General features: G+C 46.6%; 99 protein-coding genes and 3 pseudogenes (2 of these 102 running past the window's edge). 74 read left to right on the top strand and 28 right to left on the bottom strand.

The window, feature by feature from the left end:
* The 13 genes from pucL to NKT06_RS17125 form a co-directional block, all read left to right on the top strand.
* Positions 1–478 carry the 3' end of a factor-independent urate hydroxylase gene (gene pucL / locus NKT06_RS17185; RefSeq protein ID WP_253436960.1) on the top strand. It extends 1,028 nt beyond the left edge of the window, so 478 of the gene's 1,506 nt are visible here — the last part of the coding sequence; its start codon lies off the left edge, out of view; its stop codon occupies positions 476–478.
* Positions 478–855 (top strand): hydroxyisourate hydrolase, encoded by a 378-nt coding sequence (gene uraH, locus NKT06_RS17180; protein ID WP_253436956.1) that lies wholly within the window; start codon positions 478–480, stop codon positions 853–855. The genes pucL and uraH overlap by 1 nt, the downstream gene beginning before the upstream one ends.
* 43 nt (positions 856–898) lie before the next feature.
* Positions 899–2,302 (top strand): allantoinase AllB, encoded by a 1,404-nt coding sequence (gene allB / locus NKT06_RS17175; protein WP_253436953.1) that lies wholly within the window; start codon positions 899–901, stop codon positions 2,300–2,302.
* Positions 2,299–3,606 carry a M20 family metallo-hydrolase gene (locus tag NKT06_RS17170; protein WP_253436949.1) on the top strand — a complete coding sequence of 436 codons (1,308 nt, stop codon included), beginning with the start codon at positions 2,299–2,301 and terminating at the stop codon, positions 3,604–3,606. Before allB ends, NKT06_RS17170 begins: the two co-directional genes overlap by 4 nt.
* Positions 3,607–3,612: 6 nt before the next feature.
* Complete coding sequence (locus tag NKT06_RS17165) at positions 3,613–4,854, top strand: pyridoxal-phosphate-dependent aminotransferase family protein (RefSeq protein ID WP_253436946.1); 1,242 nt, start codon at positions 3,613–3,615, stop codon at positions 4,852–4,854.
* Positions 4,848–6,443, top strand: coding sequence for a gamma-glutamyltransferase (gene ggt / locus NKT06_RS17160; protein WP_253436943.1), 1,596 nt, complete (start codon positions 4,848–4,850; stop codon positions 6,441–6,443). The genes NKT06_RS17165 and ggt overlap by 7 nt, the downstream gene beginning before the upstream one ends.
* A 91-nt stretch (positions 6,444–6,534) precedes the next feature.
* The gene (locus NKT06_RS17155; RefSeq protein WP_253436940.1) at positions 6,535–7,857 is read left to right on the top strand and encodes a 5'-deoxyadenosine deaminase; all 1,323 of its coding nucleotides are present in this window, start codon (positions 6,535–6,537) and stop codon (positions 7,855–7,857) included.
* Between the two features lie 40 nt (positions 7,858–7,897).
* On the top strand, positions 7,898–9,175 hold the full coding sequence (locus NKT06_RS17150) for an XdhC family protein (RefSeq protein WP_253436937.1): 1,278 nt from the start codon (positions 7,898–7,900) through the stop codon (positions 9,173–9,175).
* Complete coding sequence (locus NKT06_RS17145; RefSeq protein WP_253436934.1) at positions 9,141–9,806, top strand: nucleotidyltransferase family protein; 666 nt, start codon at positions 9,141–9,143, stop codon at positions 9,804–9,806. Before NKT06_RS17150 ends, NKT06_RS17145 begins: the two co-directional genes overlap by 35 nt.
* A 269-nt stretch (positions 9,807–10,075) precedes the next feature.
* Positions 10,076–10,990, top strand: a complete 915-nt coding sequence (locus tag NKT06_RS17140; protein ID WP_253436931.1) for an FAD binding domain-containing protein — start codon at positions 10,076–10,078, stop codon at positions 10,988–10,990.
* Between the two features lie 32 nt (positions 10,991–11,022).
* Positions 11,023–13,548 carry a molybdopterin cofactor-binding domain-containing protein gene (locus tag NKT06_RS17135; RefSeq protein ID WP_253436927.1) on the top strand — a complete coding sequence of 842 codons (2,526 nt, stop codon included), beginning with the start codon at positions 11,023–11,025 and terminating at the stop codon, positions 13,546–13,548.
* Positions 13,545–14,063: a (2Fe-2S)-binding protein gene (locus tag NKT06_RS17130; protein ID WP_253436924.1), complete on the top strand. Its 519-nt coding sequence runs from the start codon at positions 13,545–13,547 to the stop codon at positions 14,061–14,063. Before NKT06_RS17135 ends, NKT06_RS17130 begins: the two co-directional genes overlap by 4 nt.
* A gap of 365 nt (positions 14,064–14,428) precedes the next feature.
* Positions 14,429–17,008: a X2-like carbohydrate binding domain-containing protein gene (locus NKT06_RS17125; RefSeq protein ID WP_253436921.1), complete on the top strand. Its 2,580-nt coding sequence runs from the start codon at positions 14,429–14,431 to the stop codon at positions 17,006–17,008.
* Positions 17,009–17,143: 135 nt separating this feature from the next.
* On the opposite strand, the gene NKT06_RS17120 is transcribed toward NKT06_RS17125, so the two are convergent.
* Positions 17,144–17,734: a YczE/YyaS/YitT family protein gene (locus NKT06_RS17120; protein ID WP_253442623.1), complete on the bottom strand. Its 591-nt coding sequence runs from the start codon at positions 17,732–17,734 to the stop codon at positions 17,144–17,146.
* 123 nt (positions 17,735–17,857) lie between these two features.
* On the opposite strand from NKT06_RS17120, the gene paiA reads away from it, so the two are divergent.
* From paiA to NKT06_RS17090, 6 genes are all read left to right on the top strand, one after another.
* The gene (gene paiA / locus NKT06_RS17115; RefSeq protein WP_253436918.1) at positions 17,858–18,376 is read left to right on the top strand and encodes a spermidine/spermine N(1)-acetyltransferase; all 519 of its coding nucleotides are present in this window, start codon (positions 17,858–17,860) and stop codon (positions 18,374–18,376) included.
* Between the two features lie 693 nt (positions 18,377–19,069).
* Positions 19,070–20,152: a class II fructose-bisphosphatase gene (gene glpX, locus NKT06_RS17110; RefSeq protein WP_253436915.1), complete on the top strand. Its 1,083-nt coding sequence runs from the start codon at positions 19,070–19,072 to the stop codon at positions 20,150–20,152.
* Positions 20,153–20,430: 278 nt separating this feature from the next.
* Complete coding sequence (locus NKT06_RS17105) at positions 20,431–21,480, top strand: LacI family DNA-binding transcriptional regulator (RefSeq protein ID WP_253436911.1); 1,050 nt, start codon at positions 20,431–20,433, stop codon at positions 21,478–21,480.
* 58 nt (positions 21,481–21,538) lie between these two features.
* On the top strand, positions 21,539–22,711 hold the full coding sequence (locus tag NKT06_RS17100) for a Gfo/Idh/MocA family protein (RefSeq protein ID WP_253436908.1): 1,173 nt from the start codon (positions 21,539–21,541) through the stop codon (positions 22,709–22,711).
* 75 nt (positions 22,712–22,786) lie between these two features.
* Positions 22,787–23,512 (top strand): ThuA domain-containing protein, encoded by a 726-nt coding sequence (locus tag NKT06_RS17095; RefSeq protein WP_253436905.1) that lies wholly within the window; start codon positions 22,787–22,789, stop codon positions 23,510–23,512.
* Between the two features lie 96 nt (positions 23,513–23,608).
* Positions 23,609–24,715: a Gfo/Idh/MocA family protein gene (locus NKT06_RS17090; RefSeq protein ID WP_253436902.1), complete on the top strand. Its 1,107-nt coding sequence runs from the start codon at positions 23,609–23,611 to the stop codon at positions 24,713–24,715.
* 156 nt (positions 24,716–24,871) lie between these two features.
* On the opposite strand, the gene NKT06_RS17085 is transcribed toward NKT06_RS17090, so the two are convergent.
* Positions 24,872–25,690 (bottom strand): SPL family radical SAM protein, encoded by an 819-nt coding sequence (locus NKT06_RS17085; protein ID WP_253436899.1) that lies wholly within the window; start codon positions 25,688–25,690, stop codon positions 24,872–24,874.
* On the bottom strand, positions 25,687–26,271 hold the full coding sequence (locus NKT06_RS17080) for a bifunctional transcriptional activator/DNA repair enzyme AdaA (protein ID WP_253436896.1): 585 nt from the start codon (positions 26,269–26,271) through the stop codon (positions 25,687–25,689). The genes NKT06_RS17085 and NKT06_RS17080 overlap by 4 nt, the downstream gene beginning before the upstream one ends.
* 382 nt (positions 26,272–26,653) lie before the next feature.
* Here NKT06_RS17080 and NKT06_RS17075 point away from each other — a divergent pair, with 382 nt between their 5' ends.
* From NKT06_RS17075 to NKT06_RS17065, 3 genes are read left to right on the top strand one after another with little or no spacing between them, the layout of a single operon-like run.
* On the top strand, positions 26,654–27,634 hold the full coding sequence (locus NKT06_RS17075) for a Gfo/Idh/MocA family protein (protein WP_253436893.1): 981 nt from the start codon (positions 26,654–26,656) through the stop codon (positions 27,632–27,634).
* A gap of 29 nt (positions 27,635–27,663) precedes the next feature.
* Entirely contained in the window at positions 27,664–28,425 is a 762-nt protein-coding gene (locus tag NKT06_RS17070) for a class I SAM-dependent methyltransferase (RefSeq protein ID WP_253436890.1), read from the top strand.
* Positions 28,426–28,446: 21 nt separating this feature from the next.
* Complete coding sequence (locus NKT06_RS17065; protein ID WP_253436885.1) at positions 28,447–29,340, top strand: NAD-dependent epimerase/dehydratase family protein; 894 nt, start codon at positions 28,447–28,449, stop codon at positions 29,338–29,340.
* 230 nt (positions 29,341–29,570) lie between these two features.
* Here NKT06_RS17065 and NKT06_RS17060 read toward each other — a convergent pair whose 3' ends face one another.
* Positions 29,571–30,587 (bottom strand): LacI family DNA-binding transcriptional regulator, encoded by a 1,017-nt coding sequence (locus tag NKT06_RS17060; protein WP_253436882.1) that lies wholly within the window; start codon positions 30,585–30,587, stop codon positions 29,571–29,573.
* Between the two features lie 419 nt (positions 30,588–31,006).
* On the opposite strand from NKT06_RS17060, the gene NKT06_RS17055 reads away from it, so the two are divergent.
* The 13 genes from NKT06_RS17055 (at position 31,007) to NKT06_RS16995 (ending at position 47,305) form a co-directional block, all read left to right on the top strand.
* Positions 31,007–32,797 (top strand): L-fucose isomerase, encoded by a 1,791-nt coding sequence (locus tag NKT06_RS17055; RefSeq protein WP_253436880.1) that lies wholly within the window; start codon positions 31,007–31,009, stop codon positions 32,795–32,797.
* A gap of 125 nt (positions 32,798–32,922) precedes the next feature.
* Positions 32,923–34,413: a rhamnulokinase gene (locus tag NKT06_RS17050; RefSeq protein ID WP_253436877.1), complete on the top strand. Its 1,491-nt coding sequence runs from the start codon at positions 32,923–32,925 to the stop codon at positions 34,411–34,413.
* A gap of 71 nt (positions 34,414–34,484) precedes the next feature.
* The gene (locus NKT06_RS17045) at positions 34,485–35,147 is read left to right on the top strand and encodes a class II aldolase/adducin family protein (protein WP_253436874.1); all 663 of its coding nucleotides are present in this window, start codon (positions 34,485–34,487) and stop codon (positions 35,145–35,147) included.
* Positions 35,148–35,430: 283 nt separating this feature from the next.
* Entirely contained in the window at positions 35,431–36,159 is a 729-nt protein-coding gene (locus NKT06_RS17040) for an FCD domain-containing protein (protein WP_253436871.1), read from the top strand.
* A gap of 41 nt (positions 36,160–36,200) precedes the next feature.
* Entirely contained in the window at positions 36,201–38,249 is a 2,049-nt protein-coding gene (locus NKT06_RS17035; protein ID WP_253436868.1) for a hydantoinase/oxoprolinase family protein, read from the top strand.
* The gene (locus NKT06_RS17030; RefSeq protein ID WP_253436865.1) at positions 38,246–40,219 is read left to right on the top strand and encodes a hydantoinase B/oxoprolinase family protein; all 1,974 of its coding nucleotides are present in this window, start codon (positions 38,246–38,248) and stop codon (positions 40,217–40,219) included. The genes NKT06_RS17035 and NKT06_RS17030 overlap by 4 nt, the downstream gene beginning before the upstream one ends.
* Positions 40,220–40,295: 76 nt before the next feature.
* A complete protein-coding gene (locus NKT06_RS17025) occupies positions 40,296–41,438 on the top strand; it encodes an ABC transporter substrate-binding protein (protein WP_253436862.1) in 1,143 nt (380 codons plus the stop codon).
* Between the two features lie 72 nt (positions 41,439–41,510).
* Positions 41,511–42,641, top strand: coding sequence for an ABC transporter ATP-binding protein (locus tag NKT06_RS17020; protein WP_253436860.1), 1,131 nt, complete (start codon positions 41,511–41,513; stop codon positions 42,639–42,641).
* A complete protein-coding gene (locus NKT06_RS17015) occupies positions 42,638–43,555 on the top strand; it encodes an ABC transporter permease (protein WP_253436857.1) in 918 nt (305 codons plus the stop codon). The genes NKT06_RS17020 and NKT06_RS17015 overlap by 4 nt, the downstream gene beginning before the upstream one ends.
* Entirely contained in the window at positions 43,548–44,393 is an 846-nt protein-coding gene (locus tag NKT06_RS17010; RefSeq protein WP_253436855.1) for an ABC transporter permease, read from the top strand. Before NKT06_RS17015 ends, NKT06_RS17010 begins: the two co-directional genes overlap by 8 nt.
* Positions 44,386–45,603, top strand: a complete 1,218-nt coding sequence (locus NKT06_RS17005) for a M24 family metallopeptidase (RefSeq protein ID WP_253436852.1) — start codon at positions 44,386–44,388, stop codon at positions 45,601–45,603. The genes NKT06_RS17010 and NKT06_RS17005 overlap by 8 nt, the downstream gene beginning before the upstream one ends.
* A gap of 78 nt (positions 45,604–45,681) precedes the next feature.
* Positions 45,682–46,869 (top strand): MFS transporter, encoded by a 1,188-nt coding sequence (locus tag NKT06_RS17000; protein WP_253436849.1) that lies wholly within the window; start codon positions 45,682–45,684, stop codon positions 46,867–46,869.
* Positions 46,870–46,954: 85 nt separating this feature from the next.
* Positions 46,955–47,305, top strand: a complete 351-nt coding sequence (locus NKT06_RS16995) for a hypothetical protein (protein ID WP_036613800.1) — start codon at positions 46,955–46,957, stop codon at positions 47,303–47,305.
* A gap of 159 nt (positions 47,306–47,464) precedes the next feature.
* On the opposite strand, the gene NKT06_RS16990 is transcribed toward NKT06_RS16995, so the two are convergent.
* Entirely contained in the window at positions 47,465–48,091 is a 627-nt protein-coding gene (locus NKT06_RS16990) for an FMN-dependent NADH-azoreductase (RefSeq protein WP_253436846.1), read from the bottom strand.
* A gap of 239 nt (positions 48,092–48,330) precedes the next feature.
* Here NKT06_RS16990 and NKT06_RS16985 point away from each other — a divergent pair, with 239 nt between their 5' ends.
* The 6 genes from NKT06_RS16985 (at position 48,331) to NKT06_RS16960 (ending at position 55,117) form a co-directional block, all read left to right on the top strand.
* Positions 48,331–49,269: a DNA-binding transcriptional repressor DeoR gene (locus NKT06_RS16985; protein ID WP_062836066.1), complete on the top strand. Its 939-nt coding sequence runs from the start codon at positions 48,331–48,333 to the stop codon at positions 49,267–49,269.
* Positions 49,270–49,483: 214 nt separating this feature from the next.
* Positions 49,484–50,134, top strand: a complete 651-nt coding sequence (deoC, locus tag NKT06_RS16980) for a deoxyribose-phosphate aldolase (protein ID WP_253442621.1) — start codon at positions 49,484–49,486, stop codon at positions 50,132–50,134.
* 227 nt (positions 50,135–50,361) lie between these two features.
* The gene (locus tag NKT06_RS16975) at positions 50,362–51,552 is read left to right on the top strand and encodes a NupC/NupG family nucleoside CNT transporter (protein WP_253436844.1); all 1,191 of its coding nucleotides are present in this window, start codon (positions 50,362–50,364) and stop codon (positions 51,550–51,552) included.
* Between the two features lie 29 nt (positions 51,553–51,581).
* Positions 51,582–52,760, top strand: a complete 1,179-nt coding sequence (gene deoB, locus NKT06_RS16970) for a phosphopentomutase (protein WP_253436841.1) — start codon at positions 51,582–51,584, stop codon at positions 52,758–52,760.
* A gap of 95 nt (positions 52,761–52,855) precedes the next feature.
* Positions 52,856–53,563 carry a purine-nucleoside phosphorylase gene (deoD, locus tag NKT06_RS16965; RefSeq protein WP_017688193.1) on the top strand — a complete coding sequence of 236 codons (708 nt, stop codon included), beginning with the start codon at positions 52,856–52,858 and terminating at the stop codon, positions 53,561–53,563.
* Positions 53,564–53,815: 252 nt separating this feature from the next.
* Positions 53,816–55,117 (top strand): pyrimidine-nucleoside phosphorylase, encoded by a 1,302-nt coding sequence (locus tag NKT06_RS16960; RefSeq protein WP_253436838.1) that lies wholly within the window; start codon positions 53,816–53,818, stop codon positions 55,115–55,117.
* Between the two features lie 126 nt (positions 55,118–55,243).
* Here the strand turns inward: NKT06_RS16960 and NKT06_RS16955 are convergent, their stop codons facing one another.
* Both NKT06_RS16955 and NKT06_RS16950 read right to left on the bottom strand, forming a co-directional pair.
* Positions 55,244–56,233, bottom strand: a complete 990-nt coding sequence (locus NKT06_RS16955) for a TIGR03943 family putative permease subunit (RefSeq protein WP_253436835.1) — start codon at positions 56,231–56,233, stop codon at positions 55,244–55,246.
* Positions 56,234–56,315: 82 nt separating this feature from the next.
* A complete protein-coding gene (locus NKT06_RS16950; protein WP_253436830.1) occupies positions 56,316–57,350 on the bottom strand; it encodes a permease in 1,035 nt (344 codons plus the stop codon).
* 107 nt (positions 57,351–57,457) lie between these two features.
* On the opposite strand from NKT06_RS16950, the pseudogene NKT06_RS16945 reads away from it, so the two are divergent.
* The 7 genes and pseudogenes from NKT06_RS16945 to NKT06_RS16915 form a co-directional block, all read left to right on the top strand.
* A pseudogene (locus NKT06_RS16945) lies at positions 57,458–57,577 on the top strand (GTP-binding protein); the annotation flags it as partial.
* Positions 57,578–57,693: 116 nt separating this feature from the next.
* The gene (gene rpmG / locus NKT06_RS16940; RefSeq protein WP_036613813.1) at positions 57,694–57,843 is read left to right on the top strand and encodes a 50S ribosomal protein L33; all 150 of its coding nucleotides are present in this window, start codon (positions 57,694–57,696) and stop codon (positions 57,841–57,843) included.
* Between the two features lie 50 nt (positions 57,844–57,893).
* Positions 57,894–58,601 carry a metal ABC transporter ATP-binding protein gene (locus NKT06_RS16935; RefSeq protein WP_253436826.1) on the top strand — a complete coding sequence of 236 codons (708 nt, stop codon included), beginning with the start codon at positions 57,894–57,896 and terminating at the stop codon, positions 58,599–58,601.
* The gene (locus NKT06_RS16930) at positions 58,547–59,440 is read left to right on the top strand and encodes a metal ABC transporter permease (RefSeq protein WP_253436823.1); all 894 of its coding nucleotides are present in this window, start codon (positions 58,547–58,549) and stop codon (positions 59,438–59,440) included. Before NKT06_RS16935 ends, NKT06_RS16930 begins: the two co-directional genes overlap by 55 nt.
* Positions 59,427–60,542 (top strand): metal ABC transporter solute-binding protein, Zn/Mn family, encoded by a 1,116-nt coding sequence (locus NKT06_RS16925; RefSeq protein ID WP_253436820.1) that lies wholly within the window; start codon positions 59,427–59,429, stop codon positions 60,540–60,542. The genes NKT06_RS16930 and NKT06_RS16925 overlap by 14 nt, the downstream gene beginning before the upstream one ends.
* Before the next feature lie 164 nt (positions 60,543–60,706).
* Positions 60,707–61,189 carry a hypothetical protein gene (locus NKT06_RS16920; RefSeq protein WP_253436817.1) on the top strand — a complete coding sequence of 161 codons (483 nt, stop codon included), beginning with the start codon at positions 60,707–60,709 and terminating at the stop codon, positions 61,187–61,189.
* Positions 61,190–61,232: 43 nt separating this feature from the next.
* A complete protein-coding gene (locus NKT06_RS16915; protein WP_253436814.1) occupies positions 61,233–61,934 on the top strand; it encodes a M50 family metallopeptidase in 702 nt (233 codons plus the stop codon).
* A gap of 111 nt (positions 61,935–62,045) precedes the next feature.
* On the opposite strand, the gene NKT06_RS16910 is transcribed toward NKT06_RS16915, so the two are convergent.
* The 5 genes from NKT06_RS16910 to NKT06_RS16890 all read right to left on the bottom strand — a co-directional run bounded on the left by NKT06_RS16910 (position 62,046) and on the right by NKT06_RS16890 (position 66,023).
* Positions 62,046–62,417 carry a DUF4363 family protein gene (locus NKT06_RS16910; protein WP_253436810.1) on the bottom strand — a complete coding sequence of 124 codons (372 nt, stop codon included), beginning with the start codon at positions 62,415–62,417 and terminating at the stop codon, positions 62,046–62,048.
* Positions 62,418–62,443: 26 nt separating this feature from the next.
* Positions 62,444–63,172 (bottom strand): DUF421 domain-containing protein, encoded by a 729-nt coding sequence (locus tag NKT06_RS16905; protein WP_083684362.1) that lies wholly within the window; start codon positions 63,170–63,172, stop codon positions 62,444–62,446.
* 208 nt (positions 63,173–63,380) lie between these two features.
* On the bottom strand, positions 63,381–64,244 hold the full coding sequence (locus tag NKT06_RS16900; protein ID WP_253436806.1) for an SDR family oxidoreductase: 864 nt from the start codon (positions 64,242–64,244) through the stop codon (positions 63,381–63,383).
* Positions 64,241–65,308 (bottom strand): mannonate dehydratase, encoded by a 1,068-nt coding sequence (gene uxuA / locus NKT06_RS16895; RefSeq protein WP_253436802.1) that lies wholly within the window; start codon positions 65,306–65,308, stop codon positions 64,241–64,243. The genes NKT06_RS16900 and uxuA overlap by 4 nt, the downstream gene beginning before the upstream one ends.
* 40 nt (positions 65,309–65,348) lie before the next feature.
* Positions 65,349–66,023 carry a GntR family transcriptional regulator gene (locus tag NKT06_RS16890; protein WP_253442619.1) on the bottom strand — a complete coding sequence of 225 codons (675 nt, stop codon included), beginning with the start codon at positions 66,021–66,023 and terminating at the stop codon, positions 65,349–65,351.
* Positions 66,024–66,296: 273 nt separating this feature from the next.
* On the opposite strand from NKT06_RS16890, the gene NKT06_RS16885 reads away from it, so the two are divergent.
* Positions 66,297–66,599, top strand: coding sequence for an ArsR/SmtB family transcription factor (locus tag NKT06_RS16885; protein ID WP_253436799.1), 303 nt, complete (start codon positions 66,297–66,299; stop codon positions 66,597–66,599).
* A gap of 90 nt (positions 66,600–66,689) precedes the next feature.
* A complete protein-coding gene (locus NKT06_RS16880; RefSeq protein WP_253436796.1) occupies positions 66,690–68,093 on the top strand; it encodes an aldehyde dehydrogenase in 1,404 nt (467 codons plus the stop codon).
* Positions 68,094–68,173: 80 nt separating this feature from the next.
* Here NKT06_RS16880 and NKT06_RS16875 read toward each other — a convergent pair whose 3' ends face one another.
* On the bottom strand, positions 68,174–69,085 hold the full coding sequence (locus tag NKT06_RS16875; protein ID WP_253436793.1) for an AraC family transcriptional regulator: 912 nt from the start codon (positions 69,083–69,085) through the stop codon (positions 68,174–68,176).
* 403 nt (positions 69,086–69,488) lie between these two features.
* On the opposite strand from NKT06_RS16875, the gene NKT06_RS16870 reads away from it, so the two are divergent.
* From NKT06_RS16870 to NKT06_RS16830, 9 genes are all read left to right on the top strand, one after another.
* On the top strand, positions 69,489–71,678 hold the full coding sequence (locus tag NKT06_RS16870; RefSeq protein WP_253436790.1) for a glycoside hydrolase family 52 protein: 2,190 nt from the start codon (positions 69,489–69,491) through the stop codon (positions 71,676–71,678).
* Positions 71,675–73,822 (top strand): alpha-glucuronidase family glycosyl hydrolase, encoded by a 2,148-nt coding sequence (locus NKT06_RS16865; protein ID WP_253436787.1) that lies wholly within the window; start codon positions 71,675–71,677, stop codon positions 73,820–73,822. The genes NKT06_RS16870 and NKT06_RS16865 overlap by 4 nt, the downstream gene beginning before the upstream one ends.
* 81 nt (positions 73,823–73,903) lie before the next feature.
* Entirely contained in the window at positions 73,904–74,971 is a 1,068-nt protein-coding gene (locus NKT06_RS16860) for an NAD(P)-dependent alcohol dehydrogenase (protein WP_253436784.1), read from the top strand.
* A 168-nt stretch (positions 74,972–75,139) separates the two neighbouring features.
* Positions 75,140–75,406: an HPr family phosphocarrier protein gene (locus NKT06_RS16855; protein ID WP_026081056.1), complete on the top strand. Its 267-nt coding sequence runs from the start codon at positions 75,140–75,142 to the stop codon at positions 75,404–75,406.
* A 144-nt stretch (positions 75,407–75,550) separates the two neighbouring features.
* Entirely contained in the window at positions 75,551–75,802 is a 252-nt protein-coding gene (locus tag NKT06_RS16850; protein WP_062834756.1) for a type B 50S ribosomal protein L31, read from the top strand.
* 207 nt (positions 75,803–76,009) lie between these two features.
* On the top strand, positions 76,010–76,315 hold the full coding sequence (locus tag NKT06_RS16845) for a Dabb family protein (protein WP_253436781.1): 306 nt from the start codon (positions 76,010–76,012) through the stop codon (positions 76,313–76,315).
* Between the two features lie 151 nt (positions 76,316–76,466).
* On the top strand, positions 76,467–77,228 hold the full coding sequence (locus tag NKT06_RS16840) for an SDR family NAD(P)-dependent oxidoreductase (protein WP_253436777.1): 762 nt from the start codon (positions 76,467–76,469) through the stop codon (positions 77,226–77,228).
* 493 nt (positions 77,229–77,721) lie between these two features.
* The gene (gene poxB, locus NKT06_RS16835; protein ID WP_253436774.1) at positions 77,722–79,449 is read left to right on the top strand and encodes a ubiquinone-dependent pyruvate dehydrogenase; all 1,728 of its coding nucleotides are present in this window, start codon (positions 77,722–77,724) and stop codon (positions 79,447–79,449) included.
* 322 nt (positions 79,450–79,771) lie between these two features.
* Positions 79,772–80,527 (top strand): SDR family NAD(P)-dependent oxidoreductase, encoded by a 756-nt coding sequence (locus NKT06_RS16830; RefSeq protein WP_062834752.1) that lies wholly within the window; start codon positions 79,772–79,774, stop codon positions 80,525–80,527.
* Positions 80,528–80,642: 115 nt separating this feature from the next.
* Here the strand turns inward: NKT06_RS16830 and NKT06_RS16825 are convergent, their stop codons facing one another.
* The 4 genes from NKT06_RS16825 to NKT06_RS16810 all read right to left on the bottom strand — a co-directional run bounded on the left by NKT06_RS16825 (position 80,643) and on the right by NKT06_RS16810 (position 84,088).
* Positions 80,643–81,827, bottom strand: a complete 1,185-nt coding sequence (locus NKT06_RS16825) for an MFS transporter (protein WP_253436771.1) — start codon at positions 81,825–81,827, stop codon at positions 80,643–80,645.
* 228 nt (positions 81,828–82,055) lie between these two features.
* Positions 82,056–82,343, bottom strand: coding sequence for an ArsR/SmtB family transcription factor (locus NKT06_RS16820; protein ID WP_062834750.1), 288 nt, complete (start codon positions 82,341–82,343; stop codon positions 82,056–82,058).
* A 157-nt stretch (positions 82,344–82,500) separates the two neighbouring features.
* Positions 82,501–82,848 (bottom strand): ribosomal protein L7/L12, encoded by a 348-nt coding sequence (locus NKT06_RS16815; RefSeq protein ID WP_253436768.1) that lies wholly within the window; start codon positions 82,846–82,848, stop codon positions 82,501–82,503.
* A gap of 40 nt (positions 82,849–82,888) precedes the next feature.
* On the bottom strand, positions 82,889–84,088 hold the full coding sequence (locus tag NKT06_RS16810) for a cytochrome P450 family protein (RefSeq protein WP_253436765.1): 1,200 nt from the start codon (positions 84,086–84,088) through the stop codon (positions 82,889–82,891).
* Between the two features lie 191 nt (positions 84,089–84,279).
* On the opposite strand from NKT06_RS16810, the gene NKT06_RS16805 reads away from it, so the two are divergent.
* From NKT06_RS16805 to NKT06_RS16760, 10 genes are all read left to right on the top strand, one after another.
* Positions 84,280–85,257: an aldo/keto reductase gene (locus tag NKT06_RS16805; protein WP_253436762.1), complete on the top strand. Its 978-nt coding sequence runs from the start codon at positions 84,280–84,282 to the stop codon at positions 85,255–85,257.
* 418 nt (positions 85,258–85,675) lie between these two features.
* Positions 85,676–86,776 carry an ATP-binding protein gene (locus tag NKT06_RS16800; protein WP_253436758.1) on the top strand — a complete coding sequence of 367 codons (1,101 nt, stop codon included), beginning with the start codon at positions 85,676–85,678 and terminating at the stop codon, positions 86,774–86,776.
* The gene (locus NKT06_RS16795; protein ID WP_253436755.1) at positions 86,764–89,232 is read left to right on the top strand and encodes a DUF5682 family protein; all 2,469 of its coding nucleotides are present in this window, start codon (positions 86,764–86,766) and stop codon (positions 89,230–89,232) included. The genes NKT06_RS16800 and NKT06_RS16795 overlap by 13 nt, the downstream gene beginning before the upstream one ends.
* Positions 89,217–90,440, top strand: coding sequence for a VWA domain-containing protein (locus tag NKT06_RS16790; RefSeq protein ID WP_253436751.1), 1,224 nt, complete (start codon positions 89,217–89,219; stop codon positions 90,438–90,440). The genes NKT06_RS16795 and NKT06_RS16790 overlap by 16 nt, the downstream gene beginning before the upstream one ends.
* 19 nt (positions 90,441–90,459) lie before the next feature.
* Positions 90,460–94,014 (top strand): DUF4132 domain-containing protein, encoded by a 3,555-nt coding sequence (locus NKT06_RS16785; RefSeq protein WP_253436749.1) that lies wholly within the window; start codon positions 90,460–90,462, stop codon positions 94,012–94,014.
* 4 nt (positions 94,015–94,018) lie between these two features.
* The gene (locus tag NKT06_RS16780) at positions 94,019–95,851 is read left to right on the top strand and encodes a hypothetical protein (RefSeq protein WP_253436747.1); all 1,833 of its coding nucleotides are present in this window, start codon (positions 94,019–94,021) and stop codon (positions 95,849–95,851) included.
* Positions 95,838–96,116 carry a hypothetical protein gene (locus NKT06_RS16775; protein WP_253436745.1) on the top strand — a complete coding sequence of 93 codons (279 nt, stop codon included), beginning with the start codon at positions 95,838–95,840 and terminating at the stop codon, positions 96,114–96,116. Before NKT06_RS16780 ends, NKT06_RS16775 begins: the two co-directional genes overlap by 14 nt.
* A gap of 225 nt (positions 96,117–96,341) precedes the next feature.
* Positions 96,342–96,884 carry a sigma-70 family RNA polymerase sigma factor gene (locus NKT06_RS16770; RefSeq protein ID WP_253436743.1) on the top strand — a complete coding sequence of 181 codons (543 nt, stop codon included), beginning with the start codon at positions 96,342–96,344 and terminating at the stop codon, positions 96,882–96,884.
* Positions 96,885–96,897: 13 nt separating this feature from the next.
* Positions 96,898–98,304, top strand: a complete 1,407-nt coding sequence (locus tag NKT06_RS16765) for a hypothetical protein (RefSeq protein ID WP_253436741.1) — start codon at positions 96,898–96,900, stop codon at positions 98,302–98,304.
* Positions 98,305–98,476: 172 nt separating this feature from the next.
* The gene (locus NKT06_RS16760) at positions 98,477–100,984 is read left to right on the top strand and encodes a WG repeat-containing protein (RefSeq protein WP_253436739.1); all 2,508 of its coding nucleotides are present in this window, start codon (positions 98,477–98,479) and stop codon (positions 100,982–100,984) included.
* 154 nt (positions 100,985–101,138) lie between these two features.
* Here NKT06_RS16760 and NKT06_RS16755 read toward each other — a convergent pair whose 3' ends face one another.
* Together NKT06_RS16755 and NKT06_RS16750 are read right to left on the bottom strand one after the other, a co-directional pair.
* Positions 101,139–101,612 carry a YbaK/EbsC family protein gene (locus tag NKT06_RS16755; protein ID WP_253436737.1) on the bottom strand — a complete coding sequence of 158 codons (474 nt, stop codon included), beginning with the start codon at positions 101,610–101,612 and terminating at the stop codon, positions 101,139–101,141.
* A gap of 55 nt (positions 101,613–101,667) precedes the next feature.
* Complete coding sequence (locus NKT06_RS16750; RefSeq protein ID WP_253436735.1) at positions 101,668–102,225, bottom strand: helix-turn-helix domain-containing protein; 558 nt, start codon at positions 102,223–102,225, stop codon at positions 101,668–101,670.
* Positions 102,226–102,648: 423 nt separating this feature from the next.
* Here NKT06_RS16750 and NKT06_RS16745 point away from each other — a divergent pair, with 423 nt between their 5' ends.
* From NKT06_RS16745 to NKT06_RS16735, 3 genes are all read left to right on the top strand, one after another.
* Positions 102,649–102,951, top strand: a complete 303-nt coding sequence (locus tag NKT06_RS16745) for an ABC transporter substrate-binding protein (protein WP_253436733.1) — start codon at positions 102,649–102,651, stop codon at positions 102,949–102,951.
* 240 nt (positions 102,952–103,191) lie between these two features.
* Positions 103,192–103,500 (top strand): hypothetical protein, encoded by a 309-nt coding sequence (locus tag NKT06_RS16740; protein WP_253436730.1) that lies wholly within the window; start codon positions 103,192–103,194, stop codon positions 103,498–103,500.
* A 255-nt stretch (positions 103,501–103,755) separates the two neighbouring features.
* Positions 103,756–104,154, top strand: coding sequence for an RDD family protein (locus NKT06_RS16735; RefSeq protein WP_253436728.1), 399 nt, complete (start codon positions 103,756–103,758; stop codon positions 104,152–104,154).
* A gap of 274 nt (positions 104,155–104,428) precedes the next feature.
* Here NKT06_RS16735 and NKT06_RS16730 read toward each other — a convergent pair whose 3' ends face one another.
* Positions 104,429–104,629 (bottom strand): hypothetical protein, encoded by a 201-nt coding sequence (locus NKT06_RS16730; protein WP_253436726.1) that lies wholly within the window; start codon positions 104,627–104,629, stop codon positions 104,429–104,431.
* A gap of 219 nt (positions 104,630–104,848) precedes the next feature.
* Between NKT06_RS16730 and NKT06_RS16725 the strand changes: the two are divergent.
* Positions 104,849–105,073 (top strand): annotated as a pseudogene (locus tag NKT06_RS16725) (helix-turn-helix domain-containing protein); the annotation flags it as partial.
* A gap of 139 nt (positions 105,074–105,212) precedes the next feature.
* On the opposite strand, the gene NKT06_RS31925 reads toward NKT06_RS16725, so the two are convergent.
* The 7 genes and pseudogenes from NKT06_RS31925 to NKT06_RS16695 form a co-directional block, all read right to left on the bottom strand.
* Entirely contained in the window at positions 105,213–105,884 is a 672-nt protein-coding gene (locus NKT06_RS31925) for a glycoside hydrolase family 127 protein (RefSeq protein ID WP_367399898.1), read from the bottom strand.
* Positions 105,885–105,938: 54 nt separating this feature from the next.
* A pseudogene (locus NKT06_RS31920) lies at positions 105,939–106,994 on the bottom strand (glycoside hydrolase family 127 protein); the annotation flags it as partial.
* Between the two features lie 477 nt (positions 106,995–107,471).
* On the bottom strand, positions 107,472–107,864 hold the full coding sequence (locus NKT06_RS32005) for a GNAT family N-acetyltransferase (protein WP_483311577.1): 393 nt from the start codon (positions 107,862–107,864) through the stop codon (positions 107,472–107,474).
* 239 nt (positions 107,865–108,103) lie between these two features.
* Complete coding sequence (locus tag NKT06_RS16710) at positions 108,104–109,087, bottom strand: glycoside hydrolase family 43 protein (protein WP_253436725.1); 984 nt, start codon at positions 109,085–109,087, stop codon at positions 108,104–108,106.
* 27 nt (positions 109,088–109,114) lie between these two features.
* Complete coding sequence (locus NKT06_RS16705) at positions 109,115–109,933, bottom strand: carbohydrate ABC transporter permease (RefSeq protein ID WP_483311622.1); 819 nt, start codon at positions 109,931–109,933, stop codon at positions 109,115–109,117.
* 31 nt (positions 109,934–109,964) lie between these two features.
* Entirely contained in the window at positions 109,965–110,861 is an 897-nt protein-coding gene (locus NKT06_RS16700) for a carbohydrate ABC transporter permease (RefSeq protein WP_253436720.1), read from the bottom strand.
* Between the two features lie 84 nt (positions 110,862–110,945).
* On the bottom strand, positions 110,946–112,283 hold the full coding sequence (locus NKT06_RS16695; protein ID WP_253436717.1) for an ABC transporter substrate-binding protein: 1,338 nt from the start codon (positions 112,281–112,283) through the stop codon (positions 110,946–110,948).
* Between the two features lie 260 nt (positions 112,284–112,543).
* Between NKT06_RS16695 and NKT06_RS16690 the strand changes: the two genes are divergently transcribed.
* A complete protein-coding gene (locus NKT06_RS16690) occupies positions 112,544–113,536 on the top strand; it encodes a GntR family transcriptional regulator (protein ID WP_253436714.1) in 993 nt (330 codons plus the stop codon).
* A 242-nt stretch (positions 113,537–113,778) separates the two neighbouring features.
* On the opposite strand, the gene NKT06_RS16685 is transcribed toward NKT06_RS16690, so the two are convergent.
* Positions 113,779–115,343, bottom strand: partial view of a glycoside hydrolase family 43 protein gene (locus tag NKT06_RS16685; RefSeq protein WP_253436711.1) — the 3' portion only. The gene runs 34 nt beyond the window's last position; the window shows 1,565 of its 1,599 coding nt (coding positions 35–1,599); its start codon lies off the right edge, out of view; its stop codon occupies positions 113,779–113,781.

Here is a 115,343-nt window from a genome sequence, read left to right as displayed (position 1 = left end):
CAGTGGTGTAGCCGATCTGAGACTGATCAAGGTCAAAGGCAGTGAGTTTGCTGGATTTATGCAGGATGAATATACGACTCTTCCAGAGACATGGGATCGACCGTTATTTATTTTCCTGAACATCAATTGGCGTTATGAAGATCCGAGAGATGGCATGGATGATCAGCGTGGACGGTATGTAGCGGCGGAACAGGTCAGAGATTTGGCTGCTGCGGTGTTTCATGAGTGTCGATCCGCTTCCATTCAACATCTGATCTACCAGATTGGACGAAGGTTGTTAAGTCGATTTGAGCAACTGAGTGAAGTTTCATTTGAATCCAACAATCGGACTTGGGAGACAGTGCTGGAGGAAGTGAAAGAGGGAGAAGGCAAAGTATTTACCGAACCGAGACCACCTTATGGATTCCAGGGTTTCTCGATGACAAGGGATGATCTGGGAACAGACGGCCGGGACGCCGGGAAAGAAGGTGACGTCTAATGTCGATGTCTGATGGTCGAATTACAACACATGTGCTGGATACATCCAAAGGCGTCCCTGCTGCGGGTGTTCGGATCGAACTGTATACCCTGAAAAGGGATGGAGAACAGGAAAGCAAGACAAAAGTAGCTGAGTCGATGACCAATGCGGATGGGCGTTTGGATGCACCGCTGCTGGATGGAGGCAAGTTGGAGCCAGCGATATATGAGCTTCAATTCCATGTCGAGAGTTATTACGCACATCGTTCATTGGAGGAGCTGGGGCAGGCATTATGGACGATTGTTCCGATTCGTTTTGCCGTATCTGATGCCTCAAGCCATTACCATATTCCATTATTGATTGCTCCAGGAGGTTACAGTACATACCGGGGAAGCTGAACATGCACATACCCGGTTCTGATTTAGGGGGAGGGTCATCCACATGACAACATTTGATACCATCATCCGGGGGGCCCGGGTGGTGCTGAGAGATCGGGTAGAGCAACTGGATATTGGCATTACTGGTGAAAAAATAACAGACATATCCACACGCCTGACCGCTGGCGAAGCGACTTGGATCATAGAAGCTGAGGGGCTTACAGTGATGCCAGGCGTCGTGGACATTCATGTACACTTCAATGAACCCGGACTCGCCAGTTGGGAGGGATTCCGGTCAGGTTCGGCAGCCCTTGCCGCAGGGGGAATCACGACCTATGTCGATATGCCGCTTAACGGCGTACCACCAACCACAAGGCCGGAAGCATGGGAAATGAAAATGAAAGCAGCGGCAGACCAATCGTATGTTGATTATGCCTTCTGGGGAGGTTTGGTTCCCGGCAACCGAGATGAACTTGCTCCACTGGCACGGCTAGGTGCTGCGGGATTCAAGGCATTTATGTCCGAGCCGGGTGGAGATGGGGAAGACATCTTTGCCAGAGCTGATGACCATACCCTGCTGGACGGGATGAATGAACTTGTAACATTAAACCGTGTGCTGGCACTTCATGCAGAGGACGAAGGCATCGTTGCCGAACTTGCTACGAGAAGCATTGCTGAGGGAAAGACTGAACCGATGGATTATATCCGGTCTCGTCCTGTGGAAGCTGAGGTCGTCGCGGTTGCCCGAGCGTTGAAATACGGCGAACAGACCGGGTGTGCGCTGCATTTTGTGCATATTAGCACCCGGGAAGCGTTAGATCTGATTGCAGCAGCCAAACGGCGTGGGCAAGACGTAACTTCAGAGACATGCCCTCATTATCTGACGCTGACCGATCAGGATGTGGTCCGATTGGGTGCTGTAGCGAAATGTGCTCCACCGCTTCGCAGCTCTTCCGAACAGGAGCATTTATGGGATGCACTGACTTTGGGATTGATTGATGTTATTGCCTCAGACCATTCTCCTTGCCCGCCATCCATGAAACAATCTGATAACTTCTTTGAAATCTGGGGCGGCATATCCGGGGCACAAAGCACACTGCTAATCATGCTGGAGGATGGACATCTTCGGCGTAATATCGACCTCCCGTTGCTCGGAAGAGTGCTCTCCCTTCAGCCTGCCAGAAGGCTTGGTCTGGAGAACAAAGGAGAGATTGCGATCGGCAAGGATGCAGATCTGGTCCTGATTGACTGGGAGAAAAGCACAACCCTGAACACGAAGGATCTGCTCTATACGCATAAACAGAGCCCCTATGTGGGACGTACATTTAACTGTCAGATTGCAGACGTATATTGCCGTGGTCAGCGTGTTTACAACTCGGAATCCGGTTTATCTCCTGTGCCTATCGGGCAACACATTACGGCTTACTCTTCTAGTCCCATCGAAGCGGGAACGGAGGAGACGCTATGACGGAGTCTGGAGTATACTGGTCATCCGGTACAAATAATGCCCCACTTCCTTTGCCGAGTGTGGAACAGGTGGAGCTGCAAGCCATGCTTGACTGGCTGTCGACATATGGTGCGGATACACAAGGTGGCGTCACACGTCTGTTGTATGACTCGGCTTGGTGTGAAGCACAAGGTGCCCTTGCAGCCAAAATGCAGGAGAAAGGGCTGTCTCCCGAATTTGACCAGTCCGGTAATCTGTATGGAACACTCAAAGCCGAGGGTGAGGAATCAACAACTGGTGCAGAGGTATTACCAATTGTGACCGGTTCACATATTGATTCTGTCGTGTATGGTGGCAAGTATGATGGTGCTTACGGTGTGGTGGCGGGAGTCCTGGCATTGGAGTATTTGCAGAAGAATTTCGGAGCACCGAAGCGCACACTTCAAGTGGTATCGTTATGTGAAGAAGAGGGAAGTCGCTTTCCTTTTGCGTATTGGGGTTCACTCAGTATAACTGGAATAACGTCTCTGGAAGATGTAGAGCATTTGAAGGATCAAGACGGCGTTACATTTGCACAAGCGATCCGGGATGCGGGTTTTGGACCTGATAGTGCATATAGACCTGCCGCGAAAAATTACGGTGCCTTTATTGAGCTTCACATTGAGCAAGGTCAGGTTCTGGAACGCCTTGGACATTCGATTGGAGTTGTATCCGATATCGTAGGTCAGAAGCGGTTCAATATTACCGTAAGCGGGGAAGCGAATCACGCAGGAACGACGCCGATGTCCTGGCGCAAGGACGCACTTGCCGGAGCAGCCGAGATGATTACTGCAGTAAGAAATATCGCATTGGAAGCAGGAGAACCGCTGGTAGCCACGGTTGGGCGAATCACAGCCGATCCAGGTGTTGGGAATGTGGTTGCAGCACGGGCAGTATTTTCATTGGATATCCGCCATATCCGGCAGGAGAGTATTGATCGATGCTGGCAGGATATGCTTCAGGCTTTTAGTCGAATCGCAGCCGAGCAGCAGCTCGGACTGGACTGGGAAGAACATCTGTCGGTAACGCCCATTCCTATGAATGCAGAGATGATCTCAGACATTCAGGATACCTGTGAGCAGGAGCAGTTGTCCTACTGGTTAATGCCAAGCGGCGCGGGACATGATTCGCAGATTTTTCAGCCGGCTTGTCCAACAGCCATGATTTTTGTGCCGAGTCAGGACGGTATCAGTCATAATCCACTTGAATATACAGCTGAGGCAGACCTGATGCACGGTTTTCGGGTTCTGGTCCGGCTACTCTATAAATACGGTTACGGGAGTTGAATGAAGATGTCCAACTATAAAGAATTATCTCCGTCCTTGCGGACCATTATGACCCCGGGACCGGTTGAAGTTGATCCACGTGTTCTCAGAGCATTATCCTTTCCGATCCTGGGTCAGTTTGACCCGGAGTTCACATCCTTAATGAACGAGACGATGGCGATGCTGCGTGAGTTATATATGACAGATAACGAGTGGTGTTATCCAGTTGATGGTACATCCCGTTCAGGCATTGAAGCGGTGTTGGTCAGTCTGATCCAGCCCGGTGACAAAGTTCTCGTCCCGATCTACGGACGATTTGGACATCTGCTGGTTGAAATCTCGGAACGCTGTGGTGCCGAGGTTGTCTTTTTTGAAACGGAATGGGGAACGGTCTTTGATCCGGAAGAGGTGATCAAGGCGATTCATACCCATAAACCGAGTCTGGTTGCGATGGTTCACGGTGAAACTTCCACCGGTCAGATGCAGCCCCTTGCCGAGATTGGCAAAGCCTGTCGCGACCTTGATATCTTACTCGTCGTGGATGCTGTAGCAACCATTGGCGGGACTCCGGTGGAGACGGATGCCTGGTATCTGGATGCGGTGATGGGGGGAACGCAGAAATGCCTGTCCGTTCCTTCGGGGATGGCACCTCTCACGTACAACAGTCGTGTGGAACAGAAACTGATGAGCCGCAAAACCGTTGAACGCGGACTCCGAGACGCAACCAGTGCGCGGGCAGAAGGCCGCACCATTGCCAGCAATTATTTTGACCTGAGCCAATTGCAGGATTACTGGAGTTCGGCCCGGCTGAACCACCATACAGAAGCCACCTCCATGCTCTATGGTCTTCACGAAGGATTACGTATTCTGCTGCAAGAAGGATTGGAGGCCAGGTTCCAGAGACATCTGGTGAATGAACGTGCGTTGGTCGCTGGAATTCAGGGAATGGGACTGCAACTGTACGGGGATATGTCCAGTAAACTTCCGGTGGTCACCTGTATTACTATCCCGGAAGGAATTGATGGTGAGTCGGTGCGCAGCATGTTGCTGAACGATTTCAGCATTGAAATTGCCAGTTCATTCGGACCGTTGAAAGGGCAAATCTGGCGGATCGGTACCATGGGATTCAGCTGCCAACGCAAAAACGTACTTCATGTGCTGGGAGCGCTGGAAGCGGTTCTTCTCCGTCATCGTTACGTATTACCAGCCGGTGAAGCGGTGCAGGCGGCATTGGATGTGTATGCAGGGAAGGAGGGCGCTTTATGTTAAATCAGATGCCAATATCCAGAGAGGTCATGGTTACTACTCCTCATTATCTGGCGAGTGCAGTGGGAAGCTCCATCCTCCAGCAGGGCGGGAATGCTTATGACGCTGCTGTTGCGGTCAGTGCAGCGCTGGGTGTAGTATATCCGCATATGACCGGACTTGGAGGAGATGCCTTCTTCCTGATTCATGACGGAGCCAGCGGTGAGATTACCGCCTATAACGGAAGTGGCCGCTCAGCCGCAGGCATTCATGCCGATACGTTCAAAGCGATGGGTATGAATGCCATTCCTCAACGCGGTGTGCTTAGTGCCATCACGGTTCCGGGAATGGTGGATGCCTGGTGGGAAGTCTGGTCCCGGTACGGTAAGTTACCGTGGGAGAAGTTGCTTGAACCTGCCGCGCAGTATGCGGAAAAAGGATGCCCTGTATCCCGGAATTTACGCCTGTGGATGGAAAGGGATGAAGATTTCATTATGGGGCATACACCGCTGCGAGCGGTATTTGCGCCTTTGGGTACACTTTTGCAGGAAGGTGAGCTGCTGATCCAGCCTGATCTTGCTGCCTCCATTCGTCTGATTCAGACGGAAGGGCGAGATACTTTTTATACAGGAGAACTTGCGGATCGTCTGACTTCGGCTATTCGTGAGGATGGGGGCATGCTTGCACCAGCGGACTTTGCGGGTCATCAGGGCGAGTGGGTGAAACCCGTTAGTACGGGTTATCGTGGGTATGAAGTTCATCAGATGCCGCCCAACTCGCAGGGTTTCTCCATGCTAATGATGTTAAATATGCTGGAGCATATTGATCTGTCCTCGGTTGCCCGTACCTCACCGGAATTTTATCATCTGATGGCGGAAGTGGTAAAAAAGGCGTTTCGTGATCGTGACCAATATCTGACGGACCCGGATTTCAGAGACATTCCGCTGGAACATCTGTTATCCAAGGATTACGGAGACCAATTGTGGAATGAGATTCAGTCTGCTCCACCAGTGGCACAGCCGTTTTTGTCCAAAACGATAGGTCAGGACACGGCGTATGCAGCGGTTGTTGATAGCGAAGGCAATGCCGTTTCCTTCATTCAAAGCCTGTATTTTGACTTCGGTGCAGCTTATGTCCCAGGGGATACGGGGGTGATCATGCAGAACCGGGGGTCGTTTTTCTCCTTAGACCCGAGGGATGCCAATGTTCTGGAACCCAACAAACGCTCATTCCACACGCTCATGCCGGGCCTTGTTACACGAGATGGCAAACCCTATATGCTCGTGGGTACACAGGGGGGAGAAGGCCAGCCGCAGACACAATTATCGGTGCTTACCGGAGTGCTTGATTACGGGCTGAACATTCAGGAAGCAATCAGCTTGCCGCGTTGGGTGTACGGACGTACCTGGGGCGAAGACGGCGATACAATGCGTGTGGAGAACCGATATCATGATGACGTATGTGCAACCCTTGCCCAGTGGGGACATAACGTTGAAGCGAGAGCACCTTGGGACGGTATTATGGGACAGTCGCAAGGCATTGTCATTCGTGAGGACGGCATGATTAGTGGCGCGGCAGACCCCAGAGGCGATGGTATAGCTATTGGATGGTAACAGCTACATGAACAGTTGTAATTTCAACTGGATAATTACACGATAACAGCGAGTTGAACGATATAGACAGACACGGATAGGGGAGATTGGCATGGGAACGATCCTGCTGAAAGGCGCACAGCTTGTGACGATGAATGCTGAGGAAGAAGTGTTCATTGGAGATCTGTTGATCGAGGATAACAAAATCAAGGAGATTGCAACGCACATCGATGTTCACGCTGACCAGGTCATTGATGCTCGCGGCAAAGTGCTGCTGCCGGGCTTCATCCAGACGCATATTCATCTGTGTCAGACCTTGTTCCGTGGACGTGCGGATGATCTGGAACTGATGGATTGGCTCCGTCAACGTATCTGGCCGCTGGAAGCAGCGCATGATGAGGAGTCCGTGTATTATTCGGCAATGCTCGGACTTGGCGAATTGATCTCCAGTGGAACCACGACAATTCTTGATATGGAGACGGTACATCACACAGACTCGGCGTTTCAAGCGATGGCACAGAGCGGCATCCGGGTCATCTCCGGCAAGGTGATGATGGATCATGGAGACGAGGTTCCAGAGCCCCTGCGTGAGAATACAGCAACTTCGCTGCAACAAAGTGTGGATCTGCTGGAGAAATGGAACGGGTTTGGCGGCGGACGCATTCAATATGCTTTTTGTCCACGCTTCGTTGTATCGTGTACCGAGGAATTGCTGATAGAAGTGCGCGATCTGTCCAATAAATATCATGTCAAAGTCCACACCCATGCCTCCGAGAATCGCGGAGAGATCGAACTGGTCGAACACGAACGCGGGATGCGTAACATCGTATACCTCGATCATATTGGTCTGGCTACCCCAAGATTGGTGCTGGCCCACTGTGTATGGCTGAGTGAGGAAGAGAAAGAGATCATCCGCAAGCGCGGAGTCAAAGTCACTCACTGTCCTGGATCAAATATGAAGCTTTCCTCTGGAGTAGCGGATATTCCGGATCTGCTGAATCGTCAGATCGCGGTTGGGATCGGGGCTGATGGTGCGGCGTGTAACAACAATCTGGATATGTTTCAGGAGATGCGCCTCACAGCGCTGATGCAGAAGATTCCTCATGGTCCAACGGTAATGGATGCCCGGACTGTATTGCGCATGGCTACCATGGGTGGTGCAGAGGTGCTCGGCTTGTCGAAGGAAATCGGCAGTCTCGAAGTGGGCAAAAAGGCAGATATGCTGCTGCTGGATCTGGATGATTTCCACACGTACCCTTCTTATGAGACGGATGTCTATTCACGCGTGGTCTATTCTGCAACACGCAGTTGTGTGGACACCGTAATTATCGATGGCAGCATTGTACTCAAGAATCGTAAGATTCAGACGATTGATCGCGGCATTGTGCTGCGTGAGTCGGATAAAAGCATTGCGAGATTGATGAAGCGCATCTGATCGAAGGAACGTATGCAATTCAGAAAGGATGGAGACCGATATGGAAATGCATGATCTGTGTACAATCGCAGCCCGTGAAATGCGCTGTGTGCTCGCAACAGCGATTAAGGTAGAGGGTCATGCTTACCGTAAGCAGGGAGTCTCTATGCTGTTGACCGAGGAAGGCCAAATGTATGGCAGTATCAGTCCGGGATGCCTGGAGAGTGATCTTCAGGCCCGGGTGAGCCATGTGCTGGATACAAACCAGATGGAATTCGCGGAGTACGACATGCGTCCCGAGGATGATCTGTCCTGGGGGGAGACGATTGGCTGCGGCGGACTCGTTGTTGTGCTGCTTGAACCAGTGTGTGGTGAACTCCGATCTACGTTGCAGAAGATGCATGAGTGTTTGCAATCCGGCGCTGCAACAGTGTTAACCCGAACGTTCCAAGATGATTACACAAGGGTTCAATATGGATGGAAACGGATTGAGCCTACGGAAAAAGGGCACCAGCCAGTCTTGCGTCCTTCGCTCGTCCCTCCTCATGATCGTGTGACAAATCATAATCCAGCTTCATTGCAGGTTGATGTACAACACAGCAGTGGGAATATCAAGTATGAACATACCGCATTAACACAACATTCTCGCGATATACCTCGCCTTACGCTTGTGCCTGAAATGGTACCTGCTACGTCAAACGGATCTCACTCTTCCCCTCCGTCCGGTGATTCACAACATATCTCTGAGGCTGATATACCGACTAAAGATGCGGTTTCAACGAATCCCTGGGACCTTCCGCAACAACTCACTTCGCTGTACACGCCTAAACCTCGCCTGATTATCATCGGAGCCGGGAATGATGTTATTCCTGTTGCCAGACTCGCTCGGTCCGCAGGATTCCGTGTTGTGGTAGCCGATTGGCGAGAGTCCTTATGTACTTCGGAACGATTCCCTGAAACCGAACTTGTACTGGGTTTCCCATGTGAGATCATGCCTCTGTTTAAGGTAACCAAAGGGGATTATTTGATATTGATGAGTCACAATTTCCCCCGCGAACGTGAACTGTTGGAGATGTTAGTGGACTGTGAGTATGCGTATCTTGGCATCATGGGTTCCAAAACACGAACAGCCCGTCTGCTGGATGGTTTACCACCGTTGAAATATGTACATTCTCCCGTTGGTTTGAGCATCGGGGCGGACGGTCCCGAACAGATCGCCATCAGCATTGCAGCGGAATTGATCGCATGTAAACATAAGGTTTCTTCCTTGAGTTCCGAGGTGGGGCAGAAGGGAAGCGTTGCACATGCGAATGACGGGCATAGTTCTGGCAGCAGGTAAGAGTTGTCGCCTTGGTCGGGATAAACTCTCGGTTGTCATGCCAGACGGGAGGTCACTGGCTGCATGGTCACTGGAAGCTGCGCTGAATTCGGAGCTGGATCAAGTGGTCTGTGTGGTCAAACCGGAAGATTCGTTGGCATGGCTGCCTGTAAAATGGTTTGATTCTGCCACGTATGCGTATCATGCAACTGCGCGACTTCGAATTGTGGCCTGTGCTGACTATGCTTGCGGCATGGCCAGTTCTCTTCATTCTGGCGTATTGTCGGCCATGGAGTACAAACCGGAGGGCATTCTCATGTTGCTGGGGGATCAGCCTTTATTAAAAGCGCAGGATATTAATCGGGTGACCACAGCACTGGCTACCCACAAGCTGAGTGACTATGTCGCAGCTACCGACGGTGAGGGAGGCAAGCCGCCCGTTGCTTTTCGCTCCCATATGTTCGGTCCTCTGTTGTCTCTGCATGGAGATGAGGGGGCACGCAAGATTATGCGCAGCGCTAATTATTCAGGAGTACATGTACCACTGTCTGAGACTAGTTTCTGGGACGCGGATACAGAACCGGAATTGGAACGCATTTTGAATCATGTATATGAATCGGGGCAGGCAGACTATATAACGGGAGAAGATTAATGACTATGTATAATTTAATTACATGAGGTCAGCCAGGCAGTCTGGTTGGCCTGTTTGTCTTCTTTTCACGTGTGGTGAAAGAAACTTCATGTTAGCTTTTGATAGATCATAATGCATCAAGCACAAATAGAACGCAGGTTTTATACATTTCTCCAAAACGATGTGAAGGTAATTGACGTTGCTGCTTAACTCTCATATGATTTGAAGAATTATCTGGATCAGACGGTTGAATGTCCTGCCCAAGGAAGAGAGAGAAAGGGGATGCAGCGATGGTAACACCGGCATACGGTTCTGGAGCATTGCCATCGGTATGGCAGCCTGAGAACCTGCAAGAACTCCAAGCGTTAAGAAGTAGACTCAAGGGGATATGTTGTTTCACGGCAGGCGGAACATTGCTGCGAACCCAGTGGGAGGGCGGCTTGGTTCCAGCGCCTGAACACATGATTAGTCTGGCTCGTATTCCTGAAATGAGCGGGATATCTAATCGTGGAGATGAGATCGTCATTGGTGCAATGACCCGATTAAAGGATTGTGCTTCACAACCGTTGCTGCAACAACTTCCTATTCTGCAAGAAGCGGTGAATGCAATTGCTGCTCCTTCTATTCGTAATGTGGCAACCATTGGCGGGAATATTGTGTCCGGAGTAGGGGATACACTGACTGCTTTGCTTGTATATGATGCGGAGCTGCACTGGTTGACGGACAGCGGAGTTGAAATCCGCAGTGTGTCTTCCTGGCTTCAGGGTGGACCGGATGGCAGCCGTAATCCAGGGGACGTATTAATCTCGATTCATATCCCGATGAGGCTGACCTCTTTGCTTGATGTGGACAGTGAGCACAGGCCTGCTGCACGAGAAGTTTCCTTTTACCGCAAGTTGGGTCGACGGGAGACATTCAGTGCATCGCTGGTGACGGTTGCGTTGTATGGAGAGATTAATTCGGATAAATGCTGGACCAAGATTGCGATTGCGGCTGGTGGAGGCTCAGGCATGGCGATGCGACTTCTGGAGTCGGAACAACAGATTCTTGGTAGCGAAGCTTCTGTCATGCAAGCGGCAACTCTTGCAGCTGCTGTGGCTAACGAATTTAAGACTTATGGCGATGTATTTGCAACGGAAGATTATCGTAAACAGACCGCAGGCAACCTGCTTGGCGCCGGGCTATGGGAGGCACTTCACGAATAGATAAATGAGATCAAGCAAAGGGGAGAGGGATCATGCTACTGAATCGGAAACAGAGCGGGAAACGCTGGCATCTGCGGCCAGATGGGGCACCCAAAGTAACAGGGCAGCTTCAATATCTGACGGATATGACACTACCTAACATGATCCATGGCAGAGTATTGCGAAGCGAATATCCTTATGCTCGCCTATTGTCTATAGATACTTCGGAAGCTGAGGCGTTGGAAGGCGTCTATGCGGTTCTGACCTCCAAAGATGTACCAGGTCTGAATCGTTTTGGCATAGCGACCCCGGATCAGCCCGTGTTTTGCGAGGATATTGTCCGTTATGTGGGGGATGCCATTGCAGCAGTTGCTGCGGATTCCCCGGAACGTGCGGCACTTGCGCTGGATGCGATTCGCATAGAGTATGAGGAACTCACTCCGCTGAATAGCACAGACGCTGCATTGGCTCCCGGTGCACCAGAGCTGCATGAGCATGGTCCAGGTAATGTGCTGCATCGGACGGAGATCAAACGTGGAGACGCCGAGCAAGCCTTTGCTGCGTGTGATCATATCGTGACAGAGACCTATTTTACCCCTCGCCAAATGCATGCGTACATGGAGACAGAAGGAGGCCTGTTTGTCCCGGATGAAGAGGGAAGGCTGAATGTATACGCGGCAACGCAACATGGCTATAAAGACCGGATGCAGCTTGCGCGCATTATTGGCTGTCCTGAAGAAGATATTCGGGTGGTGTCTTCACCGATTGGTGGTTCATTTGGCGGAAAAGATGAACTCAACGTACAGCCCTATGGTGCATTACTGGCCTTGAGATGCGGACGTCCTGTGAAAATGCATAATTCACGTAAAGAATCCGTGCGTGCAGGGTTGAAACGGCACCCAATGAAGATTGAAATGCAGACCGGTATGAGTCGAGAAGGTATCATCCAAGCGCATCGTGTCCGCATTACAGCAGATACCGGCGCGTATGCCACACTGGGTGCACCGGTGCTGAACTTCTGTACCGAGCATTGCCTTGGACCATACGCCATTCCAAATGTGGATGTGGAAGGTGTGTCTGTGTATACGAATAACGGGCTGTCAGGTGAGTTTCGTGGATTTGGCGGGAACCAGGCGATTTTTGCCATGGAAGGCCAGATGGATCGGCTTGCAGCAATCATGAACATGGACCCTTGGGAGTTCCGCAGACGTAATATGAGGGAAAAGAATGATCCCGGACCGCTAAATCAACGCATTCTGGTTACGGATGGACTGTCCCAAGTATGGGAGGCATTGGATCGCTCCGAACTGTGGCAAAAACATCAGAGTCCTCCGGCAGATCCTACTCTGCCGCCGTGGATCAAACGCGGAGTCGGAGCAGCCATCGCCATGCACGGTGCAGGGCTGGGTTATGGCATTCCAGACCCTGCGGGAGGCCGTCTGTCCTTGAACAACGAAGGCAAGATTGAGGTGGCGTTCAGCTACGAGGAATTCGGTCAAGGGCTCATTGCAACGCTGGAAATTATGCTATGTGATCTGTTTCAATGCAGTACATCGGATCTCAGTATCATCATTGGAGACACGGATCGTGTACCACACAGCGGATCAAGCACAGCTTCACGTTCAACAACGATGGCCTGGATGGCTCTTCAACGCTTGCAGTCTCCATTTCGTTCCCGTGTTCTCGCTGTTGCGTCTGAAATCTCAGGCATTCCGGCAGATGAACTGGTAACAGGACCTGGGGGGATATGGCGCAAAGGTCAGCTTCCTGCCGAAAGTTCAGAAGTAGAAACAGATGTGCAAGAGACAGGAAAGAGCGAGAAGGAAGTAGTATTGGCTCTGGAAGACGTAAATCAAACGTCTGAAGAAGCAGGAAAACTAGAAAAGGCTGAAAGAATTGAAGTGGCTGAGATCGTTGCTGTTGGGAATGAAAGTGATCAAACTGCTGAAAGTTGTTTAGGTGCATCTCCATACCATGCGAAAGAGGGAGTTTCATCAGGCTTTGTGGTTTCGTATGCCGAACTCGTGACGCAGGGCGAAGCCGATGAATGGATTTTTGATACAAAGTTCGATTACCCAACTACGCCGGACAATGTGGTAGGCGGGCATTATTTGTATACGTATGCGGCGGTTGCGGCAGAGGTGGAAGTAAATACGTTGACCGGAGAAACCAAGCTGCTCGATACACGCCATGTTGTAGCGGCAGGCCCGGTGATCAACCCTATGGGCTTTATCGGACAGATTGAAGGCGGCAGTGTCATGGCGCTTGGATTCACGTTGACCGAGGATGCGGTCATGCAGGACAGCCGTTATGTAACCACTAACCTCGACACATATCTGATCCCAACCATTCAGGATATTCATACCAATCTGGAGGTTGAAGCCATTGAAGACTTACCCGAAGGTGATGCGTTTGGCCCTAGGGGAATCGGTGAGATAGGCTCCGTTGCGCTTGCGCCGGCCATAACAGCTGCAATTCATCAGGCGACAGGCGTATGGGTTAACCGTCTTCCTGTACCGAGGGAACAACTGGTCAGACCTTTAAATGTACCTTTGCAGGAAGGAGTGAGTCCATCATGAGTAAGCCACTTGAGAATCACTGGACAGCCGTTGTGAATGGCGAGCAGAAACATCTGGAGATCGCGCAAACGACCCGACTTGTCGATGTGCTTCGGACTCATTTGCAGCTAACGGGTACCAAAGTATCCTGCGAAGTGGGTCGCTGCGGTGCATGTATGGTTCTGATGGATGGAGAGCCTGTGAATTCCTGTCTTGTTATGGCTTATCAATGTGATGGCAGTGACATTACGACGATTGAAGGTCTGCACGGGGACGAGAAAGGCACTCTGCATCCGATTCAACAGGCTTTTGTGGAGGAAGGTGGCTTTCAGTGTGGCTACTGTACTCCCGGTATGGTGATCTCAACCAAGGCATTACTGGATGCACATCCTGAGCCTTCTCAAGAACAGATTGAAACGGGGTTGTGCGGGAATCTGTGTCGTTGTACCGGCTACGGTGGCATTATTCGGGCGGTACGCAAGGCAGGGGAACGCTGTGTGGAAAAGGAAACATCAGCCGAGGAAACCGTTAGTTGAACCGGGACGCTGGACGTGGACATAATAACAAGGAGAATTGAAGAATCATTCATTGAAAAAGCATCCGATCGAGGAATGCTTTTTTTGTTTTTTTAGATTTTCTGCCAAATACAATCATATAACGGAAGATGAAGTTTAGGCCTGAATCTGGTTAGGTAATGAACCGTTTTCGATTGGATTCAAGATTAGTGAGACGATGGAGTAATGTTGTTCAAAATACTGGTACAAAAGAATTTAAAACATTCATTTCCACCATATATTTACAAATATTGATGTGCATGCTATGTTTACAATGAAAGCGCCATCATGAATGGGTTCATTGACATTTCATTATCATATTTCACTTGGGAAGGAAGATGGAATTGATGAAAAATTTGCTCAAAAAGGCAACCGCAATGATGCTGGCATTGGCCCTACTGATTGGATTAATGACAGCGCCCGTTCATGCAGACACACCGTTGTTCACGATCGAAAGCGAAGATGCGCAGCTCACCCCGGATCTTCAAGTGGTTACTTCAATCTATGGACAACCCAAGCCTGGATTTTCAGGGGCCGGATTTGTCTGGATGCAGAACTCTGGCACATTAACCTTCACAGTAACTGTCCCGGAAACCGGCATGTACGCGATCTCCACACGATATATGCAGGAACTCAGTGCAGATGGCAGGTCACAAAATTTAATCGTGAATGGTGTTACGAAAGGTGCGTACATGCTGCCTTACACGACAACATGGTCAGACTTCGATTTTGGCTTTCACAAGCTGAATCAGGGTGCCAACACGATTGAGCTGAAGGCTGGCTGGGGCTTCGCGTATTTTGATACTTTTACAGTGGATCATGCGGATCTGGATCCCCTGAATGTGCAGCCAGTTCTCACTGATCCTGAAGCTACACCGGAAACTCAAATTTTGATGAATTATTTAACGGAGGTATACGGAAACCATATTATTTCTGGTCAGCAAGAGATCTACGGAGGAGGGAATGACGGAGATACAGAGCTTGAATTCGAGTGGATTCATGATCTGACCGGAAAGTATCCGGCAATCCGTGGCTTTGATCTGATGAATTATAATCCGTTGTATGGTTGGGAGGACGGTACAACCGATCGCATGATTGATTGGGTGAATAACCGTGAAGGTATTGCAACAGCTTCCTGGCATATCAATGTTCCTCGTAATTTCAATACGTATGAGCTTGGGGAATTTGTAGATTGGAAAGAAGCTACGTACAAGCCAACCGAAACGAATTTTAATACAGCAAATGCGGTAATACCCGGTACCAAAGAGTATCAATACGTGATGATGACCATCGAGGATCTGGCAGAACAATTGCTGATTTTGCAAGATAACAACGTTCCGGTTCTGTTTCGTCCGTATCATGAAGCAGAAGGCAACGGGGGACTGAACGGGGAAGGAGCATGGTTCTGGTGGGCTTCGGCAGGCGCAGAAGTATACAAAGAGCTATGGGATCTGCTTTATACCGAATTGACCGAGACGTATGGTTTGCACAATCTGATCTGGACCTATAACAGCTACGTATACAGTACTTCTCCGGCTTGGTATCCGGGTGATGATCAGGTAGATCTTGTCGGATACGATAAATACAATACGATCTACAACCGTTATGACGGTTTGTCGGGCGTGCCCAATGAGGATGCGATTACCTCGATTTTCTATAAGCTTGTTGAGTTGACAAACGGTACGAAAATGGTAGCCATGACGGAGAACGATACCATTCCAAGTGTGAAAAATCTGACCGAGGAGAAATCAGGATGGCTGTACTTCTGCCCTTGGTATGGCGAGCATCTGATGAGTTCTGCATTTAATTACCCGGCAACACTGAAAACGCTTTATCAAAGTGATTATGTCATTACGTTGGATGAGCTGCCGAATTTAAAGGTTAACAATCCCAATCCCAGCGCATCCATTACCCCTGCAAACGTTGATTTTGACAAATATGCACCCAATCAAGCCGACAAAGCCGTAACGGTGAATGCAAATGGTAATACGCTGACCGCTCTTCGGGCAGGCAACCATGTGTTGACCGCAAATACGGACTATACCCTGAGCGGAAGCACATTGCTGCTGAAAAAAGCTTACCTGGCGACACTGCCGGTTGGCGAACACTCGATTGTTCTGGATTTTAACCAAGGCCAGGACCCTGTGTTAAAAGTCAAAATCGTGGATTCAACACCGGGCACCAATGCTGTGATTTCACCTGTGAATGCAACATTTGATAAAGCGACGAATTCCGCGCAAGATATGAATGTATCTCTCACCTTGAATGGCCGACAGCTTACAAGCATCACCAAGGGGAATGTTACTCTTGCATCGGGTCAGGATTATACAGCATCCAGCTCTGCTGTTGTTCTGAACAAATCCTATCTTGCCACGCTGCCCCTGGGCCAGAATGTGTTGACCTTTCACTTCAATGGAGGAAATAACGCTGTGCTTACAGTGAATGTGGTAGACAGCACGGTTACTGTGCCCGCCGGAGATTTGACGATTCAAGCTTTTAACGGCAATACAAGTGCATCCACGAACGGAATATCACCCAAATTCAAATTGGTCAACTCTGGTGATTCGGCCATTCCGTTGAGTGATGTCAAACTGCGGTATTACTATACAATTGACGGAGAAGAAGCTCAGAGTTTCTGGTCTGACTGGGCCAGTATGGGCAGCACAAATGTAACGAGCCAATTCGTTAAACTGGAGACTCCAGTTGCCGGAGCGGATCATTATCTTGAAGTGGGCTTTACAAGTGCAGCGGGAACATTGAATGCAGGTCAGAGCGCAGAGGTTCAAGCTCGCTTCTCCAAAAACAATTGGACGAATTATACCCAGACTAATGATTACTCGTTTAAGGCATCTGGCAGTCAGTTTGCAAACCATGATAAGGTTACCGGGTATGTGAATGGTCAGCTGGTATGGGGACTTGAGCCGTAAGCAAGAGAGAACAGTTGAGGGGCTGGATCAGGGGTTGAACCTCTAATCCAGCCTTTTATGATGTTAGACGGTGTACAACCGCTAGACGGAATATTCTTTTTCAAGCTCAGTACGTGACAATGTATCCCTATCTGTTCATATGCGATCTATTATCTTTTTCGTATAGCCCATGATGAACTGAAGAAGCAGACCTGCGCAACACACAGTTAATAATGTACCAAGCCCGATCGGTCCACCAAAAAGGAATGCCAGCATCAAAAATACAAAGTAAATCAATGTTCTCGATACAAATAAGGGGGTTCGCGTGATTTCGTGCATAATTAATGTTAAGCGGTCAATTGGAATGGGTGCAAAATTGGTCTGTAAATAGATGGCCGTGCCGATACTTATGATCACTAATCCAATGACAAAAGTCATTAGTTTGCTGTACCAAACTTCGGGCGTGATTAAAGATTCAGATACATATAGCCATATATCAATCCCCACACCAGTAATGAATGCGGTGATGAGCCCCAGAAACTCGGGTTTTTGCTGCTTCAAAAGCGAATTACATCCAATTAATAGGAAAGCAATGATGACCTCCCAGCTACCTACACTAAGCCCTACATGATGTGACAGCCCTACCAGAAGTGCATCAAACGGTGAGGTACCTAGTTCAGATTGGATGGTAAGGGAGATGCCAAGCGTTAAGATTAGAATACCTGCGACAAAAAGTAAATATTTCAAATTCATTCAACCTCTTTTTTAATATTATGTTGCAAATACAACAAAATTGAGCTAAATTCAATGTAACCCTTTTTTAGTGCATTTGCAACAAACGATTAACTTGTTAAAGGAATGTGAATATAGATGACGATTCGTATAGAGTTATGTACCATTGAACATGTATGTGAATTACAGGAGATTAGTTATGAGACGTTTAATGAAACGTTTAAAGCGCAAAATTCACCCGAAAATATGAATGCTTATCTGGAAAAGGCGTTTAATCGGGAGCAATTAGAGACTGAACTATCCAATGCGGAATCACAATTTCTTTTTGTCTATGTCAACGATAAAATTGCAGGGTACATGAAGGTAAATATCAATGATGCGCAGTCTGAGAAAATGGGAGTGGAATCCCTTGAGATCGAGCGTGTGTACATCAAAAAAGAGTTCCAAAAACATGGCCTTGGTAAAGTGCTGCTCGATAAAGCCATAGAGATGGCAAAAGAACATCACAAAACGAATATTTGGTTAGGCGTATGGGAGAAAAACGAAAATGCCATCGCATTTTATGAAAAGATGGGGTTTGTACAGACAGGAGCCCATGCTTTTTACATGGGAGATGAGGAACAGATTGATTTGATAATGACCAAAACGATACTGTAACTGGTTCATTGAGGGGAAAGCTTGGGAGAAAAAATGCTAATTAAGCAGAATTCTTTCGGGCTTTTTTATGTTTTACCAGAACCTTTGAATAATAAAAGGCAGAAATGAACGAGAAACGTTTCATAATAAATATTATGTAAACTTATTATTTTCGATGACCATTATAAGCTGCATCTATGGCATTAGTAAAAGTTAAAGTCCTGATTAATACATAATTGGCAGTAGAATTCAGCTTGATAATCGTTAAGGGAGCCGATTGACCTCGAGGACGCTCATTACAGTTTATTAGTTTATTTCTGCGTTTGGACAGCCAGTTGAAAATCGTTTTCGTTTGTCGTCTAATAGATCGTGTTTTGTTCTTAATAATCACTATATTAGTTGTACATATTCCTTGTTAAAAGAACTTTTTGCGTATGAAACGGGCGTGTCAATTCATCATGTTAAACTATTTGGTTTTAAACGCGGAAAATGGAAAATAAAATTAATATTTCAAGTGAGAAAACAGGTGGATTGGATTCTTGAAACAGGCCGAAAAAAGGGTGAAATCAATCGAAATATTAATTGGATAAATAAGGTATAAATCGTCAAAAAGGCGCTGCTGCACCGATTACAGATCAATTTCATATGGATTTGCGATGGATTTAGTACCGCTTTCAAGTTATGCTTTTGGAAATTGGAAAGGAAGTGGGAAAAATGGAACGCGAACTGGCGTTGGAAATTGTCAGAGTAACAGAATTGGCTGCGTTAGCTTCAGCACCTTGGATGGGACGAGGCGACAAGAACAGTGCAGATGAAGCGGCTACTTTGGCCATGCGCGCCATGTTCGATTCCGTGTCCATTCGCGGCACGGTGGTAATCGGTGAAGGAGAAATGGATGAAGCACCCATGTTGTACATCGGCGAGGAAGTGGGCAACGCTGAGGGACCTGAGGTTGACGTGGCTGTAGACCCGCTCGAAGGTACAGAAATCGTGGCCAAAGGACTAAACAACGCTTTATCGGTTATTGCAGTGGCGGGAAAAGGTAACCTGCTCCACGCACCGGACATGTATATGGAGAAATTGGCGGTAGGGCCTGCGCTTGTAGGCAAGGTCAGCATTGAAGACCCAGTTGAAGTCACACTGGAGAAAGCCGCTGCCGCATTGAACAAAAACATCTCGGATCTGACGGTGATGATTCTGGATCGTGTGCGACATGAGAGCACAATCAAGACACTCCGCAAGGTCGGCGTGCGGATTAAGTTCCTCAGTGACGGTGATGTTGCGGGTGCAATGGCACCGGCTTTCCCGGAGGCAGGCATTGATCTGTATGTCGGTTCTGGAGGAGCACCAGAAGGTGTACTGGCTGCCGCAGCGCTGTCTTGCCTTGGGGGCGAGATTCAAGGTCGCCTGATGCCTGCCAACGCGGACGAATTCCAGCGCTGCCTGCAGATGGGGATTGATAATCCATACAAAGTGTTAACGATGCAGGATATGATCGGTACAGAGGACGTCATTTTTGCTGCAACAGGTGTGACACCAGGTGAGATCTTGGGAGGGGTACGGTATCTTGCGGATGATCGCGCCGAGACGGATTCAATTGTCATGCGTGCAAAAACCAAAACCATTCGGTTTATTCGTTCCCAACACTTCCTGCCTAACAAAGAAGTGCTGCACAAAGTAAGACAGCTCCAATCCACGCCGGAACCATCGGACCGCATTCCGAATCATGTGAAAACGATGGAGCAGGCTGAGTTTAGTCAATCCTCCGTTGATCATGGCGTTACAACAACGCTGTAAGCTGGACTCTCCATTCATTGATCAAATAGCATCAACTGAGAGCGTTTTAATGAGTTTGATAAGTAACTTGAACCCCTAAGATTACAGGTGCTTGAATCATTGAAAGTACCATCTCTGGTAAGATAATAATGAGGGCTTGGATTAATCCAAACCCTCATTTTTTTTGTGTTAAAAGCATTGACAACGGTTACATGGCATGAGAAAATGTACGCGCGTACATAAATATCGATTTTTAATTATTACATCATTAATAGGTGAGCTAGAAAGGGTTGAAATTCATGGCATCACGTAAAGAAGTGGCTGATCTTGCGGGTGTTTCCGAGGCGACAGTCTCCCGGGTGCTTAATGGGGTAGGTCCTATTAAAGAAGAGACACGCCGCAAGGTTCTTGAAGCTTCCGAACAGTTAGGCTATGTGCCCAGCGCTCTTGCTCGCAGTTTTGCCAGAAGTAAAAGCGGGAACCTTGGCGTAGTATTGCCTTATGTTCCGAAGGCGCATCTGTTCTCGGCGTATTTTTTCTCGGAAATGCTGAGTGGGATTGGAAGCAAAGCCAGAGACAATGGCATGGACCTGCTGGTTATGTTCCGGACACCCGGTGAAGTGATGAATTATACGGATCTGTTCCGGCGTCAGAAAGTGGACGCTTGCATTATCCTTGGTGCCAGAGATGAACATGAAGAACTGGCAGCCTTACAGCAGCTTCACCAGGAAGGACACCCGTTCTGTGTCATGAATCAGCATTTTGCGGGCCAATCGTTCACGGAAGTGGATGCGGATCATGTGGAAGGAAGCAGGCTTGCTATACGCCATCTGACGGATCAGGGGTATCGCAAAATCGCTTTTCTCAATGGTCCAGACAGTTATTCCAACAGCCAGGAGCGAATGGAAGGTGTCCGTCTTGGCCTGCAAGAAGCAGGTATGGAACTGGATCCGAGTCTATTGCTTGAGGGGAATTATAGCAGACGAAGCGGCATTGAGGCGGCAGCGATTGTAGCAGATCGGCTACATGAGATTGATGCTGTATTTGCGGCCAATGACCGGATGGCCATTGGTGTCATGCATGGTTTGCGTGAGCGGGGAATAGGACCTGCGGATTTTCCGGCATTTGTGGGTTATGACGACTCCGATGCCGCCGAGATGGCGGTTCCGCCGCTGAGCAGCGTCAGGGTTCCATTTTTCGAGATGGGTGAACTTGCAGCATCGAAGGTTATGCATGGGTCTGTGGGTGAGACGCATCAAGCGAGTAACCCTGTACCAGCAGTAACCGAATCAGCGAGAGCGTTGTTGCCTACCGAATTGATCATCCGTGCTTCTTCTATCCGTCAATAGTTTATTGGTTGGTACACATATTGAAAGACTTTTTATAATTCCAAAGGAGGAAATGACCATGTCAAATCGTCTTCGTGTCGGAATGGTTGGATACAAGTTTATGGGGAAGGCCCACAGTAATGCCTATCGCAGTCTGCCGATGTTTTTCCCGTCTGCTCCGCTGCAGCCTGAGATGTCTGTGATCTGTGGACGTAACGAGCAGGGAGTGCAGGAGGCAGCGAATCAGTTCGGCTGGTCCGAAAGTGTAACCGATTGGCGCGAACTGGTGAAGCGGGATGATATCGATCTGATTGATATTAACGCGCCAAGTGATGCCCACAAGGAAATTGCGTTGGAAGCAGCCCGTCAGGGCAAGCACCTGTTTTGTGAGAAACCACTCGCTCTGTCCCTCGCGGATTCGCGTGAGATGCTTCAAGCCGCAGAGGATGCTGGAGTCGCCCATATGGTGGGGTTCAACTATCGTTTCTCACCAGCGGTGCAATTAGCGAAGGATCTGGTGGAGAGCGGACGACTGGGTAAAATCTATCATTTCCGTGCATTTTTCCTTCAGGACTGGATCATGGACCCTTCGTTCCCGCTGGTATGGCGTTTGCAAAAAGAAGTGGCTGGCTCCGGTTCCCATGGGGATCTAGGCGCGCACTTAATCGATCTGGCTCGTTTCCTTGTTGGTGAATTCCAGGAAGTCATCGGAATGAGCGAAACCTTCATCAAAGAAAGACCACTTGCAGCCGAGATGACCGGGTTGAGCGCAAAGGGCAGTTCAAATGCGGATGCACCGAAAGGAGAAGTGACCGTTGACGACGCGACGCTGTTCCTGGCCCGATTCGCAGGAGGTGCGCTTGGCAGCTTCGAGGCTACACGTTTTGCAGCGGGCCATCGCAGTACGAACTCGTTTGAGATTAACGGCAGTCTTGGCAGTGTACGGTTTGATTTTGAGCGGATGAACGAACTGGAAGTATATTTTACAAAGGATGAAGAGGACGTACAGGGATTCCGCCGTGTACTGGCAACCGATCCTGCACACAAGTATTCAGAAGCTTGGTGGCCTGCCGGACATACAATTGGATTCGAGCACACGTTCACGCATGAAATGTTGGAGCTGGTGACAGCGATCTCTGAAGGACGACAACCATCACCAAGTTTCCACGATGGGGTCGCTTGTCAGGCTGTACTGGAAGCGGTAGAACGTTCGGTGACGGAGCGACGCTGGGTGACAATTGAAGAGATGTAAGTGAGCAAGCAAGGCGGAGGAAGTCAGGATTAGCATTGAGCACAACTAAACTAGTTGAAAGCGAGTGAATAAACGATGAGTAAAGCACTGATTGTATGGGGCGGCTGGGATGGTCATGAACCGGAGCAGGTAGCAGCGATTTTTGAGCGTATATTGAAGGAAGAGCAGTTTGAGGTTGAAGTCTCCAATACGTTGGAGTCTTATGCAGATGCAGAGAAGTTGATGGGTCTGGATTTGATCGTACCCTTGTGGACAATGGGACAGATTGAGCAGGAACTGGTCAATAACGTATCAGCGGCTGTTCAGAGCGGTGTGGGCTTGGCTGGTCTTCATGGCGGGATGTGTGATGCCTTCCGAAATAACGTAGACTGGCAGTTCATGACAGGTGGACAATGGGTTGCTCATCCAGGTAACGATGGTGTGGAGTATATGGTGAACATGAAGCGTGGTTCTAGCCCGTTACTGGATCATATTGAAGATTTTCAGGTGAAAAGCGAACAGTACTACCTGCACGTAGACCCGGCAGTGGAAGTGTTGGCAACAACTCGTTTCCCAGTGGTGACTGGTCCGCATGCGGCGAATGGCCCCGTAGATATGCCTGTTGTCTGGACGAAACGTTGGGGTGCAGGACGGGTATTCTACAACTCCCTGGGACACCACGCAGACATTGTAGACATGAAACCTGTGACAGAAATGATGCGCAGTGGTTTCAAATGGACAGCAGCAGGCAAAGAGCTTGCCAAGAGTCGAGTAAGTGCAGCAACCGAAGTGTATACAGGTATGGCGGACAACCAGAACTAATGAGATTGTAGTTTGAACGTAAACGTAACTTCAGTGTCAACCATTCATCCTCAAAGGATAAACCATTTCTGATCCACGGCGAAGGGAGCCCCAGGCATGAAAACAATGAAAGTAGGCATTATTGGCTGCGGTAAAATCAGCGGTATTTATATGGAAAACTGTCACCGGTTCGAGGTGCTGGAACTTGTTGCTGTTGCGGATCTTGATCGGAAACGTGCAGAGGAGCAGGCTGCAGCCTATAACGTGCCAAACGTATACAGCGTGGATGAAATCTTGGCTGATCCCGAGATTGAGCTGATCATCAACCTGACGATTCCTTCCGTTCATGCGGATGTATGCTTGCGGGCCCTCGAATCAGGCAAACATGTATATGTGGAAAAACCGCTTGCAGTTACCCGTGAGGAAGGTCAGGCTGTGCTCGAAACAGCGAAGCGTAAAAGACTGCTCGTGGGCTGCGCACCAGAGACGTTCTTTGGATCAGGCATCCAGACTTCACTTCAATTGGTGGAGGAAGGAGTGATCGGCAAGCCGGTGGCGGCGACCGCATTTATGATGAGCCGTGGTCATGAACACTGGCACCCAGATCCGGAGTTTTATTACGCATCAGGCGGTGGGCCAATGTTTGACATGGGTCCGTACTACCTCACGGCATTGGTTCAACTGATGGGACCGATCAAGTCCATTGCGGGCATGACAGGTAAAGCCATGGAAGAACGGACGATTACGAGTGAGAAAAAGAGAGGCCAAGTGGTTCCTGTCGAAATTCCAACTCACGTTACGGGTCTGTTGCAGTTTGAACAGGGAGCCATTGGCACGCTGATTACGAGCTTTGACGTATTTGGCGGAAGTGCACTGCCACCGATTGAGATATATGGCACGCATGGCACATTGCAGGTACCTGATCCCAACACCTTCGGTGGTCCGGTTCGTTATCGCTTGCTGGGTGAACAGGAATGGACGGAAGTTCCGCTTCTCCCAGGATATCAGGAAAATACTCGCGGCATTGGTGTGGCAGATATGGCCTATGCAGCTCATAGCGGACGTGCACATCGGGCGAGTGGGGAACTGGCATACCACGTACTTGAGGCCATGTGGGCATTCCATGATTCATCAGATGAGCAGACGTTTTACCAGATGAAAAGCTCGTGTCAGCGCCCGGCTGCATTGCCGGTGGATCTGCCATTATACACATTGGATAAGTAAGATAACTATTAAGGTTGACGTAAGGTTTACCTTATGACGAATAGCCCCTTTTCCTCCAAACCAGGAAAGGGGTTATTTGTTATTGGGCGATCGGAAGGTTGTTCTGTCATCGAAGTGTCCAGTGTAAATATTCTTTGGTTCAACTTATATAGTCATTTATGGCTCAAATCCCGCCTGACTAATCCAGATCTCATCTTCGGCAAAATAGTCTTTCATCCGCTGAACAACAGTCTGATATGCATCTGGATGATACCAGTGCTCCATCCCCACTTGCTGGTAGAGCGACTCCATGCCGAGTCGCCGGGTGCGCTTGCCCTCACTTCCATCGCCCATGAAATAATCGTCAATGCATACGCGCCCAACCAGAGGTCTCAAGATGGCTGCAAACTGTTCACTGCTGGGTAATACGGGAGCAATCGCAACCTGTGTTGGTATTCCGGCATCCCGCAACTGTTCCAATGCACGTAATCGGCCTGCAATCGGTGGAGCGGAAGGACTGAAATGTTTGCGCATATCGTCCAGATCCGTCTCCACAGTCATACTGACCCGAACCCGGTCACCTAACTGTAGTAGCAGATCTATATCCCGTGTAACGAGTGGACTGCGGGTTTGGACCAATACAAAATCGGGCGGATACTGTACCATCGTTTCAAGCAATGAACGCGTGATACACTCCTTGTACTCAGCGGGTTGATACGGGTCTGTACTGGATGACATGAACAGCGTGACTTTGCCTTTCGCCAGGGCACGCTGCAATTCTTTGGCGAACACTCGGGAGGCCTCCTGTTTCACATCAACCCAGCTCCCCCAATCCTCTTGGCGAAATAAAGAGACTGGCATCTGTCTGACATAACAATAGGAACAACCGAAGGCGCAGCCTGTGTAAGGATTCAACGTATGTGTATATCCATTAAGGAATCCTGTTCCTTTGTTCAGTAACGTTTTGGGTACTTTGTAAGAAAGGTTGGTTTTCATGAGTTGTCATACCTTTCGCGATAGTGTGCAGGTGTAAGACCTGTGTGTTTGCGAAATACAGTAATGAAATAAGCTGAGTTAGGTATACCGACATGGCGTCCAATATCCGTGACAGTAAGTCTGGTAAGTTCAAGCAACTTTCGGGCTTCGGTGATTCGTTTTTCCTGAATATATTGAACCGGTGTGCGGCCTGTAATCCGCTTGAACACACGATGCAGATGATAAGGACTGCCATGACTTACAGTGGCAAGGACATCCAAGGTTAGAGGTTCGGCGTAATGATGTTCAATGTAATCGGTGATCCCATATATCCACTCCTGATCAGGTACCCGCTCGCCTGTAGGTTTGCAACGTTTGCAGGGTCTGAACTCTCGTGCCAACGCTTCTTCAACACGTTGAAATATCAGCACATTTTCAGCTTTGGGTGCTCTTGACTTACAAGAGGGGCGGCAGAAAATACCCGTTGTCTGCACGCCGTAAAAGAAAGTTCCATCATAAGAATTATCGTTGTGGATGATGGCATGCCAGTATTTTTCATCTATCGATTTGGGCAGTATGCGATCTTGATCTGGACTTTCCATGGTGCTCACCTCATCTCTAATTATACCCTTGATTCGAAGGGATTGACGAAGTTTTAACTTAAAAAGCAAGATATCAATATCTGGGATACAGTACCTTCCTTCAATCTGAACGAAATATGAGCTACAATATATAGGATGGTATTACAGGTTATATAGGTTCAACTAAACTTTCTACACGAGAACGAAGAGGACAGAAATAACGTGAAGAAGCGAAGCGTTCGCCTTTATCCCCGGATTTTCCCTTTGAAGAAGGGAATTAAAAAAAATCTGGGGATAACAGCGATCGGAAGGTTATTCTGTCATCGGAGTGGTAAGTGTAGATACTTTAGTTGGATTCATATAGAACTCAAATGAAATTTATAGATGAAAGAGGTAGGTAGGCATGGTTCGTTTTGGCGTAGTGGGTACCAACTGGATTACAGAAAGGCTTCTTGAAGCCGCAGCACAGGTTGAAGGATTCAAATTAACCGCCGTGTATTCAAGAACTGAAGAAAAGGCTAATGCATTTGCAGATAAATATGATGTTGAACATCGATTCACCGATCTGGAAGAGTTGGCGGCAAGTGATGTGATCGATGCAGTCTATATCGCAACACCGAATACGGTTCATGCGGAGCAGGCTGAACTTTATCTGAGAAACGGTAAACATGTATTGTGCGAGAAACCTCTGGCTGCAAATAGCGCCGAAGTTCGGAGGTTGATCGATACAGCACAAGAACATCAGGTTCTGCTCATGGAAGCGATGAAATCTACTCTTGTTCCCCAGTTCAAAATGGTGCAGGAAAACCTGCATAAAATCGGTCCTGTCCGCAAATACGTAGCAGGATACTCTCAGTATTCTTCGCGTTACGACAAGTACAAAGAAGGGATTGTCCTGAACGCGTTCAAGCCTGAACTCGCCAATGGCGCGTTAATGGATCTCGGTGTATATTGTCTCTACCCATTGATTACATTGTTTGGTGCACCTAACCGTGTTCAGTCCCAAGCGATGATGCTGGAATCTGGGGTGGATGGACAGGGCAGCGTGCTACTGGATTATGATGGGATGGATGCGGTCGTTACATACTCCAAAATCTCCAACTCTCATCTACCAAGCGAGATTATGGGGGAACTGGGCAGCATCATCATTGACAAGATCGGTTCACCAGAACATGCAGAGATACGATACAATGACGGTACGGTGGAGCAACTCACAGTCGAAAAAAACCATCCGGCGATGTATTATGAAGTGGAGGAGTTCGTGAATCTGGTTCAGGAAGGCAAAAAGGAATCCGACATGAACACGTATGAACGTTCTTATGTTACGATGCAGGTCATGGATCAGATTCGGAAGCAGATCGGGCTTGTGTTCCCTAACGATTGATTCCAAAACGGAAAGGTAGCTGAGACGAGATGAGCAGAGATGAGCAGAGCAACAATAGAGATGATCAGAAGAACAGCAGAGAAGATAACCGTGTCAATGATTCTGGTGGATTGGAACTGTCACAGATTGTTTTCATAGGAAGAACCTTCGAGGAATATATGAAGATGTTCAACTTAACGGTAGAGGAGATTACTGGCAAGTCGATTCTGGATTGTCCCGGCGGAGCATGTTCGTTCAGCAGTCAGGCGCGCAAGTTGGGTGCAGACCCTATAGCGGTGGATATTGCCTACGAATACGGGATCGACGAGCTTGAAGTAAAGGGATATCAGGACATTGAGCATACGATGAAACAGATGGTACCCGTGCAAGACATATATGTGTGGGATCAATTTGGATCAATCCAGGGGTTAAAGGAAGAGCGAACTCGTGCCATCACAGATTGCATCGCAGATATGAGAATGTTCCCTGACCGTTACGTAGCATCGGTGCTCCCAGATCTTCCTTTTGCCGATGAACAATTCGATCTGACGTTATCCGCCCATTTTCTTTTTACGTATGCGGATCGATTGCATGTTGATTTTCATGTTGCAACCGTAATGGAGCTGCTGCGTGTGAGCAAACGAGAGGTTCGCATTTTCCCAACAGTGGATCTGTCTGGCGAACGTTACAAGCACATGGATGAATTAAAATTAATACTCGAACAGCGTGGATACGCCGTTTCCGAAGAACTAACTTCATATGAGTTTCAAAGGAATGCTCACACCATGCTTCACATTGTTAAACATAATTGAACAAGATAGGAGGTTTTTCGGATGAATAAAGTCCTTATACTTGGGGGTACACGCTTTTTTGGCAAACGTCTCGTGGATCACTTACTGTGGGAAGGGAAGTCGCAGATCACAGTCGCCACTCGTGGTAAAACAGATGTTGACTTCGGACCCGAAGTGAACCGGATCAAGATGGATCGTGAAAACCCGGAATCTCTGGCAGAGGTTGCGCAGACAGACATGTGGGATGTCGTGTACGACAATATCTGTTATTCCCCAGATGCGGCGAAATCGGCATGCGAGGCATTCGCTGGGCGAACCAAAAGATACGTTTTGACATCCACACTCTCGGTGTACGGTGATCCCAGACCTGGATTTAAGGAAACGGATTTTGACCCGTATACATATCCGTTACAGTATGGGAGTGCGGAGGATTTTTCGTACGGAGAAGGTAAACGGCTTGCAGAAGCTGTGTTTTTCCAGGAAGCGGATTTCCCAGTTGTAGCGATGCGTATTCCAATTGTACTCGGAATTGATGATTATACGAGAAGACTTCATTTTCATATTGAACATGTGCAAAAAGGAAAACCGATTGGCATGCCAAATCCGGATGCGGAGATTGGATTTATCAATTCCACCGAAGCGGCAAGATTCCTCGCTTGGCTTGGACATTCGTCCATTACCGGTCCGGTGAATGCAGCTTCCAAGGGTGCGATTACACTGTCAGCCATGATACATCTTATTGAGACGGTCACGGGCATGCAGTCCCAGATCCTCACAGAAACGGTGAAAGAGGACATGTCACCCTTCGGAATTGAGCAATCATGGACGATGGACATGACCAAGGCAGAACAAGCTGGATATACGTTCGAACCTCTAATGGATTGGTTCCCAGGACTCGTTCGTGAGGTCGCTCTCGCATTACAATCGGAGCGGTAGAATATCGGCTTGGATGGAACCAAAATGAAACTGAATGAACCTGACGAACCAACCAGTTCGGACGAATTGGGTCATTCCAACGTATGAACATCAAACAGGGTGCAACCAGAGCGTAATCTCCGGTGCACCCTGTTCATGTTGTACATTTTTCGAATTTGAACGGGAGCTAATCCAGATAGGTGGGACTAATCATTTACACGATAATATTTAGTCAACTCTGGTGCTTAACTCTATTTTTGCTCACGTGGAGCAGTAGCTGAAGCCCGTATGCGCAGTTCTGATGGTAGAATGACGGTTTGGGCTTCGGAAGGGGCCATGCCCTCAATTCGGTCAATCAGCATTTGTACGCCCTGAAACCCAAAGTCATATGCTGGCTGTGCAGCTACGGTCAGAAAAGGATCAAAAGCAGAAGCCAGATCCAGATCGTCGAAACACACAACGGAAATGTCTTCTGGTACACGCAGTCCTCGTTTGCGCAAAAGCCGAATGACCCCAATCGCCAGCATGTTGTTGGCTGCAAAAATGGCTGTTGGTTGCTCCCGTTGTGAGAGTAGTCGATCCAGTCCCTCTTCATCGGTGAAATTCCGGTACCCGGTTCGCAGCACAAGCTCGGGATCGATCTCAGCTCCGGCCTCACGGATACCCTCTATATAACCTTCCTCCCGCAGTCTGGCGGTAGAAACCTCGGAAGAACCATTGACCAGAGCAATGCGCCGGTGCCCCAATTGCACCAGATAACGGATTAGCTCAATTGCACCTTCCCGGCTATCTCCGGCAATGATATCTGACGTAATACCAGGGACGGTTCGGTCCAGAAAGACAAACGGTATGTGACGTTCCTGCAACTGTTTCAGATGAGCTAGAGAACGATCTCCCGCCGGGGCAAAGAGTACACCATCCACACGAGTAGACAGAATCGCATCTACGTAATCCTTTTCCTTATTGTAATCCTCGTCACTATTGCCGAATAAAAGACGGTACCCACGAAGATGGGCTGCATCTTCAGCACCACGGGCGAGTGTTGTATAAAAAGGGTTGGTAATATCGGTAATAAGCAGCGAGAGCATCTGGGTTCGCTGAAGCACAAGGCTGCGTGCATTGGAGTTCGGGATGTAGCCAAGTTCGTCGATCACCTGTTGCACACGTTCGCGTGTCGCGGAACTTATGCGGCCTGTATGGTTAATGACCTTGGAGACCGTCATGGCGGAGACGTTGGCTTTTTTGGCAATATCGTAAATGGTAATCATTAGGGACCTAACCTTTCCGCAACATAGTCTTACCATTCTATAGGATAATGCCAATTGACAGCAAGATAGGCTCATGCTATGTTAGGGTTACCGATAACCCTAAAGGGTTCTGAACGTCACTACTACATAAACCATTTTGTTAAATTCGCTCATGCACGTTCCATTTTCTAGAATAGGGGAACTACATACAAAGCTGATTAATGAAATGGTTTATTGGTATTTTTTCTTTTTTAAATATGTAAACGTATTCAATAGTCGAGAAGGCTCTGGATAATCTGTGTATGCAGTTCTTGTGTGCCGCCCGGGTATCGGTTGTATTTCCGTCATTATCTCACGCCATTCAATACACTTGGATCAGACAAAAGATTTCTCAATTCAACCCAAATTCTATGAAACGAATTGAAGGAGGACACTTTAGTATGACACATCAGGATTATCGTTATAAGCAGGCTTTCCCCAAGATTGGTATTCGTCCGACGATTGATGGAAGACGCAAAGGGGTTCGTGAGTCACTGGAAGAGCAGACGATGCGGATGGCGACATCCGTTGCCGAGCTGCTTGCAGCCGAACTGCGTTATCCAGACGGTTCCGCGGTGGAATGTGTTGTCGCTGAGACTTGTATTGGCGGTGTGGCCGAGGCGGCCGCAGCATCTGAATTGTTCAGTCGTTCCAATGTGGGCGTAACGATCACCGTGACACCATGCTGGTGTTATGGTACGGAAACCATGGATATGTCGCCATCCATCCCTACTGCCATCTGGGGTTTTAACGGGACTGAACGTCCGGGTGCAGTATATTTGGCAGCGGTACTCTCTGCCCATGCACAGAAGGGAATTCCGGCCTTTGGGATCTATGGAGAGGATGTGCAGGACGGCGGAGATACAACGATTCCCGATGACGTGCGCGAGAAATTGCTTCGGTTCAGTCGTGCGGGTCTTGCAGCCGCTAGCTTGAAAGGGCAAGCTTATCTATCCATTGGATCAGTATCCATGGGGATTGCGGGTTCGATTGTGAACGATTCATTTTTCCAGGAGTATCTGGGTATGCGCAATGAATACGTGGATATGAGCGAACTTACTCGCCGTATCGAAGAAGAAATCTACGACCCCGAGGAGTATAAACTCGCGCTGGCATGGGTGAAGGAGAATTGTAGCGAAGGTCCGGACAACAACGCTGCCCATCTGCAAACGGATCGCAAACGCAAAGAGTACGAATGGGAAACGGTTGTGAAAATGACCCAAATCGTGCGTGACTTGATGGCGGGCAACCCAAGGTTGGCAGAGCTTGGGTTTACAGAAGAATCGATGGGCCACCACGCGATTGTATCCGGCTTCCAGGGACAACGGCAGTGGACGGACCATTCTCCGAACGGAGATTTTCTGGAGTCCATATTAAACTCTTCCTTTGACTGGAATGGCAAGCGTGCGCCCTATCTGGTTGCAACAGAGAATGATAGCTTGAATGGTGTGTCCATGTTGTTTGGTTCGTTGCTCACACATACGGCTCAGATCTTCGCTGATGTGCGTACGTATTGGAGTCCGGATTCGGTACAGCGTGTGACGGGGCATCAGTTGGAAGGAAACGCGAAGGATGGCATTCTGCATCTGATTAACTCCGGTTCCGCAGCTTTGGATGGCACAGGACAACAGTCCAGAGACGGGAAGCCTGTCCTTAAGCCTTTCTGGGAAATTACAGATGAGGAAGTTCAGGACTGTCTGAAAGCCACATCGTGGAGACCGGCATCCGTTGAATATTTCCGCGGGGGCGGCTATTCTGCGGATTTCCTGACCAAAGGTGGTATGCCTGTAACGATGACACGTCTGAATCTCGTCAAAGGACTGGGACCAGTGCTGCAGATCGCTCAGGGTTACACGGTTGATCTGCCTGAAGATGTGCATGATACGCTGGATCAGCGAACAGATCCAACATGGCCATCCACCTGGTTTGCACCTGTTCTAACCGGATCGGGAGCGTTTACTTCCGTATACGAGGTCATGAATCAGTGGGGTGCGAACCATGGCTCCATCTCGTATGGACACATCGGTGCAGATCTGATTACGCTCGCTTCCATGCTACGCATTCCGGTAAATATGCATAATGTACCTGAATCGGAGATTTTCCGTCCGCGTGCATGGGGATTATTCGGCACAAGTGAACCGGAGAGCGCAGACTACCGTGCTTGCAATGTGTTTGGCCCGTTATATCGCTAAAATAAAGTTCCATTCCTGTCAAACGCCATGTTCCTTATGAAATGAAGGTAACATGGCGTTCTCTTGAAAGCTATGTTCAGAACTCGAATACGGCTTATCGCGTAGAGTTAAGGAGGCTTGAAAGAATGGGCAATCAAGCAACACATGTGCTTGCTGCCGATTACGGCGCCGGTAGTGGACGGGTAGTCCGGGGTTCTTTTGATGGAAACAGACTCTCGTTACAAGAATTACATCGATTCAACAATGAACCCGTGCAGCTGGGGGATGGATTGTATTGGGATTTCCTGCGACTTTTTCATGAATTAAAACAAGGCATTGTGAAAGGGACGCAAGGCGTCTCTCCAACGGTCCGTTCTATAGCTGTGGATACGTGGGGAGTGGACTATGGACTGGTAGATGGGGCGGGAAGATTATGCTCGAATCCACGTCACTATCGGGAGGCACGCAATGCGCAGTGGATGGAAGAAGTTCTGCACCTTGTGAAAGAAGAAGAACTGTACGCCATGTCTGGCGTTCTGCCGCAGCAAATCAATACGGTATTCCAATTGCTAGGCAGTGTGCGAGAGCATGTCAAAGGTTTGCGTCCGGATGTACGCATGTTATTTATGCCAGATTTGTTTCACTATTATCTATCCGGTCAGCAGGCTTGTGAGTATACGATTGCAAGTACCAGCGGGCTGTTGCATGCAGGAGAGGCGCGTTGGAATGAGCAACTGATTGGACGTCTTGGTATACCGGAAACATTATTTCCAAAACTCGTTCAGCCTGGTACCGTGCTGGGGCAGTTAACGAATGATTTATGCGCCGAATTACGGACTGGACCGATGCAGGTAGTCTCTGTGGGCTCACATGATACCGCATCTGCCTTGGCAGCCATCCCTGCGATGGATTCGAATTTCGCTTTTATCAGCTGTGGAACCTGGTCTCTTATGGGTGTGGAGCGTGATACACCTGTATTGGATGACCGAAGTCTTGCATTGGGATTCACCAATGAAGGGACCGTAAGTGGTAAAGTACGTACCCTGAAAAATCGTTCAGGTTTGTGGCTGCTACAGGAATGCAAACGACAGTGGGAGCGGGAGAATCAACTTTTTACACATGAAGAACTGATTCAATTGGCTACCTTGGCAGCGCCGCATATAAGTTACGTATCGCCGGGAGATAGCGTATATTTGGCGCCAGGGAATATGGTTGAGCGAATATGGCAACAATGCAATGCCAGCGGACAGACAATACCTGAAACGACTGGAGCGGTTGTACGCTGCATTCTGGAAAGTCTTGCTCTGGAATTCAGACAGACGCTGGATGAACTGCAGTTGATTACAGGTACAAGACCTGGTGTCATTCATATGGTTGGTGGCGGTGTGCACAACCGACTATTGTGCCAGTTTACAGCCAATGCAGCCGGCGTACCGGTGGTGGCAGGCCCGGCAGAGGCAACTTCAGCCGGGAATTGCATGCTGCAATTCCTTGCACATGTAGAAGTGAGTAGCTTGGCTGAGGTCCGGGAGGTCATGGCTACTTCCTTTTCCCCCGAGACCTATGAACCTGCGGATACAGAGGTGTGGCAAGAAGCTTATGAGAACTACCAAAGTCTGAATCAAATCATAAGGTAATGAACAGATTCAATACAATGAGCATGGACATAAAATGCTAAAAAAGAAAAGTTCGAGGAGTGGTGAGGAACATGTCTGAACAGCAAATAAGGGAAGAGTTGACGAAATATGCCCGCAGAGCAGTTGCCCAAGGACTGGTCGTAGGCCCAGGTGGTAATCTCAGCGCCCGTTCGGAGGGGACGATGTTGTTGTCTCCGAGTGGTTACGCGCTTGAAGATCTGGAGCCTGAAGAATGGATTGCAATTGATATTGCGACCGGAGAGACTCGGGCCGGAGCAACACGCCCTTCCTCTGAAGTATTGATGCATCTGTACAGCTATCGTGTGAATCCGGATATTCAAGCCATTGTACATACACATCCGGCATATACAATCGCACTCAGTCTCGTTTTCGATGAATTGCCACACTTGTTTCCTGATCAGTCGGCATTGGTGGGCGATATTGGATTCGTGCCATACGTTCTGCCAACGACCAAACTTCTCGCGGACGCAGTCTCAGCAAAGGTCGAAGAACATACGGCACTCATTCTCGTCAATCACGGATTGGTCACAACGGGTAAAAACCTCCGTGAAGCCCATTACCGCACCCAGGTAGTGGAAGAAAGTGCGAAGGTGTATATGATCGCCAAGGCAGCAGGGGAACCTAAAGTACTTACTGCCGAAGAATACAAGGAAATCCAATCTCTTGAGAGTGAAGCATACCGTGTGCAGTTGCTGCAACAACTCAAGTCCTGAGACCTTATTTGTTCATTCGTGAGTGTGTTCATGATTCAAAATATTACTATCTTAAGGGCAGTTTGCATCCTCCAGCTAAATGTTGGAATAAAGGATGTGAAATGCTCTTTTTTAATGTCGAATTAGTAAACGTAATATTAAAGCGGAAGTGAATAATTCGTACTAATTTGATGAGATTTGTTGAAACTGAGATGGCTTGAAGTTATACTATCGTTAATCATCAATGAGTAACAACTAAAAGCATAATTAATAACAATTAAGTATTTAAGAGGGGGGAAATGCAGTGGGTCCTGAGCTAAACGAAATGGAGTTGGAATACGAACTGCTGAAGCAGCTTCGAGACGCCAGCGCTCCCATCGGGGCTAGTACGTTGGTTCATACTTTGGGCAAAACGTATGGTCTGAGTCAGGCAACCATCGGAAGAAGACTTATGGAGATGGATGTTGAAGGTTTTACGGTTCTGGAAGGTCGCAAGGGAAGGACTCTGACCGAACAGGGTCTGGACCGAATGAAGACACTGGAAAGAGATTTGCAGCAAAAAAGTGTGAATTCACAGTTAATTCAGATGTTAAATCATTCCGGGGAAAAGGCACTGCTGGATGTTCTCGTTGCCAGAAGGGCACTTGAGCGGGAGATCGCTTCCCTGGCAGCAGAGCGTGCCTCGAAAGAATACATATTACTGTTGCAAGCATCGATTGCGAACCAGTATGAATTGCTTTCCAAAAATATTATACCATACGAGCAGGACCGGGAGTTTCACAGATTGCTGGCTTATGCTGCGCAAAACCAAATTCTTCTGCACGCGGTTGAACTGGTATGGGAGACAAGCCGTGATTTTCTGGAGACAGCATATATTCGCCGGAGAGTAGGAAGTGAATTAGTTGTGGACCATCAGCAGATTCTGGATGCTATTATAGCCGGCTCTCCAGAGCAGGCTGAAGCGGCAATGGTGAACCATATTAACCAAATGATCAATGATGTCAAACGTTATTTCGCCATGCAAAACCAATAAAACACCTTTGAACGAAACCCGGTGTTAAAGGAGTTGAGCTTGTGGACACACTCTATCGTTTAGGCATAGATATCGGAGGTACTTTCACGGATGCACTGGTGATGGACCATCAGAACAGGGTGATTGCGGCGCTGAAGACGCCATCGATTGCAGCAGCTCCAGAACAGGCGATTTTCAACGTACTTGATCAACTCAAGGCAAATGGCGTGAACATTCGTGAGATTGATCTATTTGTGCATGGAACAACACTTGGCGTCAACACGTTAATCGAACGAAATGGTGCTGTTACAGGCCTGTTGGTCACTAAAGGATTCCGCGATATTCTTGAGATCCGGCGGTTGCGACTTGAGGATACAACCAATCTGTACGGTGACAAGACAGATCCGTTAGTGCCGAGACATCGCGTTAAGGAAGTTGATGAACGGGTGATTGCGAGTGGGGGGATACTCCAGCCACTGAATCAAGAACAGCTGTTGCAAGCGGTGCATGAGCTGGTGGAGGATGGCGTTACAGCTTTGGCCATCAGTTTTTTGCATGCTTATGTGAATCCTGCTCATGAACAGCTTGCGGAAGATCTGATCAGGGAACGTTATCCACAACTGTTCCTCTGCCGAAGCAGCGCTATCTGGCCACAACAGCGTGAGTTCGAACGAACACTCGCAACGGCGATGAATGCTTATGTAGGTGAAAGGATGGGGTCTTACTTCCTGCGTCTGCAAGAAGGGATTCAGGCGTATGGCCTCAAAGCCAACTTGCTGTCCACCATGTCCAACGGTGGAATTATGACAGCTGCCAGAGCGGCTAATGAACCGGTACGCACGCTTCTATCAGGGCCTGCTTCCGGCGTAATCGCCGCGACCCATATCGCTGAACGAGCTGGGATTCATCAGGTCATCACATTTGACATGGGCGGGACAAGCGTTGATGTTGCTCTGATTGACAAAGAACCAACCTATTCATCCGAAAACAAGGTTGGTGATTTTCCTGTCATCATTCCTGCTGTTGATGTAACGGCTATAGGAGCAGGTGGGGGTTCAATTGCCTGGCTTGATTCCGTAGGCGTACTCAAGGTTGGACCACGTAGCGCGGGAGCCAACCCGGGTCCGGCATGCTATCAGCGCGGGGGAGAAGAGCCGACAACCACAGATGCCTATCTACAGCTCGGTATCTTGCATGCTGATCGTTTCCTTGGTGGACAAATGCGTCTGTATCCCGAACTTGCAGAGCGTGCTCTATCCAATCTGGGAGAGAAGCTTGGACTGAATGCTGAACATACTGCGCAAGCCATTCTCGATGTAGCAACCGCCAATATGTATGCCCAGTTTTCTCCCCTAATGGCTCGCAAGGGTGTTGATCCTCGTGATTTTACGTTGCTCGCATATGGTGGAGCTGGCCCGATGCATGCTTTTCTGATGGCACGTGAGGTAGGCATTGGCAGAGTGCTGATCCCGCCATCTCCGGGAACGCTGTGTGCCATGGGCTGCACGGTTGCCAATCTTCGCAATGATTTCGTTTATACGTTACATAAAAGCACCCAGACTTTAGTGTCTGGCGAATTAGGTTCTCTTTTCGCTGAACTGGAAAACCAGGGACGAAGCTGGGTCGATGAGGAAGCGCGAGGCGGTGTCAAGCTGGACAATATCTATTGCCTATACAGTGCGGATATGCGCTATGAAGGACAAGCATTTGATCTTGAGGTCACGCTGACATTGGAAGAAATTGAAGACCCTAAAAAGGCAGGAATGAAATTCCATTCATCTTACCAAAACGTGTTTGGCATTAGTCAGCCAGAGGCGGAGGTTATGTTTGTAAGTCTCAGAGCGACCATTGTTGGTGTTTTGCCTACTCATAACACGGTAGCTCCAGCAAATTTTCCATTCGATGAGAGTGAAGCGGAAGAACGGATCATTACCTTTGACCATGTACAGCAGACAGCTAAGGTACTTAAAAGGGGACAGATTCCACAGGTGGATGCTCCCATCCCCGGGCCTATTATTGTGGAGGAATATGATACAACGATCTTTATCCCGCCTGGATTTAAGGTACACCGGGATGCCTACGGAAACGTGATTGGGGAGGTGGAAGCATGATCGGTGACAAGGTCTTTCTTGAGATTTTCAACAACCGGATTCAAGCCGCCGTGGAAGAAATGGCGAATGTCGTTCTGCGCACAGGATTCACCGCTTTTGTCAAAGAAACGGGCGATTTTGGAACCTACCTCTTATCTCCATCCGGGGAAACGTTCGGCTCGCCGCTGGAGACGGGCTACAATCTGTCCCTGGGCATTCCTGCTGCTGCGACCATTAACAGTATAGAAGACTGGAAGGAAGGGGATCTCGTCATATGTAATGATCCATATTCTACCAAAGGCATGGTCACACACCTTCCAGACATTCATCTCATCAAGCCTTATTTTCACGAAGAGCGTATTATTGCATACGGCATGTGCTTTGTTCATTCTTCTGACGTGGGTGGCAAGGTACCGGGGAGTGTATCTCCCAGCGCCTACGATATTCATATGGAAGGCATTCGTATTGCACCAGTCAAGCTGTATGAAGCTGGTGTTCTGAACGAGCAGATCCTGCGCATGTTTCTGGACAACAGCCGAATTCCGGAGCAAAATCTCGGTGATCTCAAAGCGCTTATGGCTGCATTGAATCGGGGAGAGCAGCGGCTTGAGGAACTTATTGCACGTTATGGCGTGGAAAAAATTCAGCAGGGCATCGAACATTTGCTGGAATACGCCGAGCTGAAGGCCCGTGCCATTGTGCAGGATATTCCGGACGGATCCTATGACTTCTGGGACTATCTGGAGAAAGGACCAGGGGGATATCCTATTCGGTTGCGTTGCAAGATGACGATTGCAAGCAGTGACATTCATCTGGACTTTAGCGGCACCGATCCTCAGGTCAGGGCTTCATTCAATATCCCTACCCACAATCAACAGGGACATTACATGCTGGTACCCGCACTCATTCGTTATTTCCGTACACTCGATCCGACCATTCCTTGGAATTCGGGCATGATTCGCATGGTGCGAAATTACGCGCCGCCTGCTTCCGTGCTTAATCCGGAGCCGATGGCAGCTGTTGGGGCACGTGCCGCGACCTTTATTCGGCTGATGGACGTAATCACGGGAGCCCTGGGGAAAGCTCAGGGCAATATGGTCCCCGCGGCAGGAGCTGGACAAGCCTGCATCGTCATGATGGCGATGACAGATGCATCCGATGGCAAGAAAAAGGTGGGCGTAATTCAGCCGATCTGCGGAGGTTCGGGAGCTAGGCCGATGAAAGACGGGATTGACGGCATGGATTTTGCGGTCGGTCATCTTCGGAATATTCCTGCGGAAACGGTGGAATCCGAAATGCCTGTGTTAATCGAGCATTATGGTCTTCGTACTGACTCGGCAGGTGCGGGAACCTTCCGGGGTGGAAGCGGGATTGACCTGTGTGTCAGAATTCTAACACCGGATACTGTATTGACGGCTAGAAACATGGAGCGTATGGAGTTTCAGCCGTGGGGCAGGCTCGGTGGTGGTGTAGGTTCACATGGAGAAGCGATTTTTAATGCTGGGCGTGCAAGTGAGCATCATCTGGGAAGAATTGATGAGCTGTTACTTCAGCCTGGAGAAACGGTTACGTTCCTTTCGCAAGGCGGAGGCGGATATGGCGATCCGTATGAACGTGATTCTCGTCTGGTTCTAGAAGATGTAAGAAGAGGGCTGGTATCCACGGAGAAAGCTCTTGAGTTATACGGTGTTGTGATTGACGGCTTGGAGCTAAACGAGAGCGATACCGAACAAATGCGAGCCAAGCGAGCGCGTAAGCAGGAGGAGTTCGCCTATGGCAAGGCGCGGGAACAATTTGAAGACATATGGAGCGATGAGATGCAGGTAACGCTGAATCAGGCATTGCTGAATGCTCCGCTTGCACTGAGAGACTACCTGAAGCGTCAGACCATGGGCATTGTAGAGGAGAAACATAAGGATTCCCTAACTGTAGATCCACGGGAGATCTCAGACATTATGGAAGGGATACGCCAGCAAATAGGGTTGAATTGATCAAGTGTATGGAGAATATCTAGTTCCGTCTTAGCGATAAAACCGTAAAACCAACTACATGGATGGGGGAAATTGCATGTTTAAATCAAACAAAAAACGCTTTCTCAGCCTCGCCTCACTGACACTGGCCGGTACATTGGTGCTTTCCGCTTGTGGTGGAGCCGGTAACTCAAGTAATACTGCCGGAGAGAGCGATTCTTCAGGAGCAGGAGCAGGCGCAGACAAAGTTAAGCTGACGATGTTTATCTGGGCCGGTTCCAATCAGGATGTTGTTCCTAAAGAAGTGGTTGCCGAGTATGTGAAAGAACATCCCAACGTTGAAGTCACTTTTGAGGAGTCCTCCAATTCGGTAATGTATCCAAAGATGGTGGCAGGCAAGCAGGCTGATGCCAACAATCCGGTCGTCAACTTCGGTTATTTCAATGCAGATGCGACGGCTAAAGGTTTGAACGATGACATGTGGGAGCCATTAGATACAAGCATCGTAACCAATATCAAGGATATCCCGGAGTCCTTCCACAAGCCAGACAATAAAGGTGTGGTCTGGGGCGTTTCGAGCTTCGCCCTGGTATATAACAAAGACCTGGTAAAAACGCCGCCTACCAGCTGGAACGATCTATGGGATAACGAGGAGTTCAAAGGAAAAACTGCGCTCTGGGACTACATGTTTTATTCCTATATCTCCCCGCTTATTGCTGCCAAAGGTCAAGAAATTGGCGCATCCTATGAAAATCCCGAGCCAGCCTTCCAGTTCTGGGCAGATCGCAGTGACCAGATTGGCACATTGGTTTCATCTAATGATCAGCTGAAAGCACTGCTGGAGTCAGGTGATGCACTCATTGCCCCATTCAGTGCACAGGTTGCGCAGACATGGATTGATGGAGGTTCTCCACTTGCCGTAGCATATCCAAGCGAAGGTGCCATCTCCTTCCCGTACACACTTCAGGTCGTGAAGGGCTCAACACCTGAGCAGGCACGTGTTGCAAACGAAATCATTAACGAATTGTTGAGCGCAGAGGCGCTGTCACAATACGCAGAAGCGACGGGTACGCCAGTAACCAGTACGACAGCTGCAGTTCCAGACAAGTACAAGGATGATCCTTCATTCTCCGTTGAAACGCAAAGTAGCGGCATTAATCCAGACTGGGATGTGCTCGCACAGAACAGCTCTTCCTGGAAGGAACTATGGGACCGACTCGTGAAAACAAAGCTTCAATAAAAGGATTGTTGTCAGGCACGCAACGATTCCGGGTTCTGTTATGAACGCGGAACGGATGGGAGGGAATCAGAGATGAGCAGCGGACAAGAAACCATATCCATTGAAACAAGGGAAGTCACGAAGATCTATGGTGAACGAGCCGCCGTTGATCATGTAACACTCCAAGTGAAAAAGGGCGAATTCGTTTCCTTGCTTGGTCCGAGTGGCTGTGGCAAAACAACACTGCTGCGCATGCTTGGCGGACTTGAGCAACCGGATCAGGGCACCATTATGCTGGGAGGCCGGGATGTGACTGGCGTTCCAGCCTATGGACGCAATAGCAATATGATTTTTCAGCAGCTTGCGCTGTTCCCTCATATGGACTTATTCAACAACATTGCCTATGGGCTAAAGGTAAAGAAGTTACCAAAAGCCGATATTCAACGGCAAGTAGGTGAGATGCTGGATCTGGTCCAGCTCGGAGACTATGGCAGGCGTGCAGTGTCCGAGCTGTCCGGGGGGCAGGCCCAACGCGTCGCCATTGCTCGCGCACTGATCAACAGACCCGAAGTGCTGCTGCTTGACGAACCTCTCTCTGCATTGGACATGCAGCTGCGTCTCGATATGCAGCGTGAACTGAAACGCATCCAGCGCGAGTTCGGTGGGACGTTTATCTTTGTAACGCATGATCAGAGTGAGGCTATGAACATGTCTGACCGAATTGGAGTCATGCGCGCCGGAAGGCTGCTGCAATATGCAACCCCTGATGAAATCTATGAAAGACCGGCCGATAGTTTCGTAGCCAAATTCATTGGAGATACCAACCTCTTTGAGACGAAAGTGTTAGGACATGATATCAATGGAATTCGGGTAGAATGTTTCGGCAATTCATTGCTGGTGAAAGTCAGAGTTGGAAATGCTGTACCGAAAGTGGGAGCAGGCCATTCATTATCGATTCGTAATGAGTATATTCGACTTGGAGAAGATGCAAATCTTTGCCTTAATAAACTGGATGGACATGTGATTGAAGCGGTGTACGGCGGAGCAAATATTCGTTACAGCGTGCAGATTGCAGAGGATTTCCTGGTTCAGGCCAGTGTGCTGCATCAGCGGGGAGTCTCACGTTATAGTCCAGGTGAGCCCATACAAATTGGCTTCGATCCAGAGGACGCGCTCTTGTTATCTGAACCCATGCATGACCATGTACAGGGTGCAGGAATATGAATCGGATCGCGGAACGGATCGTGAATTTGTATTCCTTCGGGAACCGCACATGGGTAACCCGGTTGCTGCTTCTGTTGCCTGCGCTTGCTATGATGGGCATCGTGTATCTGGGCGGGTTGCTGATCTTTGGCAGATATAGCTTCGATATGTATGAGAATGGCAAGCTTATTCGTGGCTGGGACTGGGGGGCCTATCGTGCTTTTTTATCTGATCCTTACTATTGGAAACTGATTGGCACAACGTTTCGCATTGCCTTCAAGGTTACGCTATGGAGTCTTTTGCTGGCATATCCGCTGGCCTATTGCATTGCTGGTCTAAAGAAGCCTGGCATGAAGCAATTGTTGCTGCTACTCACCTTTCTTCCGCTGCTGGTCAGCGCAGTTGTGCGTTCTTACGGATGGCAGCTTTTGCTGTCCAAACAGGGCTTCATGAACTGGTTGTTCATCCGGCTGGGGCTTACTGAGGAAGGATTCAGCATGATATACAACGAGACAGGTGTCGTTGTAGCGCTTGTCCATATTTTCTTGCCATTTATGGTCTTTCCAATCCTGAATGTATTATCCCAAAGTGATGCCTCTTTAAAGGCAGCTGCTCAGGATTTGGGGGCGGGCAGCTGGCAAACGTTCCTGACCATTACCCTGCCTTTATCGGCAAGAGGCATTGCAAGCGGGGTACAGATTGTGTTCACGTTATGTCTCACCGCCTTCACCACACCTCAACTGATTGGCGGAGGAAGAGTCATGACACTTCCGGTATTTATATACCAGCGAACCTTGGATACCAACTGGCCGATGGCTGCGGTTGCCAGCTTGTTCTTGCTTGTATCTTCCATCGTCGTCTCCTTGCTTGTGAATAAAGGAGCAGAAATGTTGATGTTCCGTCGTTCCCGTAAGGGAGGTCAGGCGTATGGTTAAGTCGAACAGGGGCACCAAGCTGTTACTCTACATCTTTGTAGGCGCCGTAGCCATTTATTTGCTGTTGCCGCTGCTGATGATTATGTTGACATCTGTAGGCTCAGGTTCAGCCAGCAAATTTCCCCCAGAAGGTCTGACCTTGAAATGGTATGCCAATCTGAGTGAGCAAACCCAGTTTCTCGATGCATTCAAGAATAGTCTTATTGCTTCTACAGGGGCGGTTCTGCTGGCTTTGATTACAGGTACGCTTGCTGCGCTAGCGATCGTGCAATACCCTTTCCCTGGCTCTGGTATCTTAAGGGCATTTTTTGTATCTCCGATGGTTATGCCGAAAATTACGCTGGGTATCGCATACCTGATTTTGTTCTCGAAAATGCATATTGCAGGCGGACTGTTTGCACTTATTTTGGGTGAAGCGGTCATTGTGCTTCCATTCGTGCTCACTCTTGTGGGCAGTGCGTTAGCCAATCTGCACCCGGCTCACCGGGAAGCTGCCGCGGACCTTGGCGCAGGGCCGATGCGTATCTTTTTCACAATTACGCTGCCACAGCTCCGACTATCCCTGCTCCTGTCGGGGTCTATCGCTTTTGTCTTCACTTTCGATCAGGTAGAGGCTGCCCTGTTGTTGCTCCGTCAGGATAGCTACACATTGCCGATTCAGCTATTCCTGTATATGGAGAAATGGCAGGACCCAACGATTGCTGTTGTGTCTGTCGTTCTGATCGCTTTTGCGCTAGCTCTGTTTATGACGATTAAACTAGTGCTTCGCTCTGTACCGGGACTTGACCGTTTATTTGGTCGCACCAAAACAAAAGGAGGTCTGGATCAAAATGAATAATCCACAGCATCTGTCCCATAGCTCAGGTCTAAATCGGGATCGGGCGGAAGAAGTGATGAAAGCTCAGGGGCTAAGTGCCCTGATCGCAACTACTCCGGAGAACATTCACTATGTCATCGGGTCCCAGCTGCGTGCAAGCAACTGGACGATGCAGATTTATGCGGTTCTGCCTGCGGATAGATCTGCTAGGCCGTGTATCGTCATTCCAACGAATCGGTTGGGCGTGGTGGCCCAATTCGGTATCACTGGAGTGGACATATTTGCCTACAGTGATTTTTTCGTGGAAGGTTCAATTGAAGGCAAACTTTCAACTGACGACATCGATCTGTTCTATTCTCTCCTACAAACGACGGTTATTCATCCAAATCCAGTTGAAGCACTCAAGGCAGCATTAAAACAGCTTGAGATCGAAGATCAGCCGATTGGAATCGATGAGATGCGGATCGCTCCAGATATTCTGACGAGAATCAAGGAGGAGGTTCCTGACAGACCGGTAATTCCTGCATATAAGTTGTTCCGAGAAATCCGCCTGGTCAAGACACCTTTTGAAATCGAGCAACTGCGTCAGGCTGCCCAATTAAATGAACGGATTGAGCAGGAACTCATTGACCTGATTGCCACAGGTGTTCATGAGAAGCAACTTGCCGATCATTATCGTCTGGCTGTGATGAGAGCAGGTGGGACTCCCGCAATGACAGCGGTAGGGGCAGGGCCACGTAGTGCCTTGCCACTCATTGAAAATTATTTTCATACGATTGAGACCGGAGATCAGATCCGTTTCGACCTTTGCCTACAGCTGGAGGGATATTGGGGAGATACGGGCCGCACAGTTGTTGCAGGGGAGCCTACCGCTTGGATGAAAAAACATTTTAATGCAGTCAAAAGTGGATGGGAGACGGCCCTTGAGCGTGTGCGCCCTGGCGTCAAGGCATCAGAAGTATTCCATGCGGCAGTATCTCGCGTACAGCGTGAGGGGATTCCGCATTACCGACGTCAGCATGTCGGACATGCCATCGGGTTGGAATTGTACGACGATATAACCCTCTCTCCAGGTGACCAGCGCGTACTTGAGTCCGGAATGGTGCTATGTGTTGAGGTACCCTATTACGAGCTCGGTGCTGGTGGATTCCAAATTGAAGATACAATTGTCGTAACGCCAGATGGTTATGAGTTTCTGACCCATATGGAGCGGAAACTGTTCACTAAATAACGATAAATGGAAGGCTTCACTGGCGATCAGGCCACAGTCGATCCAAGAAGCTTTCTTACTGAGAAAGTTGGAACATCCATGATTCAGCAGGGAACGAAGACATTTCGTAACATTAGCCTTGCACTGTTCGCCGGAGGTTTTGTCACTTTTGCTTTGCTCTACAGCCTCCAGCCCCTGATGCCTGAGATTAGCGAAGCGTTCTCCATTACGCCGGCACACGCCAGTCTTACGCTATCGGTAACAACGATCGCCATGGCATTGACGATGCTGTTCATCGGGTCCTTATCTGATTCTGTGGGCCGACGCTTTATTATGACAGCAGCACTGGTGATATCTTCTGTTATTGCTTTGTTGAGCGCATTCAGCCCGGGATATACGGAGCTTCTTCTGCTTCGTATTCTCCAGGGTGTGGCACTCGCAGGGTTGCCATCTATAGCAATGACATATCTGTCAGAAGAAATTGAACCTAAAAGTCTTGGTTATGCCATGGGCCTATATATTAGCGGGAATTCGATTGGTGGCATGGCAGGTCGTTTTATCAGCGGTGTGGTAACAGATTGGTTCAGTTGGCGCGCTGCTGTGGGTTTCATTGGTATTCTTGGACTGTGTGCAGCCGTTATTTTTTGGCTTGTCATCCCGCCATCGCGTCATTTTGTCAAAGCTTCACCCGGATTCAAAAATCCAATACCTCTTTTGTGGTCACAATGTCGCAACCCAAGGCTGCTGTGCCTGTATGGACTCGGTTTTCTACTGATGGGGGGCTTCGTGACCCTGTTCAACTATATTGGTTTTGAATTGACGGGTGAACCCTATCATCTAAGCCAGTCCATTGTTGGAAGTCTTTTTGTGGTGTATCTGATGGGCACGGTCAGCAGCACCTGGATGGGCCGCCTTGCAGATCGTTATGGCAGATCACATGTGCTTGGAATCGCACTGGGCATCATTCTGGTTGGTGCAGTCTGTACCGTTCATCCAGCGCTTTGGGTCAAAATTATCGGACTCGCTCTGTTTGCCTTTGGTTTCTTTGGCGGCCATTCGATCGCAAGCAGTTGGGTTGGACTCGTGGCCAATCAGCACAAATCCCAGGCTAATGCGTTGTATTTGTTTTTCTACTACCTTGGTTCAAGCGTAAGTGGAACAGGAGGCGGACTGTTATACAGCCATCTGGGATGGATGGGCATTGTAGGCATGATTGGTGTGTATGTTTTGATCGGTTTTGTCTTGTGTAATTTGCTTGTTCACAGGTTGAAGGGACAGGCTACATAAAGCAACTTTTTCCGACAGCTATTGCATATCCTGAAATACCGAGTATAATACTTGGTAAATAGACGAAAAGGGGATGCAATAAACGATGAAAACACATGCTGAATTGAACTCACTTCTTGTTGACGATTATCTGGATCTCCTGAACATTGCGAAACAGCTAGGTGATGACGAATGGAAAGATGCTATTCTGCAAGCATTGAAGGAAGAAGTCGATGCAAATCATCATCTGGATTCAAAAGAGGTAAGACAGGATTTATGGATTCAATTTGAAGGCATTAATGAACAAATGCATGATCTGTTAATGCAACTGAAGCATGCCGACAGTCCTGAGGAGAAAGAGCAGATTATTGAAATGATCTGGGGATTGAAAGTAGACCGTCATGCGATTACACGTAAACTTGAAACCATGAGCCGTGCCAGCGCTGGACATCAATAAGCTCTAGGTTGATTATACATTGAAAACCCGCATGTTTCCTGGGAATATCCCTAGGAAACATGCGGGTTTTGTTTATGTTTTGATTGTTTACTACACTGGAAGTGAGTGTTCAAAAAGGTCGGTTTTCAGTACCGAGAAGATGGGATGAAACTACCTCTCTTAAAACAGTTTTGCGAAAGTGCGCGCCTGTTCAATGGCTTGTTGCTTGATCTCATCTGCACGATCTTTATACTGATTATGCCCCTCTACAAATATGCCATCAAGCTTCGGCACACCAAGGAATGACATGATAATGCTTAAATAACGATGACCGGATTCCATCTGAGCCGCTGGGCCTTCGGAATAAATGCCGCCGCGTGCTTGAATATGCAGCGCTTTTTTGTCAGACAACAGTCCAACTGGACCTTGTTCTGTATACCGGAATGTTTTGCCGGCCACACAGATAGAGTCCACATAAGCCTTCAGAATGGGAGGAAATGAGAAGTTCCACATCGGTGTTACAAAAACATATTTATCAGCTGAGGCAAATTGATCCGACAGTTCATTTAAACGACTTACTTTCGCCTGTTCTTCGGAAGTCAGATCACTGCCCGATTGCAGTTTGCCCCAACCACTGAAGACATCCGCATCGATATGCGGAATATCCGAGCGATACAGATCGAGGTGAACAACCTCATCAGAAGGGTGACTTTCACGATACGCATCAATAAATGCTTTGCCCGTAGCCATGCTGAAGGAGGTTTCATGATCATGAGGATGGGCAGTAATGTACAATAAGGTAGACATGCAGTTCTTCCTCTCTGTGCGATTAATGGGTGAACCAATCTTGGCAATAATGAAGCGACCGCAGTAGTATGCATCGTTTCTCCCGTTTTATACGTCAGAAAGGAATTGAATGGATGGAATGGAGACAATACTGAATTGGATGCGATGTAGTAACCAGATACTAAATCCATGTATAATATACAGGACGAGCATTTATGTTCCAACGATAAAAGGGATGAGTGAGATGAGCGCACATGGGAATGGACCTGGAGAAGCAACGATTAAGCATTGAAGCAGCGAAATTGTATTATCAGTCCGATTACAGCCAGCAGGATATTGCCGCCAGATTGGGCGTGTCCCGTCCAACCGTATCAAGGTTACTTCAGTACGCGAAAGATCGCGGATACGTCCGGATTGAGATTATGGACCCGCTGGAGGATATCGATATCATTGCGGGAGAACTTAAATCTAAATATGATCTGGATACGGCACTTGTATGTTTTGCCCCGCTGAAGAGTGATGAGGAAATACAGAAGCATATCAGCAAACGAGCAGCTGACTACCTTCAGGAGACGGTTCAGGATGCGGATATTATCGGTGTGACTTGGGGAACAACCATGCATGCCGTAGCACGTCAGCTTCGTCCCAAGCAGGTTAAAGGTGTCGAAGTCGTGCAATTGAAGGGGGGCGTAAGCCATTCCCATGTCAATACGTATGCCGCTGAGATTGTACATTTATTCGCTGAAGCTTTTCACACGGTACCAAGGTATTTGCCACTGCCGGTTATTTTCGACAACATTGAAGTGAAAAACATGGTGGAAGCCGATCGGCATATCGGAAGAATTGTAGAGCTTGGTAGACAGGCCAACATCGCTTTGTTTACCGTAGGTACTGTGAAGGAAGATGCATTATTGTTCAGGCTCGGTTACTTTAATGAAGAAGAGCAACAATTGCTGATGAACTCCGGTGCAGGTGACATTTGTTCACGCTTTTTCGACGCGGAAGGTCAGTTGATCAGTGAAGAGATTAACAGCAGAACCGTTGGAATTGATCTAGCCGAGTTGAGAAATAAGGAAAAATCAATTCTGGTCGCCGGGGGACAACGCAAAATTGAAGCCATTCACGCCGCGCTTAAAGGTCATTATGCGAATATTTTGGTTACGGATCAGTACACAGCACAGGCATTACTGCGATTCTAAATTCAAATGGATATGGATGACAACATCTGCCACGTAAAAAGGGCGGATGTTTTGCTTTGTTAGGAAGAAAATATAACGAAGCAAGAACTGTAAGTTGAACTGTGAACAAAAGTTCAAGTTGATTTTTACATATGTTCATGTTAGTGTAAGGGTATAGAAAATAACTAGTTCAGATAAGGGAGAGATTCAATTGACTACACCACAATTAGCTAAAATGATCGACCATACGCTGCTTCGTGCGGACGCAACGCAAAGTGAAATGGCCAAGTTAACCGAAGAAGCGAAGCAATACCAGTTTGCTTCCGTATGTGTTAACCCAGGTTGGGTTGCTTATGCTGCTGAGCAGTTGCAGGGTACTGGCGTAGACATCTGCACCGTTATTGGTTTCCCTCTGGGAGCATCCACAACGGAGACTAAAGCTTTCGAAACCAAGGATGCGATTGCTAAAGGTGCAACTGAAGTCGATATGGTCATCAACATCAGCGCTTTGAAAGATGGCAAAGATGATTATGTTGAACAGGATATTCGTGCTGTCGTTGAAGCGGCTGCGGGTAAAGCTTTGGTGAAAGTCATTATTGAAACTTGTCTGTTGACGGATGATGAGAAAGTACGTGCTTGTCAAGCAGCTGTACGAGCTGGAGCTGATTTTGTTAAAACTTCTACAGGTTTCTCTACAGGTGGAGCAACGCCAGAAGATATCGCTTTGATGCGTCGTACTGTAGGTCCTGATATTGGCGTTAAAGCTTCCGGTGGCGTACGTAGCCTGGAAGATATGCAGAAAATGATTGAAGCAGGTGCGACTCGTATTGGTGCAAGCTCTGGTGTGAAGATTATGCAGGGCGGTCAATCTACATCTTCTTATTAAGCAAAAGGTTTAACAAGCACAGCTTATCAAACAAAAGTAATGTTATATTCTCTGTACTTGAGGCTTCGTCTCAGGTACAGGGAATACAATTTACACTTATACTTTAATTAACGGAACTTATTGTAAGCGCTTCATAAGTTTTCTGAAAGATTACTGATAAGAATCTTTTAAGCACCCTTTGAGCTGAATTTCACATCCGGCTTAACTACCTTCAAAGGAGAGATCAAATGAAATTTCTAATTGCCCTTCTTGGTTTACTCGTTGTTTTTGGACTGGCTTATATCGCAAGCAACGGTAAAAAGAAGATTCGCTACCGACCGCTGGTCGTTATGATTGTTTTACAGGTGATTCTGGCGTATGCCTTGCTGAATACAGGGGTCGGGACATGGCTGATTGGTGGCTTCGCCACCATATTTAAAAGTTTGCTTGATTATGCAAATGAAGGAATTGCATTTGTATTTGGTGATTTGACTACCGTAGGTGCAGATACTGTAGGGACACCGTTCTTCCTCAGCGTATTGATGCCAATCGTTGTTATCTCTGCACTCATTGGGATATTGCAGTATATCCGAATCTTACCTTTTGTTATAAAATATATTGGTCTGGTATTAAGCAAAATCAACGGAATGGGCAAACTGGAATCATATAACGCGGTTGCTTCGGCTGTATTGGGGCAATCTGAAGTGTTCATTTCTGTGAAAAAACAAATTGGGTTGTTGCCAAAACATCGGCTGTACACCTTGTGTGCTTCGGCGATGTCCACGGTATCGATGTCGATTGTCGGTGCCTATATGTCCATGATTGATCCGAAATATGTGGTTACGGCACTTGTGCTGAACCTGTTTGGCGGTTTTATCATTGCTTCCATTGTGAATCCTTATGAGGTTACAGAGGAAGAAGATATATTGGAAGTACAGGAAGAGGAGAAACAGTCCTTCTTCGAAATGCTCGGCGAATACATCCTGGATGGATTCAAAGTCGCCATCATCGTAGCTGCGATGTTAATCGGTTTTGTTGCCTTGATTGCACTTGTTAACGGAATGTTTAGCGCAATACTCGGTATTTCATTCCAGGAGCTGCTAGGTTATGTGTTTGCACCATTTGCCTTTATTATGGGTGTTCCATGGAAGGAAGCTGTTCAAGCGGGAAGTATTATGGCTACCAAAATGGTATCCAATGAATTCGTAGCCATGCTTGATCTGACGAAGCAGACAACGTTGTCTGCCAGAACAACAGGGATCGTATCCGTCTTCCTCGTATCGTTCGCCAACTTCTCCTCCATCGGTATTATTGCCGGTGCGGTGAAGGGACTTCATGAGAAACAAGGTAATGTGGTGGCCCGCTTCGGTCTGAAACTGCTTTACGGTGCATCGCTTGTCAGTGTATTGTCAGCGATCATCGCCGGACTGTTCTTGTAAACCGGATTATTGGAAGGAGTGCTTAGGTTATGTCAACTTTTAAAAGAGTACATCTGATCGTTATGGATTCTGTAGGGATCGGCGAAGCGCCGGATGCAGCAGAATTCGATGATTTTGATGTAGATACCTTCGGTCACATTGCACGTGAACGCGGAGGTCTGAAAATGCCTCACATGGCCAGTCTCGGACTGTCCAACATCAAAGAAATCGAGGGTGTCCCTGTAGCGGACGCACCTAAAGCGTATTACACCAAGATGCAGGAAGCATCCAGAGGCAAAGACACCATGACAGGTCACTGGGAGCTGATGGGTCTTTACATTGATACACCTTTCCGTGTGTTCGAGAATGGTTTTCCCGATGAGTTGATTCAACGCATTGAAGAGAAAACGGGCCGCAAGGTGATCGGTAACAAACCGGCCAGCGGCACGGAAATTCTGGATGAGCTGGGGCAAGAGCATGTCGAAACTGGTGCGCTCATCGTCTACACATCCGCGGATTCGGTTCTGCAGATTGCAGCACATGAGGACGTTGTTCCACTGAAAGAACTGTATGAGATCTGTGAGTTCTGCCGTGAAATTACACTTGAAGATCCGTACATGCTCGGCCGCATTATTGCACGTCCATTTGTAGGGGAAGCGGGTAACTGGAAACGTACTGCGAATCGTCATGACTATGCGCTCAAACCGTTTGGTCGCACCGTTATGAATGAACTGCAAGATAGCGGATTTGATGTCATTGCCTTGGGTAAAATCGCGGACATCTATGATGGTGAAGGTGTGACCAAGGCTGTTCGTACCGTCTCTAACATGGATGGCATGGACAAGTTGTCGGAAACGATGGATGAAGAGTTCACTGGACTCAGCTTCCTGAACCTGGTTGATTTTGATGCCCTGTACGGTCACCGTCGTGATCCGCAAGGTTATGCTCAGGCACTTGAAGACTATGATGCACGGCTGCCAGAGATTTTTGCCAAAATGACCAACGATGACCTACTGCTGATTACAGCTGACCATGGTAATGATCCTACCTATCGTGGTACAGACCATACACGTGAATATGTACCACTGCTTGCTTACTCTCCGCGCTTCAGCGAGGGTAAAAAGCTTGATCTGCGCAGCACATTTGCTGACCTTGGTGCTACCGTAGCCGAGAACTTTGGAGTGAAAATGCCGGAACACGGCACCAGCTTCCTGAAGGATTTGAAATAGGTTTTAAAACTGGATAGGGGATGTCGGAGTAGTTGAGGCTGCTCCGGATCCTGCCATCATAATAGACTAAATATATAACTGGAGGAGATTCATTCATGAGTACACATATTGGAGCAAAACCCGGAGATATCGCAGAAACGATCCTTTTGCCAGGAGACCCTTTGCGCGCGAAGTATATTGCGGATACGTACCTTGAAGATGTTGTATGTTACAACGAGGTTCGTGGAATGCTCGGTTACACAGGTACATATCAAGGCCACCGGATTTCGGTGCAAGGTTCAGGGATGGGTATTCCGTCCTTCGCCATCTATGCTAATGAGTTAATCAGTGAATATGGCGTGAAAAACCTGATTCGTGTTGGTACTTGTGGCGGTATGCAAGAGCATGTACGTGTACGTGACGTTATCCTTGCACAAGCAGCATGTACCGATTCCAGCATGAACAAACATGTATTTGGTGGATATGACTTCTCGCCAATCGCTACGTTCTCTCTGCTGAAAGAAGCATATGACCGTGCAACAGCTAAAGGCATGAAGATTCATGTCGGTAACGTGTTCAGTTCCGATTCTTTCTACCGCGATGACCGTTCCGTCACTGAGAAATTGATGAAGCACGGCGTACTCGGCGTAGAGATGGAAACAACAGCACTGTACACCATCGCTGCCAAGTTCGGTGTTAACGCACTGACCATCCTGACGGTAAGTGACCACCTGCTGACAGGCGAAGAAACATCTGCCGAAGAGCGTCAAAAAACGTTCAACGACATGATGGTAGTTGCTTTGGATACAGCAATCACACTGTAATTGTTGTATTTTATATTCAAACATCATTTGATTTTAATCGAAACTTTTGTTTGAAGCACGGAGTGAAGGAACCGGAATTGATTCTGAAGAAGCGAAGCGTTCGCCTTTGTCTCCGAGTTTTCTCCATTGCAAAATGGAATCAGAAAAACTTGGAGACAACAGCGATCGAAGGAACGATCCGGAGCCGGAACGGTCAACGGTCTAACAACAAAGTGTTCTATACAATCAATACACACACAAGGAGAGATCATCATGAGAATGGTAGACATTATTGCCAAGAAACGCGACGGAAAAGAACTGACAACAGCTGAGATTGATTTTGTTGTTCAAGGATACACACAAGGAGAAATCCCGGACTATCAAGTCAGCGCTTGGGCGATGGCAGTATTCTTTAAAGATATGACAGACAAAGAACGCGCGGACCTGACCATGTCGATGGTGAATTCCGGTGAAACGATCGACCTGTCTGCTATCGAAGGCATCAAAGTAGACAAGCACTCCACAGGAGGTGTGGGCGATACAACAACACTGGTACTCGCTCCGCTCGTTGCTGCGCTGGATGTTCCTGTTGCCAAAATGTCCGGACGTGGACTTGGTCATACGGGTGGTACAACAGACAAACTGGAATCCGTTGCTGGCTTCCACGTAGAGCTTGAAAAAGAAGAGTTCATTCGTCTCGTAAACGAACACAAGGTTGCCGTTATCGGACAAAGTGGTAACCTTACACCAGCAGACAAGAAGCTCTATGCACTGCGTGACGTAACAGCTACCGTTAACTCCATTCCACTGATCGCCAGCTCTATCATGAGCAAGAAAATTGCAGCAGGCGCAGATGCAATCGTATTGGATGTGAAGACGGGTGCAGGTGCATTCATGAAAACAACAGAAGATGCTAAAGAATTGGCACATGCCATGGTTAGCATTGGTAACAATGTTGGACGTAAAACAATGGCTGTTATCTCCGATATGTCCCAACCACTAGGTCTGGCGATTGGTAACGCGCTTGAAGTAAAAGAAGCCATCCTCACCCTGCAAGGTAAAGGTCCGAAAGATCTCGAAGAACTGTGTCTGGCACTTGGACGTCAGATGGTATTCCTTGCGGGCAAGGCAGATTCCTTGGAGCATGCTGAGGAGAAATTAAAAGAAGTGATCCAGAACGGTAAAGCACTGGAGAAATTCAAAGATTTCCTGGCAAACCAAGGCGGAGACGCTTCGGTTGTCGATCATCCAGATCGGTTGCCACAAGCACAATACCTGGTTGAAGTTCCAGCAGACAAAGACGGCTATGTTGCCGGAATCGTTGCTGACGAAATCGGAACTGCAGCAATGCTGCTCGGCGCAGGCCGTGCAACAAAAGAGTCCGAGATCGATCTCGCGGTTGGTCTGATGCTGAACAAAAAAGTCGGTGACCCAGTCAAAGCTGGTGAGTCTCTCGTAACGATCCATGCCAATCGTGAAGACGTAGCAGACGTCATTGCGAAGATCAAAGAAAACATTACGATTGCGGATCATGCCGATGCACCTGTATTGATTCATGATATCGTAACGGAATAAAAAATAAATACAGAGCAGATGAGGTCTAATCTCTTATCTGACTGAACACGAAAGCCCCAAAGCGATGTAATCCTCAGCTTTGGGGCTTTTTTGTTACTGAAGAGAAAACGGTTAAGTCACTAGCGATTATTGGTTCTTTATTTGCTCATACGCCATCACTGAATCCGCATTGGTATAAATGTAAGGGGTGGATGGCTCGGATACAGGTGTCAACTTTGTGGCCCGGATCTCAATGGTATCTTTGCCATCTACTTGTGCGGAGCCGATTGTGCCATCGATTTGTACCCAGCTGTCTGTAGGGAAACTATTTGCTTCTGGGATGTGAACCATGACGCCGAAGGGAGCTGCATCAGCAGGGCAGCACATGACGAGAAATCGCCCGAGTGCAAAATGTGATTCATGATCCATGCTTTTGTCACGGTAAACAAAACCGGTTAACGAGATATCTTTGCCTGCAAATTGTCGCTGGAACATATCGATCGTGCCGAGTGTTTCAGAGAAAATCTCAGGATAGACTCGAATGACCTGTTCTTCATACAACTTCTCCGCCAGTTCTGCGAATTCGCGGCTGTACTCATCTGGCGGTACAAATTGCACGTTGGTGGCCGTTGTAGATGTAACAGTGGTTTGTTGCTGTTTTTGCTGTGCAAGATCTTGTACATTTAATTTTGCTGTTTCAGGTAAAGGCTCTTTACGACGAATCTCCGGAGGAGCATACGTGAGAGACATTCCTTTTTGACTGGCCATAGAGCTGCCGAGAGCCCGATCAGGTAACAGAAATCCCAGCAACAAGGGAATAGCAATCAGACCATATACCATTGAGCTACGAAGGAACCCCGAGGGTGGTGGATGTTCACAGTCGCAATGAACCTCGTTTCTGCCGAATAATCCATGCCAAGCCATGGTAACAGCAATAAATAAAAAGGGAACAGGGCAGCATAACAGCAGTTTTTGCATCGTTGGTGCCAAATAATAATGAAGAGAATCACTCGAATTCAAGTGAATAATGTATACCGCTAGTCCGCCGATCCATGCTGCACGGATTAAGTTATGCCATTGGATGACGTGGGATCTTGGAACAGGAGATTTGGTCATCGTATAGACAGTGTGGTTCATATCATCACCTCATTTCTATTCATAGTCAGGATGAAAGTTCATGGGGTTAACCATTCATGTCATGAAGTATTTTACTCAACGTTTATACCAGCAGGTTAATCAACCAAGAGCCGACGAAGACGAGTGTGATAATCGCCAGACTTAGACCGATAACAAACCGGGTACGGAAGGTCGAAAGCAGCATGAGCGTACTTTTAAAATCGAGCATCGGACCTAGCACAAGGAAGGATACTAGCGGCCCAAGTGCAAATGTATGTGAGAACGCAGAAGCAACAAAAGCATCAGAAGTGGAGCAGAGAGACAGTACATACGCAAAGCCCATCATAAACACATAGGAGGCGACAGGACCATTGCCAAGTGAGATCAGATCGCTGCGGCTAATGAATGTTTGGATGCAGGCTGTAATCAAGGCACCGATCACCAGATATTTGCTCATATCGACAAATTCATCTCCGGCATGAATGAAGAAGCTGCGCCAGTTTTTCACATGGTTGTGGTCATGAGCATTTGCATGGGCATGAGGTTGGGCCATTTTAAATCCAGGATGCGTCTTGACCTCGGTCACTGGGACTTTTGGCAACCGAAGGGGATTTCGACGAACAAACACATACACAAGCATGCCTATGGAAGCTGCTACGGCAAAGGCCAGTCCCATGCGGGCAATGGTAATCTCAGGATGGGAGGGAAAGGCGAGCAAAGTTGCGGTAAATACGATGGGATTCACTACAGGACCACTCAAGATGAACGTAACTGCAATATAGGCAGGCATGCCTTTGTGCATCAACCTTCTTACGACCGGGATCATGCCACATTCACAGATGGGAAAAATAATACCTAGCAACCCTGCCACCAACACGCCGCCGATCGGGTTCTTGGGCGTAAGTCTGCGGACCATTTCTTCGGATACGAACCACTGCATGAGCGAAGACAATAGCACACCCATGAGCAGAAACGGTGCGGCTTCAAGGAAAATACCTATGAATACCGTTTTCATATTTTGCAAAGCTTCACTGTTCCATGCATCCTTCAGGTCTGGAGCCATTGTGATCAACACGGGAACAAGAAATGCACAAGGGATCAGGAAGGACAGGAGCTTCAGATTGGCTGCCATTTTCATGAAACAGACCTCCACAACTAGGACTTTGCTAAAATATATGCTTGTACGTGAGGCAACATACATCATTCCTATGTACTAATCCATATTTTTACTATTAAAAGAGATTCATCATCAATGATCTTAGTGAGGTTAATATCGATACAGGCTTAATACGAAATGGTGGAGGGTTATCACGCAATGATGAGAAGCTGGTAGAGATGTCCAATGGTTGCACCTGCTTCACATTAGGATGAACTGGCGTGAACTGAAAGATCCTTTTCCGGCGTGGAGTTGACAAAAGAAAAGCATAGGCTAATATCATTAAATAGTAATAATTACGATTAGACAAGAGGAGGCACCAACCATGAGAGTCATTGTAACTTTAGCCTGCACCGAGTGCGGGGACCGCAACTATACAACAACCAAGAACAAACGTAACCATCCAGAGAGACTTGAGATGAAGAAGTACTCCCCACGTTTGAAGAAAATGACGATCCACCGGGAAACCAGATAAAATTTTTTTGTTATTTTTAAATCGTAATATTTACGAAAAGAGGGAAAGACATGATACTATCCTCCATGCGTGATGTTGAATTTGGATATGGCAAAGAGCCAGTCATTGATCAACTGTCGCTGGATATCCATGTGGGAGAGTTCATTGGCATCACAGGTCCCAATGGCTCTGCCAAAACGACCCTGTTAAAGCTGCTGCTGGGGCTGCTCAAGCCCTGGAGCGGCACGATACATATGAATCCGCAGTTGAAACGTGGGAACAACTCCAATATCGGTTATGTTCCCCAGCAGGTGGCATCCTTTAATAGTGGATTTCCCAGTACGGTAATTGAACTGGTTCGGTCAGGGTGTTACACCAGGCTGGGGCTATTCCGCAGATTCACAACAGAGCAGGATGCCATCGTTGAACGCAGTCTGCGTGAAGTTGGCATGTGGGAGTATCGGAATACACGAGTTGGCGAGCTTTCCGGCGGACAGAAGCAGCGGATCTGCATAGCAAGAGCTATGGCAGAGCAACCGCAGGTTCTGGTACTGGATGAGCCTACAACGGGAATGGACCGCCACAGTCGTGAAGGATTCTACAATCTGATGCGCCACTATGCTGATGAACATGGGATCACCATTATTATGGTTACTCACGGGCTGGAAGAAATGGGAGATCGATTGGACCGAACCATTACTCTGGAGCGGCAAGAAAGTGAGGAATGGCAGTGTTTGAGTACGAATTCATGCAACGTGCCTTCTGGGCAGGTGGACTGATTGGAGTCATCGCTCCAATTCTGGGTGTCTATCTGATGCTTAGGCGGCAGGTATTAATGGCAGACACGTTATCCCATGTCTCACTCGCAGGAGTGGCGCTCGGTTCAGTCATGAACCTTAACCCGGTCATCTGCGGATTCGCCATCGCAATGATCGGTGCATTACTGGTTGAACAACTGCGGCGAAGTTACCGAACCTACAGCGAGGTACCTGTAGCGATCATCATGACTTCGGGGCTGGCCCTTGCTGTGGTATTAATGAGTCTCCAAACCAATCTGTCCAAGACCTTCAGCTCATACTTATTTGGATCAATTGTCGCGGTTAGCGATATGCAGTTGTGGTTGATGGCAGGGGTATGTGTGATTGGTGTACTTTTTTTCATTCTGCTACGAAGACCGTTGTATAGCTTTACGTTTGATGAAGAGACAGCTTCCATTGGGGGCGTTCAGGTGAGAGGTTTATCGTTTGCATTTGCCATTCTGACAGGAATGACTGTAGCTTCAGCCATGCCCATTGTCGGTGTGTTGTTGGTTTCTGCTCTCATTGTACTGCCCGCTGCCTTGGCACTGAGAGTGTCTCGTAGTTTTACAGCAGCGATCATTGTCGCAATAATCACTGGATTAATCGGTATTTTTAGCGGACTGACCACATCTTATCATCTAAATACACCTCCGGGAGGAACGATTGCTCTTATCCTGGTAGTCTTCCTATTGACTGGAATATCAGCGCAAAAGCTGATTGCACGATGCAATCGCAAGCGTCACCGTAAAGAAACAAAATCACAGCACGTCATTCTGGTCAACCATTCAAGGAGGAATACATCTCATGAAATTCGGTAAAAAAGCTACGCTCGGATTATTGTTCAGCCTTACACTTATCGTTGCAGGCTGCGGACAAAAATCCGCTTCGGATACAAATGCAAGTTCTACAGGTACCGGTAATACGGTCTCCACAGAGAGTGAAGCTGCAAAATTAAACGTACAGGTCAGCTTCTACCCGATGTATGAGTTCACTAAAAATGTGGCAGGGGATCTGGCTGATGTACATACGCTTGTTCCAGCAGGGATGGAGCCTCATGATTGGGAGCCCACACCACAGGACATTGCCAGTATTGAAAAAGCGGATGTGCTAGTATACAACGGTGCGGGTATGGAATCATGGATGGATCAGGTCACTGGAAGTCTGAGCAATGCTTCGCTCATTCAGGTGGAAGCAAGCAAAGGCATCAACCTGCTTGAAGGTGGAGAGCATGATCACCATCATGAAGATTCGGAGGCAACAGAACACGATCATGACCATGCGAATGGAGCGACTGCAGAGGAACACGACCACGATCATGCGGTTGAAGTCACTACGGAAGAACACGACCATGATCATGACGCTGAGGCGGAAGAAGGACATGGGCACGATCACGGTGGACTGGATCCCCACGTATGGCTGTCTCCTGCACTGGCTGTCAAAGAAGTACGTAATATTGAAGCGGGATTGGCACAGGCTGCCCCGGAACATGCTGAAGAGTTCAAGAAGAATGCAGATGCCTACGTTGCTCAACTGGAGTCACTGGATCAAGACTTCAAGGCGGCTGTGACGGATAGCAAACGCAAGGATTTCATCACACAACACGCTGCATTTGGCTACCTTGCACAGGAATATGGATTGCAACAGGTGCCCATCGCAGGATTGTCACCTGAACAAGAACCTTCGACAGCGCAGATGGCATCGGTCATTGATTTTGCAAAAGAGCATCAGGTGAAGACGATTTTCTTCGAGACTTTGGTGTCATCCAAAGTGTCTGAGACGATTGCAAGTGAAGTGGGGGCCAAGACGGCTGTACTGAACCCGATCGAGGGACTCACCGAGAAAGAGATTGCGTCGGGAATGGACTACATTAGTGTGATGAGACAGAATCTGGAGGCTCTGAAACTGGCACTGAACGAATAATAAAAGATCAGTTTGATGCCTTTCACCGAAAAAGGTACAATAATACAACATGCTGAGGAATGGAGTGCCATTCCTTTGCCTTTTTGCGAAGCAGAGAGCACAGGGATGTGCTCTCTCTTTGTTGATAAGGTGACCGGATCAAGGAGAACAGGAGGACGCATTGGATGAATTTAAATGAAGAACATGAAGTGCTGCTAAGTGAACAGCCTGTCCATCTGTGGAGACGGCGCAAGCTGGAGCTGATGCACTGGACAGAACGTGACAAACATACGGTATCCCCGAAGAAAACGGAGATGTGGAACGGTGTTGAAGTCGATGCCGAGCTCGTGAACGCATTGTCCATACTTCAGAAGGCGGGGGTAAAGACGGAATTTTCATGTGCAGGGGTGAGTCCGCTTGATGAACCTGTCGATCATTCCCTCTATGCTTATGTTACCCTTGTGCAAAGTGAAGTTGCAGATCAATTCGTGCACTACGCGCTCCATCGGATGCGGAATCGACTACTCGTTACGCTAGAGGCCGAAAAAGGCCGCTATGATTTATCTTCTTTTTTCATTGGACACAATCGGAGCTTCTGCTGGTGGATGGAGCACTGCGCATTACAGTTCGGAAGCCGAAACGAATCGAGTGAAAAAAGCGTAGTATAAAGGATAGACATGTTTACTTGAAGGTAAAGGAGGTATGACACGATTGAATAAGTGGGTCAAAACGATACTTTTTCTGCTGGGCTCAGCCTTTCTTACACGATTCATCCCATTCTCGTCCTTGTTCCGCAACCTGGATACGATGATTCACGAATTCGGTCATGCACTAATGACACTGGTATTGTCCGGTAAAGTGCTGCGGATTGAATTATACGCGGATCATAGCGGTGTAACGTATTCGTCCATGCTGACACCAGGCAGATCCATTTTGGTTTCTCTCGCGGGCTATATCAGTGCATCGTTGTTCGCCTGGCTGTTGTTTTACTTATACCGTAAAGGCTTGCACATGTGGGGACTCGGGATTATGACAGCTGTCGCTCTAGTGTCGCTCCTGTTATATGTAAGAGGGGAGTTTGGCATGTTATGGTTGACCGGGTTCATCGTACTTAACGTTGTCATTATGATTTTTGGTGCGAAGATTGTGAAGTTCTATTATCTGCTACTGGCTTTTCTTACACTGGAAGAGTCGGTCGTTAGTGCTGTATACGTTGGAATGATGTCCTGGACCCAACCTTCACGGGCAGGAGATGCGGCGAATCTCGCTCAGCAGACATTCCTTCCGGCGCTATTCTGGGGAACGCTGTTTGCTTTGTTTGCACTATGGTGTGCCAAGGGAGCACTCAGTCTCTTTTTCCGCAAAGAAGGCACTTCGCGATCATCGCGGTCTCGGGGATTACGAAGAGCGTAACGGATATAAAGGCATACCAAGCAAAGAAGGCACTTCCCTTTCTACCTGAAGGGAGAGTGCCTTCTGCTTTTGGACTTACATCGGATATAAAGGATATAAAACACACGGAATCTAATCCCCTAGATTATCCCATAACACGTAAAAGTAATAAACTTCTTCCATGATCGCCTTGTCATCCTCTGCTGCAACGCCGCCCTTGATCCGAGCAAGGGTGCCCAGGATATCATATATCGTTTCACGTTCCACACTGAACTGAATGCGGTTTACGATTTTATCCCAAGCCTGCATGGCGTAATTAATTTGAGACTTGGCTTCAGTCCATTTTTTGCCCTCAACCTGTTTCTCCAGCATTTGTATAGATTCAAGCAAGCGATCATCAGTGCCAAAGGGCTTTTTGAGAAAGGATCCGCTAGCCATAACTGCAACGAACACAAGAATGAGGCAGATCGGAAGCACATATAGCAGCCAGAAACGCGTTTTCATTCAACCGCCTCCTTGATGTAAAGAGTTTAGAAAGGTCCCTCATAATCGCCCATATCGATTTTTTCAGTGATTTTATCCTTGAACAGATCCACATACAATTTGTCATTGGGCAATATGGCGGCAAAAGCGATATCCTGTATCGTGATCTTTTGCTTTTTCAGCTGCTCGCTGAGCCAGTTGATATCCTTGTTTCGTTCTTCCAGATTTTGCTTAATCAGAAGTCCGTCAATAATGATTTCTGTCATGAGCTTACTTTTTGGCGGGTGCATATGCATGTCTTTTGCGGTTACCGGTTGATTCTCAGGTTTCAAAACGACCGAGAGGCTACCATCCGGTTCAAGAATGGCATAGTCTAGCGTCGTAATATCAAATACATCTTTTTGCCTTAGCATCATGGTCAACTCGTCAAATTTGACTCGCATTTTACTCAGGTTCTGTTCGAGAATTTTACCGTTCTGGATGATCAATGTGGGGTCAGAGTCCATTAGTTTGGAGATGGTACGATTCTTCAGTGTAATATACTGAAAGATGATCGTAATGATTGTGAAAATGGTCAATGCCACAAAATGAATCCACGCTTTGGAGGAAAGATCAGTTGCAAAAGTTCCCGCAATGGAACCGATTGTGATGCCGTTAATGTAATCAAAATACGTCAAGTTACCCATCTGCTGTTTGCCCAGCACCCTTGTGTAGATGATCAGGGTCAGGAAGGCAATAATAGACCTTACTGCAACAACCCATGTTTCCTCCATCATATATGTATCACCTTCCTTTACTTCTCCGTTGCACTATAACAAGCTTTTCCTAGGCTGGGTAATCTTATGCTTGAACACAAAAAACCGACACATGGATAAGTATTCCAAGTATCGGTTTCAACAATTACCTATATGAGTTGAACTGAATCATTTACATCTAAGGAAGATGAAAGAAAAAACTTTGAAAAGGAAGCACTCGCCTTTATCGTTATACACCAGAGTACGCCATAAATCCGCCATCTACCGGAATGACTGTGCCAGTCACGAAGCCTGACTGTCTTTCATCCGCAAGCCACATCAATGTGCCAAGCAGATCTTCCGGTTTGCCGAAGCGGCGCATGGGTGTATGCGCAATAATTTTACTGGAACGCTCCGTAGGTGAGCCGTCTGGTTGCAGTAATAGATTACGGTTTTGCTCGGTCAGGAAAAATCCGGGTGCAATAGCATTGACACGAATACCCGATTCGGCAAGATGAACGGCGAGCCACTGCGTGAAGTTGTTAATTGCTGCCTTCGCAGCGCTATACGCAGGAACTTTCGTCATGGGCGATGGGGCGCTCATGGAAGAAATGTTAATGACAGTGGCAGGAACATCACGCTCTATCATATGTTTTGCAAAAATCTGAGTGGGGATGAGAGAACCGACAAAATTCAGATCCATCACCTGACGAAATCCCTCTACACTTACATCGAAAAATGTTGTGACATCGCTTTTTTCCAGATCTTCCAATCTGAAAATTTCATTCGTGGTGTTGGCACTGGCGTTATTGCCACCGGCGCCATTAATAAGAATATCACAGGGTCCAAGCTGTTCCAGCACAGAATCAGCCGCCGCTTGCACACTATCGGCCTGGGTTACGTCACAGGCAACAGCAATCGCTCTGCCACCCGCAGCTTCAATTGCAGCTACAACTTCTTGCCCCTTGGACACGGTACGGTTCAGAATGGCTACAGCTGCACCGTGCCGAGCGAGTTCTTCTGCCATGGAGCGGCATAATACCCCAGCACCTCCGGTGATTACAGCCGTTCTGCCTTCAAGACGAGAGGAGCGTTCATATTGGTGTTCACTCATGCTTTTGCCCTCCTTTGCAGGGAATCCCAGACACCCCAGAGATACATGATCCCCAAAGCCCTGTCATAGAGTCCATAGCCAGGTCGGCACTGTTCTCCCCAGAGATGACGACCATGGTCGGGTCTTGCATAACCTTCATAACCGATATCGTGATAAGCCTCAACAACCCCTGCAATATCAACACTGCCATCCTGACTGCGATGTGAGGTTTCGATAAAGTCTCCATTGTCGTAGATTTTGACATTACGAATGTGGGCAAATGGAATCCGATCCTTGAACTCGTGTATCATCCCGATAATGTCATTATCCGCATTCGCTCCCAAAGAGCCGCTGCATAGCGTCACGCTATTATAAGGGCTATCATATAGATTCAGATATTTTCGAACATTCTCCTGACTCGTAATAATCTTTGGTAATCCAAAGATTGGCCATGGCGGATCATCCGGATGGATGGCCATTCGAATTCCCAGCCGTTCGGCTGTAGGAATAATCTCTTGCAGGAAATAACGTGCATGCTCCCACATATGATCCTCGGTTACATCCTTGTAGGCTTCAAACAGACCTGTTAAGTACTGCAATCGTTCCGGTTCCCAACCTGGCATGGTGAGTGCGGAGTTTTCGGTAATTCGACGAACCAGTTCAAGGGGTTCTATATCTGCGAGTTTACTGTGCTCATAGAAGAGGGCAGTTGAGCCATCCTCCATTTCCTTGTGCATATCCGTGCGCAGCCAGTCGAAGATTGGCATAAAGTTGTAACAGATGACCTTCACACCAACCTGAGCCAGTTTCTCCATCGTTTTAATATAGTTCGCAATGTATTTATCCCTTGATGGCAGCCCCAACTTGATATCCTCATGGATGTTCACACTCTCAACGACATCCAGATGTAACCCGGACTTGTCCGCTGCTGCTTTGACAGCGAGTATCTTGTCCATTGGCCATTCCTCTCCAGCAGGAACATCGTGCAGTGCCCACACAATACCTTCTACACCCGGAATCTGCCGGATATGATCCAGCGTTACCGTATCATTGCCTTCGCCAAACCAGCGAAAAACCATTCTCATCCCGTTCACCTCATCATGAATAGTAGTAAGAAAAATGCAGTCATTGAAAATAGGAAGGATATGTATCCTGCAGGACAGCCAAATCGGTAACAGTTAAATGCAAGTGTTCCTGCATCAGTCGCTCTGCTGTGTCGGCATCATGCTGCTGAATGGCCTTGACCATGGACCGGTGCTGTTCAATCAAGTGATCCCACTGATGATCCGAGGACAGGCGTAACATGCGACTACGATTCAAATGTACATTCATCTGCTGGATAACAGTCCAGATGTTGCTTTTATTGCAGCCTGCGAAAAGAGTGCTATGGAATTCCTCATCCAATTGGAACATTCGTTCATCATCCGGTTTGACCCTGCATTCCTGTTGCCACGCAAGGTTCTGTTCAAGAGCTACCATCTGTTCCTTCGGAAAGTTCTCGCAGGCGAGCCTGATTACGGCTCGTTCGAGCTGTTCACGCATGAACCGTGCTTCCTCAACGAGATCGACCTGAATTAGAGAGACGTAAGTGCCACGCTGTGGGTACACTTCAAGCAGACCTTCCTGAGCAAGTCTTACAAAACTCTCTCGAACAGGTGTCCGGCTGACCTGAAACTCCAGCGAAATTTCCTTCTCAGAAATAGCTGTTCCCGGAGGCATCTTCAGACTTAAAATGAGTTTTTTCAGCGTGAAGTAAACGACATCTCGGGTTGAGTAAGATTGCTTATTCATGAAAGACATACTGCTCGCAACAGGCAACAAACCGGCTTTGGATGATAACTTTGGGGTATATTCCACAATTTCAACTCCTTCATTGACATACTACCATACTTGTATGGTAGTATGGAAGCGCTTTATCGGCATTATATTAAATTTAGTTGATGGTTACTTGCAGTTCAAGGGAGTAAAGAGTACAATTCAGTTTATTAGGTTCTAATGTTTAAACCAACAGACATCAAATGGGGAAAACACACAAAAAAATATTGAAAAAGAAATCGTATAGAGGTGAAAACCATGGGACAAAAAGCAATTAGCGTTTTTCAAACCTGTATCCCGTTATTTCAGGTGTTAAGTGACAACCATCGTCAATCCATTTTGCTGACACTCACCGAGAAGGGAAGAATGACGGTGAATGAAATTACTGAGCACTCCAGCCTATCCCGGCCAGCCATATCTCATCATCTCAAGCTGTTGTTAGAGAAGGGGCTCATATCTGTGGAACAGAAGGGCACACAGCGCTATTATTCGGCTTCATTGAATAAATCGGTGGAACTTCTGAAGGAACTAGTAGCTGCTTTGGAAGAAGAGTGTCTTTAAATTAATAATGATAAAACATGCTTTTGCATGTACCTTATAGGTTCGTAAGTTTAAACGCTTAATCAATACTAAACAGAGGAGTATGTATATATGACATCGACTATACAGGAAGTAACCAGTCAGGAAGTTGAACTGATTTTGGAACAGCAACGACAATTCTTTCATTCCGGGGCTACACGATCAGCAGAAGTCCGAATTGCCCGTCTGACCCAACTCAAGCAGGCGATTCAAAAGTATGAAACCAGACTGACAGAAGCTTTATATCAGGATTTGGGCAAAAGTGATTTCGAATCCTACACAACCGAGATCGGATTTATGATGGACAGCATCACACACACCATTCGTAAAGTGAAGAAATGGGTGAAACCCGTTAAAGTGAAAACGCAAGTGGCACTCCTGGGTTCCAAAAGTGTTATTATACCTGAACCCTATGGAGCCGTTCTAATCATCGGACCGTTTAATTATCCTTTTCAACTCTTAATCGAACCATTGGTAGGTGCGATTGCAGCAGGTAACACAGCCGTGCTCAAAGCGTCAGAGAATACACCTGCGGTGTCAGCGGTTGTACGTGAAATGATTGCGAGCGTGTTCGAACCAGCATACGTACAAGTGCTTGAAGGTGCCAAAGACACAACGACAGCGCTGATTAATGCGCCTTTCGACTATATCTTTTTTACAGGCAGTGTACCGGTAGGCAAGATTGTGATGGAGGCAGCTGCCAAAAATCTCGTTCCCGTTACGTTAGAACTGGGTGGCAAGAGTCCGGTCATCGTTGATGAACAGGCGGATATCAAAGTAGCTGCGCAGCGCATTATATGGGGCAAACTGCTCAATACAGGACAGACCTGCATCGCACCCGATTATTTGCTTGTGCATGAGCGCGTGAAGGAACCGTTAATTACGGAGATGAAAGCAGCGATCGTGTCCTTCTTTGGTTCGGATATCCAGCACAACAAGGACTATGGGCGAATCGTGAACAAGGGACATTTTAAACGTCTGACAACTCTGATTGAACGGGATCAGGCCAAAGTGATATATGGGGGAGCTTCGGATGAGCAAGATCGTTTCATTGAACCTACGCTGATTGATGCAGAATCATGGGATGCAGCTACAATGGAAGATGAGATATTTGGACCGATTCTGCCGATCATCAGCTACCGTAACCTCGATGAAGCCATTGTAGAAATCGTAAAGCGGCCGAAACCACTCGCCTTGTATCTGTTTACTTCAGACACCCAGATTCAGGACAAAGTGCTGCGGGAAGTTTCTTTTGGAGGTGGCTGCATTAACGATACCATCACACATGTTGCGAATCCGCGTCTGCCATTTGGCGGTGTTGGTCATTCCGGTGTTGGTTCGTATCATGGGAAGTATAGCTTCGAAACGTTCTCCCATCTCAAAAGTGTACTGAAAAAAAGCACCAAACTGAATCTGCCGATTCTGTATCCCCCGTATGATAACAAGCTGAAGCTGATTAAACGTTTGTTGAAATAACACTTCATATAAATACAGAGAACATCTTGAATCAAATTATGCAAAAAGTTGAATCAAGCCGAAAAGCCTGCTACTGGACCTTATTCCAGAGCAGGCTTTTCCTGTCGGTAACGGGATGGTGACATGCCGGACCAGCGCTTGAATTGACGACTGAAATGGGCAATATCCTTGTAACCAAGCATGACGGCAATATTCTGAACGGACAGCTTCGGATTGCCCAGAAGAAGCTTCGCTTCATGCAAAACCAACTGGGACAATACAGCACGGGGAGACTGACCGAATACCTGCTTGAACACGCGATTACAGTGAGAAGAACTGATGCCCAGCTCTGCTGCAATATCATCAATGCCATAGTGACCGTTGGATTCGTGTCCCTGTTTGAATTGCTGACTCATCAGGCCTTGCAATCGATTGCGAATCTGGTGGGCGAGTTCGATCTTTTCATGTCCGTCGGTAACCCATTGTGCTGCCTCTTGCGAGACCGCCTCCCACAGATGGCCAAATAGTTCGAATACTGCAGATTGCAACTGCATACGCTGCACCATCGTATTTGCAGTTTCATCATCAGCAGATGACATTAATTTGCGTAAAACCGGCTCAATTTGCTGTGTAACCGGACTATCCGCGCTGAATCGTACTTGTTTGATGCGTGCCAGCAACGATAGGAACAACTGATCATCAATATCAAAGTGCATACAAAAATACGTGAATCCCTTGCAGTTATGGCTCTGACTGGAATGAATGCTTCCCGGAGGAATCAGGAGCAGTTCACCCGCCTTTTGAATATATAGGGTACCGTTCACCATCATGCGTTGCTCGCCTTCGGTAACATAATTCAGTTCATATTGAGGGTGCTCATGCGCCGGATAATCCCAGTCCGTACCAACACTTCGTAAATGAATGGCGAACAGATTGACGGTTGTTTGCACATCTGGATAAAAAATCTCATGGACACTTTCTCCCAAAGTAGGAGGCAAGTACGTTGAAGACATGAAAGACCCTCCTTTATTAGAGGTTGTTCAAAAAGTGCGATTTTGATTACGAATGATGCCTAGTGGCATCATCAGCATCGAATATGGAATTCAGCCGAAATAAGCGGGAGGCTTACGAAGTATGTTTCCTTCAGAAACATTGCGGTTGCTCACGTAGTTTTCCCTACGCTCCGCTACTCCATTTCTAGCTTCATCCCATCTTCTTGGTACTGAAAACCACTCTTTTTGAACATGCACTTATATTAAATGCAATGATTCTTTGTAACCGCTTTAATCCATTATAGTCTATCAGCTTGATTTGGGTAAATATCCGATTGATTTGATCATGGTCTGAGGTGGAACCACGTGTTAGGATGGGGCTAATGAAAACGCATGCAAACTATTTTGAGAGGGGTTATGATTCGTGAGCACATCCAAATCCATCTTTTATAATGCACATCACGCACCAATTGGTGCTTTTGCGAGTTTTACACTGGGTTACAAAGGAGCCAAAGGCGGGCTGGGTCTTGAACTCGGCAAACCGGCAGACCAGAATGTATATATTGGATTACAATCTCGTGATGGAGAGAATTATCAGGCGCTTCCTTTTTATGAAGCTTCCGAGGATGAGAGCAGCCGCTATGATGTAGAGAAGTTGGAGAATGGGGACACGGCGTCCACAACAGCGTCCCAAGTTCCACAACCTCTTATTGCGGCTTTTCGTGATGAAGAGATTACCCGTGAATTCACCTCAGGTACGGATACATGGACTGCAGGAGATCTGACATTCCGTATCTACACGCCTGTACGTCCGGTACCTGATCCAACGAGTGGAGATCGAGAAGCTTTAATGGATGCTCTCGTACCTGCCGTATTGGTTGAGATGACGATTGACAATACACAAGGTCAACAAGCACGCAAAGCCTACTTTGGTTATCAGGGAAATGATCCGTACTCTGCGATGCGTCTGATTGGGGGACCGGAAGGTGGCTCCATCACAGGTGTGGGACAAGGTCGACTTACAGCGATTATGTCGGCAGATGACGGACTGTGGCCCGCACGCGGATTCACGCTGGAGAAACTCTTGCAGGAGAAACATCGGGATAATCTGGCATTTGGACTTGGCTCAACCGCTGCACTACTGATGGAAGTGCCGGCTGGAGAGAAACGTACGTATCAATTCGCAGTATGTTTCTATCGCGGGGGCATTGTGACAACCGGAATGGACACAACGTATTGGTATACGCGCTACTTCTCCGATATTCAGGCAGCAGGAGAGTATGCACTACAACGATTCAGTGAGTTGACCGCATCCTGTGGAGAGGTTGAACAGCGCCTTGGAACGGCTGCTTTGACTGAAGATCAATCATTCATGCTTGCTCATTCCATTCACAGCTATTTTGCCAGTACTCAATTGCTGGATGCCGATGGCGAGCCACTCTGGGTGGTGAACGAAGGTGAGTATCGGATGATGAACACACTTGATCTGACGGCCGATCAGTTGTACTTCGAGCTTGCCTTGAATCCATGGACGGTGCGTAATGAGCTGGAGTGGTTTGTCAAACGATACAGTTACACGGATCAGGTTCGTTTCCCGGGGGAAGAAAAGTTACATCCGGGCGGAATTACCTTTACCCATGATATGGGTGTTGCCAACGTGTTCTCACGCTCTGGATACTCGGCATATGAGCTGGTTGGCATTGACGACTGCTTTTCACAGATGAGCCACGAGGAACTGGTGAACTGGCTCTGCTGTGCGACAGTATACATTGAACAGACACAGGATCAAACGTTTGTGAAAAACATGCTGCCTGTTATCCAGAATTGCTTCGAAAGTATGCTTAATCGTGACCATCCTAACGCGGAGCAGCGTAACGGTCTAATGGGTCTCGATAGCAGTCGAACCCAAGGTGGAGCGGAAATTACGACTTACGACAGCCTGGATGTGTCACTGGGTCAGTCTCGCAATAATATCTATCTGGCGGGTAAATGTTGGGCGGTCTATGTTGCATTGGAGAAGCTGTTCGCAACGGAGAAGTTGGCGGATCTGTCACATCAAGCAGGGATTCAAGCGGATCGCTGCGCAGCCAGTATTGCTGCACAGTTGACGGATGGCGGCTACATTCCAGCTGTTATTGCAGAAAATAATGATTCCCGAATCATTCCGGCGATTGAAGGTCTGGTGTTCCCTTACTTTACAGGCTGTGAAGCAGCGTTGGATGTCAATGGTCGTTTTGGACCTTATCTGAAAGCACTCCAAACTCATCTGAAGACGGTTCTTGTACCGGGAACATGTCTGTTCGAAGATGGAGGCTGGAAACTGTCTTCAACAAGCAATAACTCGTGGCTGAGCAAAATCTATCTGTCCCAGTTTATCGCTAGAGAGCTGCTGGATGTGGAATGGAATGAGACAGGCAAGGCAGCAGACGCGGCTCATGTCAACTGGCTGCTGCATCCGGAGGAATCGTACTGGTGCTGGAGTGACCAGATCCTGTCTGGTGTAGCGGTTGGCAGCAAGTACTATCCGCGTGGTGTAACGTCGATTCTATGGCTACTCGAAGGAAAAGGGAATCGCCTTGCGCAGATCTATGCTACCAAGGAGGCGGTACAATGAACCAATCTGTCATTCAATCTGCCTTGTCAGGTCCACAGTATGATGCGTGGCTGGGATATCACTCCGAATTGCCAAAAGCGAATGGAATTGCCTATAAGAAGGCTCCTGCGTGGAGCAAGCTGATTCTGGCGGAAGAGAACCATGGAGTAATCACAACAGCGCTGACCGAACTTTCACGGGGACTGGAGAAGTTGTATGGCGTGAAGCCCTCGGTCAGTCAGCTGTCTGATGCTCAGCAAAGTGAGCGGCACAATCACGATTCCGCTCCCGCCATACGAATCGGTACTTGGACAGGGAGCACTTCGGTGGCTGCGTCGTTCAGTGAGACAGAGCGTTCAACTGTTCAAGAAGAAGGGTACATCATTCGTGAGAACGAGACCGAAGGTGTACTGGTCATTGGATCAGAGACTTCCCAAGGTGTATTGTATGGTGCATTCCATCTGCTTCGGGAACTGACAATGGATCAAGGGAGTACAAGTGAGGCGGATGGCGCTGTGAGTAAATGGAGCTTCATTACAGAGCAGCCTACCAATGCGCTACGGATGATTAATCAATGGGATAACGTGGACGGCAGCATTGAACGTGGTTACGCAGGAGACTCCATTTTCTATGATAACGGGGAATTCACACTGGACTTGGACCGCATCAGGGACTACGCACGCTTGCTCGCTTCGACGGGCATCAATGCTATATCGATCAATAATGTCAATGTACACCGCCGTGAGAGCCTGTTTCTGACGGAACGTTATCTTAGCGATGTGGCGAAGGTTGCTGCTGAATTCAGAGCGTATGGTATTCGATTGTTCCTGAGCGCCAACTACGCGAGTCCAATCGAGATTGGTGGATTACGTACGGCAGATCCGCTGGATGCACAGGTACGGGAATGGTGGAACATTCAAACGGCCAAGGTGTACGCAGCGATTCCGGATTTTGGCGGTTACCTGATCAAGGCAGACTCCGAGAACCGTCCAGGACCGTTCACGTATAACCGTGATCATGCTGATGGTGCAAACATGTTGGCTGAAGCCCTTCGTCCATTCGGTGGATTGGTCATCTGGCGTTGCTTCGTCTATAACTGTAAGCAGGACTGGCGGGATCGTTCCACTGACCGTGCACGTGCAGCATATGACCACTTTACGCCGCTGGATGGGCGTTTTGCCGAAAATGTCATTTTGCAGATCAAGAACGGGCCGATGGACTTTCAGGTGAGGGAGGCGGTATCCCCGTTGTTTGGCGCCATGGAAAATACGAATCAGGTGATTGAATTCCAGATTACACAGGAATATACCGGGCAACAGCGTCATCTCTGTTATCTGGTTCCCCAGTGGAAAGAAGTACTGGACTTTGACACATACGCCAAAGGCGAAGGTTCAGAGATCAAGCGCATTGCGGACGGTTCTCTGTATAAACGACCTCACAGTGGCTTCGCCGCAGTATCCAACATTGGTGCAGATGCCTGTTGGACAGGACATCCCCTCGCGCAGGCGAATCTGTATGGATACGGAAGACTTGCGTGGAATCCGGAGCTGTCGGCGGAAGAGATTGCCGATGAGTGGGTCAGACTGACATTTGGACATGAACACGAAGTTGTGCGCCAGGTTACGGGGATGCTTTTGACTTCATTAGATATCTATGAGAATTATACTGCGCCTCTCGGTGTGGGTTGGATGGTTAATCCGGAACATCATTATGGACCGAATGTAGATGGATACGAGTATTCCAAATGGGGGACGTATCACTTTGCCGATTGTCATGGCATTGGTGTAGATCGAACCGTGAAGAGCGGCACAGGGTATACCTCGCAGTATCATTCTGAGAATGCCGATCGTTATGAGTCCTTGGACACCTGTCCGGATGAGTTAATCCTGTTTTTCCATCACGTGCCATACACCCATGTTCTGCATTCTGGTAAAACGGTCATTCAGCATATTTATGATACACACTTTGAAGGTGTTGCACAGGCGGAGGGGTTAGCCGAGACATGGAGACAGCTGGAGGGAAAAATTGACCCGGTCATTTTCAGCAAAGTTGCTTCATTACAGGACAACCAAGCCGAACATGCGAAGGAATGGCGGGACATGATCAATACGTACTTCTATCGCAAGAGCGGAATTGCGGATGAACAAGGTCGAATAATCTATTAATTGGTGATGTGAAGAAAGAAGATACCTTGTTTTCTTTGATGTAGAATAGACAGCATGGACATACATGAGGAGGAGATAGGTATGGGACAACATCAACTGCCCGAGACCATGAAGGCCGCGGTCATGACAGAGCCAGGACACATCATTATTGAGGAACAACCCGTCCCGCAACCGGCAGCGGATGAGGTGTTAATCCAGGTGATGGCTGTCGGGGTGTGCGGCTCGGATGTGCATTATTTTGAACATGGACGCATTGGCAGATTTGTGGTGGAAAAACCGATCATTCTGGGTCATGAGTGTGCGGGGATCATTGCTGCTGTTGGCTCGAACGTATCACGTCTGAAAACAGGGGATCGGGTTGCTATTGAGCCCGGGGTGACTTGCGGACGTTGCACGGCATGCAAGGAAGGTCGCTATAACCTGTGCCCGGAAGTACAATTTCTGGCGACCCCTCCGGTGGATGGGGCATTTGTACAATACATGGTGATGCGTGAAGATATGGTGTTCCCGATTCCGGATCATCTGTCCTATGAGGAAGCAGCTATGAACGAGCCATTCTCTGTTGGTATTCACGCTGCACGCCGTAGCAAGTTGGCTCCGGGTACAACGCTGGCGATTATGGGCATGGGTCCCGTTGGACTCATGGCCGTGGCTGCTGCCAAATCTTTTGGTGTAGAGAAGATCATTGTAACGGATCTGGAGGAAGTTAGGCTGGAAGCGGCTCGCCGCATGGGTGCCACTCATGCCATTAATGTGCGGAATGAAGATGCGCTTGCTGTGATTCGCGGGTTAACAGGTGGTGTGGGTGTCGATACCGCATGGGAAACAGCGGGCAATCCAAAGGCGCTACAATCCGCTCTGTACTCACTTCGACGCGGAGGCAAACTTGCGATTGTGGGTCTGCCTGCACAGGATGAGATCGCACTCAATGTTCCATTTATCGCGGACAATGAAGTTGATATCTATGGCATATTCCGTTATGCCAACACGTATCCGGCAGGTATTGAGTTCCTGAGCTCCGGTCAGCATGACGTAATGTCCCTGATTACGGATCGTTATTCGCTTGAAGAGACACAGCAGGCGATGGAGCGTGCATTACACAATAAGAGCGGTAGTCTGAAGGTCATGGTATATCCGAACGGCAGATAAGAACAACTTGTAAGAGTCCGGCAGTTCAGGACTCTTTTTTGTTTATTTTTTTGCAAAAAAAGTATGGGTCAAGCTCCCATAACATGGTATAATTCATGAAGATTTTAATATATAAAACGATACACACCATAATGGTGAATAAGTACTTAGCGAAAGGAACTGAAGGTTGTGAGAGTACATGAATTTATGATTCACGCTGATTTTCATCGGGATGATCTGATGTCGGTATCTTCTCAAGCGTCACGTTTTTCCTCGGATATTATTTTGTCGTATATGGAGTCTGAACATGAGCATCGTGTAGATGTCAAAAGCCTGCTTGGAATGGCGTTACTACCCATTCGATATGGTAGTGTTGTCAGATTACAGACAAGGGGCAGGGATGAACTGGAAGCTTTGGAGTACATGTTGAATGTACTGGAGAAAGGGACGGCGTGACACCTGATGACGTGCAAAATCACAGATATCATAATTTTTTCAGCTATTCCTCAAATCCTGCTGGTACTTTGTCCAAAAAAAGAGTATAATAAAATTTAGTTTGATTCTAAAGAAGTACCCATATTAAAGGAGTGTAAATAGATTATGCCAAAAGTTGACATCCATCCAAAGACACAACTCGTAATTTTTTACGATGCAAGTGCTGATTTCAAATTCCTGAGTTCTTCCACGAAGTTCTCTAACGAAACTATGGAATGGGAAGACGGTAACTCTTACCCAGTAATCCGTGTGGACACTAGTTCCGCATCCCACCCGTTCTTTACTGGTAAACAAAGAAACGTGGATATCGGTGGCCGTGTTGATAAATTTAACCGTAAATACAACATCAACAAATAAGTTTGTCCATACATTACAAGAAAACCTCGGGATTCGTCCTGAGGTTTTTTTTGTGTACATATTTAGGGTAAACCTTGAGATTTTTAATTAGTATTTATATAGAGATAACCATCCGATTAAAAATTAATTCAACCAATTATTGCGCTTACAACACATTCGGATGTACACTAGAAAACAGAGTTAGAACATATGAAGGAGGAAATAGAGATGAGCAGCATTACACATATGGTAACGTTTACACTATACGCAGGTAAAGATACACCGGAGGCAGAAGCCTTTTTGAAGGAAAGTTCGGATGCACTGGCTGTCATTCCTGGGGTAGAGCAATTTCGGGTTCTGAGACAGGTAAGTGAGAAGAATGAATTTGACTACAGCTTCTCTATGGTCTTTGCGGATCAGGCTGCGTATGATGCATACAACAATCACCCGGTTCACCGTCAATATGTAGAAGAGCGTTGGGAAAAGGAAGTCAGTCGCTTCCAGGAAATTGATCTAATCCAGCATAATCATTAATATTCTCTACATATAGGGAAGAAAGCTGAATTACCATATACAGCATTGAACAATGCTGTATACTTCTCTTAATAATGCGTAATTATCGAGAGACTATAGCGTTATCCGAAATCGTTTTCGAAGAAATGAAAACAAGGAGGTTTTTGCTGTTATGCAATTGGATCTCACCGGAAAAACAGCTCTGGTTACAGGCGCAACCGGACAACTTGGGAGAGTGATCGCACGCACGTTGGCCAACTGTGGAGCCAATCTGGCTCTACATTACATAAATAATGATACCAAGGCTCGGGAGCTTCAGGGTGAGATTGAAGCACTTGGTCGTAAGGCTGTAATTGTACAGGGAGATATTACCAAGCAGGATACGGCATTTCGGATGCGTGATGAAATTCATCCTGTCCTCGGCGGTGTGGATATCGTCGTTGCCAATGCGGTCATTCAATATGAATGGACAACGGTGTTGGAACAGTCTCCTGAAGATTATTTGAGCCAGTTCGAGTCCTGTGTTATGCAAAGTGTATATCTTGCCAAAGCTTTCATTCCACATATGCAAAACGTCAAAGCCGGCCGCTTTATTGGCATTAATACCGAATGTGCGATGCAAAACTTCGCTCATCAATCTGCTTACACCGCTGGTAAGCGTGGAATGGATGGCGTATACCGCGTGCTTGCCAAGGAGGTTGGCGAGTATCAGATTACCGTAAACCAGGTTGCACCTGGATGGACAATTAGTGAACGTGATCGCTCCAGTGAGCCTGGGCACGATGAGGCATACACTCGTACCGTACCGCTGAAGCGCAGGGGTGAAGACCAGGAAATCGCCAATGCGGTCGCTTTTCTTGCTTCGGATCTGTCCTCATTTATCACTGGTGCCTATATCCCGGTAAGTGGTGGAAATGTGATGCCTGCCATCTAGTGTCCAACTGGATTTGGTTGGAAATCCATATGAAATACGAATAAATTGAGTTCAACCATAAAGAGGATGTCCCATAAGTCATGAATATGACGGGGGCATCCTCTTTGCAATTTTTATTTTGTTTTAATGGACCTGACACACGCTACTCGCCCCCATTTGCCCAGATCTGAGATCTAACGAATCACAGAGACGCAATTTCGTCGATTCACTGGATTTTTTAGGTTTGGAAGCCCGTTTATGACTAAATAGCGTTGCTAAGGTTCGTTAAATTTTGCAACCGATGATCATCTGCCTTTTAAGATGCGGTATGTTCGTTAGCGTTTGGTAGCCATTGGAGCGAGGCTGAATTCCTTTTGAGAAGGGGCATATCTTTTCATATATCCAGACATACATATGATTTGGTTCGGTTTTCAGAAGAATGGGGTATAAGAATAGGTATATTACCTGAGTGGAAACATAATCAAAATGAGCAATTAAAGGAGACCCATCACTTATGAAAAAAACAGTCGCGGACGTTCTGGTTGAATCCTTATTGAACGCTGGCATCAAACGCATATATGGAATTGTCGGAGACTCCTTGAATGCAGTACTTGACTCCATCCGTCGTTCAGGCAAGATCGAGTGGATTCATGTGCGGCATGAAGAAGTGGCTGCATTTGCTGCCGGGGCAGACGCTGAGGTCAGTGGAAGTATCGCTGTCTGCGCAGGGAGCAGCGGTCCTGGTAACATGCATCTGATTAACGGTCTGTACGACTGTCATCGCAATCGTGTACCTGTACTCGCCATCGCTGCACATATCCCAAGTGACGAGATTGGCAGTGAATACTTTCAGGCGACTCATCCGGAGTATCTGTTTCAGGAATGCAGCGATTATTGTGAAGTGATTACAACAGCGAAGCAGATGCCTCGTTCCCTTACGATGGCGATCCAGACAGCAGTCGCACGTTCAGGTGTATCTGTCGTAGTATTACCGGGGGATGTAGCTGGACTGGAAGCGGCGGATCTGCCTGTGCCTGAGCATGTGTATCATGCGACCAATCCTGTGGTGCATCCTTCTGAGCCGGAACTCGTAAAACTGGCGGAATACCTGAATCAAGGCAAAAAAATTACGTTATTGTGCGGTGCAGGCTGCGCGGGCGCTCGGGAACCCCTTATGCAGCTCTGTGATCGGTTGAAATCCCCCATGGTTATTGCGTTAAGAGGTAAGGAATATTTGGAGTATGACAACCCTTATTCCGTCGGCCTTACCGGCCTAATCGGGTATTCATCCGGTTATCATGCCATGATGGACTGTGATGTATTATTGATGCTGGGAACGGATTTCCCGTACCGTCAATTCTATCCCGAAGATGCAAAAGTGCTTCAGGTCGACATTCAATCTTCCCATCTCGGTCGGCGTACGAAGCTAGATTACGGCGTATGTGGGGATGTAAAAGCGACCATTGAAACTTTGCTTCCATATCTAACAGAAGAACACAGTGACAAACATCTGCGTAAAAGTGTGGATCGTTATGTGAAAGTACGTAAAGAACTGGACGAGTTAGCCGTTGGAAAACCGGGTAAAAAGCCTATCCATCCGCAGTACCTGACCAAGATCATAAGTGATGCCGCAGCAGAAAATGCCATCTTCACCTGTGATGTCGGTACTCCAACAGTATGGGCGGCCCGTTATATCGAGATGAGCCGCAACCGCAGGCTGCTCGGTTCATTCAGTCACGGTACGATGGCCAATGCGCTGCCACAAGCGATTGGTGCCCAGGTCGCTGATCCAGGCAGACAAGTCATCTCGTTGTCGGGTGATGGTGGTATCACGATGCTGATGGGTGATCTGTTGACATTAAAACAGCATAATCTGCCGATTAAAGTGGTGGTGTTTAATAATGGAGCCCTTGGTTTTGTTGAGCTGGAGATGAAAGCTGCCGGATTCCTGGAATCCGGAACAGAGCTTGTCAATCCCAACTTTGCGATGGTTGCTCAGGCCATGGGCATGGAAGGCATTCGGGTTGAGGATCCGGGTGAACTGGAAGGAGCTATGCAGCGTGCGCTTCAGCATGATGGTCCTGTACTAATTGATGTTGTGGTGAATCGACAGGAATTGTCTTTGCCACCGAAGATTGAGTTCAAACAGGCGGAAGGGTTCACCTTATGGATGATGAAAGCCGTGCTGAACGGACGCGGTGACGAAATCATCGAATTGGCAAAAACCAATTTGCTAAGATAGGCGTTACGATTAAGCGGATATGCACCGTTTGAAGTTGTAGAGATACGGACTTTAAAAGGATTGTTTTGTAAAAGAGGAGCATGCAACAAGGTATTATCGTTGCGTGCTCCTTCAATAGAAATGCTGAAAATGTGATATCTTATATAGTATGAATGCATATTATATGATTTGTTTTTATGTCGAAAGTCTATTAGAATAGGTAAAGTCAGGAAGGTTTATGCCATTTTTGACCTACATATTGCATCATTACATGTACGTACCGTTTCATATCGTATTCATCGATCCAATTACAAGATGACACACACACATGGAGGAGATCAACATGAGTCACGCAGGAAAAGTAGCCATTATCACTGGAGCAGGAAGTGGATTGGGCCAAGCAGCAGCGCTAAAGCTGGCTGAGAAGGGCGCATCCATTGTCGTCGTGGATCTTGTCGAAGAGACAGGTCTTGAAACGGTTAAGCAGATTGAGAAGCTGGGAAGTAAAGCTATTTTTGTCCAAGCAGATGTGAGTAAAGCACCTGAAGTTGAGAATTATGTGAAAAAAGCAGTCGAAGAGTTCGGACGAATCGACATGTTCTTTAATAATGCAGGTATTGCGGGTCCTGGGATCAAGTTGATTGAACATACGATCGAGCAGTTTGACCAGATTATTGATATTAACCTGAGAAGTGTATTCTACGGGTTGAAGTATGTGATTACGGAAATGCTTAAAACAGGTGGGGGTTCCATTCTGAACACAGCCTCTACAGCCGGTATTGTTGGTGTACCCGCGGTTGCACCTTACGCAGCAACCAAACATGGCGTGGTCGGCTTGACACGCACAGCTGCAATTGAATACGGCAAGGACAATATTCGTGTGAACGCTATTGCGCCAGGCACGATTGAGACACCGATGGTTGTTCAGTTTGGTAAAGATAATCCTGAAGTGTTCAAAGCAACGGTTGACAGCATTCCATCTGGACGCCTTGGCAGACCGGAAGAGATCGCGAACCTGGTTTCCTTCCTGCTTGGAGATGAAGCGCCATATATCAATGGTGCAGTATATCCGATCGATGGTGCAGTAACAGCCCAATAAGCGTTAAGCTTATCGGCAATAGAATAGTTGTTGGTCAAAGAGAGGTCACTGTATGTGTACAGTGCCTCTCTTTTTAATTTCTCTTTTATGCTACGAATGGTACTGCGAATCCATATCATGCAACGTTGTGTGATGCATCAATTTGTGTGCTTTTATTAGATGATGAACGGTACGAGCCAATAACAATGATGACGGCCACAACGACCCCGACAGCCCCAATCCAGGTAATGGATGACAATGAAATGCTGCTGACCGCGATGCCACCAATACCTGCTCCGGCGGCCATAGCTAATTGCATGACCGAACTATTTAGACTAAGCATAATACCTGAGGATTCGGGAGCCATGGTGACAAGGTTATACTGCTGAGTTGGACCCGAAGACCATGCGGCAAAAGACCACAAAATCAGAACAAGGAAAACAGCGAAATGAGAGCTTGCCGTTATAATCAGCAGGACCAGACTCACGATATGCACTGTCATGCCTGTAACCAACGTACGTTTGACACCCCATCTGTCAGCACTGAATCCTCCTACTTTTGAACCGATCAGACTAGCTATACCGAATGCGAGTAAAGCTGAACTGAGTAGTGCTTCGTTCATTCCTGCAACGGTTACGAGATAAGGTGAGATATACGTGTAAGCAATGGAATAACCACCTAACCAGAAAAATGTCACCAGCAGTGCCAAACCAATTCGTGGCTGTTTGAGCAAAGACAGTTGTTTCTTCAGCGGGACAGACGCTTCCGCTTTTGAAGGCGGAATGGCAGCCGCAATAACCAGCATGGAGAGAATGCCGAGAACGGCAATGCCGGCGAAAACAAGCTTCCAATCCCAGGATGCAGCCACAAGCCTTCCAAGCGGAACGCCAACAATCAATGAAGCTGTAAATCCAGTGATTACTGTGGCGATTGCGCTAGCCTGTTTGCCCTCGGCAGCTATTTGGGAAGCGACCGTTAACGCCGTGACAACAACGACTCCCGCACCCAGAGCCATCAAGACACGTGCTGCGACGAACAGTCCATAGCCCGGCAACAGATAAGCAAGTACATTAGCTACAACGAACAGACCAAGGAAGTACAGCAACAGCTTGCGACGATCCCAGCGCGAAGTCAGTGCAATAATGACAGGTGTACCAAGCGCATAGACGAGCGAAAAAATCGTAATGAGCTGCCCGGCAGCGATCAAAGAGATATTCATGGTATCTGCAATGCGATCCAAAATGCCGGCAATGACATATTCGGACGTTCCTACAAGGAAGCTGACCAAGGCAAGAACATAGATTTTAAGCGTAGAAGACATGATACATAACCTCTTTCTGTTCATAATTATTATAATTCTAGAAATATAGAAATAAAGACGAGAGAATTAGACATGAATGCCGTGAATGCAACCCATCTGCGAATGGTGATGTAACAACTGAGATCATGAAGATTGGTATAAACGTAAACTTATGAGACCTTGTTCTACGATAAAATGTTGTTCACTGTTTCAATATTTCTAATTATATAGAAATATAACTTAAATTTTTTATTTATTTAACAGATAGGGAACAAACTTCTGTGCGGTCTCCGTGTTCAGGCTGTAGTAGATATACGTACCTTTCTTCTGCGATGTGAGCAGGCCGCAATCGGAAAGCTGTTTCAGGTGATGAGACAGAGTCGATAGGGCAACGGTAACAAGGCGACTCTCCAGATCGGCAGGACACAGATTGCTTTCGCCTGATAGAATCTGAATGATTTTGTAGCGTGTTTGCTCACCAAGTGCTTTATGAATTTTGACCACTTGTTCAAGTTCATTCGAGTTTGGTTGCATCATGATCTGTCCTTTCGTCTTTATTTCTTATTTCTAGTAATATGGAAATAAGGTTATCACATGTGGTTTGAAAAGTAAACTCTCGGTGAAGATTCCGCTTTTCTGCTGGCTTAACAGCCGAAATCCGGTTTAACTTCTCCGAGAGTTATGTAAGTTAATATTACCGATGTAGGGAATCAACATAGTCTTTGGCTTCTTTTAACGATAGACCTCTGGCTTCACGCAGTCGTTTGATGGCCACTATTTTATTCCCTTTTTGTACAAGTGCAATCAGCTCCTGATCCAGATCAGTATGGCCTGGTGGGCTTGTGTGGGAAGGAGATTCTTCCTTCGGCGACAAGGTGTAATTGAAATCGGAGCGTGGGCTGGCGATTGCGGTTGAACCATTCTCCAGACGTTCCACATCTCTTTTCAATTCATTCAATTGGCGTTGCAGGCTGGTGACTCTGACCAGTAAAACAAGGATCAGAAGCAGCAGAACGATCCATACCAAGTTGTTTATTTCCATGATGTCATGTTCCTCGCTTTCATGTCTTCATATTTAGCCATTATTTAAGTTGAACCGGGATTTCCTTGACACCACGAACAATCATGCCAGGTCTCCATTCCAGTTCATTCACATCTGCCTGAAGCTGTATATTTGGAAAACGATTCAGAAGTGTACTGACTGCAATCTCACCTTCCAGACGAGCAAGCGGCGCTCCGAGGCAGAGATGAATACCTTTGCCAAAAGCCAGATGTGAACTTTTTTCGCGGGTAATGTCAAAGATATCAGCATCCTTAAACTGCTGTTCGTCCCGGTTGGCGGAATCAAGTGCAACAATGACAAGTTCACCTTGAGCGATATGCTCTCCACGGAATTCAATATCTTCCAGAGCCCAGCGAGATGTGCTGAACTCCACGGGCCCGTTATAACGCAGCATCTCTTCAATGGCATTGTGAATAAGCTCGGGCTGATTGATGAGCAGTTCGCGTTGCTCCGGATGCTCTAACAGGGCGAGAATCCCATTACCGATGAGATTAACGGTTGTTTCATGACCGGCAATGATTAATAAGGAGACCACGCCAAGCAGTTCTTTTTCAGTTAACTGCTGCCCGGATTCTTCTGCAATGACGAGCTGGCTGATCAGATCTGTGCCCGGGTCTTGGCGTACTTTCGCGAACCAGGCTGTAAGATAATCCGTAAACTCCTTGGAATGCTGCTCAAACAGCTCAGCGCTCTCCGCTGTGGAAGCATCGATTACCGTATTGGACCATATGCGGAATTGGTCACGATCCTGGGCAGGGACTCCCAGAATTTCACTAATAACAATGATGGGCAGCGGGAAGGCAAAGTCATCGATCAGATTCATTTTTTCCTGTGACGGGAGATTGTCCAGCAGATCATCAGCAATGTCCTGAATATGGCTTCTCATGTTTGCGACCAGTTTGGGCGTGAATGCTTTTTGCACAAGTCCCCGAAGACGTTTATGATCTGGTGGATCGGAGAACAACATATTATTCGAGAAAATGCTTTGATTTTCAGCGCCGTAACGTCGGACCACGTCTTTGCTGAAGCGAGGATCTTTCAGTATCTGCACTGCATCCTCGTATCGGGTAATAATCCAGCCAAATTCCCCATGAGGAAACATGACTCTGAAAACGGGTTCATCTTTTCTTAACTTTTCATACACCGGGTAAGGGTTATGCGTGAATTCTTTGGTAAAAAACGCTGGCCTTGAGGATTCGTTCGATTCATTTGGTTTCAAAATTCAAAATCTCCTCTCATATTCCTGCATAATACCTGCACCCTCTATATATTCAATACGTAAGCTTTTGAAACCTTGTTTTTGGTCCATGTGGATGATAGAGCAGGAAAATAGAGGAAGATGGAAGAAGACATGTGTAGAGGGAATCGCTTATTATGCTTGGTAAAAATGAAAATGAGGTGAACGCTGACATGTCTTACGCACAACTTCCTTTGCATCACCACCAGATTCCGGCAAGTCGAATGGTTCTTGGCTGTATGCGGTTTGGGGGTGAATGGGATGGTCTCCCCATTACTTCAGATCTTGTCGTGGAAGGTCATCGAGCGGTAGAAGCAGCTATCGAAATAGGCATTAATCACTTTGATCTGGCGGACATTTACACACGTGGTAAGGCAGAGTATGTGTTGGGGAGAGTTTTATCTGAAACTCCTGGCTTGCGTGAACAGATCATTATACAGTCGAAGTGTGGTATACGTCTTGTAGGTGATGATGAAGGACCACAGCGTTATGACACCTCAGGTGCACATATCCTGGCGAGTGTGGACGGTATTCTGGAACGACTCGGGATCGATTATCTGGATATTTTGCTGTTACACCGTCCTGATCCACTAGCCCATCCACAAGAGATTGGAGAAGCACTGGCTGAGCTGCATCATTCCGGTAAAGTGCGCCATTTTGGTGTGTCCAACATGGGTTCTGAACAGATTCGTCTTCTTCAGCTCCATAGTAAAGTACCTCTGATTGTGAACCAGTTGGAGATGAGTCTGGACAAAATCGGATTCGTAGAAGCTGGTGTGACGGTAAATCGACCCCAAGCGAGAGATAACGTATTTCCCTATGGCACGATGGAATATTGTCAGGCAGAGCATATTCAACTGCAGGCTTGGGGTCCACTTGCTCAAGGGCGATTTACCGGTAGGATCGTCGAAGGACAACGCCCGGAGATTGAACATACGGCTGGGCTGGTTGATCGAATGGCCAAGGAGCGAGGTGTGACACCGGAATCTATTGTACTGGCTTGGTTAATGAAGCATCCAGCAGGGATTCAGCCTGTCATTGGTTCGATCCGACCAGAACGTATTCTGGCCTGTCGTGATGCAACGAATATGGAGCTTACCCGTTATGAGTGGTACGAGCTGTATTCCGCTTCATGCGGGCGTAGAATGTAAGTAGAGACATCGGAGAGATGGGTTCGTTTCGATCAAAATTCATAGATATTGGGTGAAATATGAATGTAGAAGAAGACACGGGTGCTGACCTGTGTCTTTCTTTGTGATATTTGGCCTCCATTGGTTGAAACCCAATATGGGAAGTGTAATGATTTCTAAGGTCATATGACCTACAATGCGAATGTACTAGTCATAAGCATGCTGTTTCGGATTCAGTACTCTTGTGTTGGCACGGTTGTATGGATATTACACCTGCATATTTGCGCTAGAGGCTATGTCCATGGACTTAGGAAGAGTGCTGATAAGAAGGACGTTTCAACCATTTTTATCGTTTTACCGGGTAGTTGCTCGAGTGCTGTGATAAAATGATAGGAATAAGAACATACGATCTGTTTATGTGAGAGGAGACACCTTGACGATGGAGATGCTTAAACCACCCGCCGAGATATTATACGAGGTTGAATTACGTGCACTGCGAGAAGAGGATCAGGGAAAACGTCCCCCGAACTGGCTGTTATCTCCCGCCTATGTGCGCGATTTTATTATTGGCAGGGATAAGCCAGCGCTATTCAATGGTGAAGAAATCCCGATTACCCGCAAATTTTATGGCAATGACGTGTTGATCGAACGTGCAGTAGTCACTCTGGCAGGCAATCGGGGATTAATGCTTGTGGGAGAACCCGGAACAGCCAAGACCATGCTTAGCGAACTTCTGACCGCAGCGATATCCGGCACCAGCCTGAACACGATTCAAGGTACAGCAGGCACAACAGAAGATATGATCAAGTATTCATGGAATTACGCCATGTTGCTGGATAAAGGCCCTTCGGAAGCGGCGCTTGTACCATCGCCGTTATATAACGGAATGAAGAAAGGCATTCTTACCCGATTTGAAGAGATTACACGTTGTCCCGCTGAAGCGCAGGATAGTCTGATCAGTATTCTCAGTGACAAGGTCATGAGTATTCCTGAACTGGATGGCGGTGTACTGTTTGCCCAGCCGGGATTTAACGTTATTGCTACAGCCAATATTCGGGATAAAGGTGTAAACGAGATGAGCGGTGCGTTGAAAAGGCGTTTTAATTTCGAAACGATCAAGCCCATTCATAACGTGAAGATGGAAGCCAAAATTATTGAATCCCAGGCACGAAGCCTGTTATTACATAGTGGAATTGATATTGAAATTAACCCGGATGTGGTTGAATTGCTGGCTACAACATTTATGGAACTGCGCACCGGCATGACACGGGAAGGCTACAAGCTCGATACACCTCAAGCCTCCATGAGTACGGCAGAAGCAGTGTCTGTCTATGTCCAGAGTGCGATGACTTCCTATTACTACGAAGACAAGGCTATTGCGCTGGATCGGTTAGTGCAGAATATGCTGGGGACCATTGCAAAGGAAAACGACAAGGATCTGTCCATTCTCAAAACCTACTTCTCCAAGGTTGTTAAAGAGCGTTCCAGGGAAGAAGGAATGTGGAAGGACTATTATGAGGAGAGAAAATGGATCGGTTAACAGCAGTTCTGGACCCTGATGTTGATCAGTTACAATCCTTGTTCGAGTCCCATGTGTATAACCTGAGTAATCATACGGTCTATTATCCAATACGACACCATAGCCCTGCATGTTCATATCACTTATTACGATTAATCGAAGAGTACAAGCCGGATATCATTCTGATCGAAGGACCAGAGAGCGGTAATCCATTAATTTCGGTTCTGAGTGATGAGGCAACCTTGCCTCCTGTCAGTTTGTACTACACCTATGAGAGTGAGTTGCAGAGAGAAGCCTGTTATTATCCGATGCTTCGTTATTCGCCTGAATATGTGGCTATGCAAGAAGCAAAACGACTGGGCATTCCGGCGAAGTTTATTGACCTGGACTACCAACATTTCTCCACTCATGCATCCAAATCCGACCAGATAGAACAAAAGGAGATCTCCATCCAAGACGAAACCTTGCTTGCGGGGTCTGACTTTATTAACCGATTGTGCCAAAAAACAAACTGTCGCAGTTTTGATGAATTGTGGGAAAAGGTGTTTGAGATTGGTGGACTGGAGAAATCTACTGAGGAATTCGTGCGGGATGTATTCACGTATTGTACGCTATCCCGAATGTGCTATTCCACGGAACGATTACAGTCTTCAGGTGATCTGGCAAGAGAAGCGCATATGAAACAACGTATTCAACAAGCGGTACTTGAGCATGAGCGTGTGCTTGTCATTACCGGTGGATTTCATACGTATGGACTGTTGATGTCAGAGAAACATGAATCAGAATTGGAACAGCCAGAGATGGATAAACAGCATGCAGATCAGCATTTGGATGGACAAGGTAAACCAGGTACGTCTCAACAAGGTGCGTTTGAACCAAGTGCGGTTCACCAACAGATGTATCCGATGGTCTATACTTTTGCTGAAGCGGATCGGCTTAATGGATATGCAAGCGGCATGCCTTATGTGAATTATTACGATCAGATCTGGAACCAGCTGCTTCGCAAGAAGAGTACACCGTACAATCTAACGGCTCTGGACTTGTTATCTCGGCTGATGCGCAAATTACGGGACGGTCACGAACATGTATCAACCAGTGATGCGATTGAGGCGTACAGTATGATTCAGGGGCTTGCCGGGCTTCGGGGTAAAAGGGAAGGTGGCGTCTATGAGTTGATGGATGCAGCACTCTCTTCCTTTGTGAAGGGGGAGCTTACCTTGGCGACCGACAAACCGTTGCAAGAGCTGCAGCAGTTATTGACAGGAGACGTCATTGGAAGCGTGGCTCCCAATTCATTCAGTATCCCCATCGTGGAGGACTTCAAGGCACGTTGTACAGGATACAAATTGCAGATTCGCACAACTGGACAACACAAGAAAGTGCTGGATCTGTATGCGAAACCGGAGCATCGTCAGATAAGCCAATTGATTCAGTGCATCACGTATCTGGTTCCGGAATTCGCGAAACGGCAATCGGGGCCAGACTGGATCGCAGAGCGTGACATGAATCTTGTTCGCGAAACCTGGGTTTATATGTACTCTTCCCGCATTGAAGCCAGATTGATAGAGAACTCTCTCTATGGCGGAACACTTGCTGGAGCAGCCACACGCAAAATGGAAGAACAGATGCAAGAAATACCGGATCATCATAGCGGTGAACTTGCCCGACTCATGCTTCAAGCGCTGCTCATGGGACTTCAGGACACAGCGATGAAGCTCTATGAACAGGTGCGCTCAGCGCTGAGAACGGACGGGAATTTTCTATCCTTATGTAACAGTCTGCATGTCTTGAACCGAATTCATCAACACCGCAGGTTGCTGGGATTATCTGACGAGCGACATCTCCCTGACCTGGTATCCGAAGCCTATAGGAACGCCGTAGACAAGTTATTACAGCTCTCCAGAGCCAATCCGGATGAACATGAAGCCATTATTCAGGGGTTGAAGCTGCTAGCTATGCTCGCAGAGTCATCAGAGGAGCATTTTCAGGATGAGACATTCCGAATCCACCTGAATGAGCTTCTGTCTGATCACCAGCTTCCGGCTCAACTGGAGGGTGTGTGTGTGGCTATTTCCTCTGGGCTCGGCGACAGGCCCAGAGATGAGATTGTTGATCGTGCTCGCGGGTATATCCACGGTACACCGGATCAGACCCGTCAAACGGCACTTTTTTTACAGGGAGTATTCACTGTCGCACGTGACGCTTTTTTATATGAAGATCATTTGTTGTTCGAGTTGAATGTTTTGATTGAACAGCTATCCTACGAAGACTTCATCAGTATGGTACCGGAATTAAGGCTGGCATTCACCTACTTTACACCTATGGAGACAGGCTTGATTGCTGAGCGGGTGGCAAGTCTGCATCAGGTTGAACCAGATGAGATGTTAAGGCCAGCGGTTGATGAGCAGATGCTGATCCAGTCCAGAGCATGGGACGAAGCGCTTCGAAAGGAGTTTGCCACATGGAAGCTAATATGAATGAAGCGAACCGGAGAACGGACGGAACCAGAGAAATCGATGAAAGTTCCAATCCGGATGGAAGCAACCGAGGGGGTTCACATTCTGCTGAAACCTTAAATCGATGGCGTCTGATTCTCGGTGAATCGGCCGAAGAAGGATTGTGCAATACAGACCAATACACTTCGGCAGAATTTCAATATACGGAAATCGATGAGATTCTGGGGTATCTCTATAACCGTGAATACGGTGAAGAACAAGGTTATCGAAAAGAGGGAGGACGCGGTGCGTCTAATCTGACTGTACCGAAATGGTTGCACAAGGTCAGGGATCTATTCCCCAAACCAACGGTAGAAATATTGGAGAAACAGGCGCTCGACCGTTACGGACTGACAGAATTGTTAACTGACAAAAAGTTGCTTGAATCCCTTGAACCCAACATGAATCTGCTCAAGAACATTATGCAGTTCAAAGGCCGGATGAAAGGTGAGGTGTTAAAGAGCGCCAAAGAGATCGTGCGAACCGTGGTTGAAGAACTCCGCAGCAAGCTGGAATCTCAGACTCGAGCCAGTATCATGGGCAAGCGCAGTCGTTATACCTCCAGTTCAGTACGTTCCTTGCGCAATCTGAATTTCAAACGAACCATCACCAAAAATTTGAAAAATTATGATAAAAATAAGCGCAGATTTGTGATTGACCGCCTCTATTTCGACGGGAATATACAGCCGCATAACAAATGGAACATCATCATTGGTGTGGACGAAAGCGGCAGTATGCTCGATTCAGTCATCTACAGTTCGGTGATGGCCAGCATCTTCTATCGCTTGAATGCGCTGCGCACGAAATTATTCATTTTTGATACACAGGTGGTTGACCTGAGCGACAGGCTGGAGGACCCGGTAGACGTGCTCATGAATGTACAGCTCGGCGGGGGGACACATATTACCAAAGCGTTGCGTTACGGCGAGACGTTAATCGATAATCCAGGCAAAACGATCTTTATTCTTGTCAGCGATCTGGAGGAAGGTTACCCAATCGCGCAGATGTACAAAGCGTGCAAAGATATCATCGATGCAGGAAGCAAATTGCTGGTTCTCACCGCGCTCGATTTTAACGGGGAATCAGTCTATAACAAACATGCAGCACAGACGTTGACCAATATGGGCGCACATGTAGCAGCAATTACCCCAAACGAGCTTGCGGATTGGATTGGCGAGATCATCACTTAAATTTGAGGAGGAATGTGTAATGCTTACCACAGATCGTGCAGTAGAAACTTTGGTGGAGAAATTCGCAGTAACTTGTTCAAACGAGTATTCATTAAAAACAGATCGAAGCTCCGAAATTATTGATTACGTCTTGGGAACATCAGACAAGTTCCCGGATATGATGGGAAATTCAAGTCATTATGTGTATCAGACGATTGATCTGCTCATGAAGCTCGCCAAAAAAGATGATGGAGATATCTTTTACCGTGCCGGGGCTATTGTGATATATCTGGAATCCAATTATTCCAAACGAAATTCATGGAGAACGGATGCCTTTACCATCTGTATGGGAAATGACTCAGAAGCTTACGGCTTAAGCGGAAAGAGCAAAAGTTCTGATCGCATGGGCGGGTTGTTGGCCCGATTGGAGAAGATCAAACAGTTTGCGGGCGAGAACGAAATTCTGGCTGAATTGAAGAGTAAATTAAAACGTGCCCAGTGGCTTTTTGATTCCAAAAAAGCGGACAGTCAGGGGAATTATCGGGATGTCATTAATGCATTAATGCTCCTGCAACTATATTCGAAGCTAAGTAATACCCCTTCTCATGCAGAGGTTGAATCTTCTGCTCAATCGTTGCCAGCGTTGTTTCAACATGTGATGGCTAATGATCCAGATAAGTTGCGGGAAGAGCTACATACGTTGATTGAACCTGTAGTGGTCAGTAACATTCAAGGGAAGCATAACGGATCTTCCCAGGAATTGAAGGATGAATTCCTCAAGGAGAAGCGTAGTCAGCTCATAGCTGAGATGTACCCCAATACGTCTTTCTCTTCAAAAGAGCAGTGTTCACATGCTGTATTCCATCAAACGATGGTACTGGTGAGCAGTGCCTTGTTGTACCTGATTAACATTAGTGGAGGTAAACAACGTTTTCTTGATGCGAAGAGTGAGATTGGGCATGTTTTGCTTCATACCCTGCATCAGTTACATGAGATTTATCCACTTGAAGTTCGCCGTTACTTGCTGAGTATGGAGCCTAGAGCAAAGAGTCCAAATGATCTGCTTGCTGGACTTGTGCCTCTGGATGAGCCTTATCAGTTGGTTGAAATGTTGCGGGACGAGCTTAATTCGTACACGGTATCCTGGAACATGTTACAATCCGCGATCGCAAATCGTCCTGAACAAGCGATTCGAGCATACGAGATTATCAAACCGCCATTCCTCAAACTTTGCATTCAGAAATTCATGGAGGATCAAGGATTGGCATTGCCTAATGCGGAGGAGTCATTGGAGCAGGCGGTATTCAACGCTCTGCGGCATCCTTTGGACGGGGGACGTCAAGGAATTGCGATTGCAAGATATTTAAGTGGGGAAAACACCCTTGAAGAATATTGGGAGGACCCGAATAGTCGCGGGTTGTTTAATCAACTGAATCGGGATAAGAAGCGTGTTCACAACCTCATTAGTATTAGTTTTCTGCCCTTGGACTCAGAGGCGATGCGCAGGTTCGCAATCCTGACTACTCATCCTGATTGGACGCTGGATATTGTCTCAGACATGTACAATTCTTACGCGTTTAGTGGAGAGCAGCTTCTTCAACGTTATGGGCAAGATCCTGAGGTGAAACGTGAAAAATTGCTAACAAGCCTGATCTCACTCAATGGCATGACTGACTATAGATACAAATCCATGCCACATGACGAATACCGCCGAATCATTCAGCAGAATCTGGACTATGCACTGACACAGTACAAGAAACTGCCAACGGATACGCGCATTTTAATTCTGGAGATTACCTTTGAACAGCGTGATGAGTTATCGAAGAAAATATTGGCCGAAGCGATTCGTGCTGGACTACAGGATTCGTCCAAGAAGGCGAACGGCGTGGCTTTAGCCGAATTCAACCGGATTCCTGATCAGGACTTGTATACGCTCGTATACCTCTCGGAGAAAAAAGCGGGAATCAAAGAGATGGCTCTGACTGCAATCCGCAGTCTGGAAAACAGCAAGGAGCTGTACGGTGAGCTTTTGAAGAAAGAGAAGGCAGCCGATTGGAAGAACCTGATTCAAATTTTGCTGGATACCGCAGATCTTAGCCCGGAGTATGCTCATGCTGCACTCGCTGATCAGGCAGATAACAAAAAGCTATCCAGATTAAGCTGGTTGTCTCTGAAAGACCTCCCTTCCCTGATGCGAACAGAGGACCATCAGCCATTAGATGACCGAATTAAGCTATATGTTATGGTGCAATCGCTGGATCACACGTCTGGACCCAATGAAAGATTAAATGAATTACGGGACTACGTAAGTGAGGCATCACTCGTTCGTTTTGCAAGTGAATTGCTTCAGGTCTGGATTCAGGAAGGTGCCCCCGCGAAAGAGAAGTGGGTGATGTATGTTTCAGCACTCTTTGGCGATATTCAGATTGTGAATATTCTGGCTCCGCAAATTAAGGAATGGACAGAGAACAGTCGTGGCGCGATTGCAGCAGATGCTGTAAAAGTGCTCGCTTATCTGAAAGATCCATCCGCTCTTATGGCTATCGATAAAATCAAACGTGGCGTGAAGAACCGTCAGGTGAAAGGTGCAGCAGAAGAAGCGTTGCAGCTTGCAGCCGACAATATGGGACTTACTTCGGAGCAATTGGAAGATCGACTTGTCACTACACTTGGTTTTGATGAAAAAGGAACCATGCAGCTGAGTTACGGAGAGCGCTCTTTCCTGGTTAAGGTCAATGGAGACTTGCAAGTGATTGTTCTCAATGAAGAAACGGGCAAATCCGTGAAGAGTCTGCCTGCTCCTGCACAGAAAGATGATGCTGATCTGGCAGCACAGTCGAAGGCACGTTTTACACAGTTGAAAAAAGATCTCAAATCCATGGTTAACATTCAGGCGCAGCGTCTGGAAGAATCATTATCCAAACAACGTCTATGGTCTGCCGATGAGTGGAAAGCACTGTTTGTACAAAATGTAATCATGCAGAAATTTGCTGTTGGTTTGATCTGGGGAACATATGAGGATGGCGCTCTGATCAGCACCTTCCGTTATATGGAGGATGGTACCTTTAACTCCGTGGATGAAGAAGAAGTTGATCTGCCTTCAGATGCACAAGTGGGACTTATACACCCATTGGAACTGGATCAGGCGACGCTTGAAGGCTGGATAACGCAGTTGGAGGATTACGAGATCAAGCAGCCGTTTGAGCAACTGAATCGTGAGATTCACCAGCCAGAAGATGAGGATAAAACGAAGAATGAATACGATCATCTGCCCGAGTCTGACTTTTCACCAACGTCTTTCCCCAAAGCACTGGAAAAATACGGTTGGATCAAAGGGCCTGCACAGGACGGCGGCTGGTATCATGAATTTTATAAAGAGTACGGAGATCTTGTTGCAGAATTGCAATTCAGTGGTACGAGTATTACGTATTACGAGGGATTGGATGACATTACCCTGGAATCCCTACATTTCTTCAAACCGAATAACAAGCAATATTATTACTATGGGGACAACAAACCCATTGCTCTGGGCAACGTTCCAGGTCGAGTATTCAGTGAAACGATCTACGATATATTGAGAGCAACGGGGCGTTGATGACGTGAGTGGATTCAAGGAGAAATTCAGGTTTTTTTCGAAGCTGTGCACAGAGGATTATCTGATCCGGTACGCCAACAAGGGATTATACAAAAGGTCTTTGAAAGAGTTGGACAATGGTGTAAGTGTAACGTACACATGGAATGAATCATCCGTGAGTTGCCAGTTAAGTGATGGGACACACTGTACGCTTGAGGATACGCTGGATCATTGGAATTGTTCCTGTCCGTCAGAGCATATCTGCAAGCATGTGCTGATTTCAATTCTATATGATCAACGGAAACATTCGTTAGAGGATTCGATCAGTGTTGACGAGAAGCAAATGCCAGATAAGGACTCAGGGATATCGGAAAAGAATTCCTTGGACGTATTAAAAGGTTTAACAGTAACAGACTTTGTGTCAAACGTAGGATCAAATAGGGATGATTCAGACGTAGTTTCGCATTCGCCATCTCTTGAAATGGAGTCTCGTTTCCGCTGGATGACGGAGTCTGATCTTAGCGTGTTAATTAAACCATATAGTGCTTCCATGATAGAGGAAGTGGTATTCCGCTTAAGGTATCCTGAAGAGGTGAAGATCATTGAAGATTCACTTCTTACGGTACAGCTGACAAGCCAGAACATTGAGGTGTCTTTTACTGAGGAAGTCAGTCTTGCGAAAGCTCTTTGCAAGGTGCCGCAGACAGCCGGAAAGCTGGCCAAGCTTGAAGCATTGTTACGGTATCGTGCACTAAAAGGGCTGGATGATACGGATGCATTAAGTGGACGAGTGTACGAAGCCAAGTTTTCTTTGCAGACCGTGCAGGAATGTCGCATGATGCTGGCAGGGTTGTTAAAGACGGGATTAGCCCGTCTTCCGCAGTCCTATATGGCACAATTGGAGACACTGGCCATTGCTGCCCATAGTGGTAACCTGCCTGACATCGAACGCAGTCTGCGAGGGATTCAAGGCGAACTACAGTTGTTTTTCAACAGACATATCCGTTTCTCCATGCAATCCATGCTGGATCGCGTAAGCAAGCTGTATCTTGCACTCCAGGTGCTTGAAGAGAAAAAGGTGTCTGCCATTCAGCAGAGTCAGCTCATTGGCAGTTTTCGAAGTAAATACTATACGGTTCCTTCACTTCACCTGTATGGACTCGGAGCTGATGCGTGGGAGACACGATCCGGTTATCGTGGTATCACCTATTATTTCTATTGTTTCGATGATGAGGAAATCTACACCTATAGCGACGTACGTGCTGTATATTATGATGATCAGCAGTTCTCATATACAGAGCATTATAGTGCATTCACACCATGGCTTCCTAATCTGACCTTTCGCCAGTTTGTGGGTGAAGAAGTTCAATTCCACTCCGTTAAAGTGAATGAAGAACGCCGGATATCCTCCGGGGAAGGTGCCAAGCTTACAATTTTGCCACGTTCGGGTGTGGAGACGCTGAATATGGGCAAAACCATGCAAGATGTAACGTCTGTACTTCAAGAGGAATCGCGATCGTTCGACTTGTTTGCTGCTCCCAAAGAACGATTGGCTGTGATCAAAGTTGCTCGAATTGTGGACCATAGCTTTGTCAAACAAACGCAGGAGCTTGTCCTGACGGTTGAGAATATCGAAGGGGAAAGACTGGCACTCACTCTCCCGTATTCATCGGACTGGCAGGCGATGATCCAAAGACTGGAGTCAGGATATGGTTCCCAATCCCTTGAACACTTCTACGCCTTTGTGCGTCTGGAACCCAAACGGATTAGCCCAATCAGTTTCCTGAAGGGTCAAACGGTGCTCAGTCTGAAACTGGATATCGGTAATGGAAGGATGGGCAGACTTGGAAGAATATAATCAGTTCATGCAGAGAATTAACGGCTGGTCAGAAGAGTTGCTCCTGCGTGGGTTATCCCAGTTTACGATCCGGGATATTGAGGTACTTGAGCAGCTCGCAGCGGTATCCTTACGGTTGCAGATGAGTTTCCTGCATGAGTTGTTGAATCACCTCATCAAGGGAGGGCGTAGCGTGGCTCTTGGACAAGGTAATGAAGAGTTGCTGTTATTTCAGTATTGTCGTCTCACCCAATATGTACAGCTCAGTGTGCAAGAAGAGGCATAATATTGGTTGTAATCCAAGCCAAAGCTCTCATAAAGCCATATGATGAAATAAATAAGATGTATTATAGAATATAAGAAGATTTGCAGAAGGCCCCATGGTCACTGCAAATTTTTTTTTTATCGTGGAGTAAGTAAAAGTCATTGGCCAAACGAATATAGGTAGGAAGCACGGATCAACACGAACATTCGTGACTCATATGAGCATGGAAGGGAGGAATATATAATCGTGGAAGAAGAACAAATACGAAAGGCAGTGGCGAATCGTAATCCGGAGGCCATGGAATGGGTGATGAATCATTACGCAGGTTTGTTATGGAATATTGCTCATTCCATCCTACATCATGCATCGACAGAAGAGATTGAAGAATGCGTTGCAGATACATTTTTTGCTTTCTGGCAGAATCCGGATGCGTTCCAATCTGGGCGAAGTAGCCTGAAAAACTATCTTGCATTGATCACCAAACATAAAGCAATTGATCGTTACAGGAAACTTAAGCGAAGATCTGAGCTTACATATGAAGAGGAGATTCATTTGGTGCAAACGGAGGATTTGTTGGTTCAGATGATCAGTAAAGAGATGTATACGGATCTTAATCACATGATTGAATCTTTTCCAGAACCGGAACGGGAAATTATGAAGCGTCGGTTTTACGAAGGACAGAAACCACATGAGATCTCGGAAGCATTGTCCCTTCACGTTAGGCAAGTCCATAACAAGCTTTATCGCTCCAGGCAACGATTGAGGACATGGTGGATGAACAGGAAATAAAGGAGGCGATTAAATGCGAAAATCCGAAAAAAAATTCACTGAGCAGAACCTCATAAATATTAAGAAGTTATTCTATGACAAATTGGCGCTAAATGAGACAAGAACCACGACGAGATCAGGTTCATCTTTATATGCACCCATTTTATACCCATCCGCACAGACCGAGAAGTCCATAAATAGGAGGAGAAAGTATCGCAAAGCCATCTATATTCCTATAACCGCTGCGTTATCGTTATGTTTGGTTACAGGTGCAGCTGCATCGGCTGGGATCATTGACCTGTCTTCTATTCTTCATTTTCTGGGTGCAGATCGGATTGGCATTCTTCAACCTGTTCACCAGGTGAGTGAAGATCAAGGGATTCGAATGGAGGTTATAGGTGCTGTCAGGGACGGAGATACAACGGAAATCTATGTTTCATTATCGGATCTGACTGGTCATCGCATTGACGATACACTGGATGTATATGATTACAGGGTAACCGGAGGTCATGCAAACAACGCTCAGATTATTCATTATGATGATGCTAACAAAAGGGCTATTGTCCGATTCCTCATTCAAGGAAAAGTCAGCAAAAATCGAATTACAGTTCAGATTAATACGCTGATGTCAGGTACATCACTTCAAGATGGTTACAACGTACAAGTGGACTGGGAGCAGTTGCTACAAGAAAAGCAAAACAATAACTATGATATCCTGAATCAAGATCGTATAAGTGGCTTGGGAGGTCAAACCGATATTCAATTGGAAACCGATCCTATTCCGGTACTGCATCAGGATGTAACGAATGTCCCCGTTGAGGGTATTGATTGGATGCACATTTCCAATATGGGTTTTGTGGAGCGCAAGTTACACATTCAGATTAATCCGAATAATGAGATAGGCGAGTATAATCATGGATATTTCTACTTCACGGATGAGCAAGGTCAAAAGCTCGATATTCCCCAATATTCCATTAGCTATGGACATTATATGAAAGATGGGGTTGGGTACGGAGGAGATTATGAGGAGTTTGTGTATGATCTGTCTGCTGTTGATAATTTAGATAAGCTGAGACTTCAAGGCAGCTTTACGAGTATTAGTGAAGTTGTGCGGGGAAATTGGAAAACGACCTTTAACTTGAGTGAAAATGGTTTGAGTAAAACAGGAAACGTTCAGCTTGATGCAAATGGAGCCTCACAGGCAAATGTAACCCTTTCCGTAGTTGGCGTCACGCTTACAGGTGAGGTACTGAGCAAGATTCGGATGGAGGACTTGAGTATTGAAGTTCACCTGAAGGATGGTACAAAGTTGTCTGGCGCATCCGGTTTCCTCCAGCTGGATCAGGATCTCATTAAGTGGATATCCACTAAGACCATTCCGGTGAATGATGTGAGCTACCTGCTAATCAATGGAGAGAAAGTAACTTTGCAAGATAAATAATTAAAAAGTGAATCAAAAATCGGTGGATAAGCGGGATCGAAAGTTTGTTCTGCCATCAGAGTGGTAAGTGTGAGTATTCTTTAGTTCAACTTATATAAAATGAATTACATGTCATATCCCGATTTATGACGCATACCATTAGGCGAATGCGGTCATAAGGGAGGAAACTGAGATGTCCATGAGCGAACCGCTGTTAACGCAGATTGTGAATCAACATATTCCGGCTGGTGCAACGGTCGTCACTATTGATAAACCTGTTCAACACCCAGCGATCTATGCGGCAGATCTTACCGGTGACGGTATGCCGGAAATTGCTGCAGTCTATCAGTTGAATGGTGAGCTGTATTTGCTCATTCTGAAATTTGTTCAAGGGCATTGGATCAAGATGGCACTAATTAAGGGATTGGGGTATGGAGTGACTTTAATGACTGCAGCCCCTGTAACTTCAACGGCAAGGAACAATCTCATCATTGGTTGGCGGATTGGATCTATTTGGTCTAAGCTTGCTGTATATGAGTGGACTGAATCAGGGCTCAAAGATCTGGCGCCTGACGATCTATATTATAGCTATGCAGAGATTATAGATATGCCTGGTACACATGGTCGAGATGGCAAGGTGGAGATTGCGCTCTGGATACATGACACAGGTGAAGCCTATCGTGTGGAGATTATCCGATGGCAGAATGGAAAATGGGTTCCTGCACCAGACGTATATGCAACCTATTATCCCAAAGTGGTGCAATATTACGAGCAACTAACCCAGCAATATCCTGATTATATCTTTTACTGGTATTACCTTGCGGATGCTCAGTACCATGCAGGTCAGTATCCGGCAGCACTCGTTTCAGTTCAGAAGGCACTCAGTTTCCCGGAAGCGTATCCTTCCAGAGAGGTATTACAGGAGCTGGAAAAGAAAATTAAGCAGGCGATGGTTCCTATAAGCCATACCCGGGTAACGACATGGTTATATCCAATCTCCGTTCGAACCACGAGTGGGACGCGTTGGGGGTATATGGATGCCCAAGGTCACATTCGGCTTGAGCCGGTTCTGGATGACGCGCAGGAGTTTCAGCCCAATGGATTGGCTGTAGTAGTGAAGGATAGTCATGCTGGCGTAATTAATCTTCAGGGGCAGTATGTCGTTCAACCTGTATACGATTCCATCAATTCCTTTTCCGAAGAACGGGCGATCACGATTGATTCTCAAGGATTTAAGATGATTAATGAACAAGGTACAGTCTTGACCAAACGGGCATACCCGTATATCTCGAATATGAAGGACGGCCGCGCGTTGTTTTACGATTCAAACCCTGGTCAGACAGATGGATCAGTGAGTCGGTATGGTTATCTGGATGCCTCGGGTAATGAGGTGATTCCAGCACAGTTCGCTTCGGCGAACGATTTTCAAGATGGCAAAGCAGTTGTGCAGATCAAAGACAATGAATATGCACTTATTAATCGCAATGGACATCGACTCGCGACTTATCCATATGCCTATGTGGGACCACTGGGGGATGGACTGCTTGCTTTTCAAAAAGAAGCCTCGGGTAAATACGGGTACATCGACGAACGGGGTAATATTCGCATTCAGCCCAAATTTTCATCGGCATTTCCTTTTAGCGGCGGGCAAGCGATTGTCAATACAGCGGAGGACTACAAATCGATCTATGGTGTCATTAATACGCAAGGATCGTTTATCATTCAACCCGCGTATAATGACATCCGCGAACTAGGCGAGCATCGTTATGCGCTGGGGCAAGCAATTAATCCGGAGCAGCCGTATATTGGCTCTGTATACGCGATTGCAGATACCAATGGCAGAAGACTTACGGAGTTCCTATATCGCGAAGTAGGCAATTATAAAAATGGCTTGGCTTCTGCATCGGACGGAAGACAGACCTATCTACTGGATCTGAGTGGAAGACCTGCAGTTGGGTATCCTCGTGTAGAAGGTTCAGGTACGCTTGAGATTGTAGCACCAGATCTGATTAAGGCAAATGTAGACCAGCGTTTATCTTATGTGAACCGGGCAGGACAGATCATTTGGCGGCAAAATACAATCGTTCCACTTCATCCGCCGTACCGTGTTCGCGAAGAGAAGTACAAACCAAACAGGGACTATCTTGTATATTATCCTCAGGTGGAGGGATTAACAAACCAAGCGGAGCAGCTTGCGCTGAATGCCAAGTTGAAGCAACTCTCTCAGGTTAAACCGATTCCTGCCGATCAACAGCTGGATTACACGTATACAGGTGATTTTGATATTACGTTCTATCAGCAGCAATTGTTGCAACTGCAACTCACAGGTTACAACTACCCGGCTGGTGCAGCGCATGGTATGCCTACGATGATCTATGCGATCATTAATCTGACGAATGGTCAGTTGTATGAGCTGAAGGATTTATTTAAACCGAATAGTGACTATGTAAAAGTGTTAAGCCAGATTGTGGGGGATCAGATCAAAAATGATCCTCAATACTCATATGTGTTTCCAGACACTTATAAGGGGATTAGTGCGGATCAGCCGTTTTTTGTCACAGCGGATGCGTTGCATCTCTATTTCAATCCATATGATATCGCACCTTATGCGGCGGGGTTTCCAACGTTTACGATTCCATTTGTCCAAATCAAGGATATCATTAATACTGAAGGTTCGTTCTGGAGAGCTTTTCATAGTTGATTGAGGGTACAGCCAACATTTTAACGAAAATATACACTAAGGACGTTGAGGCACAAAGACAGCGGATTTTTCCTGCTTCAAGCAAATGTCCGCTAATACTTAGCGTATAAAACAGTCAAAATGTTGGCGTTACCCCATATAGAACTACTATAAATCAATCATTCCATCCTTTACATACATCAATCCACTCTGAATAACTAGAGTATTTTTCTAATTGTTTTATTGTAAGTTCAATAGCACTATTGCTACTCCCGCAAGCTGGATAAATTGTCTCAAAACGTTTTAGAGATATGTCTAAATAAACAGAAACATCATTTTTGATAGCAAATGGACAAACACCTCCAATGGCATGACCAACCATCTCAATGGCTTCATCAGGAGAAAGCATTTTTGCTTTTGTTTTGAAATACTCTTTGAATTTTTTGTTATCCACTTTTGCATCCCCGGCAGCAACTACTAAAACAGCTTGTCCATTCACCATAAAAGAAAGTGTTTTGGCGATTCTCTCCGGCTCACAACCTAATGCAGATGCAGCCAAATTCACGGTTGCACTAGATACTTCAAATTCTTTAATTTGAGAATCCATACCATATTGTTTAAAAAAATCTTTTACTTTTTCAATTGCCATAATCATCACACCTCATTATTTTAAATTATTCTAGAAGATCATAGATGAAACTTGCCTATGTTCTTGGGTAAAAAATCATGTTGTATATGACACATGGTTCTTGATAGGGATTATTATAGGAATGAAAAACATTAGCACGAAAGCGGAGTGCTTGATTTTCTTTTAAAACAATTTTTTTTGTGTTGACTACCAGCTCTAACATACCTTGTACCACAAAAACATATTCTTCCACACCATCAAGGTGCCTTTCAGATGGATGGTGACATCCAGGATCAAATTCGATATAAAATATTTCAACGTTACGGGTAGGGTCAAAAGGAAAAACAGGAAATGCTCTCATTTTTCCATCATTTTCAATGATAGCGTCTTTGGACCGTGTATCAACCACATTGTACTCATCTTCTAGCTCTTCCAATAATAAAGATAAAGGAACTTTTAAGCCGACTGCGATTTTCCAAAGAGTTGTAATCGTTGGTGAAGACTGTCCTCTTTCAATTTGTCCAAGCATAGGCTTACTTACATCGGTAAGTTTAGAAACATCTTCAAGTGTAAGATTTCTAGTTGCTCGTATTTCTTTTAACCGTTCTCCAATAGTTAATACTGGCGATTGCATTACATCACTCCTTTTGTATGTTATAACATTTTTAAATATAATATAACATACTAACAGTCGGATTCAATAGGCGACAGTTTAATGACGTAAGTACCTCCTTCACATATTTATCCATACTAAATGGAAAATATTACGGGAGTTACAGATCAAAGAAGTCATATTTATCTATACATGTAAAAAACGAAAACTTTCTCCAACAACACTTCTTTTACTTGGTGAGAATGTAAATACTTCACCAGTCATTCTCAAGTTAAGCGACGAGGTCATATGTCCAATATGGCTTATAAGAAGCTGTGAGACAACAAAAATCCGTGAAGAGGTATTATTGCTCAGCGAAGAGGTAGTGATCATTCAGGGCTCTATGAGATAAAGAACCTGAGTTCCCAAAGTTCCGGATACATATCCAATAAAGGTGCAGCTGAGATGTTATACGGTGAATGGGGCCTGGAGCGCACGGACGGTATCCCTGATCCGGAGGGCTGGGGCGGCAAACAGATCGCGTTGGAGGCTCTGGTTTCCGTCAATCCGGATCGTCTGCTGCTAATGGAGAATAGTGAGAACAAGATGGTCGATAGCAAGGTGTGGAATAACATGAACGCCGTGAAAAATGGTAAGATCTATAAAATCTCCAATGTCGAAAATTACAATTACTCGTACACAGCCATGGGGAGAATGGAGCTTATGGACCGCTTGTGTGGATTAACTTTAACATTTAACAAAACTTAATAACGCCTATGTGTAATTGTGTATTTTGTTCGAAATCATGTAACTTGAGTGGTTCTGACTGCGTTTAGACATTGGGGTGATCTGATGTTGGTGAACGCGGTTCAACGTTACATGGTATTAGGACTTGTATTTATCGGGATAAGCTTAACGGCAGGCCTCATACTTGAAAGGATAGAAGGGTATCAAATTACGACGACAGAGTATTACGGCTTACGTAATCTAGGGGGCCTGATATATATTTTGTCGCTTATCCTGGGATTCGGTCACTATTTACTGGCTTTTTATGTTGTTATTCTTAGCCCGATCTCATGGTTGCTGCGGAAATATGTATGCTTTCCTATGGTGAGAACTTTCATCTATATGGTTGGGTTTGGATGGGGCGGGCTGTGGGTTTTTGATCTCATGTACAATCCATATTTCGTGAATGGATACCATCTGAATCGAATGACATCGATATGGATATTTGCCATCGCTGGTTTAGTCTATACTATTGTAGAGAATAAGATTTGGCGAAGAGGGCAGATGCAGAACGAACAGAAGGCTACTTAACAAATGTTGAGTAGCTTTTTTTGGTTTACATAATTATTATGGTGTTTCATTGGAGACTCAGGAGGCGCATCTGAAAGTATGTTACAAAATTCACAAATGGTCCAAGAGAAAAGAAATAGGGAGTTATATCGTAAATAGGTAAAATTTTCTGTTATACTATTTGAGTTGTTTACATAAAGTTAGATATTTTAATGAAGGGAGTTCAGAAAGTAATTTAGAAATTTAGTTTAAAATTGTAGTTTGGAGGAAAACATTTTGTATAAAGCAGGTTTTTGGATTAGATTAGGAGCAAATGTACTGGATAGTCTTATTATTTCAATTCCGTTAGTGATTATTGCAGGTGTGCTTACGGGTAATTTTGATACGGATGAGCCAATTGCCAAACTACTTAGTGCGTTATATTCAATTTTATTACCAGTTTACTGGTACGGTCGGACCATTGGAAAACGTATATGTGGAATTCGAATCCGTAACTACGATACACACGAACCGCCAAAAATTGGTACAATGCTAATGCGAGTTGTTGTGGCCGGACTTGTGTATGTAATAACTTTAGGCATCGGAGTTATCGTAAGTGCTTTTATGGTTGGTTTGCGTGAGGATCGACGTGCGATTCACGACTTCATTGCAGGAACAGAAGTAGTCTGGGATTAAACGAAACGATTAAACTCGAGTTGGCTGTACAGGGGTAAAATCACTGTGCAGCTTTTTTAAACATTAGTACTATTTCACAAAACTCGTATTTTGTACATATGTTGATTAATGTTCTGGGAACTCAACTACCATCCAAACTTCACTTTGGCTATACACATAATGTCACAGTAAAAATATTCTTTGTTCAGCAGAGATTTTCTCCAAAATACATAGGCATACGCATAAGGACATATAACTGGGAATTCAGCTTATTCATCTGTTTTTTTGAGTTCCATTAGTTGAGAAATACAATGTCTATGTTCATCTCTATATGCCAGTTTTGCATCACAATTACAAACATCATGCCGGTTCTCTCCTTCCTCCCCTGCTGATTCAGCTCACCGATCCCTGGCACGATGATGGAGCGCAGCGGAATCATCGTGCTGCCCTTCAGCATGGCGGCTTGATGAATAGTGTAGTAGCGCGGAGCGTTCATAATGCGGCCATGCCTTCTCCGAATCTGCTGGCTGGTTTTTGACTTTGGCTCCGTGCGGGATGTTAACAATCTAATTCCGCAATGACACAATGTTCTTGTCCTTTTCTGCAAAGGAACCAAGTTCTTGTCCTCAGCTTGGGACAAGAACTTGGTTCCTTAAATCAAAAAAGCTGCTATAATAGCGACTATGTATGGAACAATGTTTGTGTCCCTGGACACGCACGCAGCATGCTGAAAGTGTATGGCATGACTCCCATGGAATATCTGCTGCATTACAGAATCGAACAGGCCAAAAAGCTGCTGCTGCAAACCTCCTGGTCCGTTGCTCGCATCGCCGAAGAGATCGGCTTCAATCATGTATCCTACTTCTCTTCCTGTTTCTCGAAAAAAGAGGGCATCTCTCCTTCCAACTTCCGCAACAAGTTTACCAACTCAGATAAATAAACTGAAACAATCAGAACTGATGCCGTGAAAAAAAGTGTCCGCTCACCAAAGATCACGTTATCCTATAGCTCGTATTTTGGGTCTATCGGGCGCTTTCCTTTATGCCTACCTTTTTACAGCAGCACTAGTAGACTTCTTCTTATTCGCTTTCGCGAATCCAAACGCTCATTTCTCCTTCATCCCGATTGGCCCATTGGCCCAAGTGAAGTAAGGAATGAACCGAAGCTCGGCAGGCTGTGTATCCCAGTGAACATTCACTGCGATACAGATGTATTCCCCAGTCTTCTTGGGATGCGATTCTCTGCCCAATGGTTGTAAGTGCCGGGACCCCCAGAGGCATCTGTTCCCCGTTAGCGATATGAAACTCGGCATCCCGAGGCAGATGAATGCGATGCAATCCGCGGCCATTGTCGACTTCTTCGAGACAGTACATAAACGGTCCCCGCTGGATGGCTACTTTTCCGAAAGTGGCTTTGATGTGATCATGCCCTTTCATACGCAGCAACTCCATTGGGAAGTGAAGCTTGATCTCATCACCAGCTCTCCACGTACGGGTCACCTTTATGTAACCGCATTCAAAAGTAAACCCATCCTGTTCGGTCTTCTCCCCATTAATCCACAGCTCGGGAATCTTGCACCAGTCCGGTTTTCTCAGAGCTATCGTAAACTGCATTCCCTCTGGGGAATCGGGCCGAACGATCAGCTTCACATCTCCGGTGGAGGTATAGTCAGAGTCCATGGTTAGGGCTGCTCTCCTACCCTGAAGTGTGAATTTTGTGAATTCCCCTTCCCCTCCGATGTACAATTGCACATACAACGTAGCCTGTTCCACAGCCGGGGTAAATACATATTGATCCAATGAGGCAATTAATCGAGCAATGTTCGGCGGACAGCAGGCACAACCAAACCACCCTTGCCGGCGTGTTCGCACGTGAGCATAATTAGGATTCACACGTTGAATCTCCGGATCGACTTCAAGCGGATTCACATAGAAGAAACGTTGACCATCCAGGGACATTCCACTAATCACCGTATTGTACAGGGCACACTCCATAACATCTGCGTACCGGCTATCCTGCTCCATATGCAGCATGCGCTTCGCCCAAAAGATCAGGCCAATTGAGGCACAGGTCTCTGCGTAGGCAGTATCTCCAGGCAGATCATAATCGCCTGTAAATGCTTCTTCCTTGGCTGATGAACCAATGCTTCCGGTAATGTACATTCGCTTGCTTACGATGTTGCTCCACAATTTTTCACAGGCTTCTTTCAGCGGTATATCCTCCGTCTTCGCAGCTACATCTGCCATAGCCGAGCACATGTAAACCAGTCGAACCGCATGACCTTCTGCTGTCGACTGCTCCCTAATGGGCATATGGGACTGGGAGTACGTGTGGCGGTGAACCATGTCCAACTCGCCAAAATGTATGGTACGGCCCCTTTGCTCCCATTCTTCTACAAAAAAATGAGGACTCGCTCCCCGCTGATCCAGAAAATAACGGCTCAGTTCCAGATATTTCTCTTCCTTTGTCGTCTCATACAATTTGAAGAGTGCAAGTTCAATCTCCTGATGTCCATCATAACCTGGCAATTGTCCCGGCTCTGTACCAAACACGGTGCCTATATGATCCGCCAGGCGAATAACCACATCCAGCAGCGTGCGCTTGCCCGTGGCGTGATAGTACGCCACACCAGCCTAAATCATATGTCCTGCACAATAGAGTTCATGACACTCGGCGAGGTTCGTCCAGCGCGCCCCAGGTTCACGCAGGGTAAAGTACGTGTTCAAATAACCATCGGCTTGCTGTGCCCGAGCTATGGTCTCAATAACGGAATCCACGAGGACTTCCAGTTCCGGGTCGGGCTTCGCGGAGAGCAGGTACGAAGCTGCTTCAATCCATTTCGCAACATCGCTATCCTGAATGAGAACCTCTCCTTGTTCTTTTTAATAAGCTTATTTTACAAATCATTACATCAGGGCGAAATCATCATTTCCAACTGAAATTTACATAATTACAACCTTGTACATATGCTAACCTTGTAACAAATCAGAAACTTGCCCGTTACAGTTCCTCTCGCTGTAAGTGACTCAAAGCCCGTTTTTGTATCTTATCGAGTTGTTTGTCCCATAAGAAATTTCAAAACTGTGCAGAATTTATGCTGCCTGTTAAGATTTAAATTACATCTTTATTCTTTAGATGTACTTCTTAACGGTAATAGGACCATGTGCTTGTCCATTCCGACAATCGATAGAAGTTTTTGTCCTTGGCAGGGAATAAAACTCGTTTAGCGATTTTCAATAGGAATATGCCCGTTCGTTGAATAAAAGCAGCCAATTTCAATGATCGGCTGCTTTCTGTGTTTTATTGAGCTAACGTTACCCGTCAGCTTAACATATTTTTTATTTACTGAGTACAAGTTTCATACCATCATGACTAGCAATAAATCCAAGACGTTCATAGAATTTATGAGCATCTTTACGTTGTTTATCTGTTCTCAGTTGAATCATAGTGCAACCCATAGTTTTTGCGAATGCCTCAATGTATTCTTTGGGTAAAGGTATTTCATAACGCTCTAGGGTAATACCGAATCCATCGTCCGCTAATAATTGGACAATTGCAGGAAGGTGCTCTACAGTTGCTGTTATAAATTCCATAAATACATCCAATAGTATGTTAGGATACTCAGTTACCACAATAATACAAACTAAAAAATCTCCCTGAGATACCAATTGATCGCAATTGATTTGACTGATAATAGAATGAAAAGCCTGCACTACATCGAGTTCAACCATTCCAAAACCCTATGTTCTTTATTATTATTTGAACCCTCGGATCAACCTAATAACTAAATGTTTTTACTTCATCAGATGAAACTAGGTTTCGTTATGTGAGCATTTTAACTTACAATATATAATCTGTTGAACGAAGTCGAAGGCACCCAGTAGGGTGCCTTCGAAGTTCTAACTGTCTCTCTTTGGCAAGTTGGATAAACGAACTCAAATCCATCAACCAACCTTGTTGGGACACTCGTTCATTGTAAAGAACGTGCAAGTGCTGCAACAGAGCCGCTGAAATCGGGTTTGCCGTCAGCCGTCCACAAAAGCGCTGTCACAAATGTATGGCGATTCGGATCGTACAGCGGATCTCCTATAATGTTCTTGTACGTTCTTGCGTGAAACACAAATAGCGTCTCTTCGTCGTCCTCTGACACCGTGAAGGAATTATGACCGGGACCATACATTGAGATGCTCTCATCTGTCGAGAGAACTGGTGTTTGCGACTTGCGCCATGAGGTGGCATCGAGCAAATCAGCATCCGCATCGGCTTCAAGTAGGCCCATGCAATAATTGAAATCGGTGGCGCTAGCCGAGTAAGAGAGGAATACCCGATTACCCTTGCGAAGAAATGCCGCGCCTTCGTTCACTTTATAACCAATAATCTCCCAGTCATATTCCGGCATCGAAATCATCGTTTGCGACCCAATCAGCGTCCACGGATTGCTCATTTTAGATATATACAGATTAGAGTTACCTTCAATATTCGGATCCTTTTGTGCCCATACGTAATAACGGCTGCCATTATGCTCAAAGGTAGTGGCATCGAGGGCGAAGCTTTCCCACTCGGTACGAACCTGCCCTCTTTCCGTCCAACTGCCTTCGAGCGGATTGGCATTTTCATTCTCTAGCACGTACATCCGATGGTCGAACAAGCCTTCATTTGTTTCCGTCGTGTGTGCGGCAGCGAAATACACGTACCATTTGTCATCAATAAAATGCAGTTCGGGTGCCCAAATATTGGCACTAAGGATACCCGTCTCGCGCTTTCTCCAGATCACTACAGGAGTTGATGTAATAAGCCCCTCAAGGTTCTGGGCTCTACGGATTTCAATCCGATCATACTCCGGAACGGATGCTACGAAGTAATAATAACCATCCGAATGTCGGTAAATAAAAGGATCAGCTCTTTGCTCAATCAATGGTTGAATGTCATGTAACGCTCGTTGTTGGACTTCCATCTTATCACCTGTTTCATCTTAATATTACTACCCTTTAACAGCACCTGCAGTCATACCATCTATGAAATATTTCTGGAAAGCAATGAACAGTATAAAAATTGGAATGATGGAGAAGAAGGAGCCCACGATCAATAGATCATAGTTATTGCCATAGGGAGTTAATAACGTTTTCAAACCGATTGGAAGTGTATATTTACTCTGATCTCCTAACACCATGAATGGCCACAACAGATTATTCCAGCTATTCATACCATTCAATATGGCCATTGCTGCAAACGATGGCTTCATAATCGGCATAATTAGTCTGAAATAAATCGCATACTCGTTTGCGCCATCAACCCGCCCAGATTGAATAATCTCTTTGGGTATGCTTCGTAGATACTGCCTGAAGAAAAATATCGTCGCGGCATTGGCTATACCGGGTAGAATGATTGCCGAATAGCTATTGACCATTCCCAAATCATTAATTAGGCTGTACAAAGGAACCAGCAGTATTTCGAAAGGCACCATCATAATGAGCAAAACACATATAAATAGGAAGTTCTTACCTTTAAAATCATATGCTGCAAAACCATAAGCAACAAATGCGCTTACAAAAAGTGTTAAAACCACTTGAATAATTGTTAGAATCATACTATTCCAAAACCACACAAAATAATCATGTTCTCCAGTAAACAGAAAGATGAAATTATCAAAACTCATGATTTCAAAATCCAAACTTAGGTTAAGACCATATCTAACTAATGATTCACCTGGTTTAAAGGAAGATAGGGCCACTGCGTAGAATGGGATCATAATTATAACGAATAGTATAATGAATAAACCAATAATTACTATTCTAGAGATGAAATCACTCCTCGTCTGACTTCTGCCCACTTTAATCCTCCTCCTTTTTGAACATTCCACTAAATTTCAACTGTGTTAAATTGATAACCATCGCAATGACTAACAGAATGATACCAACTGCAGCTGCGTAACCCAGCTTATTCTGCTCAATCCCTTGTCTATACAGATATCCAACAATGGTTAAGCCAATATTTTGGGGCGATTTGTTACCGTTGAACATCATCAGACTCTCGGTAAACATGGCTAAACCTGCATAAACACTAATTGTGGTAACATATACCGTGGTCGGCTTCAATAATGGCATTGTGATCATTCTAAACTTCTGCCAAGCAGATGCACCGTCAATTGAAGCAGCCTCATAATATTCATTGTCAATGCTTTTCAAACCCGATAGATAGTAAAGCATATTAACGCCTGTCCATCTCCAACATGCGAGGATTAACAGTGCTGCCATACTCCAATTTCCGTCTTTCAAAAATTTAATAGGTTCTACACCAAATAGACCCAGGAAACTGTTCATTAATGAACCTTCCATTTCACCGAATGTCAGGCGGAAAATGGTACCCGCAACTGCGACAGATGTCAATGCAGGGAGAAAGAACGAAGATTTAAAGAACTCTCTTCCCATCATTAACTTACTGTTGATCATAACGGCGAATAACATGGGAAAGGGAATTAACAGCACTAAGGTTCCTAACATGTACACAACGCTATTTTTAATAGATATCAAAAACACTTTATCTGTAAGCAATTTCGAATAATTTGCTTCACCAATCCATTTAGGATCCTGCCCCAACATCCGATCTTGAAAACTCATTATGAATGAATTTACAAGCGGGAAAAACCAGAATATCAAAAATATGAGTATAAATGGCAATACAAAAACATAAGGTGCAACTTTTTGAGAGTATACAAATTTCTTTATCATATTCTCAATCTCCCTTGACTATGGTTAAACCTGCCGACCACTATACCTGCCAACAGGTTTAACCAAATCATTTACGTATTATATTTATTTCAATTCTTGTTCAATGGCTACTTGTGCTTCATCCAACGCTTCCTTCACGTCTTGGCCATCTTCAAAGATCGCATTCAAAGTAACCGTATTGAATATATTGCCGATGGTTGGTGAAGCTTTAACGGACTTTATCGCTTGAATTTCGTCCTTGATTTCATTCAAAGTATCAAATGCATTTGTTTTAAAGTATTGGACGTATTCATTTTCAGGGTTTTTCGTAACTGCATCATCTTTCCATACTTCCATGTTGATTGGGTCAAATCCAAGTGTATTCCAAATTTCAGTAGTAGCTTCTTTCGAAAGCTTAGCAAAAGCTACAAATTCTTTTGCCAACTGAACGTCTTTACCATTTTTAGTAACAACTGTGCCAGTACCGCCTAAGCCAACGGAACGAGGGTTACCTTCTTCGAATACAGGCAATGGAGCTATTGCATACTTCCCTTTAAGGTCTTTCATTTCGTTTACAAAGCGGGACATGTACCACTCAGGCATTAATGCACTTGCGTAGTTGCCTTTGTTATATTCGCCTTTTGCTTCTTCTGTGTCGGGTTGTCCGCCAGGGATCGTATGAATAACATTGTTCTTCTGCAGATCGACTAACATTTCAAACGCTTTAATCATTTCAGGCGAATTCACTTTTGGATTACCATTTTCATCTGTAAAATCAGCATTTTGCTGAGCTAGTAGCAGCGATGCTTGGAACGAAGCTGACGTATCAGCAGTACCTAAGTACTTGCCAGTCTTTTCGTAAACCTGGATACCTGCTTGTTTGTAATCTTCCCACGTTATGATTTTCTTGTAGTCAACACCTGCTTGTTCGAGAATTTCAGTGTTGTAGAAAGCAAGCGTAGCCCCTACGTGATAATCAAAGCCATAAACCTGATCGGCTTTGGAGTAAATCTCGACACGTGAAGGAACAACAGCGTCTTTGTATGGTGCATATACATCATTCAAAGATTCCAAGGGAACGTTGTCACCTTCCAAGAATTTCGGGAATTTACCTAGCTCAATATCCGCGATATCAGGAGCACCTTTTCCGCTTGTAACTGCCAGTAAAAGCTTGTTATGCATATCATCGTAAGGCATAACCGTCACATTTAACTTAATCTGTTTGTCTGGGTTCTGTTGGTTCCATAACCCCAGCATTTTATCCAAATGCTTGCCGTGCAAATCTACGAATGTCCAAAATGATAATTCTGTTGCATTCTCACCGGCATTAGCGCCTAATTGACGTGTTTCCGTTTTTGAACCAGAAGGATTACCACATGCAGTAAAAACAAGTGACATAATAAGGAGTGTAACGATGGAGATTAAAGCACTGCGTTTTTTCATTTGTTCGTCATCCTCTCTTTTTGTTATGCATTTGAAAAGTCGGCTGACTAGTTAGTTCTGTTGATTTAAGCGGTTACAATCCATCTTGGCACCACCATCCTTAACATAATTCTAACCTTTCAAAGAAAAGACCCCTTCGCAACAACTTCTTAGATTCCATATTGTAAGCGCTTCACATGCCGTATTAATATATATATGAAATAAGCTTTATATAACCAACTGATTATAAAATCATAAAGTTTATGGGGAGATGCTACTCTTTGAAAAAGCTAGCGCTCTACAAACAAATTCGAGAAAACATTATACAGAAAATTAAATCAGGGCAACTTCGGCCAACGGATCGCATTCCTTCTGAGCAAGAACTAATGGACGAATTCAGAGTAAGTAAAATTACCGTCAGGAACGCCCTAACCCTACTAGCTGACGAAGGATTAATTATACGCGTACAAGGCAAAGGCTCATTCGTCTCTTCTAGTCTTGTTGTTTCTAGTATCAATTTCTCGCCATCCCCATGCAGCGCGTCCTCCATGTCGCTCATTGGCTTCATCATTCCGACGATGAGAACCCGTGTCATTCAGAAGCTCGTTGACTACACGGAACACTTCCTGCAAGAAGCCGGCCTCAGCATGGTACTAAGCATCACGCGCGAGTCCTCCTCTATCGAATCAAACGTCATTCGTACACTAACGGAGCTCGGTGTGAAGGGGCTGATCGTTTTTCCAACAGAAGATGAGAAGTACAACGAATCATTACTGCGTCTGTCGCTCGATAAATTCCCGTGTGTGTTCATCGACCGCTATCTGCGCAACATTGATACGTACACCATTACATCCGACAATTACGGCGGTGCGTATAAGGCTATATCCCATTTGTTATCCAAGAGTCATCAGCAGATTGCGCTCATCTCACCTGAAAATGCCAATACAGCCGTCGAGGACCGCACGCTCGGCTTCGAGCAGGCGTACACAGATCAAGGCATCTCGATTGACAAGAGCTTGTGGTGTCACATTCCTCTCGACATTCTACGCAGCGAGCAAGCATTGGACTATGTAAGCAACTTCTTGCAGAACCACAGTGGAATTTCGGCAGCCTTCTCCTTGACTGAAGAAACTGCACGCCTTACATCCGCCGCGATCAGTCTTCTGAACGATCACTCAAATATCGATTTACTATTAAAGCTGTTATGTGAACAGATGGAAGATATTTATTCTCCTAAGAACGCCGTCATCCCCGTGGAACTCATCTTCCCTTGACACTAATCTAAACTCAACTCCTTGCTTTTATGTTTAAATCAGGTCTTATTGTTTGTTGTAACGCGCTAAACTGAGATCTGAGGATTTAATTTCAGTCCTATATTTTGCTTTTAAACTTCAATCCTTTTACGTCGTTTATCTCTATGACCTTTGAATTAGAGATAAAAAAAGATGTCGATCTTTGTCAGACCAACATCTTCTAGCTCGCTTTCATATTGTGTTTAATATATTAATTGAAATTTCTACTTTTTTTGCAATTCATCATAGTCGAACCAATCAAAATCAACAAATGGAAGATCATGATGGATACCTGCTTCATTTGAATTTGGTTTGGCTTGCTTACTTCCGTACAGACCGATGTAGGTTCCAGTAAAACCACCAGCACGATCAGTACTAAGCAATCGACCATCGGCTTTTTCGAATAACACGTCCCACGAAGCATACTCATTGGCACGATAGTAAAAGCTGTACTCCTGTTCATGTCCAACAACCTTCAATTGAATATGACGATCGCTCCATGGATGAGAGATCAGAAGTTTATCTACCCCTGCTTCCCTCTCAACAACACGAATAACAGGCTTTCCTTGCTCCAATGCCAGCTCCATTCGGAAGTGGTAATTCTGGTTGTGAAATAAGGTCAGACCTGCGGTTTCACCCTCATTTTGAGGATTAAACTCCATGTGTGTGGATGCATTGAACATCAGGTGCTGCTGCCTCCGACCAACAAAGGCAGGATTGCTCTGTTCCGTCAGCTGATCCTGTTTCAATCGCAGGCGCAAATGCCCTGGTCGTTCTGTCACGCTCCAAAATTCTCCGCGCGGCGTTCTCAGGAAATTCCATATCGGAGATAGAGAATTCTCTTCGAAATCGTCCCGAATCGGCGTACTTGACCACCGCACTTCAGGCAGGTTAGGTGATCTCGTTTCCAGCTCCAACCTGCCCACCCCTGGACTAACAACAGGCCACTCCTGTTCCCATTGTACGGGTGCCATGAATGTTTCCCGACCCAGGTTTCGGTAGTATCCTCCGGCTGTTCTGGATGCAAGACATAGTAACCACCACTCACCTTGTTGTGTTTCAATCAGTTCCGCATGACCTACATTAACAATCGGATACGCTCTTCCCAGATGTCGGTGTGTCAAAATCGGGTTGGCGCTATGCCCTTCATAAGGCCCTGTGATGTTACGGCTTCGCGCGATGGTCACGGCATGAGTATGGCCAGTCCCTCCCTCCGCAATCAACAAGTAATACCAATCATCCTTCTTATAGATATGCGGCCCTTCCTGAGCATGAGCCACCTTAAGCGCACCCTGCCATATGCTTACTTTCTCACCAATTAGCCTGCCCTGCTCCAGTTCGATCTCCTGAAGCCAGATATCCATATGTTTCGGGTATTCCTGACCTTCAGGTGGAATGCGGTTTCCCGTATAGTAGGCTCTGCCGTCTTCGTCAAAAAATAACGATGGATCAATACCTGGAGCATCTTCCAACCAGATGGGATCAGACCAATCACCTGATGGATCAGTAGTGGTTACATAGAAGTTATGTTCCTTCTTTTCGTTATCAACGAATGTAGTAATCATATAGAATGTGCCGTTATGATACCGAATTGTTGGAGCCCAGATGCCCCGAGAAGGCATAATTCCATCCAAATTAAGCTGTGAAGCACGATCAAGAACATGGCCTAGCTGCTGCCAATGAACCAGATCTTTACTGTGGAATAACGGTACGCCGGGAAAGTATTCGAAACTGGACGTAACGAGATAATAGTCTTCTCCTACACGAATGGCCGACGGATCTGGATGGA

Origin of the sequence: Paenibacillus sp. 1781tsa1 (assembly GCF_024159265.1) — a bacterium.
Classification (GTDB): Bacteria; Bacillota; Bacilli; order Paenibacillales; family Paenibacillaceae; genus Paenibacillus.
Note: the sequence above shows the minus strand (reverse complement) of the source record. Positions and strands in the feature narration are given on the sequence as shown.

What these genes read in the sequence shown, in the direction of transcription:
- uraH (WP_253436956.1), top strand. Translation starts at nt 478, where the DNA reads ATGTCGATGTCTGATGGTCGAATTACAACACATGTGCTGGATACATCC.
- allB (WP_253436953.1), top strand. Translation starts at nt 899, where the DNA reads ATGACAACATTTGATACCATCATCCGGGGGGCCCGGGTGGTGCTGAGA.
- NKT06_RS17170 (WP_253436949.1), top strand. Translation starts at nt 2,299, where the DNA reads ATGACGGAGTCTGGAGTATACTGGTCATCCGGTACAAATAATGCCCCA.
- NKT06_RS17165 (WP_253436946.1), top strand. Translation starts at nt 3,613, where the DNA reads ATGTCCAACTATAAAGAATTATCTCCGTCCTTGCGGACCATTATGACC.
- ggt (WP_253436943.1), top strand. Translation starts at nt 4,848, where the DNA reads ATGTTAAATCAGATGCCAATATCCAGAGAGGTCATGGTTACTACTCCT.
- NKT06_RS17155 (WP_253436940.1), top strand. Translation starts at nt 6,535, where the DNA reads ATGGGAACGATCCTGCTGAAAGGCGCACAGCTTGTGACGATGAATGCT.
- NKT06_RS17150 (WP_253436937.1), top strand. Translation starts at nt 7,898, where the DNA reads ATGGAAATGCATGATCTGTGTACAATCGCAGCCCGTGAAATGCGCTGT.
- NKT06_RS17145 (WP_253436934.1), top strand. Translation starts at nt 9,141, where the DNA reads ATGCGAATGACGGGCATAGTTCTGGCAGCAGGTAAGAGTTGTCGCCTT.
- NKT06_RS17140 (WP_253436931.1), top strand. Translation starts at nt 10,076, where the DNA reads ATGGTAACACCGGCATACGGTTCTGGAGCATTGCCATCGGTATGGCAG.
- NKT06_RS17135 (WP_253436927.1), top strand. Translation starts at nt 11,023, where the DNA reads ATGCTACTGAATCGGAAACAGAGCGGGAAACGCTGGCATCTGCGGCCA.
- NKT06_RS17130 (WP_253436924.1), top strand. Translation starts at nt 13,545, where the DNA reads ATGAGTAAGCCACTTGAGAATCACTGGACAGCCGTTGTGAATGGCGAG.
- NKT06_RS17125 (WP_253436921.1), top strand. Translation starts at nt 14,429, where the DNA reads ATGAAAAATTTGCTCAAAAAGGCAACCGCAATGATGCTGGCATTGGCC.
- paiA (WP_253436918.1), top strand. Translation starts at nt 17,858, where the DNA reads ATGACGATTCGTATAGAGTTATGTACCATTGAACATGTATGTGAATTA.
- glpX (WP_253436915.1), top strand. Translation starts at nt 19,070, where the DNA reads ATGGAACGCGAACTGGCGTTGGAAATTGTCAGAGTAACAGAATTGGCT.
- NKT06_RS17105 (WP_253436911.1), top strand. Translation starts at nt 20,431, where the DNA reads ATGGCATCACGTAAAGAAGTGGCTGATCTTGCGGGTGTTTCCGAGGCG.
- NKT06_RS17100 (WP_253436908.1), top strand. Translation starts at nt 21,539, where the DNA reads ATGTCAAATCGTCTTCGTGTCGGAATGGTTGGATACAAGTTTATGGGG.
- NKT06_RS17095 (WP_253436905.1), top strand. Translation starts at nt 22,787, where the DNA reads ATGAGTAAAGCACTGATTGTATGGGGCGGCTGGGATGGTCATGAACCG.
- NKT06_RS17090 (WP_253436902.1), top strand. Translation starts at nt 23,609, where the DNA reads ATGAAAACAATGAAAGTAGGCATTATTGGCTGCGGTAAAATCAGCGGT.
- NKT06_RS17085 (WP_253436899.1), bottom strand. Translation starts at nt 25,690, where the DNA reads ATGAAAACCAACCTTTCTTACAAAGTACCCAAAACGTTACTGAACAAA.
- NKT06_RS17080 (WP_253436896.1), bottom strand. Translation starts at nt 26,271, where the DNA reads ATGGAAAGTCCAGATCAAGATCGCATACTGCCCAAATCGATAGATGAA.
- NKT06_RS17075 (WP_253436893.1), top strand. Translation starts at nt 26,654, where the DNA reads ATGGTTCGTTTTGGCGTAGTGGGTACCAACTGGATTACAGAAAGGCTT.
- NKT06_RS17070 (WP_253436890.1), top strand. Translation starts at nt 27,664, where the DNA reads ATGAGCAGAGATGAGCAGAGCAACAATAGAGATGATCAGAAGAACAGC.
- NKT06_RS17065 (WP_253436885.1), top strand. Translation starts at nt 28,447, where the DNA reads ATGAATAAAGTCCTTATACTTGGGGGTACACGCTTTTTTGGCAAACGT.
- NKT06_RS17060 (WP_253436882.1), bottom strand. Translation starts at nt 30,587, where the DNA reads ATGATTACCATTTACGATATTGCCAAAAAAGCCAACGTCTCCGCCATG.
- NKT06_RS17055 (WP_253436880.1), top strand. Translation starts at nt 31,007, where the DNA reads ATGACACATCAGGATTATCGTTATAAGCAGGCTTTCCCCAAGATTGGT.
- NKT06_RS17050 (WP_253436877.1), top strand. Translation starts at nt 32,923, where the DNA reads ATGGGCAATCAAGCAACACATGTGCTTGCTGCCGATTACGGCGCCGGT.
- NKT06_RS17045 (WP_253436874.1), top strand. Translation starts at nt 34,485, where the DNA reads ATGTCTGAACAGCAAATAAGGGAAGAGTTGACGAAATATGCCCGCAGA.
- NKT06_RS17030 (WP_253436865.1), top strand. Translation starts at nt 38,246, where the DNA reads ATGATCGGTGACAAGGTCTTTCTTGAGATTTTCAACAACCGGATTCAA.
- NKT06_RS17025 (WP_253436862.1), top strand. Translation starts at nt 40,296, where the DNA reads ATGTTTAAATCAAACAAAAAACGCTTTCTCAGCCTCGCCTCACTGACA.
- NKT06_RS17020 (WP_253436860.1), top strand. Translation starts at nt 41,511, where the DNA reads ATGAGCAGCGGACAAGAAACCATATCCATTGAAACAAGGGAAGTCACG.
- NKT06_RS17015 (WP_253436857.1), top strand. Translation starts at nt 42,638, where the DNA reads ATGAATCGGATCGCGGAACGGATCGTGAATTTGTATTCCTTCGGGAAC.
- NKT06_RS17010 (WP_253436855.1), top strand. Translation starts at nt 43,548, where the DNA reads ATGGTTAAGTCGAACAGGGGCACCAAGCTGTTACTCTACATCTTTGTA.
- NKT06_RS17005 (WP_253436852.1), top strand. Translation starts at nt 44,386, where the DNA reads ATGAATAATCCACAGCATCTGTCCCATAGCTCAGGTCTAAATCGGGAT.
- NKT06_RS17000 (WP_253436849.1), top strand. Translation starts at nt 45,682, where the DNA reads ATGATTCAGCAGGGAACGAAGACATTTCGTAACATTAGCCTTGCACTG.
- NKT06_RS16995 (WP_036613800.1), top strand. Translation starts at nt 46,955, where the DNA reads ATGAAAACACATGCTGAATTGAACTCACTTCTTGTTGACGATTATCTG.
- NKT06_RS16990 (WP_253436846.1), bottom strand. Translation starts at nt 48,091, where the DNA reads ATGTCTACCTTATTGTACATTACTGCCCATCCTCATGATCATGAAACC.
- NKT06_RS16985 (WP_062836066.1), top strand. Translation starts at nt 48,331, where the DNA reads ATGGACCTGGAGAAGCAACGATTAAGCATTGAAGCAGCGAAATTGTAT.
- deoC (WP_253442621.1), top strand. Translation starts at nt 49,484, where the DNA reads ATGATCGACCATACGCTGCTTCGTGCGGACGCAACGCAAAGTGAAATG.
- NKT06_RS16975 (WP_253436844.1), top strand. Translation starts at nt 50,362, where the DNA reads ATGAAATTTCTAATTGCCCTTCTTGGTTTACTCGTTGTTTTTGGACTG.
- deoB (WP_253436841.1), top strand. Translation starts at nt 51,582, where the DNA reads ATGTCAACTTTTAAAAGAGTACATCTGATCGTTATGGATTCTGTAGGG.
- deoD (WP_017688193.1), top strand. Translation starts at nt 52,856, where the DNA reads ATGAGTACACATATTGGAGCAAAACCCGGAGATATCGCAGAAACGATC.
- NKT06_RS16960 (WP_253436838.1), top strand. Translation starts at nt 53,816, where the DNA reads ATGAGAATGGTAGACATTATTGCCAAGAAACGCGACGGAAAAGAACTG.
- NKT06_RS16955 (WP_253436835.1), bottom strand. Translation starts at nt 56,233, where the DNA reads ATGAACCACACTGTCTATACGATGACCAAATCTCCTGTTCCAAGATCC.
- NKT06_RS16950 (WP_253436830.1), bottom strand. Translation starts at nt 57,350, where the DNA reads ATGAAAATGGCAGCCAATCTGAAGCTCCTGTCCTTCCTGATCCCTTGT.
- rpmG (WP_036613813.1), top strand. Translation starts at nt 57,694, where the DNA reads ATGAGAGTCATTGTAACTTTAGCCTGCACCGAGTGCGGGGACCGCAAC.
- NKT06_RS16935 (WP_253436826.1), top strand. Translation starts at nt 57,894, where the DNA reads ATGATACTATCCTCCATGCGTGATGTTGAATTTGGATATGGCAAAGAG.
- NKT06_RS16930 (WP_253436823.1), top strand. Translation starts at nt 58,547, where the DNA reads ATGGCAGTGTTTGAGTACGAATTCATGCAACGTGCCTTCTGGGCAGGT.
- NKT06_RS16925 (WP_253436820.1), top strand. Translation starts at nt 59,427, where the DNA reads ATGAAATTCGGTAAAAAAGCTACGCTCGGATTATTGTTCAGCCTTACA.
- NKT06_RS16920 (WP_253436817.1), top strand. Translation starts at nt 60,707, where the DNA reads ATGAATTTAAATGAAGAACATGAAGTGCTGCTAAGTGAACAGCCTGTC.
- NKT06_RS16910 (WP_253436810.1), bottom strand. Translation starts at nt 62,417, where the DNA reads ATGAAAACGCGTTTCTGGCTGCTATATGTGCTTCCGATCTGCCTCATT.
- NKT06_RS16905 (WP_083684362.1), bottom strand. Translation starts at nt 63,172, where the DNA reads ATGATGGAGGAAACATGGGTTGTTGCAGTAAGGTCTATTATTGCCTTC.
- NKT06_RS16900 (WP_253436806.1), bottom strand. Translation starts at nt 64,244, where the DNA reads ATGAGTGAACACCAATATGAACGCTCCTCTCGTCTTGAAGGCAGAACG.
- uxuA (WP_253436802.1), bottom strand. Translation starts at nt 65,308, where the DNA reads ATGAGAATGGTTTTTCGCTGGTTTGGCGAAGGCAATGATACGGTAACG.
- NKT06_RS16890 (WP_253442619.1), bottom strand. Translation starts at nt 66,023, where the DNA reads ATGTCTTTCATGAATAAGCAATCTTACTCAACCCGAGATGTCGTTTAC.
- NKT06_RS16885 (WP_253436799.1), top strand. Translation starts at nt 66,297, where the DNA reads ATGGGACAAAAAGCAATTAGCGTTTTTCAAACCTGTATCCCGTTATTT.
- NKT06_RS16880 (WP_253436796.1), top strand. Translation starts at nt 66,690, where the DNA reads ATGACATCGACTATACAGGAAGTAACCAGTCAGGAAGTTGAACTGATT.
- NKT06_RS16875 (WP_253436793.1), bottom strand. Translation starts at nt 69,085, where the DNA reads ATGTCTTCAACGTACTTGCCTCCTACTTTGGGAGAAAGTGTCCATGAG.
- NKT06_RS16865 (WP_253436787.1), top strand. Translation starts at nt 71,675, where the DNA reads ATGAACCAATCTGTCATTCAATCTGCCTTGTCAGGTCCACAGTATGAT.
- NKT06_RS16860 (WP_253436784.1), top strand. Translation starts at nt 73,904, where the DNA reads ATGGGACAACATCAACTGCCCGAGACCATGAAGGCCGCGGTCATGACA.
- NKT06_RS16850 (WP_062834756.1), top strand. Translation starts at nt 75,551, where the DNA reads ATGCCAAAAGTTGACATCCATCCAAAGACACAACTCGTAATTTTTTAC.
- NKT06_RS16845 (WP_253436781.1), top strand. Translation starts at nt 76,010, where the DNA reads ATGAGCAGCATTACACATATGGTAACGTTTACACTATACGCAGGTAAA.
- NKT06_RS16840 (WP_253436777.1), top strand. Translation starts at nt 76,467, where the DNA reads ATGCAATTGGATCTCACCGGAAAAACAGCTCTGGTTACAGGCGCAACC.
- poxB (WP_253436774.1), top strand. Translation starts at nt 77,722, where the DNA reads ATGAAAAAAACAGTCGCGGACGTTCTGGTTGAATCCTTATTGAACGCT.
- NKT06_RS16830 (WP_062834752.1), top strand. Translation starts at nt 79,772, where the DNA reads ATGAGTCACGCAGGAAAAGTAGCCATTATCACTGGAGCAGGAAGTGGA.
- NKT06_RS16825 (WP_253436771.1), bottom strand. Translation starts at nt 81,827, where the DNA reads ATGTCTTCTACGCTTAAAATCTATGTTCTTGCCTTGGTCAGCTTCCTT.
- NKT06_RS16820 (WP_062834750.1), bottom strand. Translation starts at nt 82,343, where the DNA reads ATGATGCAACCAAACTCGAATGAACTTGAACAAGTGGTCAAAATTCAT.
- NKT06_RS16815 (WP_253436768.1), bottom strand. Translation starts at nt 82,848, where the DNA reads ATGGAAATAAACAACTTGGTATGGATCGTTCTGCTGCTTCTGATCCTT.
- NKT06_RS16805 (WP_253436762.1), top strand. Translation starts at nt 84,280, where the DNA reads ATGTCTTACGCACAACTTCCTTTGCATCACCACCAGATTCCGGCAAGT.
- NKT06_RS16800 (WP_253436758.1), top strand. Translation starts at nt 85,676, where the DNA reads ATGGAGATGCTTAAACCACCCGCCGAGATATTATACGAGGTTGAATTA.
- NKT06_RS16795 (WP_253436755.1), top strand. Translation starts at nt 86,764, where the DNA reads ATGGATCGGTTAACAGCAGTTCTGGACCCTGATGTTGATCAGTTACAA.
- NKT06_RS16790 (WP_253436751.1), top strand. Translation starts at nt 89,217, where the DNA reads ATGGAAGCTAATATGAATGAAGCGAACCGGAGAACGGACGGAACCAGA.
- NKT06_RS16785 (WP_253436749.1), top strand. Translation starts at nt 90,460, where the DNA reads ATGCTTACCACAGATCGTGCAGTAGAAACTTTGGTGGAGAAATTCGCA.
- NKT06_RS16765 (WP_253436741.1), top strand. Translation starts at nt 96,898, where the DNA reads ATGCGAAAATCCGAAAAAAAATTCACTGAGCAGAACCTCATAAATATT.
- NKT06_RS16760 (WP_253436739.1), top strand. Translation starts at nt 98,477, where the DNA reads ATGTCCATGAGCGAACCGCTGTTAACGCAGATTGTGAATCAACATATT.
- NKT06_RS16755 (WP_253436737.1), bottom strand. Translation starts at nt 101,612, where the DNA reads ATGGCAATTGAAAAAGTAAAAGATTTTTTTAAACAATATGGTATGGAT.
- NKT06_RS16750 (WP_253436735.1), bottom strand. Translation starts at nt 102,225, where the DNA reads ATGCAATCGCCAGTATTAACTATTGGAGAACGGTTAAAAGAAATACGA.
- NKT06_RS16745 (WP_253436733.1), top strand. Translation starts at nt 102,649, where the DNA reads ATGTTATACGGTGAATGGGGCCTGGAGCGCACGGACGGTATCCCTGAT.
- NKT06_RS16730 (WP_253436726.1), bottom strand. Translation starts at nt 104,629, where the DNA reads ATGAACGCTCCGCGCTACTACACTATTCATCAAGCCGCCATGCTGAAG.
- NKT06_RS32005 (WP_483311577.1), bottom strand. Translation starts at nt 107,864, where the DNA reads ATGGTTGAACTCGATGTAGTGCAGGCTTTTCATTCTATTATCAGTCAA.
- NKT06_RS16710 (WP_253436725.1), bottom strand. Translation starts at nt 109,087, where the DNA reads ATGGAAGTCCAACAACGAGCGTTACATGACATTCAACCATTGATTGAG.
- NKT06_RS16700 (WP_253436720.1), bottom strand. Translation starts at nt 110,861, where the DNA reads ATGATAAAGAAATTTGTATACTCTCAAAAAGTTGCACCTTATGTTTTT.
- NKT06_RS16695 (WP_253436717.1), bottom strand. Translation starts at nt 112,283, where the DNA reads ATGAAAAAACGCAGTGCTTTAATCTCCATCGTTACACTCCTTATTATG.